At 67.9% G+C, this 115,343-nt stretch carries 109 protein-coding genes, 3 tRNA genes and 1 pseudogene (1 of these 113 running past the window's edge); 62 read left to right on the top strand and 51 right to left on the bottom strand.

Going from position 1 to position 115,343, the window contains the following annotated elements:
- From KM427_RS00575 to KM427_RS25805, 11 genes are all read right to left on the bottom strand, one after another.
- Positions 1-580, bottom strand: partial view of a LysM peptidoglycan-binding domain-containing protein gene (locus KM427_RS00575; RefSeq protein ID WP_215525868.1) — the 5' portion only. 2,693 nt of this gene lie to the left of the window's left edge; the window shows 580 of its 3,273 coding nt (coding positions 1-580); its start codon is at positions 578-580; the stop codon falls past the left edge of the window.
- Entirely contained in the window at positions 577-936 is a 360-nt protein-coding gene (locus tag KM427_RS00570) for a pilus assembly protein TadG-related protein (protein ID WP_252275460.1), read from the bottom strand. The genes KM427_RS00575 and KM427_RS00570 overlap by 4 nt, the downstream gene beginning before the upstream one ends.
- An 86-nt stretch (positions 937-1,022) precedes the next feature.
- A complete protein-coding gene (locus KM427_RS00565) occupies positions 1,023-1,472 on the bottom strand; it encodes a TadE/TadG family type IV pilus assembly protein (RefSeq protein WP_215525866.1) in 450 nt (149 codons plus the stop codon).
- Positions 1,469-1,864 (bottom strand): TadE family protein, encoded by a 396-nt coding sequence (locus KM427_RS00560; RefSeq protein WP_215525865.1) that lies wholly within the window; start codon positions 1,862-1,864, stop codon positions 1,469-1,471. The genes KM427_RS00565 and KM427_RS00560 overlap by 4 nt, the downstream gene beginning before the upstream one ends.
- 18 nt (positions 1,865-1,882) lie before the next feature.
- A complete protein-coding gene (locus tag KM427_RS00555) occupies positions 1,883-2,086 on the bottom strand; it encodes a hypothetical protein (protein ID WP_215525864.1) in 204 nt (67 codons plus the stop codon).
- A gap of 68 nt (positions 2,087-2,154) precedes the next feature.
- On the bottom strand, positions 2,155-3,069 hold the full coding sequence (locus KM427_RS00550) for a type II secretion system F family protein (RefSeq protein WP_215525863.1): 915 nt from the start codon (positions 3,067-3,069) through the stop codon (positions 2,155-2,157).
- Entirely contained in the window at positions 3,066-4,007 is a 942-nt protein-coding gene (locus KM427_RS00545) for a type II secretion system F family protein (RefSeq protein ID WP_215525862.1), read from the bottom strand. Before KM427_RS00545 ends, KM427_RS00550 begins: the two co-directional genes overlap by 4 nt.
- Positions 4,004-5,689, bottom strand: a complete 1,686-nt coding sequence (locus KM427_RS00540; RefSeq protein ID WP_215525861.1) for a TadA family conjugal transfer-associated ATPase — start codon at positions 5,687-5,689, stop codon at positions 4,004-4,006. The genes KM427_RS00545 and KM427_RS00540 overlap by 4 nt, the downstream gene beginning before the upstream one ends.
- Entirely contained in the window at positions 5,686-6,525 is an 840-nt protein-coding gene (locus KM427_RS00535; protein WP_215525860.1) for a MinD/ParA family ATP-binding protein, read from the bottom strand. Before KM427_RS00535 ends, KM427_RS00540 begins: the two co-directional genes overlap by 4 nt.
- 3 nt (positions 6,526-6,528) lie before the next feature.
- The gene (locus KM427_RS00530) at positions 6,529-7,101 is read right to left on the bottom strand and encodes an SAF domain-containing protein (RefSeq protein WP_252274911.1); all 573 of its coding nucleotides are present in this window, start codon (positions 7,099-7,101) and stop codon (positions 6,529-6,531) included.
- 425 nt (positions 7,102-7,526) lie between these two features.
- Positions 7,527-7,982 (bottom strand): helix-turn-helix domain-containing protein, encoded by a 456-nt coding sequence (locus tag KM427_RS25805; RefSeq protein WP_215525858.1) that lies wholly within the window; start codon positions 7,980-7,982, stop codon positions 7,527-7,529.
- Positions 7,983-8,181: 199 nt separating this feature from the next.
- On the opposite strand from KM427_RS25805, the gene KM427_RS00520 reads away from it, so the two are divergent.
- Together KM427_RS00520 and KM427_RS25800 are read left to right on the top strand one after the other, a co-directional pair.
- Positions 8,182-8,430, top strand: coding sequence for a hypothetical protein (locus tag KM427_RS00520; RefSeq protein WP_215525857.1), 249 nt, complete (start codon positions 8,182-8,184; stop codon positions 8,428-8,430).
- The gene (locus tag KM427_RS25800) at positions 8,427-8,684 is read left to right on the top strand and encodes a helix-turn-helix domain-containing protein (protein WP_215525856.1); all 258 of its coding nucleotides are present in this window, start codon (positions 8,427-8,429) and stop codon (positions 8,682-8,684) included. The genes KM427_RS00520 and KM427_RS25800 overlap by 4 nt, the downstream gene beginning before the upstream one ends.
- Positions 8,685-8,755: 71 nt before the next feature.
- Here KM427_RS25800 and KM427_RS00510 read toward each other — a convergent pair whose 3' ends face one another.
- Both KM427_RS00510 and KM427_RS00505 read right to left on the bottom strand, forming a co-directional pair.
- Positions 8,756-10,114, bottom strand: coding sequence for a tyrosine-type recombinase/integrase (locus KM427_RS00510; RefSeq protein WP_215525855.1), 1,359 nt, complete (start codon positions 10,112-10,114; stop codon positions 8,756-8,758).
- Positions 10,115-10,221: 107 nt separating this feature from the next.
- Positions 10,222-10,305: transfer RNA gene (locus tag KM427_RS00505), tRNA-Leu, on the bottom strand.
- A gap of 249 nt (positions 10,306-10,554) precedes the next feature.
- Between KM427_RS00505 and KM427_RS00500 the strand changes: the two genes are divergently transcribed.
- Genes KM427_RS00500 through pknB form a run of 7 tightly spaced genes read left to right on the top strand, consistent with a single transcriptional unit; the run spans position 10,555 to position 19,223 of the window.
- Entirely contained in the window at positions 10,555-11,262 is a 708-nt protein-coding gene (locus tag KM427_RS00500) for an FHA domain-containing protein (RefSeq protein ID WP_183595514.1), read from the top strand.
- A 4-nt stretch (positions 11,263-11,266) separates the two neighbouring features.
- Entirely contained in the window at positions 11,267-11,746 is a 480-nt protein-coding gene (locus tag KM427_RS00495) for an FHA domain-containing protein FhaB/FipA (RefSeq protein WP_215525854.1), read from the top strand.
- A gap of 6 nt (positions 11,747-11,752) precedes the next feature.
- On the top strand, positions 11,753-13,102 hold the full coding sequence (locus KM427_RS00490) for a PP2C family protein-serine/threonine phosphatase (protein ID WP_215525853.1): 1,350 nt from the start codon (positions 11,753-11,755) through the stop codon (positions 13,100-13,102).
- Between the two features lie 2 nt (positions 13,103-13,104).
- Complete coding sequence (locus tag KM427_RS00485; RefSeq protein ID WP_183595511.1) at positions 13,105-14,517, top strand: FtsW/RodA/SpoVE family cell cycle protein; 1,413 nt, start codon at positions 13,105-13,107, stop codon at positions 14,515-14,517.
- Positions 14,514-15,986 carry a peptidoglycan D,D-transpeptidase FtsI family protein gene (locus KM427_RS00480; protein ID WP_183595510.1) on the top strand — a complete coding sequence of 491 codons (1,473 nt, stop codon included), beginning with the start codon at positions 14,514-14,516 and terminating at the stop codon, positions 15,984-15,986. The genes KM427_RS00485 and KM427_RS00480 overlap by 4 nt, the downstream gene beginning before the upstream one ends.
- Positions 15,983-17,458 carry a serine/threonine-protein kinase gene (locus tag KM427_RS00475; RefSeq protein ID WP_215525852.1) on the top strand — a complete coding sequence of 492 codons (1,476 nt, stop codon included), beginning with the start codon at positions 15,983-15,985 and terminating at the stop codon, positions 17,456-17,458. The genes KM427_RS00480 and KM427_RS00475 overlap by 4 nt, the downstream gene beginning before the upstream one ends.
- Positions 17,459-17,471: 13 nt before the next feature.
- Positions 17,472-19,223 (top strand): Stk1 family PASTA domain-containing Ser/Thr kinase, encoded by a 1,752-nt coding sequence (gene pknB / locus KM427_RS00470; protein WP_183595508.1) that lies wholly within the window; start codon positions 17,472-17,474, stop codon positions 19,221-19,223.
- A 160-nt stretch (positions 19,224-19,383) separates the two neighbouring features.
- Here pknB and KM427_RS00465 read toward each other — a convergent pair whose 3' ends face one another.
- Positions 19,384-20,172, bottom strand: a complete 789-nt coding sequence (locus KM427_RS00465) for a DUF881 domain-containing protein (RefSeq protein WP_183595507.1) — start codon at positions 20,170-20,172, stop codon at positions 19,384-19,386.
- A 46-nt stretch (positions 20,173-20,218) separates the two neighbouring features.
- Between KM427_RS00465 and KM427_RS00460 the strand changes: the two genes are divergently transcribed.
- Positions 20,219-20,674 (top strand): cell division protein CrgA, encoded by a 456-nt coding sequence (locus KM427_RS00460; RefSeq protein ID WP_183595506.1) that lies wholly within the window; start codon positions 20,219-20,221, stop codon positions 20,672-20,674.
- A 269-nt stretch (positions 20,675-20,943) separates the two neighbouring features.
- Here KM427_RS00460 and KM427_RS00455 read toward each other — a convergent pair whose 3' ends face one another.
- Positions 20,944-21,867, bottom strand: coding sequence for a rhomboid family intramembrane serine protease (locus tag KM427_RS00455; RefSeq protein WP_215525851.1), 924 nt, complete (start codon positions 21,865-21,867; stop codon positions 20,944-20,946).
- A 20-nt stretch (positions 21,868-21,887) separates the two neighbouring features.
- The gene (locus KM427_RS00450) at positions 21,888-22,400 is read right to left on the bottom strand and encodes a peptidylprolyl isomerase (protein ID WP_183595504.1); all 513 of its coding nucleotides are present in this window, start codon (positions 22,398-22,400) and stop codon (positions 21,888-21,890) included.
- A 173-nt stretch (positions 22,401-22,573) separates the two neighbouring features.
- Here KM427_RS00450 and KM427_RS00445 point away from each other — a divergent pair, with 173 nt between their 5' ends.
- The gene (locus KM427_RS00445) at positions 22,574-23,158 is read left to right on the top strand and encodes a hypothetical protein (protein ID WP_215525850.1); all 585 of its coding nucleotides are present in this window, start codon (positions 22,574-22,576) and stop codon (positions 23,156-23,158) included.
- An 18-nt stretch (positions 23,159-23,176) separates the two neighbouring features.
- Here the strand turns inward: KM427_RS00445 and KM427_RS00440 are convergent, their stop codons facing one another.
- The 6 genes from KM427_RS00440 to KM427_RS00415 all read right to left on the bottom strand — a co-directional run bounded on the left by KM427_RS00440 (position 23,177) and on the right by KM427_RS00415 (position 31,263).
- The gene (locus KM427_RS00440) at positions 23,177-24,196 is read right to left on the bottom strand and encodes a 1-acyl-sn-glycerol-3-phosphate acyltransferase (protein WP_215525849.1); all 1,020 of its coding nucleotides are present in this window, start codon (positions 24,194-24,196) and stop codon (positions 23,177-23,179) included.
- A gap of 13 nt (positions 24,197-24,209) precedes the next feature.
- Positions 24,210-25,049 (bottom strand): patatin-like phospholipase family protein, encoded by an 840-nt coding sequence (locus tag KM427_RS00435; protein WP_215525848.1) that lies wholly within the window; start codon positions 25,047-25,049, stop codon positions 24,210-24,212.
- Positions 25,050-25,068: 19 nt separating this feature from the next.
- The gene (locus KM427_RS00430) at positions 25,069-25,413 is read right to left on the bottom strand and encodes a DUF3817 domain-containing protein (protein ID WP_183595500.1); all 345 of its coding nucleotides are present in this window, start codon (positions 25,411-25,413) and stop codon (positions 25,069-25,071) included.
- Between the two features lie 9 nt (positions 25,414-25,422).
- On the bottom strand, positions 25,423-26,172 hold the full coding sequence (locus KM427_RS00425) for an SURF1 family protein (RefSeq protein WP_183595499.1): 750 nt from the start codon (positions 26,170-26,172) through the stop codon (positions 25,423-25,425).
- Between the two features lie 81 nt (positions 26,173-26,253).
- Positions 26,254-27,351, bottom strand: a complete 1,098-nt coding sequence (locus KM427_RS00420; RefSeq protein WP_183595498.1) for a hypothetical protein — start codon at positions 27,349-27,351, stop codon at positions 26,254-26,256.
- Positions 27,352-27,480: 129 nt separating this feature from the next.
- On the bottom strand, positions 27,481-31,263 hold the full coding sequence (locus KM427_RS00415; protein WP_215525847.1) for a hypothetical protein: 3,783 nt from the start codon (positions 31,261-31,263) through the stop codon (positions 27,481-27,483).
- A 187-nt stretch (positions 31,264-31,450) separates the two neighbouring features.
- Here KM427_RS00415 and KM427_RS00410 point away from each other — a divergent pair, with 187 nt between their 5' ends.
- The 3 genes from KM427_RS00410 (at position 31,451) to KM427_RS00400 (ending at position 33,350) form a co-directional block, all read left to right on the top strand.
- Positions 31,451-31,789: a VOC family protein gene (locus KM427_RS00410; RefSeq protein ID WP_215525846.1), complete on the top strand. Its 339-nt coding sequence runs from the start codon at positions 31,451-31,453 to the stop codon at positions 31,787-31,789.
- Between the two features lie 169 nt (positions 31,790-31,958).
- On the top strand, positions 31,959-32,876 hold the full coding sequence (locus tag KM427_RS00405) for an HNH endonuclease (protein ID WP_215525845.1): 918 nt from the start codon (positions 31,959-31,961) through the stop codon (positions 32,874-32,876).
- Between the two features lie 93 nt (positions 32,877-32,969).
- Entirely contained in the window at positions 32,970-33,350 is a 381-nt protein-coding gene (locus KM427_RS00400) for a helix-turn-helix domain-containing protein (protein ID WP_215525844.1), read from the top strand.
- A 19-nt stretch (positions 33,351-33,369) separates the two neighbouring features.
- On the opposite strand, the gene KM427_RS00395 is transcribed toward KM427_RS00400, so the two are convergent.
- From KM427_RS00395 to KM427_RS00365, 7 genes are all read right to left on the bottom strand, one after another.
- Entirely contained in the window at positions 33,370-35,118 is a 1,749-nt protein-coding gene (locus KM427_RS00395; RefSeq protein WP_215525843.1) for an ABC-three component system protein, read from the bottom strand.
- The gene (locus KM427_RS00390) at positions 35,118-35,363 is read right to left on the bottom strand and encodes an ABC-three component system middle component 6 (protein ID WP_215525842.1); all 246 of its coding nucleotides are present in this window, start codon (positions 35,361-35,363) and stop codon (positions 35,118-35,120) included. The genes KM427_RS00395 and KM427_RS00390 overlap by 1 nt, the downstream gene beginning before the upstream one ends.
- Positions 35,360-36,292: an ABC-three component system protein gene (locus KM427_RS00385; RefSeq protein WP_215525841.1), complete on the bottom strand. Its 933-nt coding sequence runs from the start codon at positions 36,290-36,292 to the stop codon at positions 35,360-35,362. Before KM427_RS00385 ends, KM427_RS00390 begins: the two co-directional genes overlap by 4 nt.
- A gap of 63 nt (positions 36,293-36,355) precedes the next feature.
- Positions 36,356-39,190: a TrlF family AAA-like ATPase gene (locus tag KM427_RS00380; RefSeq protein WP_215525840.1), complete on the bottom strand. Its 2,835-nt coding sequence runs from the start codon at positions 39,188-39,190 to the stop codon at positions 36,356-36,358.
- Complete coding sequence (locus tag KM427_RS00375; RefSeq protein ID WP_215525839.1) at positions 39,190-42,153, bottom strand: restriction endonuclease; 2,964 nt, start codon at positions 42,151-42,153, stop codon at positions 39,190-39,192. The genes KM427_RS00380 and KM427_RS00375 overlap by 1 nt, the downstream gene beginning before the upstream one ends.
- On the bottom strand, positions 42,153-43,997 hold the full coding sequence (locus tag KM427_RS00370) for a site-specific DNA-methyltransferase (protein ID WP_215525838.1): 1,845 nt from the start codon (positions 43,995-43,997) through the stop codon (positions 42,153-42,155). Before KM427_RS00370 ends, KM427_RS00375 begins: the two co-directional genes overlap by 1 nt.
- A 68-nt stretch (positions 43,998-44,065) precedes the next feature.
- Positions 44,066-46,927, bottom strand: coding sequence for an SNF2-related protein (locus KM427_RS00365; protein WP_215525837.1), 2,862 nt, complete (start codon positions 46,925-46,927; stop codon positions 44,066-44,068).
- A 481-nt stretch (positions 46,928-47,408) separates the two neighbouring features.
- Between KM427_RS00365 and KM427_RS00360 the strand changes: the two genes are divergently transcribed.
- Complete coding sequence (locus tag KM427_RS00360) at positions 47,409-47,753, top strand: ribbon-helix-helix protein, CopG family (RefSeq protein WP_215525836.1); 345 nt, start codon at positions 47,409-47,411, stop codon at positions 47,751-47,753.
- 134 nt (positions 47,754-47,887) lie between these two features.
- Positions 47,888-48,370, top strand: a complete 483-nt coding sequence (locus tag KM427_RS00355) for a DUF3846 domain-containing protein (protein WP_215525835.1) — start codon at positions 47,888-47,890, stop codon at positions 48,368-48,370.
- A gap of 162 nt (positions 48,371-48,532) precedes the next feature.
- Here KM427_RS00355 and KM427_RS00350 read toward each other — a convergent pair whose 3' ends face one another.
- The 3 genes from KM427_RS00350 to KM427_RS00340 form a co-directional block, all read right to left on the bottom strand.
- Positions 48,533-49,171, bottom strand: a complete 639-nt coding sequence (locus tag KM427_RS00350) for a hypothetical protein (RefSeq protein ID WP_215525834.1) — start codon at positions 49,169-49,171, stop codon at positions 48,533-48,535.
- A gap of 82 nt (positions 49,172-49,253) precedes the next feature.
- The gene (locus KM427_RS00345; protein WP_215525833.1) at positions 49,254-49,547 is read right to left on the bottom strand and encodes a hypothetical protein; all 294 of its coding nucleotides are present in this window, start codon (positions 49,545-49,547) and stop codon (positions 49,254-49,256) included.
- Positions 49,548-49,675: 128 nt separating this feature from the next.
- The gene (locus KM427_RS00340; protein WP_215525832.1) at positions 49,676-50,572 is read right to left on the bottom strand and encodes a hypothetical protein; all 897 of its coding nucleotides are present in this window, start codon (positions 50,570-50,572) and stop codon (positions 49,676-49,678) included.
- Between the two features lie 82 nt (positions 50,573-50,654).
- On the opposite strand from KM427_RS00340, the gene KM427_RS00335 reads away from it, so the two are divergent.
- From KM427_RS00335 to KM427_RS00275, 13 genes are all read left to right on the top strand, one after another.
- Complete coding sequence (locus KM427_RS00335; protein WP_215525831.1) at positions 50,655-50,852, top strand: hypothetical protein; 198 nt, start codon at positions 50,655-50,657, stop codon at positions 50,850-50,852.
- Positions 50,853-50,939: 87 nt separating this feature from the next.
- Positions 50,940-51,731 (top strand): hypothetical protein, encoded by a 792-nt coding sequence (locus KM427_RS00330; protein WP_215525830.1) that lies wholly within the window; start codon positions 50,940-50,942, stop codon positions 51,729-51,731.
- 5 nt (positions 51,732-51,736) lie between these two features.
- The gene (locus tag KM427_RS00325) at positions 51,737-52,927 is read left to right on the top strand and encodes a hypothetical protein (RefSeq protein WP_215525829.1); all 1,191 of its coding nucleotides are present in this window, start codon (positions 51,737-51,739) and stop codon (positions 52,925-52,927) included.
- A gap of 34 nt (positions 52,928-52,961) precedes the next feature.
- Positions 52,962-53,555: an MT-A70 family methyltransferase gene (locus tag KM427_RS00320; protein ID WP_215525828.1), complete on the top strand. Its 594-nt coding sequence runs from the start codon at positions 52,962-52,964 to the stop codon at positions 53,553-53,555.
- A complete protein-coding gene (locus KM427_RS00315) occupies positions 53,555-53,773 on the top strand; it encodes a hypothetical protein (RefSeq protein WP_215525827.1) in 219 nt (72 codons plus the stop codon). The genes KM427_RS00320 and KM427_RS00315 overlap by 1 nt, the downstream gene beginning before the upstream one ends.
- A gap of 34 nt (positions 53,774-53,807) precedes the next feature.
- On the top strand, positions 53,808-53,999 hold the full coding sequence (locus KM427_RS00310; protein WP_215525826.1) for a hypothetical protein: 192 nt from the start codon (positions 53,808-53,810) through the stop codon (positions 53,997-53,999).
- Positions 53,986-56,145, top strand: a complete 2,160-nt coding sequence (locus tag KM427_RS00305; RefSeq protein ID WP_215525825.1) for a type IV secretory system conjugative DNA transfer family protein — start codon at positions 53,986-53,988, stop codon at positions 56,143-56,145. The genes KM427_RS00310 and KM427_RS00305 overlap by 14 nt, the downstream gene beginning before the upstream one ends.
- A gap of 178 nt (positions 56,146-56,323) precedes the next feature.
- Positions 56,324-57,157 (top strand): replication-relaxation family protein, encoded by an 834-nt coding sequence (locus KM427_RS00300; RefSeq protein ID WP_215525824.1) that lies wholly within the window; start codon positions 56,324-56,326, stop codon positions 57,155-57,157.
- Positions 57,154-57,477: a hypothetical protein gene (locus KM427_RS00295; protein WP_215525823.1), complete on the top strand. Its 324-nt coding sequence runs from the start codon at positions 57,154-57,156 to the stop codon at positions 57,475-57,477. The genes KM427_RS00300 and KM427_RS00295 overlap by 4 nt, the downstream gene beginning before the upstream one ends.
- Positions 57,464-58,666: a recombinase family protein gene (locus tag KM427_RS00290; RefSeq protein ID WP_215525822.1), complete on the top strand. Its 1,203-nt coding sequence runs from the start codon at positions 57,464-57,466 to the stop codon at positions 58,664-58,666. Before KM427_RS00295 ends, KM427_RS00290 begins: the two co-directional genes overlap by 14 nt.
- A 38-nt stretch (positions 58,667-58,704) precedes the next feature.
- Positions 58,705-59,100 carry a helix-turn-helix transcriptional regulator gene (locus KM427_RS00285; RefSeq protein WP_215525821.1) on the top strand — a complete coding sequence of 132 codons (396 nt, stop codon included), beginning with the start codon at positions 58,705-58,707 and terminating at the stop codon, positions 59,098-59,100.
- A gap of 30 nt (positions 59,101-59,130) precedes the next feature.
- Complete coding sequence (locus KM427_RS00280; protein ID WP_215525820.1) at positions 59,131-59,553, top strand: hypothetical protein; 423 nt, start codon at positions 59,131-59,133, stop codon at positions 59,551-59,553.
- A 47-nt stretch (positions 59,554-59,600) separates the two neighbouring features.
- Positions 59,601-61,733 (top strand): recombinase family protein, encoded by a 2,133-nt coding sequence (locus tag KM427_RS00275; RefSeq protein ID WP_215525819.1) that lies wholly within the window; start codon positions 59,601-59,603, stop codon positions 61,731-61,733.
- Between the two features lie 11 nt (positions 61,734-61,744).
- Here KM427_RS00275 and KM427_RS00270 read toward each other — a convergent pair whose 3' ends face one another.
- From KM427_RS00270 to KM427_RS00260, 3 genes are all read right to left on the bottom strand, one after another.
- Positions 61,745-62,134, bottom strand: coding sequence for a sulfate permease (locus KM427_RS00270; protein WP_215525818.1), 390 nt, complete (start codon positions 62,132-62,134; stop codon positions 61,745-61,747).
- A gap of 193 nt (positions 62,135-62,327) precedes the next feature.
- Entirely contained in the window at positions 62,328-62,900 is a 573-nt protein-coding gene (locus KM427_RS00265; RefSeq protein WP_215525817.1) for an ImmA/IrrE family metallo-endopeptidase, read from the bottom strand.
- Between the two features lie 3 nt (positions 62,901-62,903).
- Positions 62,904-63,272, bottom strand: a complete 369-nt coding sequence (locus KM427_RS00260; RefSeq protein WP_215525816.1) for a helix-turn-helix domain-containing protein — start codon at positions 63,270-63,272, stop codon at positions 62,904-62,906.
- A gap of 307 nt (positions 63,273-63,579) precedes the next feature.
- Between KM427_RS00260 and KM427_RS00255 the strand changes: the two genes are divergently transcribed.
- From KM427_RS00255 to KM427_RS00230, 6 genes are all read left to right on the top strand, one after another.
- Complete coding sequence (locus KM427_RS00255) at positions 63,580-64,545, top strand: SMODS domain-containing nucleotidyltransferase (protein ID WP_215525815.1); 966 nt, start codon at positions 63,580-63,582, stop codon at positions 64,543-64,545.
- Complete coding sequence (locus tag KM427_RS00250) at positions 64,542-65,156, top strand: ubiquitin-conjugating enzyme family protein (protein WP_215525814.1); 615 nt, start codon at positions 64,542-64,544, stop codon at positions 65,154-65,156. Before KM427_RS00255 ends, KM427_RS00250 begins: the two co-directional genes overlap by 4 nt.
- On the top strand, positions 65,143-66,441 hold the full coding sequence (locus tag KM427_RS00245) for a HesA/MoeB/ThiF family protein (RefSeq protein ID WP_215525813.1): 1,299 nt from the start codon (positions 65,143-65,145) through the stop codon (positions 66,439-66,441). The genes KM427_RS00250 and KM427_RS00245 overlap by 14 nt, the downstream gene beginning before the upstream one ends.
- A 23-nt stretch (positions 66,442-66,464) precedes the next feature.
- The gene (locus KM427_RS00240) at positions 66,465-66,995 is read left to right on the top strand and encodes a Mov34/MPN/PAD-1 family protein (protein ID WP_215525812.1); all 531 of its coding nucleotides are present in this window, start codon (positions 66,465-66,467) and stop codon (positions 66,993-66,995) included.
- Positions 66,992-68,296, top strand: a complete 1,305-nt coding sequence (locus KM427_RS00235; protein ID WP_215525811.1) for an SAVED domain-containing protein — start codon at positions 66,992-66,994, stop codon at positions 68,294-68,296. Before KM427_RS00240 ends, KM427_RS00235 begins: the two co-directional genes overlap by 4 nt.
- A gap of 109 nt (positions 68,297-68,405) precedes the next feature.
- Positions 68,406-69,908 carry a hypothetical protein gene (locus KM427_RS00230; RefSeq protein ID WP_215525810.1) on the top strand — a complete coding sequence of 501 codons (1,503 nt, stop codon included), beginning with the start codon at positions 68,406-68,408 and terminating at the stop codon, positions 69,906-69,908.
- A 57-nt stretch (positions 69,909-69,965) separates the two neighbouring features.
- Here the strand turns inward: KM427_RS00230 and mobF are convergent, their stop codons facing one another.
- Entirely contained in the window at positions 69,966-73,592 is a 3,627-nt protein-coding gene (gene mobF / locus KM427_RS25390) for a MobF family relaxase (protein ID WP_252274908.1), read from the bottom strand.
- Between the two features lie 18 nt (positions 73,593-73,610).
- Between mobF and KM427_RS00210 the strand changes: the two genes are divergently transcribed.
- Together KM427_RS00210 and KM427_RS00205 are read left to right on the top strand one after the other, a co-directional pair.
- Positions 73,611-74,735 carry a DEAD/DEAH box-containing ATP-dependent helicase gene (locus tag KM427_RS00210; protein ID WP_215525808.1) on the top strand — a complete coding sequence of 375 codons (1,125 nt, stop codon included), beginning with the start codon at positions 73,611-73,613 and terminating at the stop codon, positions 74,733-74,735.
- 310 nt (positions 74,736-75,045) lie between these two features.
- Positions 75,046-75,813 carry an SDR family oxidoreductase gene (locus tag KM427_RS00205; protein WP_215525807.1) on the top strand — a complete coding sequence of 256 codons (768 nt, stop codon included), beginning with the start codon at positions 75,046-75,048 and terminating at the stop codon, positions 75,811-75,813.
- 100 nt (positions 75,814-75,913) lie between these two features.
- Here KM427_RS00205 and KM427_RS00200 read toward each other — a convergent pair whose 3' ends face one another.
- From KM427_RS00200 to KM427_RS00190, 3 genes are read right to left on the bottom strand one after another with little or no spacing between them, the layout of a single operon-like run.
- The gene (locus KM427_RS00200; protein WP_215525806.1) at positions 75,914-76,543 is read right to left on the bottom strand and encodes a hypothetical protein; all 630 of its coding nucleotides are present in this window, start codon (positions 76,541-76,543) and stop codon (positions 75,914-75,916) included.
- 40 nt (positions 76,544-76,583) lie between these two features.
- The gene (locus tag KM427_RS00195; RefSeq protein WP_215525805.1) at positions 76,584-76,835 is read right to left on the bottom strand and encodes a hypothetical protein; all 252 of its coding nucleotides are present in this window, start codon (positions 76,833-76,835) and stop codon (positions 76,584-76,586) included.
- The gene (locus tag KM427_RS00190) at positions 76,828-77,448 is read right to left on the bottom strand and encodes a TetR/AcrR family transcriptional regulator (RefSeq protein WP_215525804.1); all 621 of its coding nucleotides are present in this window, start codon (positions 77,446-77,448) and stop codon (positions 76,828-76,830) included. The genes KM427_RS00195 and KM427_RS00190 overlap by 8 nt, the downstream gene beginning before the upstream one ends.
- Positions 77,449-77,839: 391 nt before the next feature.
- Here KM427_RS00190 and KM427_RS25795 point away from each other — a divergent pair, with 391 nt between their 5' ends.
- From KM427_RS25795 to KM427_RS25790, 25 genes and pseudogenes are all read left to right on the top strand, one after another.
- Positions 77,840-78,898 carry a DNA cytosine methyltransferase gene (locus KM427_RS25795; protein ID WP_215527469.1) on the top strand — a complete coding sequence of 353 codons (1,059 nt, stop codon included), beginning with the start codon at positions 77,840-77,842 and terminating at the stop codon, positions 78,896-78,898.
- A 311-nt stretch (positions 78,899-79,209) separates the two neighbouring features.
- Positions 79,210-80,391: a Cmx/CmrA family chloramphenicol efflux MFS transporter gene (locus KM427_RS00180; RefSeq protein ID WP_215525803.1), complete on the top strand. Its 1,182-nt coding sequence runs from the start codon at positions 79,210-79,212 to the stop codon at positions 80,389-80,391.
- Between the two features lie 432 nt (positions 80,392-80,823).
- Positions 80,824-82,008 (top strand): radical SAM protein, encoded by a 1,185-nt coding sequence (locus KM427_RS00175; protein ID WP_252274906.1) that lies wholly within the window; start codon positions 80,824-80,826, stop codon positions 82,006-82,008.
- Between the two features lie 28 nt (positions 82,009-82,036).
- Positions 82,037-82,285, top strand: a complete 249-nt coding sequence (rpmF, locus tag KM427_RS00170) for a 50S ribosomal protein L32 (RefSeq protein ID WP_392390626.1) — start codon at positions 82,037-82,039, stop codon at positions 82,283-82,285.
- A 221-nt stretch (positions 82,286-82,506) separates the two neighbouring features.
- Entirely contained in the window at positions 82,507-83,334 is an 828-nt protein-coding gene (locus KM427_RS00165; protein ID WP_252274904.1) for a helix-turn-helix transcriptional regulator, read from the top strand.
- A gap of 243 nt (positions 83,335-83,577) precedes the next feature.
- Complete coding sequence (locus tag KM427_RS00160) at positions 83,578-84,699, top strand: ArdC-like ssDNA-binding domain-containing protein (RefSeq protein WP_215525800.1); 1,122 nt, start codon at positions 83,578-83,580, stop codon at positions 84,697-84,699.
- Positions 84,699-85,652 carry a bifunctional DNA primase/polymerase gene (locus KM427_RS00155; protein WP_215525799.1) on the top strand — a complete coding sequence of 318 codons (954 nt, stop codon included), beginning with the start codon at positions 84,699-84,701 and terminating at the stop codon, positions 85,650-85,652. Before KM427_RS00160 ends, KM427_RS00155 begins: the two co-directional genes overlap by 1 nt.
- Positions 85,652-86,461, top strand: coding sequence for a DUF2637 domain-containing protein (locus KM427_RS00150; protein ID WP_252274902.1), 810 nt, complete (start codon positions 85,652-85,654; stop codon positions 86,459-86,461). Before KM427_RS00155 ends, KM427_RS00150 begins: the two co-directional genes overlap by 1 nt.
- Entirely contained in the window at positions 86,458-86,907 is a 450-nt protein-coding gene (locus KM427_RS00145) for a hypothetical protein (RefSeq protein ID WP_215525798.1), read from the top strand. Before KM427_RS00150 ends, KM427_RS00145 begins: the two co-directional genes overlap by 4 nt.
- 98 nt (positions 86,908-87,005) lie before the next feature.
- The gene (locus tag KM427_RS00140) at positions 87,006-87,935 is read left to right on the top strand and encodes a hypothetical protein (RefSeq protein WP_215525797.1); all 930 of its coding nucleotides are present in this window, start codon (positions 87,006-87,008) and stop codon (positions 87,933-87,935) included.
- Positions 87,932-88,945 (top strand): ParB N-terminal domain-containing protein, encoded by a 1,014-nt coding sequence (locus KM427_RS00135; RefSeq protein ID WP_215525796.1) that lies wholly within the window; start codon positions 87,932-87,934, stop codon positions 88,943-88,945. The genes KM427_RS00140 and KM427_RS00135 overlap by 4 nt, the downstream gene beginning before the upstream one ends.
- A gap of 56 nt (positions 88,946-89,001) precedes the next feature.
- A complete protein-coding gene (locus KM427_RS00130) occupies positions 89,002-89,691 on the top strand; it encodes a hypothetical protein (protein ID WP_215525795.1) in 690 nt (229 codons plus the stop codon).
- A gap of 14 nt (positions 89,692-89,705) precedes the next feature.
- Entirely contained in the window at positions 89,706-91,382 is a 1,677-nt protein-coding gene (locus KM427_RS00125; protein WP_215525794.1) for a M23 family metallopeptidase, read from the top strand.
- A gap of 5 nt (positions 91,383-91,387) precedes the next feature.
- Positions 91,388-91,654: a DUF6112 family protein gene (locus KM427_RS00120; RefSeq protein WP_215525793.1), complete on the top strand. Its 267-nt coding sequence runs from the start codon at positions 91,388-91,390 to the stop codon at positions 91,652-91,654.
- A gap of 108 nt (positions 91,655-91,762) precedes the next feature.
- The gene (locus KM427_RS00115; protein WP_502887146.1) at positions 91,763-92,104 is read left to right on the top strand and encodes a DUF6112 family protein; all 342 of its coding nucleotides are present in this window, start codon (positions 91,763-91,765) and stop codon (positions 92,102-92,104) included.
- 50 nt (positions 92,105-92,154) lie between these two features.
- The gene (locus KM427_RS00110; RefSeq protein ID WP_252274900.1) at positions 92,155-93,585 is read left to right on the top strand and encodes a conjugal transfer protein TrbL; all 1,431 of its coding nucleotides are present in this window, start codon (positions 92,155-92,157) and stop codon (positions 93,583-93,585) included.
- 57 nt (positions 93,586-93,642) lie between these two features.
- Positions 93,643-95,064 (top strand): SCO6880 family protein, encoded by a 1,422-nt coding sequence (locus tag KM427_RS00105; protein WP_252274898.1) that lies wholly within the window; start codon positions 93,643-93,645, stop codon positions 95,062-95,064.
- Between the two features lie 101 nt (positions 95,065-95,165).
- Positions 95,166-96,389, top strand: coding sequence for a hypothetical protein (locus tag KM427_RS00100; RefSeq protein ID WP_215525790.1), 1,224 nt, complete (start codon positions 95,166-95,168; stop codon positions 96,387-96,389).
- Positions 96,386-97,873, top strand: a complete 1,488-nt coding sequence (locus KM427_RS00095; protein WP_215525789.1) for a putative type IV secretion/conjugal transfer ATPase — start codon at positions 96,386-96,388, stop codon at positions 97,871-97,873. Before KM427_RS00100 ends, KM427_RS00095 begins: the two co-directional genes overlap by 4 nt.
- Positions 97,870-98,451, top strand: a complete 582-nt coding sequence (locus tag KM427_RS00090) for a hypothetical protein (protein ID WP_215525788.1) — start codon at positions 97,870-97,872, stop codon at positions 98,449-98,451. Before KM427_RS00095 ends, KM427_RS00090 begins: the two co-directional genes overlap by 4 nt.
- On the top strand, positions 98,448-100,235 hold the full coding sequence (locus KM427_RS00085) for a type IV secretory system conjugative DNA transfer family protein (RefSeq protein WP_252274896.1): 1,788 nt from the start codon (positions 98,448-98,450) through the stop codon (positions 100,233-100,235). The genes KM427_RS00090 and KM427_RS00085 overlap by 4 nt, the downstream gene beginning before the upstream one ends.
- Positions 100,236-100,314: 79 nt before the next feature.
- Complete coding sequence (locus tag KM427_RS00080; RefSeq protein ID WP_215525787.1) at positions 100,315-100,758, top strand: single-stranded DNA-binding protein; 444 nt, start codon at positions 100,315-100,317, stop codon at positions 100,756-100,758.
- A gap of 18 nt (positions 100,759-100,776) precedes the next feature.
- Positions 100,777-101,349 (top strand): DUF4913 domain-containing protein, encoded by a 573-nt coding sequence (locus KM427_RS00075; protein WP_215525786.1) that lies wholly within the window; start codon positions 100,777-100,779, stop codon positions 101,347-101,349.
- Positions 101,346-101,588, top strand: coding sequence for a hypothetical protein (locus KM427_RS25385; protein ID WP_252274894.1), 243 nt, complete (start codon positions 101,346-101,348; stop codon positions 101,586-101,588). The genes KM427_RS00075 and KM427_RS25385 overlap by 4 nt, the downstream gene beginning before the upstream one ends.
- A 167-nt stretch (positions 101,589-101,755) precedes the next feature.
- Positions 101,756-102,814: pseudogene (locus KM427_RS25790) on the top strand (recombinase family protein); the annotation flags it as partial.
- 84 nt (positions 102,815-102,898) lie between these two features.
- Here the strand turns inward: KM427_RS25790 and KM427_RS00060 are convergent.
- The 12 genes from KM427_RS00060 to dnaA form a co-directional block, all read right to left on the bottom strand.
- The gene (locus KM427_RS00060) at positions 102,899-103,189 is read right to left on the bottom strand and encodes a hypothetical protein (protein WP_215525785.1); all 291 of its coding nucleotides are present in this window, start codon (positions 103,187-103,189) and stop codon (positions 102,899-102,901) included.
- Positions 103,190-103,412: 223 nt separating this feature from the next.
- Positions 103,413-103,488 (bottom strand) — tRNA-Ala (locus KM427_RS00055).
- Between the two features lie 26 nt (positions 103,489-103,514).
- Positions 103,515-103,640, bottom strand: coding sequence for a DLW-39 family protein (locus tag KM427_RS00050; protein ID WP_215525784.1), 126 nt, complete (start codon positions 103,638-103,640; stop codon positions 103,515-103,517).
- A gap of 46 nt (positions 103,641-103,686) precedes the next feature.
- Positions 103,687-103,763: transfer RNA gene (locus KM427_RS00045), tRNA-Ile, on the bottom strand.
- Positions 103,764-103,843: 80 nt separating this feature from the next.
- Complete coding sequence (locus KM427_RS00040) at positions 103,844-104,422, bottom strand: DUF3566 domain-containing protein (RefSeq protein WP_183595496.1); 579 nt, start codon at positions 104,420-104,422, stop codon at positions 103,844-103,846.
- Entirely contained in the window at positions 104,422-107,079 is a 2,658-nt protein-coding gene (gene gyrA / locus KM427_RS00035) for a DNA gyrase subunit A (protein WP_252275458.1), read from the bottom strand. The genes KM427_RS00040 and gyrA overlap by 1 nt, the downstream gene beginning before the upstream one ends.
- A gap of 130 nt (positions 107,080-107,209) precedes the next feature.
- Positions 107,210-109,306, bottom strand: coding sequence for a DNA topoisomerase (ATP-hydrolyzing) subunit B (gene gyrB, locus KM427_RS00030; RefSeq protein ID WP_183595495.1), 2,097 nt, complete (start codon positions 109,304-109,306; stop codon positions 107,210-107,212).
- 244 nt (positions 109,307-109,550) lie between these two features.
- Positions 109,551-110,093 (bottom strand): DciA family protein, encoded by a 543-nt coding sequence (locus KM427_RS00025; protein WP_183595494.1) that lies wholly within the window; start codon positions 110,091-110,093, stop codon positions 109,551-109,553.
- Complete coding sequence (gene recF, locus KM427_RS00020) at positions 110,083-111,243, bottom strand: DNA replication/repair protein RecF (protein ID WP_215525783.1); 1,161 nt, start codon at positions 111,241-111,243, stop codon at positions 110,083-110,085. The genes KM427_RS00025 and recF overlap by 11 nt, the downstream gene beginning before the upstream one ends.
- Before the next feature lie 11 nt (positions 111,244-111,254).
- A complete protein-coding gene (gene gnd / locus KM427_RS00015; RefSeq protein ID WP_215525782.1) occupies positions 111,255-112,160 on the bottom strand; it encodes a phosphogluconate dehydrogenase (NAD(+)-dependent, decarboxylating) in 906 nt (301 codons plus the stop codon).
- Positions 112,161-112,313: 153 nt separating this feature from the next.
- Complete coding sequence (dnaN, locus tag KM427_RS00010; protein WP_215525781.1) at positions 112,314-113,450, bottom strand: DNA polymerase III subunit beta; 1,137 nt, start codon at positions 113,448-113,450, stop codon at positions 112,314-112,316.
- 435 nt (positions 113,451-113,885) lie between these two features.
- Positions 113,886-115,328, bottom strand: a complete 1,443-nt coding sequence (dnaA, locus tag KM427_RS00005) for a chromosomal replication initiator protein DnaA (protein WP_215525780.1) — start codon at positions 115,326-115,328, stop codon at positions 113,886-113,888.
- Positions 115,329-115,343: the final 15 nt, after the last annotated feature.

Raw genomic sequence — 115,343 nt, 5'->3', positions numbered from 1 at the left:
CGCCCAGGTGGTCCTCCGCGATCGACCACAGGCTCTCCCCCGGCTTCACCTCGTGGTCGATCGTCTTGGCCTGCTTCGGCCCCTGCTTCGCTTCGACGCTCACCGTCTGCTGACTGGCCGCCTGGTTGGCGGCGCCGGCGTGGACGTGGCCCACGGCCGCCGGGGCGGCGGCGCTGGCGGCGGTGGCGGTGGCTGCCTGCGCGGCGATGGGTGCGGCGATGAACAACAGGGCCGCGAGTCCGATCAAGTTGCGGGCGCCGGCCTGCGGGAGTCGGAGGCCCGGCAGTTGGGGTGCCTGGACCCTGCGGAGCCGGGCGATGGCCTCCACAACGAGGCTGAGCGCCATGAAGGCCCACGCGGCCCAGCCGATCAACTTGAACAGGCCGAGGACGAGCGTTCCGTCGTCGGGTGCCAGGAGCGCGTTCTTGATGGTGTCCAGGGTCGGCACCTGGTGGGGGATCGGGCTGGCGCCGATGGCGAGGAACAGAGCAGGGAGTCCGACGAGGATGCCGAGCACGGCGACCGAGGCTGCGAGGCCGGTGAGCCGCTGGCCCAGTGTGGGGTAGGTGCGCGTGGTCATCTTTCGATGCCTCCTTCGGCGCGGATGAGCCGCGCGGACGCCTCCCCGGTGACCTGCATGGTGTCCAGGCCGATGATCCCGAGGAACTTGCTGGTGTAGGTGTCGGTGGTGGTGACGATCAGAGTGTCGCCGTCGACGACGCGTGCGTTGCCTTCCACGCCGGCGGCGTGGAGGTAGTCCATGGCCGCGGCCTTAGCGGCGTTGATGTCGACGCGGAGGTCTTCGCCGCGCACTGCGGTCGAGCCCTGGACCTCTTGGGCGCCGGTGCGGGCGGCTTGTGCGGCGGCGCTGCGTGCCTGTTGCTGGGTGTGGACCTTGCCGCCGAGGTCGACGGCCATCCCGACGAGGATGATCATCACGAAGGACGCCGTGGCGAACCAGACGCTGATCGAGCCGCGCTCATCGCGCGGGCGGCGGATCAGCAGGCGGTGTAGGTGGCTGATCATCGGCGCTCCCGGTAGGCGTCGACGGGACTGCTGGCAGTTGCGGTGATGGTGCGGGTGCCGGGCAGGCCGGGGATGCTCAGGTCGGCGAGGTCGACCTTGCAGGTGACCGTGGCGGTCACCTGGGCGGTGGTGCCCAGAGCTGCGTTGAACGCGGCGGCGTTGACCGTGATGTCGGTGGTCGCGCACTGCAGGCCTTGGTCGTTCAGGCTGCTGGTGGCTGCGGACTTGCCCGAGCTGATCGCCTCGGGCTGGGTGCGCTCGATGGATGCCGCCCGAGCTGCGTCGTAGGCGGCGGCCTCGACGGCCTGCTTGGCGATCTCGACGCGGCCGCCGAGGACGATCATCGCCACGAACAGGCCGAAGGCCGGGACGCCGATCGCGGCCTCGATGGCCACCGATCCGCGCTCGTCCCGGCGCTTGCGCCGCCAGCTGGTCCACCCGTTCATTCGGTGAGCCTTTCGACCGGGACGCTGGCTCTCTGGGTGACCGTCACGTGCCAGCCGGGGATCACGCTCAGGGACTTGCCCGTGACGGTGATCGTGGCGGTGGTCGCGGTCCGTGACCCCGAGACACTGGTGGAGGTCATCACGTCCGAGCCGCCGGCGTCATGGAGGAACGTGTTCGCTGTGGCCACGCCGGCCTCACGACTGCCGGTCTCGCTGCCCGCCTCGCGTGCGCCCTCCTGCGCTGCCGCGAGCGCCACCTGCTTCGCGTGGTAGTACAGGGCGCCCTGGACGCCGAGGAACATTAGCAGGAACAGCGCGGGCATCAGGAAGACCATCTGGATGGTCACTGACCCGCGCTCGTCCCGGCTGCGGCGGCGCGAGCTGGCGAGCATGGCGAACTCAGTCCTTGACTACTTGATGTCGCCGGACTTCTCGGTCACGAAGGCCTTGATGGCCGCGACCACGATGCCGACGATGATGATCACCGCGCCGGCCCAGATGACCTGCTCGATCGTGACGGACCCGCGCTCGTCGCGCTGCCTGGTGACGCGATCCTCAAGGGAAGCGCGCACGGTGAGCGCCGCCAGCTGGAGGGCGATGAAGAGCTTCAACATCGGGTTCTTCCTTCCTGGGTTTTCGGTTTGCGATCTCGGGACCCCGTTGTGGGTCGGTGGTAGGTCGGTCAGGTGGTGAAGCGGAGCATCGAGGGGGTGACGAGAATCGCCATGAAGACGACGCCGAGCAGGCTGGCGGGGATGTACATGCGCTCGGAGGTCGCGTTGGCCTTGCCTAGTTCGGCGCTGAGCATCGCCGAGCGGATGGCTGCGGCGCGGGCGCGGAGGTTGTTGTAGATCTGGGCGCCGTCCTGGCCGGACTGCTGCATGATGTCGGCGAGGTCGTCGAGTTCGGGGACGCCGAGCTCGTCGGCGAGGCCGTGCAGAGAGTCCCACGGTGCGCGGGTCATGTAGCGGGCGCGGCGCAGCTCGCTCTCGATCCGCTTGAACACCCACTTGTCCCCGACCTCGGCTGCGGAGCGCAGGGCTTGCTGGCCACTGGATCCGTCGCGCACACCGGTGGCGACGCCGTCGATGAAGGCGCCCAGGGCGCGGCTGAACTCGATGCGGGCCTTCTTGGCGTCGTCCGCGGCGTTGTAGTTGGGCATGAACCAGAACAGTCCGGCCAGTGCCAGCGACCCGAGGGTGGGGATCGCGAACGGGAGAGGGAGTCCGATCAGGCTGAAGAAGCCGGCGAGCAGCGGCGGCATCGCAAGGCCGAGCAGCGCCCACACGACCTTCTCGCCGTAGAACCGGGTCTCGCTGATCTGCAGGATGGCCAGGTCCTTGCGGGGCGTGTGTGCCCAGGCGCCGCCGGGCAGCTTCTTCGCCGCCCACAGGCCGATCCGGTCGACGGCCGAGCCGGTGTCGGTGGCGGAGTCGTCGAGGCCGGGGGTGCTACGGAGGGGCACGACGCGCTCGGGCGAGAGACGGTCCAGTGCGTCGACAAGGTCGGGGTCGGAGGGCGCGAGGCGCCACACGAGCAGGGCGAGGGCGAGCCCGAGGAGGGTGCCGCTGGCGAGGGCGATCTGCAGGCCGGTCATGCGAGCGCTCCTTCCTTCGCGCCCGGTGCCGTGCGCTGGGCGGCACGGTGCGCGTTGCGGGCCTGGAGGTCGAGGAACCGCGGGAGCGGCTTGGCGACGGCCATGCGGCGCATCCACAGCAGCGTGGCGACGTAGGCCGAAAGCAGGACCGCGAGGATGACCTGGCCCAGCGGGGTGCCGTAGGGCTTGATGTAGTCGCCGGTGAAGGCGAGCATGCCGAGCACGCCGAGGGTGATCACGGTGACGGTGCGTGCTGTGGTACGGGGTTTGGCCTGGTCTGCCGCGATCTGGCGCCGGGCCCGCACGTCGGCCGCGACGGTCTCGGCCAGGGCGTCCAGTGCCTTGCTCAGCCCCGCCTGCCCGCGGCCGCTGGCGGCGAGGATCAGCTGGTAGGAGACGACGTCGCCGGTGGAGTCGTTCAGGTCCTCGGCGAAGGCCCGCAGCACGTCCTCGGTGGTCGCGGTGTTGTTCCACAGCCGGGAGACCATCAGCCCGACCTCGCGCTCGATCGGCGCGGGTGCGGACTGCAACGACTTGATCAGCGCCGAGCGCAGCGACTGGCCCGCGGTCAGCTTCCCCGACAGTGAACGCGTCCACTCCTCGAGCGCCTCGAGCTTCTCGATGCTCGCGGCCGCCGGCGGCGGCGTCAGCAGCAGCGGGATGCCGACGATGCCGGCCGGGACGAGCAGGATCGCGATCACCCAGCCGGTCACCAGCGCGACCACGAGCCCGGCGACGGCTCCGCCGAGCATCAGCATCCGGGTGCGCCGGTCGAGCCGGATGAACCAGTTGCCCAGCCGCCCGAACGGTGTGGCGGTGCGCGCGGGCCGGGGCGGCTTGGGTGGCGCCGGCATGAGTGCGTAGGCCATCCCGATCAGGCCGATAACGATGAGCGCGCCGAAGACGGCCGGCAGGAACGCCGACGATGTGGGGTTCATGAGGTGGCCACCCCCGGGTTGGCCTGGGACTCGGCCTTGTACGCCTCGAGGTCGAACCCGTGCCGCGCCAGGTCCTGGGCGAGGAAGTTGTCGAGTTTGCCGGTCGCGACGGCCTGGCCGAGCTGGTTGGGCGCGAAGATCGGGGTGGTCGCATGCCCGCGGGCCGCGTCGATGCTGGGCTGGACGACCAGGACCTCCTCGACCCAGCGCTGCTTGCGGAAGGTGCCGTCCCCGTTGGCGACGACTTCGGAGCGCAGGTACATGACGATGTCGATCGCTGCGGCGAGCTTGCTGATCGCCAGTTCGCGGGTGACCTGGGGGCCCTTCTCCATGGCGCAGGAGACGAGCTTCTCGATGGTGTGCTCGGCGCTGCGGGCGTGTGTGGTGCTGATCGACCCCGGCCCGGACTCCATGGCCTTGAGCATGTTCCAGACCTCCGGGCCGCGGACCTCGCCGACGATCTGGCGGGCCAGGTTGAACCGGAAGGAGTGGTGGATGGCCTCCTCGAGGCTGAACTCACCGGCCTGGCGGCCGTCGATGCCGACCTCTCCGGATCCGGGCCGGTGCTCCCACGCGTGGACGATCTTGTGCCGGTCGACCAGCTCGTGCAGGTGCAGCTCGAACTCGGTCTCGAAGGTGCCGATCATCTCCCAGGGCGGGATGCACGAGCACAGGGCTCGGACCCAGGTGGTCTTGCCGGAGCCCTGGACGCCGGAGACGACGATGCTCTTGCCGGCCCGCACGCACGCGGCGACGAAGTCGGCCAGAACCGGACTGCACGCCTTGCGGTGGTAGACCATCTCCTCCATCGACACCTCGCGCATGCCGTGGCGGCGGATCACGACCGAGGTGTAGGCCATCACCCACGAGCCGGCCGCGAGCCGGGCTCCCCCGGGCAAGCGCAAGTCCAGATGCGGACGCGCCTCGGTGAAGGGCCGGTTCTGACGGGAGCCGAGATCGGCGAGGAACTCGCGCAGCTCGTCCTCGGAGTCGGCGATCGGGTCGGCGTCGACCAGGGTGCCGTCGACCAGCTCCAGCCACACCGAGCAGACCGGGCCCCGGGCGATGACGATGATGTTCTCCACGTCCTCGCGCTCGACCAGCGGCTGCAGACGGCCGAGGCCGAACAGGGCGGCGTGGAGGGCGGACTTGAGCGCCTTCTCCTGACCCGTCGTCCACGGCGGCCGGCCGGTGGAGACCAGGGTCTCGGCCTCGGACTTGATGAGCTCCTCGATGACGTCGAGGCCCATCTGCTCCCGGTCCTCCTCTGTGACCCGGCCGCCCTCCTTGTCGAGGCGGGCGGTCAGGCGTGAGGAGATCTCCGCGCGGTACTGCGCGATCAGCTCCCAGTCCAGGTCGACCTCGCCGTCCACCCCCTGGGTGTGGTGGTTCTCCTCGGGAGCGGACGCGACGAGCGGGCGCAGGCTGAACTCTGAGCGGGCGCGGCCCGGCAGCTCCTGTTCGCTGCTCCAGGCGCCCGCGAAGATCGGCAGCGAGGTCGGGTCTTCGTCGTCGACGACCGGCGGCGCAGGTGGCGGTGTCACCGGGGTGCCGTTGGTGCCGCGGCCGCGGGCGAACGGCGAGCTCTGCTCGCGCGTCGCCGCGTGCCGGGCCTCCAGCCACTCGTCGGCGCGCAGCGGGTCGCGGCCATTGGTGTCCGGGTGATGTCCGTTCGTGCTCATGCGTGGCCTCCGTTCGTGGAAGCGAGGGCGGCCTGGTTGGCGCCGAGGATGGACTGGACGACCGAGGCGCTGGCCCGGTAGCCGCGGAGCAGGCCGGAGGACTCGAACTTGCGGGGCTTGCGGGCGCCGTGGGAGTAGACCTCCGCGACCTCGGGTTCCCAGTCGACCGAGGAGACCACGGGGATCTGGAGAGCCTTGGCGATGTGGCGTGCGCTGTAGGGCCGGACCCGGGCCCCGGTGGGCACCGCGGGCCAGCGGCGCTCCTCGTCGACGAGCTGCACCCCGAGCCTGGAGAGGCCGCCGACGGCGGCGAACTGCGCGCGCAGCGCCTTGGCCCAGCTCGTGGCGCCCGCGAGTGCTGGCAGCGAGTTGCGGGTGACGAGCAAGGTCAGGTCGGAGGCGGCGATCAGCGGCTGTGGCCAGCCGGCGAGGCCGAGCCGACCGGCGTCGACGATTACGTCTTGGCCGTTGCGGTCCATTGCGCGCAACTGCTCGGCCAGCGGATCCCACAGCGGCAGCAGGCTCGGGGCCTGCTCGTGGGCCCGGATGCCGGGCAGGAACCAGGCCGACCGCTCGGCGGGCGCCTCGGGGTCCAGCAGCAGCGTCTCGCGGGGCAGAACGTCGGCCAACGTTCCCTCGCGCAGGGAGAGCGCGAGGTTGATCAGCCCGCCGGTCGGCTCCTGGGTTCCGTGGAAGTAGCCGGCGCAGACCGAAGAGGACCCGGTCGGGTCGGCGTCGACCAGGAGCACGGGGCGGTGCCAGTTGAGGGTGAGCCCCAGCGCCGTGGTGGAGACGCCGGGCGAACCGCTCGCGGAGGCAAGGACGATCAGCGCCATGCCTCAGCGCTCCCGCGCGTCCAGGACGAGCGCGACCCGGCCTGTGGCGGCACGGGCAGCCAGGTCGGCGGCCTCGTCTTCGGGGACCGAGACGTCGACGACGGTCTCCCCGGTCTCCTCGACCCGGCTAACACCAACGACAGTCGCCTCGATCGTGACCGGTTCCTTGTCGGTGACCTCGCCCTGGTCGCCCGGGGTGGTGACGATGCGGACGGCGTCGCCGGAGTACAGCGACTCGGACGGCATCTGTGCCGGCGTGAGGCTGATACCGACCAGCGACTCCCCCTCCCCCGGCACCAGACTGTCAGTGACGGCGCTCTCGGTGAGCAGCGTGCCGGCCCACAGGTCGGCCGCGGCGCGGCTGCCCACGAGGTCGGACTTCTGGCTGCCGGCAACCGTGGTGAGCGCCGGGTCGACGCTGACCCGCACCACGGAGAGGTCACCGGCCTCGATGGTCTCGCCGCGCTTGATGTCGTTGGCGACGACGAGGACCTCTTGGGTGTCGTTGATCGAGGTGAACGCGAAGGCGGTACCGAGCGCTCCTGCGGCAACAAGGGCCGCACAGAGTGCGAACACCCAAGGTCTGCGGCGCCGCTTGGGTCGCGGTAGGGGACTGTTGTTGAGATTGGGCATGGGCCGGCTGGTGGCAGTTGCCTCGCCTGACAGGCCTTGAGCGGTGTTCTGCGACATGGATCCCGAGTCCTCTCGTGTCTCGATCACCTACGTGTCAAGACGGGCCCGGAGCGGTTCAGCGCGAGCCCAGCTCGATACTGACACACTAGTGCATTCCTATCGAGCAAGCCGCTATCCACAGGTGATCGATTCCGAGATTCCATCGCCCAGTCCTGACCCGAGTTACGCGGCTCGATCCCCCCGATGGGACCGAGCATCAACGCCTCCGAACGATCCGGAGTCCATGGGACCACAAATAGTCCGGGTCTCCCGGAACGCATTGCTCACCTGTGGATGGCGGTCAAACCCGCCCGCAACAACGAGGCCGCTTAGGCCGAGGCTGTTTCGCTACGCCGGCGGCGTTGCCGTTGCGATTCTTGGAATGCTGCGCCAACCGCTTCGACGGACTCCCCGATTGCGCGGGCGAGCGCTTCGAGCGAGTCTGATGCGGGGAGCCGGGTCCAGCGCCCTTGTTCCCAGGCGTAGTAGGTCGGCACAGCCACGTTCGCGGACGTGGCGACTTCGGGAACGGTGAGCCCTGCCTGCAGACGCAGCGCCCTTAGATCGGGAACCTCGCCGTCGAGGTGGATCAGTCGACGCGTCGGGATGTTGAGGGCTCGCGCGAGTTTGACCACGAAGTCTGGACGGGGCACAGATGTGCCCAGCTCCCACCGGGATATGCGTTCCCCCCCGGCCGCCCCGACGAGACGCGCCAGCTCGTGCTGAGTCAGACCCGCCTTCTCGCGAGCAGCCCGCAGTTCAGAGGGGTCAACGCCGGAGACCATCAGGCACGAACCCTACCGGTCAGTGAAGTCCGCTCAGGCCTGCTCGTCGGGCTGCAGCTCAGACGACACCAATCCACGGGGCTACCGCCCTCGACCGAACTCGTCGTGGCGAACGTCGTCATCAGGTTGGCCGGAATTGATCGCCGCAGGGAGCTCTCCGGACTTAGGAGACCGTACGGACACGGAGAGGAGCAATCCCTTGCAGACCATCGACATCCCCGCCGAATGGAACGGCAGCGCGCTCCTGACAATCGAGGAGTTCTGCTCTCTGGCTCGAACGCCACAAGGCACGGTGCGGGCCTGGCAATCCCTAGGGACCGGCCCTCGATTCTGGAGATTCAACGGCACCGGCCGGCTCTATACGACGGTCGACGAGGTACGGCGATGGATCGCCCCACCGGTCGTCGCGATGGACGTTCCGGACGGTGAATCCGGTGACCGACCGTGAGCGAGGCATCGAGTTGGCGTCCGCTACTCACCATCGATGAAGCGGCTAGCTACCTCAACGTTCCGACGAGGTGGGTCGCCGATGCTGTTCGGGAGCGGAGGGTGCGATGCACGCGAATCGGCAAGCACATCCGTTTCCGTCCGGAGCATCTCGACGAACTGATCGACGCAGGCGAGCAGCCAGTCTCCGCATCACCCCACACGCTGAGCGTTGTCCAGGCGGCGAGAGCCAGCCATCGCCGCTCAAAGCTCTGAGCGTGGCGGGGCCTCGTGGCCACGTTGGTGGCGGGACACGCTCGGGCCTGGCTGAACGGCAACGGTCGCTCTCATGTCGCAGCACCCTGCTCCACCGAATGCGACATGTGCGGGTCCGGAGCCGGCTTGGTGCGCTTCTTGGACTTCTTTCCCTTCTCTCCCTTTCCCATCGATGACCCAGAGCCGGGGCGGATCGTCCCTCCGGTCAGCGCAGTGTCGATGATGCCGGAGATGAGTTCGTCACCGGCTGGTAGCAGATGGCCGTAGGTATCGATCGTCGTCGTGATCGACTCGTGCCCCAACCGTGCCTGGATGTGGGGCAATGGCGCGCCGCCAGCAATCAACCATGCGACGTGGGTATGCCTCAGGTCGTGAAACCTGAATCGACCAATGCCCTCGGTCTCGAGCGCCGTCATTAGCTTTCGCCACACGTGCGTGCTGAAGTCCCCGTTGTGCAGCGGATACCCAGCGTTTGACACGAAGACGAAGTCGTCAGCTGCCTTGCCCTCGATGCGCTTGCGCAAGACGGCGACGAGGGCAGGCGAGATGGTGATCGTTCGGCGCGATTTGGTGGTCTTTGGCACGCCGAGGTGGTGATCGCGCATCGTGTGCTTGGGCTTCAACAACTTGGCGAGCCACCCGGGAACGTCGGTTGCATCATCTTCGCCATTGCGTTTCCACGCCTTGTTGATTCGGATCGTGCGACGCTCCAGGTCCACGTCGGAGACCCAGAGAGCTCCGAGTTCCCCAAACCGCATGCCGGTGCCTACGGCGACGGTCAGTAGGTCGGCGTACGGTCCGGCCAGCTCGACCGCACGCTGCAGTTCTCGTTCGGTAAGGAAGCGCAGTTCCGGTCTCGACTGCTTCACCCGTGACATCCGTGGTGCCGTCCCGACGGCAGGGTTGGCAGACAGCCAACCGCGCTTGACGGCGTATCCGAAGACTCCGTAGATCAGGCCGTGATAGTTGGCCTTCGTCTTGAGTGACCGGTCCCAATCGATCAACCAGTCCTTGAGGTCTGCTTCGGTGATCGCGGTCACCGGCTTCGTGAAGATCAGCGATCCTCGGATCCTGGTCTCTTCCAGCACGCGGAGGTGGCCCAGGTAGCGCTTGCGCTGACCGGGCGAGAGATCGACGATCTGGCGGACGTACTCCTCGCCGATGTCAACGAACCGCGGCGGCTCCGTTAGGGGGTCCGCCTCGCCGACCGGTCGGACGAAGCCCTCGCCCTTTACCCAGCCGGCCGGCCACCTCTGGCCAGCAGCGTCCACCATCTTCTTGAAGCCGTCGGCCCGCGCGAGGTTCTGCGCGTCGGTGCCAGCACTGAAGACCTCGAGCTGTATCGCGCCGTCACGGGAGCCTCCCAGACGCCACTTCACGCGCGCCGAGATCCCGCCGTCGGTGCGGCGTCGCTTCTCTATGTATGCCATGCCAAACCTCTCCGAGTAGAGGCTGGTGCACCCTTCGTGCGCCCTTGGGCGTTCAGGCTAACTCCGGAAATGAGTAAAGCCCCAGGTCATCCCCGGGGCTACCCACGTGCGCGAGGGGGGAGTTGAACCCCCACGCCCTTTCGGGCACACGGACCTGAACCGTGCGCGTCTGCCTATTCCGCCACTCGCGCGTGAAGCGGAGCAAGGCTATCCCAGGGCCGCGCTGCGGCCCAAACCGGGACCGCCCGGGCACTCGCCCGACCACCGGCCGGCGACGTACGGCGGAAGCGCCGGTCCCCCGCCCGGCTGTCTCACCCCGATACGATCGTGGCAACCCGGCCCCCCGGTCGGGTGGGCTCCGGTTTCGTCGCGCGCAGAGCGGGCACGACGTCCGGGACCGACCCCGGCAGCCCCGGACGACTGGGACGGAAGGAGGGCACGTGGGCGGACTCCAGCGACTGGAGAACCGGCTCGAGCAGATGATCTCGGGCGCGTTCGCGCGCGCCTTCCGCTCGGCGGTGCAGCCCGTCGAGATCGCGGCCGCGCTGCAGCGCGAGTGCGACAACAACGCCCAGATCCTCTCCCGCGACCGCCGCCTGGTGCCCAACGACTTCCACGTGGAGCTCTCGGCCACCGACCTCGACCGGCTCGCGCCGTACGACAGCGCGCTGGCCGACGACCTGGTGCGCCAGCTGCGCGACCACGCCGACGAGCAGAGCTACGTCTTCCCGGGTCCGGTGACGATCGGGTTCGACCCGGCCGACGACCTCACCACCGGCCGGTTCCGGATCCGCAGCCGCGCCCAGGCGAAGGTCACCAGCGACGCGACCGCGACCCAGGTGGGCCGGGCGCGGGCGTTCCTCGAGGTCAACGGCACCCGCCACCCGCTGCAACCGCCGAGCCTGGTGGTGGGCCGCGGCACCGACGCCGACCTGCGCATCAACGACCCCGGGGTGAGCAGGCGGCACGTGGAGTTCTTCGTGACCGGCGGCGGTTCCCGGGGCATCGCGATCGAGGTCCACGACCTCGGCTCGACCAACGGCATGCTCGTCGACGGCCACCGCATCTCCGCGACCGGCCTGCGCGACGGCTCGGAGGTCCGGATCGGCAACACCACGCTCGTCGTCCGCATCCTCGAGGACCGGTGAGGCATTGTCCGAGCTGACGCTCTTCCTGATCCGAGTCGCGTATCTGGCGATCCTCTGGATCTTCGTGCTCTCCGCGATCTCGGTGATCCGCTCCGACATGTTCGGCGCGCGCGTGCCCGAGGCGGCCCGTGGCGGTGGCGGCGGCAAGGCGCCGAAGCCGCCCAAGCAGCCCAAGCCCGGCAAGCGCCGCAGCGCGCCGACCCACGCGATCGTCACCGAGGGCTCGAACGTCGGGGAGCGCGCCGACCTCGCCCAGGCGCCGATCCTGATCGGCCGCGGCACCGACGCCGCCATCCGGCTCGACGACGACTACGTCTCGACCCGGCACGCGCGGATCGCGGCGTCCGGCGACCAGTGGTTCGTCGAGGACCTCGGCTCCACCAACGGCACGTACGTCGGCTCCGTGCGGATCAGCCAGCCCACCACGATCACCCTCGGCACCCAGGTCCGCGTCGGCAAGACGATCATCGAGCTCCGGAAGTAACCGCCGATGACCGACCAGCCGACCGAGCAGCCGGCTCCCCGATTCCGGCTCGACTACGGCGCCGTCTCCGACGTGGGGCGGGTCCGGCGCGACAACCAGGACTCCGGGTACGCCGGCCCGTGGCTGCTCGCGGTGTGCGACGGCGTCGGGGGCGCGGCCCGTGGCGACCTCGCCTCGGCCACCGCGATCGGCCAGCTGCGCCGGCTCGACCAGCCACCCACCAGCGACTCCCCCGACGAGCTGCTCGCCCGCATCGCCGGCGCCGTCCACCGGGCACACGACCGCCTGGTCGAGCTGGTCGACGAGGACCCCGCGCTGAGCGGCACCAGCACCACGGCGTCGCTGCTCGTCTTCGACGGACTCCGGATCGGCGTCGGCCACGTCGGCGACAGCCGCGCGTACCTCTTCCGCGACGGATCGATCCGCCAGCTCACCGTCGACCACACGTTCGTGCAGACCCTCATCGACGAGGGCCGGATCACCGAGGCCGAGGCGAAGGTCCACCCCCACCGCAACCTGATCCTGCGCGCCATCGACGCCGTCAGCGACAGCGAGCCCGACCTCTTCGTGCTCGAGATCGCCGCAGGCGACCGCCTGCTGGTCTGCAGCGACGGCGCGAGCGGCGTGCTCGACGACGGCCGGCTCGCCGACATCCTCTCGACCGGCAGCCCGGAGTACGCCGCGGTCGAGCTGGTCCGCGCCAGCCTCGAGGCCGGCAGCACCGACAACGTCACCTGCGTGGTCGCCGACGTCCTCGAGGCCACCGACGCGGCACCCACCCAGGAGGGGCTCGTCGTCGGCGCGGCCGCCGACCGCCGGGTCCAGCGCGGCCGCACCGGCGGCCTCTTCCGCGGGCACCGCGCCGGCGACACCGGCGAGCTCGACCCGGTGCCGGCCGACCTGCCCGACGACGTGCCGTACGCCATCACCGCCGACCCGATCGACCCCGAGGCGGCGCGCTACGCCCCGCGCGCCCCGCGCCGCTACCTGTGGGCGCGGCGGGTCTTCGCCTCCACCGTGGTCGTCGGCCTCGCCTGGATCGGCCTCGCCTGGCTCTGGTCGTGGTCACAGCAGCAGTACTACGTCGGCGAGCAGGACGGCGCCGTCGTCATCTTCCGCGGCGTCAACGCCTCGATCGGCGGCATCGACCTGTCCGAGCCCTACGAGACCACCGACGTCGACCTCGACCGGCTGTCCGACTTCGACGCCGGCAAGGTCCAGGAGGGCATCGAGGCCGAGGACCTCGACGACGCGCGGCAGACCGTGCAGAACCTCGCCGCCAACCAGTCGTCGGAGCCCGCCTCCGAGAGTCCGGCCCCCTCCGAAAATCCGGCCCAGGGTTCGGGAGAGGGCTGAGCATGCCTCAGTCGTCCGCGCTCATGGGGTTCGTGCACCGCCGCAGGCGGGGCGCGGAGCTCTTCCTGCTCGTGCTCGCGCTGATCGTCGGCGTGGGTGCCTACGCCGCGGTCGGCATCGGCGTCGAGGAGGAGGTGCCCGCGGACCTGTTCGGGTACGGCGCGTGGCTGGCCGGCCTGATCATCGGCGCGCACATCGTGATCCGCTTCGTCGCGCCGTACGCCGACCCCGTGCTGCTGCCGGTGGTCGCCGCGCTCAACGGCCTCGGGCTGGCCGTGATCCACCGCATCGACCTCGCCCGCGAGGCCCAGGGCCGGTTCCACGAGTTCGCGCAGCAGCAGCTGACCTGGATGACGCTCGGCGTCGTCCTCTTCGTCATCACGCTGCTGGTGATCCGCGACCATCGCGTCCTGCAGCGGTTCACCTACACCAGCGGCCTCGCGGCGATCGTGCTGCTGCTGCTCCCGCTGCTGCCCGGCATCGGCCGCACCGTCTACGGCGCCCGGATCTGGATCCGGCTCGGCCCGTTCAGCTTCCAGCCCGGCGAGGTCGCCAAGGTGATGCTGGTGATCGCGATCGCCGGCTACCTGGTGCTCCACCGCGACGCGCTCGCCCTCGCCGGCCGCCGGGTGCTCTTCGTCGACCTGCCCCGCGGCCGCGACCTCGGCCCGATCCTGGTGATGTGGCTGGTCAGCCTCGGCATCCTGGTGTTCCAGCGCGACCTCGGCTCGAGCCTGCTGTTCTTCGGCCTCTTCCTGATCATGCTGTACGTCGCGACCGAGCGACCCGGCTGGCTGGTCGTCGGCGCGCTGCTCTTCGCCGGCGGCGCCGCGCTGGCCTACTTCCTCTTCGGCCACGTGCGCGAACGCTTCGACATCTGGCTCAACCCCTTCGACTTCTACGACTCCGGCGAGAGCTTCCAGCCGGTCGAGGCGAAGTTCGGCCTGGGCTGGGGCGGGCTGATCGGCCGCGGCTTCGGCAACGGCGACCCCAACCGGGTGCCGTTCGCCGAGTCCGACTTCATCCTCGCCTCCGTCGGCGAGGAGCTCGGCCTGACCGCGCTGATCGCCGTGCTGATGATGTACGGCCTGATCGTCGAGCGCGCATTGCGCACCGCGCTGATCTGCCGCGACGCGTTCGGCAAGCTGGTCGCCACCGGTCTGGGCAGCGCGATCGCGCTCCAGGTCTTCGTGGTCGCCGGCGGTGTGACCGGGCTGATCCCGATCACCGGCCTGACCACGCCGTTCCTCGCCTACGGCGGGTCGTCGCTGATCGCCAACTGGGTGATCATCGCGCTGCTGCTGCGCATCTCCGACCAGGCCAGGCGGCCGCTGCCCACCGTCTCCGACGACACCGCCGCGTTCAGCGACGACGCCACCCAGGTCGTGCGACTCGGCGGAGGAGGACTGACGTGAACAAGCCGATCCGCACGGTCTCGATCTTCTGCCTGATCCTCTTCCTCGCGCTGATGATCAACGCGACGTACCTGCAGTACTGGAAGGCGGGCGCGCTGAACGACGACGCACGCAACCGGCGCGTGCAGGTGGCGTCGTACTCCCAGGAGCGCGGCGCGATCCTGGTCGGCCGCAACCCGGTGGCCGAGAGCGTGGAGTCCGACGACGAGTACAAGTTCCAGCGCACCTACCCCAAGCCGTTCGTGTACGCGCCGATCACCGGCTACTTCTCCTACTTCGGCGCGACCGGCATCGAGCAGAGCAAGAACGGCGTGCTGTCGGGCGACGACCCGCGGCTGTTCGTGACCAACCTGCTCGACCTGCTCAGCGGCAAGCCCGCCCAGGGCGGCAACGTCACGCTGACGATCAACGCCCGCGCGCAGCAGGCGGCGTACGACGGGCTGAAGAACCTCGGCGGCGGCGTCGAGGGCTCCGTGGTCGCGCTCGAGCCCAACACGGGCAAGGTGCTGGCGATGGTCTCGCTGCCCACCTACGACCCGAACCAGCTCGCCTCCCACGACCTCGCCGCGGTCAGCAAGAAGTCCAAGCAGCTCAACGCCGACCCGTCGGAGCCGCTGCTCAACCGCGGGATCCAGACCCGGCTGCCCCCCGGCTCGACGTTCAAGGTCGTGACCGCGGCCGCCGCGATCGACAAGGGCCTCTACGACGCCGACTCGCAGGTGCCCGGCGGCGTCACCTACCAGCTCCCCCTCACCCACGGCCCGACCGGCGAGATCGACAACGAAGGTCGCGCCTGCGGCGCCAACAACAGCACCATCCCCTTCTCCCAGGCGATGGAGAACTCCTGCAACACCACCTTCGCCCAGCTCGCCGGCGAGGTCGGCGCGGAGGACATGGAGAAGACCGCCGAGGGCTTCGGCTTCAACCAGCACTACTTCGACGACCTGTCCCCGCAGGCGATCTCGGAGTTCCCGCAGGGCGTCGACGAGGCGCAGCTCGGGATGACCGGCTTCGGACAGTTCGACGTGTCGGCGACGCCGCTCCAGATGGCCATGGTGGCCGCCGGCCTCGCCAACGACGGCACGGTGATGAAGCCCTACCTCGTCGACGAGGAGCAGTCGGCCGACCTCAACGTGCTCGACAAGACCGAGCCCGAGGAGTTCTCCCAGGCCGTCTCGGCCACCGCGGCCAACGAGGTGACGAAGCTGATGGTCGACACGGTCGACAACGGCACCGCCGCGCCGGCCGCGATCCCGGGCATCGACGTGGCGGGCAAGACCGGCACCGCGCAGACCGGCCAGAGCGCCCGCTCGCCGTACGCCTGGTTCATCTCGTTCGCACCCGCCGACAACCCCGAGGTCGCCGTGGCCGTGATGATCCAGAAGTCCGACATCCCCCGCAGCGAGATCGCCGGCGGCCTGCTCGGCGGCCCGATCGCGAAGGCAGTGATGGAGGCGGTGATCCGGTGACGCAGACCCCTGGACCCCCGGGCTCCCGTGGCCACGGCTTCGCCGACGACTCGCGGCGCTACCGGCTCGACGGCCGGCTCGCCACCGGCGGGATGGGCGAGGTGTGGCGCGCGACCGACACCGTGCTCGACCGCCCGGTCGCGGTGAAGCTGCTCAAGGCCGAGTACGCCGACCACAGCTCCTTCCGCGTGCGCTTCGAGACCGAGGCGCAGCACGCCGCGTCGCTGCATCACCCCAACATCGCGACGGTCTACGACTTCGGCGAGTCCACGATGACCGACGGCTCCGGCAGCCATCGGCCCTTCCTCGTGATGGAGCTGGTCGAGGGTCAGCCGCTCTCGGCGCTGCTGCGGCCCGACGTGCCGATGGAGCCGCTCGCCGTCCGCGAGCTGCTCGCCCAGGCCGCCGACGGGCTCGGGGCCGCCCACGATGCCGGCATCGTGCACCGCGACGTGAAGCCGGCGAACCTGCTGGTCACGCCCGACCGGCTGGTCAAGATCACGGACTTCGGCATCGCCCGCGCCGCGGAGGGGGTCGGCCTGACCGGCACCGGCGAGGTGATGGGCACGCCGCAGTACCTCTCGCCCGAGCAGGCCCAGGGCCTGACCGCGACCCCGGCCTCCGACGTCTACTCGCTCGGGGTCGTCGCGTTCGAGTGCCTCGCCGGCCGGCGCCCGTTCACCGGCGAGACCGCGGTGGCGACCGCGCTCGCCCACCTGCGCGAGCCGGTGCCCGACCTGCCGGCGTCGGTGCCGGCCGACCTGGCCGCCGTGGTACGCCGCGCGCTGGCCAAGGTCCCGGCCGAGCGGTTCCCCGACGGCCGGGCGCTGGCCCACGCCCTGCGCAACCCGGCCACCGCGGCGACCCGCATGGTGGCCGCGCCGCCGCCCGAGCCGGCGACGCAGGTCATCGCCCCGGTGCCGCCCCCGACGTCGAGCACGCCGGTGTCCCCGCCGTCCGAGGAGAGGCGGCGCTCCTGGGTCTGGCCGGTCGTGGGCGTGATCGCCGTGGTGGCGATCGCGGTGCTCGTCGTCCTGCTGCTGACGCGGGGCGACGGCGACGACACCCCGGTCGACGAGCAGCCCACGACCACGCCGACCGAGACGACGACCACGCCGACGACGCCCAGCGAGCCCGCCTCGACCCCGGTCGAGGACACCACCGTGCGCATCGACGAGCAGGACTTCGTCGGCCGCCCGTTCGCCGACGTCCAGCGCGAGCTCGCCGACCTCGACCTGCGAGTCAGCCGGCGGACGGTCGACAACCCGGGCGACGAGATCGAGGGCGACGTGATGAGCGTCGATCCGACCGGGGCGCTGCAGAAGGGCGACACCGTCACCGTGGGCGTCTGGGGTCCGGTCCCCGAGACCGAGACGCCCACGCCGACCCCCACCCCCTCGGACACCCCCACCCCGACGCCGTCGGACACCCCCACCCCTACCCCCACCGACGACACCTCCCCGAGCAGTTGAAGGCCAGGTCATCGTGAACAACCAACAGCCGGTCCTGATCGGCGGGCGCTACGAGCTCGGTGAGCTCCTGGGCCGCGGCGGGATGGCCGAGGTCCGCAAGGGCACCGACACCCGGCTCGGCCGGGTCGTGGCCGTGAAGCGGCTGCGCACCGACCTCGCCAGCGACGCGACGTTCCAGGCTCGGTTCCGGCGTGAGGCGCAGTCGGCAGCCTCCCTCAACCACCCGGCGATCGTCGCGGTCTACGACACCGGCGAGGAGCCCGCGACCGACGGATCGGGCATCTCGCAGCCCTACATCGTCATGGAGTACGTCGCGGGCCGCACGCTGCGCGACATCCTCCGCGAGGGACGCAAGATCCTGCCGGAGCGCGCCCTGGAGATCACCAGCGGCGTGCTGTCCGCGCTCGACTACAGCCACCGCGCCGGGATCATCCACCGCGACATCAAACCGGGCAACGTGATGCTGACCCCCAGCGGCGACGTCAAGGTCATGGACTTCGGCATCGCCCGGGCGATCAGCGACGCCTCGTCGACGATGACCCAGACCGCGGCCGTGGTCGGCACCGCCCAGTACCTCTCCCCCGAGCAGGCCCGTGGCGAGACCGTCGACTCTCGCTCCGACGTCTACTCCGCCGGCTGCCTGCTCTACGAGCTGCTCACCGGGCGCCCGCCGTTCGTGGGCGACAGCCCGGTCGCGGTCGCCTACCAGCACGTCCGCGAACCCGCGACGCCGCCGTCCGACCACGACACCGAGCTCCCCCCGGAGATCGATGCGATCGTGCTCAAGGCGCTCGCGAAGCGGCTCGAGGACCGCTACCAGTCCGCGGCCGCGATGCGCAGCGACATCGAGCGCTACCTCGCCGGTCGCCCGGTCCAGGCGCCGCTGCCCCCACCGATGGCGCCGGACCCGCAGCCGACCGCCGCGACCGCGGTCGTCCCGCCGGCCACGGCGTACCAGGAGGAGGAGCCGCGCAGCCGCACCGGCCTGCTGGTCCTCCTCGGCCTGCTGCTGATCGTGCTGATCGCCGGTGCCGCCTACCTGCTGCCGCGGCTGTTCGAGAGCGCACCCGACCAGGTGCCGGTGCCCAACGTGATCGGCAAGACCGAGAAGCAGGCGCGCGCCCTGATCGGCGACGCCGGCCTCGCCGTCGGCGCGATCGAGCGCGAGGCCAGCAGCGACGTGCCGACCGGCCGGGTGATCACCCAGTCGCCGGACCCCGACGCCTACCGAGACCCCGACTCGGCCGTGAACCTCACGATCTCGCTCGGCAAGCCGCAGGTCGAGGTGCCCTTCGTGGTCGGCCAGGACAAGGACGAGGCCGAGGCGATGCTCGTCGACCAGGGCTTCGTCGTGAAGCTCCAGAAGGAGGAGTCCGACGAGGACAAGAACCGGGTGACCCGGACCGAACCCTCCCAGGGCACCACGGTCGCCGAGGGCACCACGATCGTCGTCTATTACTCCGACGGTCGCGAGAAGGTCCCGGACGTGGTCGGCAAGCAGCAGGCGCAGGCCGAGACCGCGATCACCAACGCCGGCTTCGAGCCGCGGGTGATCAACTCCGACGACACCACCGAGCCGGCGGGCACCGTGATCGACCAGAGCCCGCGCGCCGGGGAGACGCCGTCGGCGGGCTCGACGGTCACGATCGTGGTCTCGACGTACGTCGAGCCGACCGAGACCCCGGCCCCCACCGAGACGGCGACGCCGCCGGTGCCGACCGACACCCCGACGGTCCCGCCCCCGGCGGAGCGCCGGCGACCCTAGTGTCGTGCGTTGGAAGTTGTTGCACGGTTGGCGTGCTCAGGGTGCGTGCGCTGCCAGGCGCCGGAGCGCCGCCATACCCGCTCGTCTCGCAAACGACGGCAACGCCGCAGAGTGCGTGCCATGGGTGCGCGAAGCGCACAAGAACTTCTGACGCACGGCACTAGCCGGCGCCGCCGCGCAGCAGCGGCGTGGCGTAGTTGAGGTTGAGCAGTGGGTCGTACGCCGGGGCCGTGATGCTGTTCTCGAGCGCCAGGTCCCAGCCGACGGAGATGCCCGGGTCGGCCGCGTCCTCGCGGTAGGCCCGGACGTAGGAGTCGTCCTCGATCGCGGTGAGCAGCGACAGCTGCTCGCCGACCGCCTGGATGACATAGGGCTGCGGGTAGGGCACGCCCTGGAGCTGCACGGAGTTGCCCTCGCACTTGATCCCCGTGGTCGAGACGACGCGCTGGCCCTGGATGGTGACGGCGCTCGCGCCACCCTTCCACAGCGCGTTGACCACGGCCTGGATGTCCTGCTGGTGCACGAGCAGCGGGTTGACGTCGCCGGTCGTGGAGTTGATGACGTCCTCGGGCGCGTCCGAGAGCACGATGGTCACGCCGGGCCCGCGCCGCGGTTCGATGCCGGCGGGGTCGCGGAGCCGCTCGATCCGGCGCCGGTAGCGGTTCACGTCGTCGTCGCTGAGCGCCGAGCTGAGCGAGGTCACCTCGGCATCGAGGTCGGCGACCTTGGCCCGCAGCGCGGCGTAGTTGTCCGCCTCGTCCTCGACCAGGGCAGCGAGATCGGTGTAGCGACCCGGCCGCAGGTCGGTGCCCTCGCTGCTGGTGGCGCTGACGACGAAGAGCGCTCCGCAGGCCAGCACGACCAGCGGCGTACCCAGCCGCCAGCGGCGGCGTCGCCTGACCTCCGGGTCACGCGACCCGGAGGGCCTTGCGTGGGATCCGGCGCTCACGACGACTAAGGTAGCCGGAGCCCGTACGAATCACCCAGGAGCACCCGTGTCGAAGCCGAAGGTCAAGGACCCTCTCGCCCCTCCCCGGGGCCCGGTGTTGTCGAAGCGCTTCATCGTCGCCCTGCTCCTGATGGTGCTCGGCATCGCGTGGATCGCGTACTACTACATCGTCTTCGACCCGATGGCCATCCCGCCCACCGACGACGGCTCGCCCGCCTTCATGGGCGACCTCGGCGACTGGAACTACCTGATCGGCTTCGGCCTGTTCTTCGTCGGGCTGATCGTCTCGGCCCACCCGTCCACGCCCCTGGGTCGCGGCCGCGGTGTCGTGGTCGGGATGCTCGCCTGCTTCCTGCTCGGCCTGCTGTGGATCTGCACCTACTACATCTTCAGCGACGACCTCAGCAGCATCTGGGTCTTCAACGACCTCGGCCAGAAGAACCTCGTGGTCGGCATCGCCTTCATGGCCGTCGGCTTCACCTTCGCCACCCGCTGGGAGTAGGCGGCCACTCCGCTGTCCTCACCCGACGCCGGTCGGTCCGCCCAGGACCGGCCGGCGTCCGGCATTTTCCACATTGGGGATAACTCCTGTGGAGAACTACACGCGTGTAGTTCTCCACAGGACATTCCACAGCTGTGGACACCCGCGCCCTCCATCGGGTCCGGGCAGGGTGAGCGATACCCAGTGATGATGTGGTCGTTCCCGGGGTCCCGGAACAACCACATCGTCACTGGGTATCGGGGCGTGGATGGGTCGCAGACCCGGGTGGCTCAGGTCAGTTGAGCGATCCGGGCGGCGACGACGGCCAGCAGGATCAGGGTGATGCCGCCCAGGCCGGCGATCTGGTACGCCGTGCGGCCCTTGCGCGGGGCGTGGACCAGCACGGCCGCGGCGGCGACGCCACCGACGAAGCCGCCCAGGTGGCCCTGCCACGAGATGTTGGGGACCACGAACGTGATCAGCACGTTGACGGCGATCAGGCCCCACAGCGCACGCATGTCGCCACCGACGCGGCGGGCCACGATCAGCAGCGCGCCGAACAGGCCGTAGATCGCGCCGGAGGCGCCGAGGGTGAGCTGGTACTCGCCGGCGGCCCACATCACGATGGCCGAGCCGGCCAGCAGCGAGACCAGGTAGAGGCCCAGGAACCGGACCCGGCCGAAGACCATCTCGAGCTGGGGGCCGATCATCCACAGCGCGAGCATGTTGAACCCGATGTGGGTGATCGTGACGTGGGTGAAGCCCGACGTGACCAGCTGCCACCAGGCGCCGTCGGCGACGCCGGGCAGCCAGCTGCCGCCGCCGGCCTCGCACGCCGCGCGGGCCACCTGGATGTTGATGAAGCCGTTCTGCAGGTCGCACACACCGTCGGGGCGCAGCCCGAGGAGGTCGACCAGCCGGCTGCCGGAGCCGCCGGTCACCATGATCGCGAGCCAGACCACGGCGTTGATGCCGATCAGCACGCCCGAGGTGATCGAGGCGTTGGTCGGGCGCAGCCCGCCGAAGGCGGTGCGACCGCTGCGGGTCTCCTTCCGGCCCGAGGCGACGCACTCGGGGCACTGGAACCCCACGGCGGCGTCGCGCATGCAATCGGGGCAGATCGGCCGGTTGCAGCGCTGGCAGCGGATGTGCGACTCCCGGCCGGGGTGCCGGTAGCAGGTGGGCACCCCGGCGGGCGCCGGGTGATCGGTCATGGGTGGTGAGGCGGGGGGCGTCAGCCGCCGACGATCTCGACGGACTCGATGACGACCGGCTCGACCGGGCGGTCGCCCGGGCCGGTCTGGGTGGTGGCGATCGCGTCGACGACGTCGCGCGAGGCCTGGTCGGCGGCCTCACCGAAGATGGTGTGCTTGAAGTTCAGCCAGGTGGTCGCGCCCACGGTGATGAAGAACTGCGAGCCGTTGGTGCCGGGACCGGCGTTCGCCATCGCCAGCAGGTAGGGCTTGTCGAAGGTGAGCTCGGGGTGCGGCTCGTCCTTGAACGTGTAGCCCGGGCCGCCGGTGCCGGTGCCGAGCGGGCAGCCGCCCTGGATCATGAAGCCCTCGATCACCCGGTGGAAGGTCAGGCCGTCGTAGAAGGGGCCGGAGTGGCCGTTCCCGGCGTCGTAGTCCTTGGTGCCCTGGGCGAGGCCGACGAAGTTGGCGACCGTCTCGGGCGCGTGGTCGGGGAACAGGTTGAGCGTGATGTCGCCCCGGTTGGTCTTGAGAATGGCCTGCTGGTCAGCCATGACTGCCTCTCGGTGTCGGTCCGTGCGTGGGTGGGTACACCACGGACGTACCGCGGTGCTTGGTGCCGTCCGATCCTCGCATGGCCGGCAAGCAGGCCGCCCGTTGGCCGGGCCTCCGGTTGGGCAGGCGGTGACATGATGAACGAGCCAGGGACACGACGAGAGGAAGCCCCATGGGTCTGCGGAAGAAGAAGTCGATCCTCGACCAGGCCGGCGACACCGTGAACGAGTACGTCGACCAGGTCAAGCCACAGCTCGAGTCGGCGGTCGCGACCGCGCGCGAGAAGGCCGGGCCCGTCCTCGCCGACGCCAAGGCGAAGGCCGCCCCCGTCATCGCCGATGCCCGCGAGAAGGCCGGACCGGCCGTCGCGGCCGGCGCCGCGATCGCCGCCGAGAAGATCGCCGCCGGCGCCACCATCGCCGCCGAGAAGGCTGCCGAGGCCGCGGAGGCCGCCGCCGAGAAGGTCGCCGACGTGGCCGAGCCGAAGAAGAAGGGCGGCAAGCTGAAGAAGCTGCTGCTGATCACCGGCATCGCGGCGGCCGCCGCCTTCGTCCTCTCCAAGCTGCGGGCCGGCCGGGAGAGCGAGAACTGGCAGTCGTCGTACACCCCCACGCCCGCGCCCGCGCCGCGCGCCGAGGACGACGCCGCGGGCGCATCCCCCGGCGAGGCGATCGCCGACCAGACCGAGAGCCCGAAGCCGGTGACGACCCCCGAGTCGCCGGCCGAGGTCGTCGACGTCGACGAGGAGAAGCCGTAGTCGTCGCAGCGAACTCGATCAGGACCGGCCGGTGGGGAGATCCACCGGCCGGTTCTCGTCGATCCAGGTGTCGATCCGCTCCCACCACGTGAAGAGCCAGTCGATCCGCTCCTCACGGCCCACCGGGATCTCGTCGTGCGGCACCTGCCACCAGCGCATCACGATCCGCTTGTCCATGGGCAGCTCGCGCCAGATGTCACCGACGCTCACCAGATGGTCGAGCCCGGTGTGCGCGACCAGCACGACGTCCGCACCGGGCGCGGCGTCGAGGGCCGCCAGCAGTCCGCCCGGGCGCGGCGCCAGCACGTGCGTCATCTGCTCGGCGCGCTGTGCCATCCGCTCCATGCCGAGCCGGCGCAGCCGGTCGATCGCGCGCTGCCGCCGCCGCGGCGTGAAGTTGCCGCCCTCCGGGAAGATCACGAACGCGTCGTTCTCGTCCAAGCCGCTGGCCAGCTCGGCGATCTGCGCCTCGAGGTCGGCGCCGGCGGCCGGGTTCGGGGTGATGAACCGGGCAGGGATCCGGTTGAGCACCACGTCGATCATCGGGTCCCACGCCAGCGTGTCCTTGAGCACCACCCGCGGCTCACGGTCGTACCACGCCATCAGCGTGTGGATCAGCACGAACGAGTCGCCCGGTCCGGCGTGCCGACAGCAGACCACGATCGGCCGCCCCGGATACGCCGCCGGCGTCGGCCCCTCGGACTCGATCCGCAGCCGCAGCACCCGCCGGGCCTCGCGGAAGAAGACCCACATCGTGCCCTGCACCAGGTCGTAATGGATGCCCTCGAAGTACGGCGTGCGCAGCCGCCACCCGAAGCCGGACGCGATCCAGAGACCGAGCATCACCACCAGCAGCAGCGCCTCACAGGTGAGGTAGACGATCGCGACCCACATGACCCGCAGGGGCCGGAGCCGACCGGGCACGATCGGCGAGACCGCGGCGGCGCCGATCAGCCAGATCGGCAGGGTGAACCAGACCAACCCCGCCAGGGCGACCACGACCGGCGCGATCACCCACCGGCGCAACACCCAGATCACGGCTCGCTCGCCTTCACCGGGTCGCGTCGCCGAGCCGCTCGTCGAGGTACGTCGCGCACGCCTCGTAGGTGCGGTCGATGCGCTCCTGAACGCCGGCGAAGTCGCGGCTGCCCAGCAGGGTGTCGTCCTTGGCCGAGGTGCCGCGGGCCGGGAGCACGTGCGCCTGCACGCTGCCGGGCAGCTCCTCGAGCTCCCGGTTGAAGCGGTGCCGGCGGGCGATCTCGAAGGAGACCCGGGCCACCTCCCAGGGTCGCCGGGGCACCGACAGCGGCCGATCGATGCGTCCCACCTGGAGCACGAACACCCGGGAGGCGCCGAGCGCGACGGCCCGGCCGAGCGGGATGGAGTTCACGATGCCGCCGTCGAGGTAGTGTTCGTCGCCGACCTTCGCCGGAGGCAGCAGGCCGGGTACGGCGGCGCTCGCGACGACCGCGTCGACGACCCGGCCGGAGTCGAACCAGTGCTCGGCCGCCCGCTCGATGCTCGCCGCGCAGACCTGGAACCGCACCGGCAGCTGCTCGAAGGTCAGCTCCCCGAGCTCGTCGGCGAGCGCCTGCCGCAGCGGCTTGGCCGACCAGAGGTGGGTTCCGGTAGCCATCGCCCGACGCACCGTGCGCAGCGGCCGGTCGCCGTACATCTCGCCGCCGGCGGCGCCGGCGCTGCGCCAGAGCTCGGTGAGCTTGTCGATGACCCCGACATCGGGCTGGCGCGCCACCATCGCGCCGTTGAGGGCGCCGACGCTCGTGCCCAGCACCAGGTCGGGCTCGATGCCGCGCTCGAGGAGCGCACGGAGCATGCCGACCTCGACCGCGCCCAGGACGCCACCGCCGCCCAGCACGAACGCCGTGGTCATCGGCGCCCCGGAAGTGAGGTCACACCGGTGAGGATCCCACGAGCTCGGGGTTCTCGGCCCGCACCAGCTGGTTGACCTTGTGCTCCACCCAGAAGATCAGCAGCGGGATCAGGCCGGCCACCAGCATCAGCAGGGTGAAGCCCAGCGACCAGCGCGCGCGTCGGGCCAGCAGGAACGCGACCACGACGTACACCATGAAGATCCAGCCGTGGAGGAGCCACATGATGCTCGCGGACTCGCCGAACTGCTGGAGGTCGCTGCCGTCCTCGGCGAGGTACTTCAGCGGCGCGGCGACCAGAGCGCAGAAGGCGAGCAGCACGCCGACGACGAACGCCAGCACGCGGTAGAGGTTGAAGAGCTTCACGGGTCCAGACTACGGATCGGTCGCGGCGGGCTCGGCCTCGTCCTCGGTCACGGGCGCCTCCGCTGTCGTCTCGGTCACCCACCGCCACCAGATGAAGGCCGCGAAGAGGCCGAAGAACCACCACTCGATGGCGTACAGCAGGTTCCGGATCCCCGTGAACGTCCCGACCTCCGGGAGCTGGTCGACGCTGGCCGGCTCCAGCCCGTCCTCGGGCACCTCGGCCACGCCGTACGCCCCGTAGAGGTCCTGGTCGACGTGCTGGATCAGGTCGGCGATGCGCAGCTGGGGGAGCACGTCGTCGCTGGGGTCGTCGTCCCGTACGCCGGTCCCCTCGGTGGGCTGCAGCCAGGCGTCGAGCGCGGCGGTGCCGGTGGCAGCGGGTGCGTCGGCGGGGTCCGCGACCCAGCCGCGGACGATCGGGAGCGCGGCGCCGTCCGCGCCGTCAATCTCCAGGGGCGTGACCACCCAGAAGCCGTCGGCGCCCTCGTGCACCCGCCCGGAGACGTAGACGGTGCCGTCGGGCACCCAGGTGCCGGAGACGGTGACCGGCTGCCCGACCCGGTTGCCGGGGAACGGGTCGTCCGGCCCGATCGCGTCGGCGAGCGGGATCGGCTCGGCGTGCGTCAGGTCGACGGCCTCGGCCGCGCGGTGGGCCTGCCACGCGTCGTACTGCCAGAGCCCGAGACCGACGGCGATCCCGACCAGCACCAGTGCCAGGAGGTGCGCGCCCCAGTAGCGCGGGGCGAGCGGGTTGGGCACGCCCTCAGGGTACGCAGCCGGAAATGCGAGGAGCGGGCCGGGCACGTCCTGCGACGTGTCCGACCCGCTCCACCGCGCGGATCAGCGCTTCTTGCTGCTCTTCTTGTTCTTGTTCTTCTTCTTGCCGTCCTTGGCCTTCTTCATCTTGAAGGTCGCGGTGTCACTGGACGCGTTGAGGGTGGACGTGCCGTCGAAGGTCGCGGTCACCGTCTTCTTGCCGGCCCGCAGCTTGTTCAGCTCGACCTTGGCGAAGCCGTCGCGCAGGCGCAGCTTGAGCGGCTTGTCGCCGGTGCCGGTCACGGTGATCCAGCCGTTCACCCGGTCGGCACCCTTGACCGTGATCCAGGCGGTGGGGGTGTGGCCGACCCGGCGCTTGCCCACGATCCGGACGTCGGTGGTGCTGTCGTTCTTGGCCACGACCACCGGGCCGAGCGTCGCGGGACCCGGAAGCAGGCCGAACTGCTCGTAGGGACCGCCACCCATGGACGCGAACATCAGGCTGAGGAGGTTCGGGAGCCGCACCTCGGCGGTGATGCTCCGGCCGACGTCCTCGCCGGTCGTCACGTACGTCGCGCCCGTCTCGCCACGGATGGCGATCCCGTCGCGCTTCCAGGTGACGGTCGGCTCGAAGCTGGTACCGAAGAGGCCAAGGAACTCGGCCATGCCGCCCATTCCGCCCAGCAGGTTGTTGAGCCCCTCCAGGATCGGTGTGTCGACCGCGAGCGCCGAGCCGACCTTGCTGTTGCCGCTCAGCTTCGGGGTCGCCGTGGTGACCGTGTAGTTGACCACGCCCCCGTCGGTGACGGTGACGGCGCCGTCGCCGCGGAGCGACATCTCGTCGGGCGGGGTGGCGCAGGAGACGACACCGGCGCAGCTCATGATCGACCAGCCGCCCATCGTCACGATGCCGTACTTCCCGACCTCGATCTCCTGGCTGTAGGAGCTCTTGCCCGGCTCCGGCTCCTCCAAGGGGAACGGCTCGGGCGACCCCTCGCCCATCTCTTCGGGCACCAGCCATACGATCGCGTTGACCGGCTTGCCCTGGTCATCGACGATCGTGACGTTGAGGGTGCCGGTCTCGCCGCCGGCCGCGTTGGCCGGGCCGGCCGCGACCAGCGACGCGAGCACCAGGGCGGCACCGGCGGCGACGCCGGTCAAGCGTGTGACACGTGAGCGCACGTGAAAGCTCCTGTTCTGTCCCGAGACGGTTGTGGACATGGGTCCTTCATTGATAGACCCGCGCCCGGTGTCGCCACAGGCGATTCCCTCCGGATCAGACCACTGGACTAGACGTGATCCAGGACTCCGTCATCGGCGGACGCGAACCTTGTTCGTGACCACCCGCGTCGTGGTCACACCCGGTGAGGTGACGACCACGCGCACCCACAGCCGCTTGCCGCGGTCGGCCCGCACCACACGGTGGACGGCGCGCTTGCCCTGCTTGCCCTGGACCTTCTTCCCGTTGCGGAGCCACTGGTAGCTCACGGTCGCCGGCACCGGAGCCCACCGGCCGGAGGTCACCCGCAGCTTCGTGCCGACCCGCTTCTTGCCCTTCACCCGGGGCTTCACGTGCATGGTGAAGGAGGCGGCCTTCCCGGGATCGGTCGTCGGCACCCGACCGGTCGATGGCCCGGGGCCGGTCGCGCCCCCGGGGTCGCCCGGCGCCGCGACGGTGTCCACGACGAACCGCCGCGTCGTCGCCGCACCCGTGACCAGCGCGTCGTCGACGCCCCTCACCTCGAAGACGTAGGCGCCGTCGCCCAGCGGCGTCGTCGGGGAGTGGCTCGTCGCGCCGGAGCACGGCCCGTACGCCGGCGGGGTCGCGTCCTCGGCGAAGAGCCGGCAGGCCACGGCGGACCCGATCTCCTCCTCGCCCGTGGTGAAGGTGAAGGTCGGCTGGGCGACACCGGTGTGCCCGGTCGGACCGGACCGGATCGTGGTCACCGGTCCGGCTCCGGTCAGCACGCTGCGGGCCAGCTCCAGCCGGTCCAGGGTGGTCTCGATGAACGGCTGTCCCAGTCGGCGCCGGGCCTGGCCGTCGGCCGGGACCACATGGTCGCGCAGCACCTGCTCCAACCGGAGGATCCGCTCCCGACCGGCGGACCGCAGCGCCTGGGGCACGTCGACCTCGCGGTACTGGGCGGCGACCGCGTCCCAGATCAGGCTCAGGTGGCCGCCCCCGGCGTCGTCCAGGAGCCGGGTGGTGCCGCCGAGCACCCGATCGAGCGGATCGGCGCTGGACGACGCAGGCCGGACCCCGCCCTCGAGCAGGCCCCGCAGCTCGGCGTCCACCGCCAACCCGGCCGGCAGGCCGAGCTCGACGTAGCTGACCAGGGCCTTGCGCGCCGCGCTCACCCGCACCGACGCCGCGGACAGCGCTCGTCCCGGCTCCAGCAGCCCCACGATGTGTCCGGCCGCTACCTGCTGGCGACCGCGCAGCCAGTCCCGGACCATCTCCGTGATCACCGACTCTCCCGGAGCACGGACGGCGGCGGACCAGGCGTAGCCGAGTTCGGCGCTGATCGCGCTCCACTGGTGGTCGGCCTTGGACACCGCATGGCTCGCGGTGAGGTCGCAGTTGTCGGTGCCGTCCTCGTCGAAGTTGCAGATCAGCGTCTTGCCCGGGTCGAGGTAGGTGCCGGTACCGGTGGCCAGCACCGTTCCACCGGAGTTCCTGACCTGGATCTCGGTCCGCACCCGGAGCTGCGCGAAGCGGTTGATGATCACGGGTGTGCGCGGGTTCGTCTCCGGCCGGTCCTCGATGTTGACCCACTCCGCACCGGTGCCACAGACCCGGAGGCTCACCAGCCCGGCGGCGATCGCCAGTCCGAGCTGGTTGGGCATCGTGATGCGGTACGGCGACCCGGCCGGGAACGTCTTCCCGCTCAGGATCGGGCCGCAGCTGATCGCCGGCAGGTTCGGCAGGTGGGCGGCGTTGTAGGCCTGCCGCGGCCCCTTCCACAGGTCGAAGGTGGTGACCTGGTCCGCTCCCCAGGTCGCGAGTCGCTGCTCGATCGCCGTCGCGAGCGCCGCCCAGGCGTCCTCGTAGTACGCGGTGGCCGCGTTGAGCACCCTGCTGCCGGTGCCGGGCCGACCGGTGTCGATCGGCCCGGGCGCATCGTCTGCGGCGATCGCCGCGAAGGTGTCCCGGATGTGCTCACCCGCCGCGATGATGCCGTCGAGTCGGGCCCGGTTGCGCGGCTCGCTGTGGAAGTGGCGCGGGTGCTCGGTGATCACTCGGCCGAAGGCCCGCGCCGCGCTGCCCCAGTCGCTGGGATTGCTCACGGTGCCGCTGCTGAGGGGCGCGGGAAGCCCGTAGACCTGCCTGGTGAAGAGCCGCAGGTAGTCCACGTTCGTATCCAGGCCCCGGTTCAGCTCGTCCAGGAGATCCGCCGGGGCGAAGCTCCGGTTCGCGCCCAGGGCGATGTCGTCCTTGGCGTGCTCGGTGGCCCAGGTGAAGAACTGGTTGGTGCTGGTGTCGTACAGGTCCTGGCTCATCGTCTGCTTGCCGACCGCGAGGTTGATGGCCTCCTTCTGCGCCCGGCGCTGCTCGGCACCGAAGAGCGCGAAGACCCGGTCCTCGAGGCGCACCAGGCTCGCGCGCTGGGTTTCCAGCCGGTCGAAGATCTCCGCGACGTTCCGCTCGTTGGCCACCAGCTTGGCCAGGATCTCGCCGAGCCCGTCGGTCAGCGCGCCGTAGATCTGCTCCAGGGCGGCGTCGACGCGGTCGAAGCGCTCGTGCATCTCCGTGCCCAGCTTTTCCAGCTGCTTGCCGAGGTTCTCCACCGCGACCAGCACCGGGTCCGGCTTGGGCTTGCTGGCGCTGGACCCGCCAAAGAGCTTCTCCAGGCCCTGGAGGGCGGAGAAGGCGTCGCCGATCACCCCGATCCAGTTGCCGGAGTAGAAGTTGATGACGCCGTTGACGATGCTGCTGCCGATGCCGATCAGGCCCTCGGCGACTGGGAGCACGGTGTCGGCTGCCTCCTGGATCGCCTCGGCGGCGCTCGGCTCGAACTTGCTCAGCACGAACGTGGCGAAGTTGACGACCGTCTTGGCGTCCTCGACGAGCTTCTTGGCGTCCTTCAGCGGCGCCTTCAGGCCGTCCTGGGCCTTCTCCAGATCCTCCTTGGCCTTCTTCTTCTCGGCCTCGGTCGTGGCTTCGTCGTACTTCTGCTGCGCCTGCGCGAGCGTGGTCAGGGCGTTGACGGCGGTGCCGGTGGCCTGGTCGGTCCTGCTCAGCGCGACCGCCGCCAGGCCTTCGGACTCGGCCGGCGGCATGGGCAGCCGGCCCTGTGCGTCGATCTTCGCCAGCTGCTCGGCCAGCGGCGCCAGGTCGGGGTCGCCCTTGCGCTGCTGCAGCGATGCGAGGATCTCCTCGGCGCTGGTACCGGCCCACAGATCGTCGCGGGCGGCCGCGAACTCGTCGTTCTCCTGCGCGAGTGCGTAGCTGTGCTGCAGTCGCACGGAGGCGTCCTGCATGCTGCCGCTGCCGGTCGCCTGGTCCAGGGTCGGGGTCAGCACACTGGCGCCGATGCCGTTGTCGGAGGCCGCGAGCGTCGCCTTCACCTGCTTGCGCACCGCACGCTTGGTCGCCGGCAGCACCTCGGCCTCGGCGATCGCGGCGGTGAGGAAGTGCAGTCGTGCCGCGTTGGTGTGGTGCCAGTCGGCGCAGATGTGATCGCGCTTGGTCCACTCGACGCCCTGAGCCGGTTCGCTCCAGCCCTGGCAGTACTCGTACGTCGCGGCGCCGGCCGACTGCGCGGCGATCGACGCCCGGCCCCGGGCCGGTGGCGTCGAACCGGCCAGCGCCGACTCCAGCACCCGGATCTGACCGACCGCGGCGTCTGCGGAGAGGTCGGGGCGCACGGCGTACAGCTCCTGCAGCACGCCTTCGAGTACGCCCGCCGCAGGATCGGCACTGACCCGCGCGATGTCGCCGGCCACGAAGAGCGCCTCATCGACCTCCTCGGCGCTCAGCGTCACCTCCTGTGCCCGTGCCGGTGCCGCGGGCGGCGCGACGACGAACGTGGCGGCGACGACCGCGACGGCGGCGACCCCGGTGACCAGGCGGCGTAGCGAGACGGTGAACACGATCCAGGCTCCTCCGGCGCCAGGACACCCCCGGCCCTGAGACACCGTCGAGCGACGCTAACGACGGACCCGCCGCGACACATCAGTCCCGAGAACGAACTCGTCGTACCTGACCTGAGGGTCGTCGATCGGCGGCGGATCGGGAACACCGTCGTCAGGTGCGTGGATCACGCACATCGGCACCGCGATGCTCTATGTCTCGGACCAAGAGGCGTCGCGGAAGTTCTACTGCGAAGTGATGGGGTTCTCCGTCGTCACGGATCAGGACATGGGTGGCGGCGCTCGTTGGCTCGAGATCGCACCTCCGGATGGGTCGACCACCCTGGCGTTGCACGACGCCGCCAGGGAAGGCAAACGACCCGGTGAAGGCGCCTACCTCACCTACGCATGCGACGACGTAGCGGCAACCGTCGCCGAACTCCGCCGGCGCGGAGCCGACGTCACCGATCCAGACGAACAGCCGTGGGGCACCTTCGCCTTCATCGAAGGTCCCGATGGTCACCGCGTCCAGATCCATCAGAAGTAGGCCACGAGTTCGTGCGGTCACTCCGAGGTCTGGTGCGCGCAGTCGATCACTGCGTGCCACCAGTGCGGTTCCCGCCCGACACTGGGGTCGCGACCTAGCGTCCGAACCAGTCACGGCGGATCCTCACTGAAAGACCATGGCCGCCGGCGGATGCTGAGATGATCCGGCTGTGACCCCCGACGAGCGACTGCGCGAGCTCGCGATCAGACACGCTGCGTTCGGGTGGCTCGACGGGCAACGTGCCGCGGGCAAGGAGACCTTCAGCCAGGAGGACACCAGCAACCTCACCCTGACTGGTGAGCAGGTGCGGCTGATGCCGACCCAGCAAGGAATCTGGAAGCCGGGAGGACTCGCGGCCGCTCTCTCGATCCGGACGGTCTATCGCCCCGAGGGCACCGCCCGCCCCTACGACGACGCCGTCGGGAGCGACGGGTTCTACCGCTACAAGATGCGCGGCGACGATCCGGACCACTTTCAGAATCGGGCCCTGCGTGAGGCGATGGTCGAGCGCCTGCCCCTGATCTGGTGGTTGGGGGTACAGGGCGGCGGATACAGCGCGCTCTATCCGATCTACCTCGTCGGCGAGGAGCGATCCGACCTCCAGTTCGTCGTCGACATCGACGCCGTGCCGCAGCCCGACATCACCTGGCCGTCGGCGCAGCTCGAGCTGGACCCGTCGTACCGGCAGCAGCTCACCAAGATCCGCCTACATCAGCGTCCGTTTCGGGCAGCGGTGCTCCGGGCGTACCGGACCTCATGCGCCGTCTGCTCCTTCCGGCACAGCGACCTGCTCGACGCGGCGCACATCCAGGAGGATGGCGCCGGTGGACGCCCGATCGTGACCAACGGACTCACGCTGTGCAAGATGCACCACGCCGCCTACGACCGACGGATCCTTGGCATCACGCCCGAGTACGAGGTGCGGATCAACGCCGAGGTGCTCCACGAGATCGATGGACCGATGCTTCGCCACGGCATCCAGGAGTTCCACGGTAAACAGCTGATGGTGCTGCCGGAGCGCCGTGCGGAGCGCCCCGATCGCTTGCTCCTTGAGGAGCGGTTCCAGGCGTTCCTCGACGCGAGCTGACCACGTCCAGACCGGCCACGTCGAACGATCCGCCGTCAGTGCTCGGTGGTCCTAAGTGGACAACTTTCGAACCCCCCTCGACCCCTGTTGCGGATGCTCCGGGGCGAGGCCGCCAATGTCACCACCCACCCCAAGCAGTCCACATCCGCTCCCGAACGCCAGCGCCAGGTCCACCTGCCCATCCATTACCAGCACGAGCTGATCGAGCGGTACAAGGCCGGCGCCACGCAACGGGAACTCGCGGGCCAGTACGGAGTCCACCGAACGACCGTCACCAAGATCCTCCAACGCCACGGCGTCGAGGCACGGCGCGGCCTGCATCCTGCCCTGATCGACGAGGCCGTCCGGCGCTACAAGGAGGGCCAGTCCCTCGCGACCGTCGGACGGGCGCTCGGTGCCGACCCCGGCACAGTCAAGGCGCGGCTCATCGAGCGAGGGGTCACGATGCGTGACACTCACGGCCGACCACGGTGAAAGACCCGAGCGGAACGGATCAGTCGAAGCGGAAGCCGAAGATGCCGCCCGTGTCGTATTCATCGGTCAGACGCGGTTCGATGATGCAGTCAGTGACGCCCGCCCCGTGACGCTCCGCCTTGTCGAGGTCGTCCGAGTTCATTGTCACGATGTACTGCAGACCCTCCTCCGAGCAGACCTGGCGAGCGAGCGACAGCGCTTTCGCAACCTGCCGCTCGTCCACACCGTCAAACAGGTGGCTGTCGTGCACCAAGAAGTCGGGGCCCCGCCCACCTCTGCGAGCGATCACTGCAGCCATCAAATCGAAGCAGAACGTGACCATCTTGCCGACGCCTTGGCTGTCCTCACCGCCGATGTGAGGGTTGATGCGCAGGCTGGTTTCGAGCGCGGTGATCTCTACCCATGCGTCCCGCTCGGCCCCGTACAAGGTCGACGCAAACCTCTGGAAGAGGCTGTTGATCTCGGTGACGGTGTTGTCTCGCTCGCCGAGGTCCCTGCTGATGGCCTGTTGGAGTTTTCCGCGCTCAAGCTTGATTTCTGCCTGCGTCGCCTCCAACTGCACCGCCGTGTCCAGCCGTGATTGCAGTGTGCCGAGCTCTGCCTGGGCTGCTGACAGCTGCTGTTGAAGAGCGGTAAACGCGGCGAGCGCACCCCCCTGCTCGAGTGTTCGGAGCAACGCTGCGTGTCGCTCGCCCAGCCCGTCACGCTCGCGCTGACGCTCATCGAGGCGACTGCGAGTCGCCTCGAGCTCATCCTGCAGATAGGCACGGCGGTTCGCGATGACTGAGTCGTGGAAGACACGGACGTCGTCGTAAGTGCGAAGAACAGCACCAGGAAGCTCAATGCCGAGCTCCTGATAGATCCGCTCCACGTAACTGACGTCCGGCTCATCCTCATCGCGGATCGCGGCCTCCAAGTCGAGGATGTTGCGACGGTCCGCGGCGTCTGCGCTTCGCAGAGTCCGAATCCGTTCGTCGACCGCGTCCGCCTCTGCCTGTAGGCGCTCATACTCCGGCACGACTCGGAACGCAGCGACCTGCTCTTGGAGCGACCGGACCCGGGCGTTCGCAGCAGTCACTTGCCCCCTCAACTCGGAGACGGCCCCGACAACAAGCTTGAACCCGGGGTCCTTGATGGCCTCACGGAGCTTCTTACGCACAGCCTCTCTTGCGGCCAGCGATTGGTAGCCAGCCGCCAAGCGCCAGTCGAGTCCGAGAAGATATGCGACGTTCGAAGACGCCTCGGTGACGGACTGCCGAGGGAAGGTCTGAACCGGGTCATCGAAGCCATGCTGGGATACGCGGCGCGCATAGAACGACAGCAGCCCGCGAACGCTCACGCCCTCGTGCTCTTCGGGGAGCCCGAACAACGAACTTCCCAAGGCGGACAGCCACTCCGCAACTGGCACGTCGCGACCGAACGTCGGCAACGTGTCTACTCCGCCGGTCACATCCGGGCTCAATCCCACCTTCGATCGCGACCGGGGCTTGAGAGACCTCGACGCCGTAACGGGGTCCGCGAGCCCGGGCCAGTCGAGAATCAGGGTGAACACGTCATCGCGCAAGGCACGATTCGCCATCACCGAGTCCGTCAACCGGCCCATACCGAGCACGTAGTGCAAGATCTCAATGAGAGACGATTTCCCGGCACTGTTTCGACTGTCCGTAGTCGTCGAGGTAGCGGTTTTGTCCGCGACCAGGATGTTCAATCCGGGGCCAAGGGTGACGGTCTTGAAGCGGTCATCGCTCGATCGCACCTCCCTCAGCATTACGCGACGCTCCGAACGATCAGCCCGGCCTCAAGCCGCACGGCCCCAAGGGCGTACAGCGTGTCCAGCGCAAGAACGAACCAGGAGAACGAAACCGCGGCGTGATGCCCGTTCGAAGCACGCCATTGCCCAAGCCGCGACCACGCCTGGCTCACCGTCATCGGCTCATCTAGAAGCTGCGCGACCTGTGCACCCACAGTAAGCAGTGCTCGCTGAGGCGCGATCCCCTTGGTCGGCGTGATCACGACGCGACCTCGGTGGGCGGCGCCCAGTCTGCTGGTGGATTCTCGAAGATGTCGCAGCGTTGGAAGAAATAGGCGAGCACGGCGGTCTGAGCCCTATAAAGCGGACCGGACTGGAGCCGCGACCCAGCGAGGAACTCCCGCAAGCGAAAGAGCGTGTCTTCTGGCTCCAGGTTGTCCGCAACAGCATCGCGGTACTCCTGATTGAATCGAGCGGCAACTTCATCGCGCTCCGTGACGTCGATCCGACGTGCGTAGTAGTCGTCGATCATCGGCGAGTGCCTCATAGCGTTACGCAACTCCGCTTGACTGTCGGGGGTGAGCGCGCTGAATCGGAGCTTGTCGATCGAGACAGCCTCAACCGGAGCACCTGCGTCGAGCGGGATACCTGTCACCGATAACTCGGCGAGCAGTTCCTCCATCTCGGCAAGCCCGACCGTGACCGTGTGCTGAAGCGGAAGCTGGCTGCCGAGCAGCTCCTCCACTTGATCGCGAGTCAAGCGCCCGATGATGTCCCGAATGTGCCGAGCACCGATCAGCTCGAACTGAATTCCGCCGTTTGCCTTCTGGGCGCCAGCCAGAGCCGCCGACACTTCTGGGTGGGTGCCTCGGGTGTCGTTTTGCACGAAGACGAAGGTGTCGAACTGGCCGGCGCGCTTCGCGAGAGCTGCGGCAAGGTCGCCATTGAACTTGCTCACCGTCTTCGAGGCATCCGGTGTCTCGGGCGCATAGCAGGCGTACAGGCGGCGACCGTGGAGGCTAAGACCGTCGCTCCCAAGGTCACCGAGACTTCCATGGGTACGCACGTCAACGAACGACGGATCGGAGCATGTCATCAGGTCGTGGAAGAACGTCTCGAACGCCTCCCCCGTCAACGTGTGCAACTTCGTCCAGAGCATGGGGCGCATAGACAACCGCTCGTAGAAGTCCACGACGCTCCCTCCTCGACTTGACCGCGCTTGGGACAGGCTAGTGGCCCCGCGCAGGACGCCCGGTCAGAACCCGTACTTCTCCTTACGGAGCCGGAATGCCTTCTCGCCACCCTCCATGACGGCCGTGATCTGATCACGCACCGCCGCCACGTCGATGGCGCCCTGTTCCTTGATGTGTCCTGCGGACTGATCGCCAGCGTTGACGTAGGCGCAGACCAACACAAGGTCGGCGTCTCCGTTGACGACCAGGTTGGCGTTGTGGCTTGAGAAGATCAGCTGCCTGCCGCTCTTCGATTCCCAGATCTTTGCCACGATCTCTTGAACCGTGTCACTGTCGAGGTCGTCCTCAGGCTGGTCGATGATCAGTGGGGTACCGCCCTGCGACAACAGCGTGGCGAGAAGGGCTGACGCCTGCTGACCGGCCGATGCCGAATCGAACGGGATGTACTCGTTCTCCTTAGCCCGGTACTCAAACTCCGGGAAGTCAGCGAGTTCAGTCAAGGAAAGGTCGAGCCATCCATCGGGCGTCAACTTCGGGATGATCTTCTTCTGATCCGCCACCACGAACTCCAACCGCGACAGCGTAGGAGTGTGCTCGGACTTAACGTCGGCGTCGGGTTCAAGAAGCATCAGTGACTCAAGCTCCTCGAGGACCAACTCCCACGTTGCGGCCGGATCGGACTCCTTCGCCAGCTCCTCGAAGAATCGCTCGATCTTGTTCGTGCGGACGTTCGATCCGGTGACGAGTGCCTTGAACTTGGCGAGCGCGGCGTCGAAGCCTCGGCTCACAGACAAAGTCGCGCGGATCATTCCGTCCGAGCAAGCCGACAGGCCGTCGCACTGGGCGGCGAGCGCCTCAGAGCGCTCCCTGCGGGCGGCGGTCAACTCCTTGCGCAACTCGCGGTGCTTCTCATCCGGCTTGCCGAGGGTGTCGCGCTCTTTGCGTTGCCGCTGCGCCAGCTCAGACGCAGTCTTCTGTTGCTGCTCCAGCGAGGCGAGTTCGCCCAACTTTGCCTCGTGCGCGGAGGACCTGGCCTTCACGGCCGCGTAGGTCTGCTCGTAGGCGTCCAGTTTCGCCGCGAGGTCCGCCCGCGGGACCGCTACAGCGCCTCCGTCAGCCATGAGGACTGCGAACTCTTCGGCGAGAACCGCGACCTTGTCCTTCAAGGCGGACAGTGCCGCCACCGAGGCTTCAAACGAGGCATCGACTTCGGTGGAGATGTCGGCGGGAATCGTGTCCGGCTTCGTCATGTCGCCAAGCGAGGTCTCGAGACGGGTGACCAATTCGGTCAGGTCCGAGTGCGCCGTGCCGAGCTGCTGGGTCCACGCCGACTCAGCCGTTCGCGCACGATCGTGCGCAGCCTTACCGTCCAGGACGAGGCGATCGGCTTCGGAGATGCCGGAAAGACCATCGCGCAGCGCTTGAGCCTGCTCACCGAGCGATCGCACTCTCAGTTCCGATCGCTCAATCTCGGTCGAAAGGTCCCGGTGACGCTGCAGCGATCCGTAGTTCTCACGCAGGCGTCCAGCGACCTCATGCTGCCGTCGCTCGATCTCCTCCAGATCCCGCTGGATCGGCGAGGTCACAAAGCGGAGCAGTTCGTCGATCCGGATCGCAACACTGCTCAACTGCTTCTGGCTGTACGCCTGAATGGGCAGCAGGCTCTGGATGGCGCCTTCACGAACCTTCTCGAAGTCGCCATCGCCCACCTTGAGCTGCACCGTGCCGTCATCAGCGTGTCGACGAACCACGTGGGTGATTCCGTTGATGACGCAGTGCACTTCAACATGGGCCTTGAGCGCCTTAAGCGTGACCTCGATCAGCCGGCGCTGGCGGACCCTAGGATCCGCCACTTCGTCCTCCGCAGTCGAGCTTGCAGGCTGATCACAGAGGGCCCAGCGCAGGTAGTCCAAGATCGTGGACTTGCCTGTTCCCCGCCCACCAATCAGGGCGGTGTATTGGGGGTTCAGGGCAACATCGACCCTGCCCATGAACTTGCTCTGAGATACGACGACGCGCGAGATCCAAGCATTTGGCAGGGATGGCTCAGACTGCGAAACCCGCGAATCCTGGGCAAGACAGGCTTGGCGAAGAGCCTCAGCTGTCGGCGCCGCCCATTTCACCCAAGTCGAGTGCTTCCCCAAATTTGAGAAGTCGGCCGTTCGTGAGTCTGAAGTCTGAAACAGCGCGAGTCTCTTTGAACCCCACTCCGGCACCTTGCCGTCGAGGATCTTCTTGTCGCCCACCTTGCTGTCGAAAACCGAGATGGTTCCGTCGAGGTATCCACCGACGGACCGCATGTCCCTGTACTTCGACTGGAACGACGTGCGTAGGAGGGTTTTATAGCCCGACGGCGTGACGTTCGGCAGAACGATGTATCGGCCGCGCAGCCAGTCCCGACTGTCGAGCTTCTCGTGAAGCGCGTTGAGGTCACCGGAATCTACAAGCTCCGTAACCTGCGGAACAGAGTCCAGTGCGGCGTCGATCGGATCGAAGTGCAGGGCCTTGAGGACATCGTCGAGGCGGTCCTCGGGGAAGTCCGCGTCGAGGATCATGATGGCCTGGCAGGGAACACTCAGCGTAAGCTCAAGGGCCGGAAACACGACCAAGCGTTCTGCCTCAGGAACAGTTGTGCCGTCCTCGCGCACCTCCTCCGCTGCCGCCTTTCGGATGTATGGGAAGTACGCGAAGTCGTGGTGATCCGAGATCGCCACAGCATCAAGGCCACGCTCCCTCGCCGCTGCAACAAAGGCCGCCGCCCACTGCTCGCGCTCAGCCAACGCCGGCCGCGCGCCATCCCACTGCGTATCGCGCGGGGTGTGGACCTGAAAGTCCGCCCGATAGAAGTGACCGCCCTTGTCCGTCAGTGAAATTGCCCGCATGGACTCCTCGCCCATCACACCCTCCAGTTGGCGGGCGTGGATACTGCGTAGTCGCAGACACCGATCGCGGCAAAGTGCTTGGTCGCGGCCTTGATCTTGGCGTTCTCGGTCGGACGGCGCTTGACCTCGTCGTCGGTGCTCTTGGTCTCCCGGATCATGTAGATCCGGTCAGCGCCGTCCTCATGCTTGATGATCGCCCAGTCCGGGTTGTACGGGCCGACAGGAGTGTCGATCTTGAACGTGCCCGGGAGCTTCATGAAGAGCTTGATGTCGCTGCGGCCGTCGAGCAGTTCGGCGAACTGGCGCTCGGGCTCGGAGTCGTAAACGACGTAGTCGAAGTCGGACTTCTCCGGGTTCTGCAGCTTGTACATCTGGTCGAGGAAGCGGTCTTTCTCCTCCTGGCCGTCCCTCTGCAGCTCACGCAGCTCGTAGACGTAGCCGCCGATCTTCTCGTACTGGATGCCCTCGGTGACGATCTCGGCGAGCACGGCCTGCAGGCGACCCTTGACCATCTGGATGAAGTCGTTGGGGTTCCCGATGAACTCGGGCAGGCGCCCGCTGTCCAGGAGGATGTCGATGATCGTCTTACGGGTCAGCGACGTGGCTTCCTGCAGTTCGGTGATGATGTCGGGCAGGTCGTAGGCGCCCTGGAGGGACGCGGACCGCTGACCGGTCTCGGTTGCCTTGGTGCCGCCGCGAAGGATCTTGACTCCGGCGCGCGTGACTTGGATGCGGAGCGGCTGGATGGCCGGCGCTTCCTTGATCGCCTTCACCGTCGCCTCGATCAGGCGGTCACGATCGACCGACACGCGGTAGGTAGTGCGAGCCGAGATGGCGCGCCAGAACTCCTCGAACTCGGGGTTCGCGAAGAGCTCCTTGTTGAGCTTGCGTGCCTTCCGCTTGGACTGCGGCTTCACGTAGCGCTCGATGCTGGAGCGGCCGATGTACTCGATGATCGTGTCTTCGTACGGCCAGAAGAAGTCCGGGATGTGCTGCTTGAGGTCGAACCCGAGCTGGGTCGGCTGGTAGGCCGCGGTGACCTTGCCATCCATGATCATCCCGGAGGACTCCAGCGCCTCGTAGAGGGTCTTGGAGCGCTCGTAGCCGAAGTACTCCGGGCCGTCGGGCTCGATGTGCTCTTCGTAGAGGGCGATCTTGGAGAACTCCTGCAGGCGCACGCGACCGATCTCAACGCCGGACTTCTCGTACTCGGTCTGGAGCGACTTCGCGAACGCGACGTAGGACTCGTTGGCGATCACGGTCAGCTGGGCAATGCTGCGGTCCGCCACGCGCTCGCCAGTCTGGTCGACCGGCAGACGCAGGCCACGGCCAATGGTCTGGCGGCGCTCCACCTCGGCGCCCATCTCGCGCAGCGTGCAGATCTGGAAGACGTTCGGGTTGTCCCAGCCTTCGCGCAGCGCGGAGTGGCTGAAGATGAAGCGGACGGGCTCCGCCTGGTCGAGCAGGCGAGCCTTGTCGCGCATGATCAGGTCGTAGGCATCGTCGTCAGCCTTGGTGCTGCCTGACGTGTCTTGGAAGGTGTCCGTCCCGCCACGCTTGGCCTTAAGCACGGAGAAGTAGCCCCGTCGGAGCTCCGCCGGATCCTGCGGGAAGAGTTCCTGCCACTGAGGGGACTTGGCACGCTCCTCGCGGAACAGCTCGTCGAACCACTGGACGAACTGGCCGTTGGCGTCGATGTTGTTGAAGCCGTCGCCGAGGAAGTTCTCGACCTTGTCGATGAAGAACAGGCTGAGCACCTTGATGCCCTTCGATGCCAGCATCGTCTGCTTGCGGAAGTGCTCCTTGATGGTCTCGCGGATCATCTCGCGGTAGATCGAATCGGAGTTGCCGCCGATCTCCTCGCCCTGCTGCAGCATGCCGTGCTTGTTGAGCTCCACGAACTGCGGCTCAATCGAGAGTTCCGTGATCCACCACCCCTCGTAGGCGGGGTTGTTGGTCAAGTTGGACAGCTCCTGGTCTTGCTTGGCCTTCACGACCCGGCGAGTTAGGGAGCCGTCGGCACCGCGAACGGCCAGTTCGAGCTTGGCCTCCCACGGGTCGCGCTTGACCTCGACGACCTTGATGTAAGGCGTCGCGTCCGAGCCCTGCTGGGCCACTTCGGCAACCACGATCTGCTTGACCAGGCCGTGGTCATGGGCGTCGACCGGGTCGAGCCGGTAGACGACGTTGCGCTGCTTGCGGTGCGTGGCCGAGAAGCGGAGCGTGGCAATCGGGTCGAGTTCCCCGATGGACGACTGCGAGAGCTGGGACTCCATGTTCTGCGGCTCGTCCATGATGACGACCGGCCGGGTGGCCTTGAGGTAGTCGATCGGGCGAAGGCCGTTCAGCTTGTCGCGGGTCTGGTGGATGATGCGCGAGTTCGCGTTGCCACGGATCGAGTCGATCGTCATGACCATGATCTGCACGTTGGTGCTGGTGGCGAAGCCCTGCACCTCTTCGGCGGACTGGCCCGAGTAGACCGAGTAGTCGAACGGCTGTGCCGGGTACAGGTCGCGGAAATGCTGGTGCATCAGCTTGATGCTGGTCGTCACGCCTTCCTTGATTGCGACGCTCGGAACGAGGATCACAAACTTGGTGAAGTTGTACGCCTTGGCCAGCTCGAAGATCGTGCGCAGGTATACGTAGGTCTTGCCGGTTCCGGTCTCCATCTCGATGTCGAAGTCGAGCGCGTCGCCGGCAAGAGCGCCGAGAACCTCGAGCCCGTTCTTGTCCTGGACTGCCTGCAGGTTCTGGAGGATGGTCGCCTCGTCGAGGACGAGGTTGTTGCCCACGGCTCCGACTTCCTGCGTGAGGTCGAGGTCGAGGCTGGTCTGGTCTTGGGCTCCGTGCAGCTTGCCCTCGCCGCGCAGCGTCGTCAGGACCGCTTCCGCGTCCTTGGGCTGGCCATCGAAGAGCTGAACCAGCGACTCGATCGCGTCGAGCTGGTACTGCTGCTTGGCGTCGAACTTGAACTCCATCAGGCAGTCCAGAGCTCCACGCCCTTGCTCTTGCAGAGCTGAGCGAGGTTGGTCTTCAGTTCGTCGTCGCCGTGGAAGGCATCCTCAAGAATCACGAACCGCGCGGGCTCCTCATCCACGACCGCACGGAGCTGGTCGAGCGACGGCTTCGTGTGCTCGTCGAGGTACGCAAGGAGCAGGCCGCCGCCAACCGCATGCACGGTCAGGCCGGCGATGTCCTGTTCCGCCGACTCCTCCGTGAGGGAGTAGCCCTGCTTCAGCAGCAGTTCGGCAAGCAGCGCATCGGCAGTCGCGTTGTCTTCCGCGCTGTCGCGGAGCTCAAGAAGGTGCTGCTGAAGCTTGTCGGCATCGACGTCGCTCGACACCCTCCACTTCGAGAAATTGGTGTCGACCAGGGTGAACGCTCGGAATCCGACGTCGACCGTCTGGCCCGCCAGTTCCGCCTTGACCTGCTCGCCCGCTGCGTCGATGCGCTTGCGCGAGATGTCAGCGATTGTGTCGAACCCAGCGCGCTTCGCATCAGCGTCATCCGTCGGCTCAGGCAACTGCACGGCGATGAACCGACGGTTGCCACCGTCCTTGGCGTTCACTGCCAAGACCGAGTGCGCCGTGGAACCTGACCCGGCGAAGAAGTCCAACACGATCGAGTCGGGGGTGCTGCCGATTGCGACCAAGGTCTTAAGAAGCTTGGTCGGCTTCGGGTTGTCGAAGTAACTACCCCCGAGCAGCTCTCGGACTTCGGTACTTCCAGTCCGAGTACGGCCAAAGCGATCGTCGACGAACAACGAGCGGGGCTTGCCGCCAGGCTTCTGGTAGTTCTTCGTGTAGACGTTCCCGTCCTTGAAGACGAGCTGGTCCATGTTGTTCTGGACCTTGTCCTTGGACCACCGCCAGATGGCATTCGGCCGAGCGGGATCGCGGTGCGAAAGCTTGTAAACCTGCCCGTCCGGACCAACGAGGTCGTAGTCCATCGAGCAGGAGTACTGCAGGTTCTGCTTGTCGAGGCGTTCGAGGGCGTACTTCCCGCGCTCATCCTCATTGTTGTATGAGGTCGTTGCCACCGCATCGGGATCTAGGCCGAGCGCGTTGTCCGTCTTGGAACGAGAGAAGCACACGATGTATTCGTGATCGACGGCGACCTCGCCGCTGTCATTGGCACCGCCGCTCTTGCTCTTCCAGATGAACGACGCGATGTGGTTGCCCTCACCGAAGACCTCGTTGCAGACCTTCACGAGGTTGTCGATCTCGTTGTCGTCGATCGAGATGAAGATGACTCCGTCCTGCGTGAGCAGGTTGCGAGCCAACTTGAGGCGCGGATACATCATGTTGAGCCAGTTCGAGTGGTACCGGCCCTCGGACTCGCTGTTCGTTGAGACCTTCTTGCCCTCTTCGTTTACCTGCTTGGTCCACTCGAGGTAGGTCTCCAGCCCCTCTTTGTAGTTGTCGGGGTACACGAAGTCCTTGCCCGTGTTGTACGGAGGATCGATGTAGATCATCTTGATCTTGCCGTGGTAGTGCTTCTGCAGGATCTTGAGCACTTCGAGGTTGTCGCCCTCGATGAACACGTTCTTCGTCGTGTCCCAGTCCTTGCTCTGATCCTTGACCGGGCGCAGCGTTGCAGTAGTCGGCTCCTGGGCAGCACGGAGTGCGCGCTTCTTGCCGGGCCAGAACAGACCGAAGCGCTCACTGCTGTCGGCGACGTCCGCCGCGAGGAGCTCCGTCAGCTTGGCGACGTCGACCTTGCCGTCCGTGATCGCCTCGGGCACCAGCTCCTGGAGCTGGCGCGCCAGCTCCGTCTGCAGGTCAGGGGTGGTGCTCGGGATCTCGTGGATTTCGTCGGCCATTCAGTCTTCCTCATTGAATTTATCTGAATTCATTTTATCAATATTGTGCATTATTGATAAGCCTTGAATTAGGCAGTTACTCGCCAGCGGATAGCGAAAAGGTCCTCGGTCTCGCGCTTGCCCTTGAGCGACTGCTCGATCAGGTCGAGGTACTTGTCGATCTCTTCCCGGAGCTTGATCCGCTCGCCTCGGGCGCGGTCGTCCTCGTCTTCGGCTTTCTGCGCCCAGCGCCTGGCTTCCTTCTTGTGTCGCAGTTGCTCCATCGGGTCGTCGGTCTGTCGCGCCGCCTTCCGGCTCTCCTTCTCCTTCTGGCGGTAGTCGCGGATCAGCCCTTCGGACTCGGCCTTGCGGTCGAGCGTGTTCCGGTAGAGCAGCTCCTCCTGCTGGTCGTAGTAGCGAGCGTTGCGCGCCTGCACTTCCTTCTCGAACGCCTCTCGCTGGGCGTCCAGATGCTTTTCGAAGGCCGACTCGTCGATCATGTCAATCGGGTCCGACACTTCTCTGCAGGCGAGGTCCATCAAGTCAGCGACGTACTCGTGGTCGAGCCACTCGCCGTCGTCCGTCAGGAGCCCCGCAAGCGCGTACGACTCGGAGATGTCCTCGTTGCCGGCCTTCATCCGGAACGTGACAACCTTGCTCACGAGCCGCCCGCACTTGCCCTGCAACGCCTTGATCGCGGTGCTGGCTCGCTGGGCCTTGCCGAGACTGAAGGTCAGCTCACGGGCAGGCGTATCCGCGTCTTTCGAGCTGGCGACGACGTACTCGGCCAATGGACTGGCAAAGCGGTACTGGTGGGCGTGTTCCTGCGGCTGCGACTTGAAGAAGTACCGACCGGTCTTGGCGTCTGGGATCGGCGCCGTGTGGAGCTCGAACTGGCGACCGTCTCCCTCGAAGGTGGCGACGCTGTCGAGCTGGAACTTCGTGACCGCCAGAAGGAGCTGCTCGAAGCGGTTGAGCACCTCACCAGACTGGGCGTCGTACGACTTGAGGCGGTCCTGGACGTTGGGGTCAAGGTTGTCGAAGACCTTGGCCTTGGCGCTGGCCATCTCTTTGGAGATCTCGCCCTCGAACTGCTTTTCCAGCTGGTTGAACGCGACCTCGATGTCGCCCGCGGTCTTGCAGCGATTCAGGATGTCGCTGATCGTCTTCTCAAAGTCGAGGCCGTCCTCGATGGAGCCGAGCACCTCGTCGCTGGCACCGAAGACTCCCTTGAAGAGGTGGAACTTGTCCTCCAGCAGCTCGAGGATGCGCTGCTCGGCGAGGTTGCCCTTGTTGGAGAAGTTCACGACCACGACGTTGTGCTGCTGGCCGAAGCGGTGGGCGCGGCCGATGCGCTGCTCGACGCGCTGCGGGTTCCAGGGCAGGTCGTAGTTCACGACCATGGAGCAGAACTGCAGATTGATGCCCTCCGAAGCTGCCTCGGTGGCGATCATGATCGTGCCCTCTTCGCGGAAGTAGTCCACGAGAGCCTTGCGGCGATCGGCGGCCAGGACGCCGGTGATGACGTCGCTTCCCTTGTTGCGTTCGAGCCACTTCTGATAGATCGCTGTGGCTTGTGGAGAGTCGTTCTGGCCGTTGAACAGGAGCAGTCCCTCGCCCCGTCCGGCTTCGGTGAGCGAGCGCGCAATGTAGTCCTGGGTCACCGTGGAGTCGGTGAAGATGATGGCCTTCTGAGGCGCTCCCAGCTCGCGCAGGCGCTCGAAGCCGAGGTCAAGCGCGTGATTGAGCTGGACGGCCTTTTCGTTGACCGTGATCGACCGGGCCAGCGCGGCGTACTCGCGCAGCTCACGGACCTCGTCCTTCATGGGCTCGATGTCACGCGGGTCGATGGCCGTGAATCCGGACTTCGGCTCCTCGTCGAGCTCTTCCTCTTCCTCGTCGGTGAGGTCGGCGTCGACGATGAAGCTGCCGGTGTTCGTCCAGCGCCTGCCCTCCTCGACTTCTCGCTCCAGTCGACCCGCGACGCGTTCGAGCGTGCTGGCGATGGCATACGTCGAGGAGCCGAGGCGCTTGCGGATGATCAGAGCACTGAGGTGCCGCGTGGACTTCGAGAAGGCGTAGACCTCGTCGCGCTGGAGGTACTCGTTGACCAACTCGTAAAGACGCTGCTCCTCGGGCGACGGCTCGAACCCAACGGTCAGCGGGAGACGCTCCGTGAAGCGGATGTACTTGTCGGCATCGCGACGGAGCGTTCGCTTGCTGACCTGCGCGACGCGGTCGCCGAGGTCGTCGAAGGCTGCCGACTCCCGGTTCTTGATGTAGCGCTCACGGAAGGCGTCGAGCGAGTAGAAGTAGTTGGGATCGAAGACCGAGACCAGGCCGTAAAGCTCCTCGAGCTTGTTCTGCAGAGGCGTAGCGGTCAGCAGGACCGTCTTGTGCGCGCCATCAACGATGTGAGCAACGGCGTTAGCGACCTTGGCCTTGCCGTTCCAGAAGTTGCGGAGACGGTGCGCTTCGTCCGCGACAACGACGTCCCACGCACGCAGGAGCGACAGCTCGTGGCGCTGGGCGAACTCGTACGAGCAGATCAGCACCTCGGGCGAGCGGCCCGCGCCGAGGAGGCGGTCCTTGGTCTTCGCGTCGAGGAGCGAGCTGGGGATCAGGAACTTCTCGTAGAGCTCCTGCTGCCACTGCTGGCGAAGACTGGACGGCGCGATGATCAGGATGCTGCGCTTGCGCTCCGCCCAGTACTGGCTGATGACGATGCCCGCCTCGATCGTCTTTCCGAGGCCGACCTCGTCGGCAAGGATCACGCCCTTGAGGAACGGGGTCTGGAGCGCAAACAGGGCCGCATCGATCTGGTGCGGCTTCGGCTCAACCTGAGCATCGAAGAGAAGGCCGGCAAGCTTGCCGACATGGTCGCTGGCGTAGCTGCGCTGCAGTTCGTGGGCGTAGTACTTGGCCTGGTACTCGGTGAAGCCGTCCTTCATCGGTCGACTCCGCACGGCGCGCTCGTAGAGTCCGTTGCCCGCCGGTTCTCCGAGCCCATCGTGTACCTCCCTCGACTCGGGAAGCACCCTACCGACGGGACACCGATCTGCGGGTCGGTTCGCGGCGATCGTCGCAGGCGAGCACCACCGACGCGGGACAGAACCGGGTGGGCGGCAGCAGGATTCGATGCATATTCAGTTGTCACTGAATATCATTATATCAATGTCGCGACATTCATTTCCGTTGTCGATTTCGCTACATCAATAGGTCCGTGTGCCGCCTCTGTTAATCAAGTCTGCCTAGCGTCGCATTTCGTTCCGAGGGCGCTATATGTGTTGACTTTTCCCAACAATCATTCATAATGATGGGCGAAACCAACGGGCAATGCGCCTCCTGTCCGTCGGTTTCAAACCTCGTCGCTGTAATGCGGTTTCCAGAGCACCAATAGGTGATCGGCCGCACGCACCGAGGAGGTACGCCATGACTGGCGACATCCCGCCCACGACGGTGGGCAACCCAGGCGGCCAGCTTCGAACGCTGGCTGTCCGGATCACGGAGGATCTGCGCGCCCAGCTGGACGTTCTCGCCCAACTCACGGGTCGCAGCACCACCGAAGAGATCCGCCTGGCGCTGGAGCACTGGATCGCGAAAAGCAAAAGCGATCCGTCCGTGCTCAAGCAAGCCGAGGCGGTCAAGGCTGAGATCGAGCGTGAAGCTCAGACTCGCCGCAACGCTATCGCCGCGATTTTCGAGGGCGATGGCACCGGCGGAGGAACCAAGAGTTCCCCACCCCGGTCGACTGGTACGAGCAAGCGCTCCCAGTGACCAACCCCGTGGCGGGCTCCGGGCGTGCACAACATCTTGTGCCGCTCGGGGCCCGCTCCCCTCCCGGACTTCGTAGCCGGACTCTCCAGCCAACCGCTGGCTGGAGAGCAACGCCTACGAAAGGGGTGATCGCGATGCCGACTGGCATCCACTTCCCGCTCGACGAGCGGCAACCCTTGGCCCCCCGTGAGTACAACACTCTCGAGGACTACCAAGCCGCAGTCGGCGGCTACGTCGAATCCATCGGCGCCGGCGAGGCAGGCATGTCCTTCTTCGCCAACGACGAGGCCAAGCTGATTGGCCTTGGGATCAACCGCAGGGCAACCATCTTCTGGTGGCTGCATCTGTCGTCGTCCTTCCAGCGAGACTTCCTCGCCGGGGACGTCGTCCTGGTCGGTCCGACCCACCCGAGTGGGTCAACGCTGAGCGTGCCGCGCTCGGTCCAGCAGCTCCTGTTTACGCCCTCCACCTTCGCGGTCGAGGTCAGAGTCATGGGATCGAACAAGTGGCACCGGAACCCGGCCGACTTCGAGGACTACTTCGAGGCAGGCGGCTGGGCTCTGGATCTCAGCATCCGCCGCCGGGAAGTCGAGAAGGTCCGCGTGATCGCCGCGTAGGCAGTGGACAACCACACCACCTCCATGCAGGCGGACGTCACCGGCTCACCGGGGGCTCAGAGATTACGAGCACCGGGAGCGGTGGCGTCCGCCAACGAAACGAACATCACGAGAACGGGAGTCGCGCAAGCGGCTCTCGTTCTGCGTTGAGGCGAGCCGCGGCTACTCGGGACGAACGATCTTGCCGAGCCCCTTGGATTTGGCGAACTCGAAGAGAAACACGTGCGCCGTGTACGCGAACTCGATGAGCCACGCATACGCCACCAGCTTCTCCTCGTCCCGCTTGAAGCGCGCCGCGGTTTGGAAAGTCAGCTCGCGACCTTCACCGACCCGCATCCCTGCGAAGTGGCTGATCGAGCTCGGGTGTGCGTACTTGCTCAGCTGGTCGTAGACGCGACGGAACTGTCCCAACCGACCGCTGCGGTCTGCATGACTCGTGATCCGGCCGATCGGCACGCCGTGGCCGTCAAGGTCGTTCCAGAGACGCTCGGCCCTGTCGGGGTGGTCGGTCAGGTAGAGCGCGGCCGCGCACTGCTCGATGTAGGCGCGCAGCAGCGTGAGGGCGGCATGCGGGTTGTTCGAGTTGATGGCGCTGAGCGCGGCCTCGTGCAGCGACTGCGCACGCGCGACCATGCCGGCGACGATCAGGTGGTCGATCGTGAAGGCACCCTCCTGGATCACGGAGCGAGCAACAATCAGCAGGTACTCGCGAGCCTGCTCTGCGCGTTGGCGGCCAGATGCTTCATCGGTGACGCCGTACTTAGCGAGCAGATCCGACTCGCCGTCGGCCTCGGATTCCATGCTCGGCAGAGTACGGCCCAATGGAAAGGCCCGGAGCCGCAGACGTGGTGTCTGCAGCCCCGGGCCAATGAGCGAGTGTCGATCAGCACTCCAGTGCCTGTAGCCAGGCCTGCTTGATCTCCACCTCATGCGACAGAACGAGATCGACCAGCCGCTTGGTAGCGACGGGCATCCCCAACTCGCAGTCGGCATGATTTGCCCGCAGCTCGTTCGCCAGCTTGTAGACGGCGCCGAGCAGGAGACACGTGCCGCGCTTGACGTCATCCCAGTAGTCCTGCGGATTATCGACGCTCTCCGGGATGCCAAGTGCAGTCGCGATGAGATTCCAGACCTCGGCGCTGGCAGCGTTCTCGTCATAGTGCGTTGCTTCGCCCATGGGTCCTCCTTGATTGTTGAGATGGGGCGCTGCAACCGCGAGCATCCGGCTCCCAGCGGGAGCGCTCCATCCAAACGAGAGGATTACCAATAGTTGTAAACGAATTTGCGCATTTTGTCAATGCCGCATTAATGGATATTGATTCCATCTTCGCCGCGCCAAGATAATGCAATCCAGCAACTGCGTTGCCCATTCAGTACCGCGTGACTGGTGACCCAATCCAATTGGTGCTGAATCGTTACCAGTGGGCGGACGGCTGCTACCCATCTCATTTCGACGTCGATCTTCCCTATCGAGGACAGAGAATCACTAACGTCGCCCCGCAATACGAATGCCTTCCACCATGGCCCGTCGTCGGGGATCTCCCACCTGTCTACCCAGTCAGGCAATGATGATGGCCTGTCATCCGCGGATGCCACAACGTCCAACTCCGGAAGGTGTCTGGATAAGACCGTCAGGAACCAGCTCGCATCATTCTTGCCATTCCTCATGATGAAGCGAGCCTCGACTGCGTCTGGCGTTCCAGTCAGATGGACGTCAAGGGAGCCCCGGTCACCCGTTCCCAGGTCCATGTTCGCAAGAAATTCGGCCAAGAACTGCGCCCCCTTCTCGGCCCGCCGCCGACCAGCAAAGGAGCCCTCTCGTCCAATGAGGGCGGCATAGTCGCTGAACCGCTGATCGACGCTATGGGTGGGATCAATCCTGGGATGCAGCCCCAAGGCAGCGGCAAGGGCTCCTACGCGCTCGTCATCCAAGAACTCGCAAAGGATCCCCTCAAGCACGTCTAGCGCCTGATCCGCATATCCATCGCCGAGGACCCACGTGAGCTGAGGTGCTAGCTCGTGCATGCGATCCGCGTCGAACGGCATCCGACGCCAATGGTGTTGGAGCTCGTCCTGAAGGCAACGCCGCAGCCGACTGCGGTCGTGCTGACGGAGCCTACGCAGGAACGCTGGGTCACGCTCGAGCGCCGGATCCCAGTCTTCTGGAGCTGGGCCGTGGTCAGGCACGTCGTCGTCGGGCATAGCCAAAGTTTGCAGAAGAGTGCAATGACTGACGACAGGCGCCTCCTTCAGGCTCGGTCATGACGCCGAGAGGAGACGGAACATGGACGACTACGTGGGCTATCGAACCATCGCGGGGATCGTCGCTGCTGAGGCCGCGCTGTCCCGTGCGGCCTGGGAGCTTGGGCACCGCCAAGCATGCAACAACGAGATCCGCGACCTTCTCGAGCACCTCGAAGAGATCCAAGTCCTCGTCGATCATGTGCGGCGCTTGAGCCACGACCGCCACGCAGTCGAGTAGAGCCAAAGACGGGTGGCCTGCAGGTGCAACTGCAGGCCACCCCGATCACCGAAACCCCACTCCCAGCAGAGAGATCAGGAGAACCAGATGACCACCCAGCACGTTAGCCGTCTTAGGCGTGCCCTCACCATCGCAAGCGGCATCCCGCTCACCGTCGGACTACTGGCAGCCTGCCAGTTGTCCGCCCAGTCCGAAGGCACGGCGTACGCCGAGAACTGCCCCAAAGACTCCAAGCTCGCCACGGCGATCCACCTCGACGTGTCCGGCAGCTTCGTCACCGACAAGCTCGACAGCCAGCGCCTGGACATCGTTCGCGACGCCATCGGTAGGACCGCCGCCTGCGGTGGCCACCTGCAGATCCGGGCGTTCGCTGGTTCTGGCTCAGGAACTGCCGTGCTGTACGACGACGAGCTGCACCTCAAGGGCTCGACCGAAACCGCCCGACTTCGCCGCATCCCTGCGCTCGTCGACAAGGTCACTCAGCAGGTATCGGAGGGCTACAGCAACCTACCCACGATGACCGGCGGAACCGATGTCGTTGGCCAGCTGCGCGGGGATCAGGAGTACCTGGCGCAGCTGGGCAGTGGCTACTCGTTGTGGTCGATCACCGCAACCGATGGCCTCCAGACAGCCGGCGTCCAGTGGCGCAAGCTCACAGACTCCAGCACAGCTGAGGCACAGGCGAGCGGCCTTCCCCTCGCCGACCTGTCGGGCGCGAACGCGGAGGTGCTCTTCGTCGGCATCGGCAACACGACCGACGGCGAGGCCCCACCTACGGCTGCGGTTGAGGCTGTCAAGTCGTTCTACCGGGCCGTCTGCGACCGCGTTGCAGCACAGCGGTGCGACGTCGCGACCGACTACACGCCGATCGGCGGCTGACGACCATGGGCCTCGCACAGTGGGTGACCAAGGTGTTCGGACCCCGGCCTGATCGACCGCGTCGACGCATCAAGGATCTCGGCGACCACGCCGAGAACATCCGGATCGAACGCCACGAGAAGCCGTCCGGAATGTCGATCCGCCCGAGCAACGCGACGTCGTACGTCGAGCGCGAGTTCGACCTGTACGGCAAGGAGCAGCTCGACAAGCACCAGGCCAACGGCACCGCGGCAGCACGCAGTTCGCGAGTCCTAGCAGCCAGCCTTACGCTGCCAGCAGAGATGGCGCAGAGCCGGGCGCGCGACAACTACAAGCGGCTCCTGCGGACCGAGGCAGATCGCGACCACGCCCAGCACTGGCTCGGGCCGTTCGCTCGACGCGCTCCCGGCGCGCACCGGACGTACCGCATCTGGTTCGGCCTGTTCATGCTCGGCGATGCCGTCGGAGTGCTCGGCGCGGCCCTGATGTGGGGCGAGATCTGGCTCCTCGCCATCGGTCAAGGCCTCGCCTCAGGCGCGGCTGCTGTTGCGGCAGGTTGGGTCGGGGCGGACGTCAGAGACCGTCGAGACGCCAACGCGCGAGCTCAGCTCGCCGAGCACGTCGATCTTCCGGATGACCTGACGATGCGCTACCCAGCGCTGTTTGCCCCGGTTCCCAGCGAGCGGCACACGTACGGGCTCGCGGTCGCAGTAGCGGCTGTGATCGCTGCCTCGCTGGGATCGGCGATCTTCGCGCTCCGTGCGGCCGTCGAGGGCAGCCTGTTGGCAGGGCTCGTCTTCGGAGGCCTGGCGCTGGCGACCTGCCTCGCATCGTTCGTGAACTCGTGGGCTCATGCGGACCGCGTGGCAGACCTACTGGAGCGCAACGAAGTTGCGTACTGCGAAGCCGAGGCCCAGCACGAGCGTCTCATCCAGCACCCCGCCCCGACGACGCGTGACGGCGCAATCCAGGCCGCCGACTCAATGGAGCTGGAGCACGTGCTCAAGGGCGCTGCAGCCAAGGCAGGAGTGCTCGCCCTCGCGGAGGCAGTCATGCGCCGCCATCCCGAGATCTTCGGTCACGCCGTCGATCCACGGACCCCAAGCGGCCCAGTGGGCCGTCGCTGGCTCCGGGCGGAGACCTCCAACGGACACCGCCACCTCCACAGCGTCCCGCCCACCGATGACTGGCAGTCCAGCGGCGAAGCGCCGTTCTGACCCCTCACCAACACCACCAACGAAAGGACCCACCATGACGACCACCCCCTCCCCGAAGAAGAAGTTCAAGACCCTGCTGGCGGACCCGCCGTGGGACATCCAGCAGAAGGGCGCCCGCGGCGCCGAGCAGCACTACGACCTGATGACGCTCGACCGCATCAAGGCGATGCCCGTCGGCGATCTGATGGAGGACGACGCCCACCTGTGGCTCTGGGTCACCAACGCCACCCTGCGCGATGGCTACGACGTCGCCGAGGCGTGGGGATTCACGGTCCGATCGCCCCTCACCTGGGTGAAGTTTCGGCTCGGCCTGGGGAACTACCTGCGCAACAGCACCGAGCACCTGTTGTTCGCGACGCGCGGCAAGGCGCCTGTTCAGTACCGGGCACAGCCGACGTGGATCAACGCTCCGGTGACAGACCACAGCCACAAGCCCGAGGAGCAGTACGCCCTCATCGAGCGAGTGAGCCCCGGACCGTACCTCGAGCTGTTCGCCCGTCGCCGGCCGCTCAGCAATTCCGACTGGAGCGTCTGGGGAAACCAGATCGCGTCCGATGTCGAGCTGCCCGGCTATCCGGTGCCGACCTACAGCTCCGCCGTCGCTGATGAGAGCGAAGAGGCCGCGTGATGAGCGGCCGACGTAGCGACAAGGAGGACGTCGTGAAGCGCGGACCTTTCGAGTGGCTGTTCAACGCTGCCCTGCTCTTCCTCGGCACAGCCATCGCGCTGACCCTCGCACTCGAGCTGCTGGCGGCCATCTGGCCGTGGCTCGTCGCGGGCGCGCTCGTCGTCGGAGGCGCTGCCCTGGCGATCCGCATCGCGATCCTTCGCCGACGTCAGTGGTGACCACCGAATCAACCTCACAGAAAGGACTTTGATCATGGCCAAGAACCCCCAGCGCAGGAACCTGCGCCAAAGCGACTTCCGCGTCGTGGCGCGTGGCGTCCACCGCCCGCAGCCCGACATCTCGCGCCTGATGCGCGCATCGCTCGAGTACTACCTCGCCCTTCAGGAGGCGGAACAGGCGAAGACCAAGATCGTCAACGAGGAGCGAACCGATGAGGCGGCCTGAGTTCGTCTGGACGCGGCTGCATCTGCCTCGGCCGCTCGATGGCGGACGCGTCCTGGCATTGCTGACCAACCTCGCCAGCGACCGGCGCTCCCCTCCGCTCGCGTTCGAGGTCCGCGCAGACCGAGATGGCGTACAGCATCTGCTCGGCTGCGAGGCCACCGCCGTGCAGCGCATCAAGCGCGTGCTGGGTGACCACCTCCCCGGCATCGCCATGCAGGGCGTCGAGACTCGCCAACCCGTGCGGGAGGCCGGTCGCCTGATGTTGCAGCCACCCGGTATGCCGCTTCGAGTCGACGCCCCCGAGCAGAGCGTGACGTCGCTCCTGTCGGCCGTCGGCGCGCGACTGCAGGCCGACGAGGTGCAGGTCGTGCAGATTCTGCTCGGTCCGCGCCGCCCGCCTCGCACGGTCCCACACAACGCCGTCGCCCCGAACATCGGCTGGTGGGAGCTGCTCACGCGCGGAACCCGCCCGCCGACCTCTGACGAGCGCCGCCAACTACGACAGCAGGCTGAGGACGCCGGGTTCGCTGCCTGCGTGCGCGTGGGCACGACGGGTTCCGATCGTGACCGGACACGGCACCTCACCGTCGCCCTGCAGAGCGCGCTGGCCACGACGAAGAGCACCGGCACACGCATGGAGTTCGTGCACGAGGATCCCCGGCTGATCAACTCCGCCGTACTGCCGCGCCGCTGGTCGCCGGAACTGAGTGTGACCGAACTCCTCGGCGTGCTGGCCTGGCCACTCGGCGACGGCGAGTACCCAGGCATGCCCCCGTTGCACCCCAAGCCGTTGCGGCCCACGCCCAGCGTGCACACCAAGGATCGCGTGTTCGCCGCATCGCTGGCTCCGGGCGATGACCGGCAGGTCGGCGTCGCGCCCAGTGACGCGCTGCTGCACGGGGTCGCCTACGGCCCGACGAGTTCCGGCAAGAGCACCGCGATGTTGCACCTGATCGAAGCCGATATGAGAGCCGGGCGTGCCATCGCCGTCCTCGACCCCAAGCGACAGCTGATCGACGACGTGCTGGCGCGCGTCCCAGCCGAGCGCCTGGACGACGTTGTCGTGCTGGACGTGAGCAGCGAGAACCCGATCGGTTTCAACCCGCTCGACGTCTCCGGGCGCGACCCCGACGTCGTGGTCGACGGCATCATGGCCGTCCTGGGTGGGCTGTTCACCGAAGGATGGGGTCCACGAACCCTCGACATCTTCTCCGGCACGCTCCGAACGCTTGCCCGCGCGAGCGTCGTCACCGGACAGCCCGCCACGCTGGCCGACATCCCGCGGGTGCTCACCAAGGCGCCGTTCCGTCGCGAACTGCTCGCACACTTGAACCACGACGAGGCGCTTGTCGAGTTCTGGGCCTGGTACGAGAGCCAGTCGCCCGCCGCGCAGGCAGCCGCGATCGCAGCGCCGCTGAACAAGCTGCGCCAGCTGCTCCTCCGGCCTGGGCTCGTCCGGATGCTCGATCAGCGCGAGACGCCCTTCCGACTCCGGGACGTCTGGCGGGACAACCGCATCGTTCTGGTGCCCCTCAACGAGGCACTGATCGGCTCCGGCACCGCCGAGATGATCGGGAGCCTGATCGTCGCCGACCTGTGGCAGGCCGTGCAGGAGCGTGCCAGCGAGCGCAAGCCCGAGTCGCGGCCCGGCTTCGTCTACGTCGATGAAGCGCCGCGGTTCCTCCACCTGCCGGCCTCCATGGCCGACGCCTTGGCCGTGAGTCGCTCGATGGGCGTCGGGTGGTGGCTCGCGGCACAGTTCGCTGGCCAGTTCCCGCGGGAGCTTCGCTCGGCCATCGACATGAACGCGCGCACCAAGCTGGTGTTCGGCACCGAGTACGACGACGCCGCCCACTTCGCTCGAGGCAGCAAGGACCTGATCGCTCAGGACTTCCTGTCGCTGGGCAAGTACCAGGCGTACGCCAACCTAGTTGCCGCCGGTCGTCCCCAAGGATGGGCTCTGGTCCGAACGTTGCCTCCGTCGGCCCGCACGTCGCGCCCAGAGCGCGTTTCGGCGCACTCGACGGCTCGCTGGGCCACCCCGAAGCCGAGCGGCCCGAATAACCGCCCTGAGCGGCACGGACAGGTCGAAGGCGCTAGCCGACCGGACCGACAGGTCGTCGGCCGGAAGCGGAGGTCTCGATGAGCGCCTGGCGCCGTCGCGGACGCCGCGAAGACCCGCAGATTGCGGGTCAGTCCCATCTGGCCGGCGAACGTATGCGCCGGTCAGGGGCTGGTTTCGAGCGATTCGAGTCGATGTGGAACGAACGCCGAAACGATCGACGGAACGATCGCGAGCCATCACCAACCCGAGGTGTGCTGCCATGAGCGATCTCGATCCGCTGACCCTCGCGAAGGAGCTGAACGAGCGCGATCTCCGAGTTCTTCGGACGCTCCGCGCCCATCGGCTGGCGAGCACCCGGCAGCTTCAGCGGTGGCACTACACCGACGGCTTCGGGGACTCCGCAACGGCGCTTCGAAGCGCCCAGCGAGCACTGCGTCGGCTGGCGGGCCACCGACTCATCGCTCGGCTCTACTATCGGATCGGCGGGCAGCAGCACGGAGCGGACAGTGTCGTTTGGCAGCTCGATGTGGCTGGCGATCGCCTCTTGGCGGTGCTCAACGCCGAGAAGCGGCGGCGCTACATCGAGCCGCGACGGGCGTTCATCGAGCACACAGTCGGCGTGACCGAACTCGCCGTGCAGTTGATCGAGGCACAGCGTCGCGGTGACCTCGCCGAGCTCGCGCTGACGAGTGAGCCCGCCAACTGGCAGCGCTTCCTCGGACAGCACGGACGGTCCGAGATCCTCAAGCCCGACCTGCTGGCCGTGACCGCCTCGGACGAGTTCGAAGACCACTGGATGTTCGAGTGGGACACCGGCAGCGAGCACCAAAGCGTGATCACCCGCAAGGCCCTCGTGTACGAGCGCTTCGCAGCCGCCGGGACGTACCAACAGGCGCATGGCGGAGTCCTGCCCGTCGTGCTCTGGATCGTGCCCAGCGAGGTGCGCCGCGAACAGATCGAACAGGCGCTGCGCAACGCCCGCAACCTCACGGCCGACGTCCACCGGGTCGTCACTGCCGAGCAGTTCCTGCCCACCGTCTTGGCGGGCAGCGAACCAATGACAACTACAGAAGAAAGGAACTCACGTTCATGACAACCATCAACACGAAGGGAGCAATCACCGCCCCGGTCAACGAGCCGGAGAACGAGCGCGTTGCCCACGAACTCATCAACCGTGCGATCAAGCAGGCCGGTCCCGGCGGCACGATCGGACCAGCCACCGCGCGACTGATCGCCGCCACCATCCACCGGGGCGAGACGACAGCCCTCGGGCGCTTCGCCGCTACAGGCGTCCTGAACCCGCTGGAGGCCAGCGTCGAACTCTGGGACGGCTCGATCAACGAGCTCCCGCCCGCCTGGTGGCGTGCCCTCGACATGTACCTCGAACAGGAGTCCGACGATGGAGCGCGCTAAGCCGGTCGCAGCGGTCTACGCCCGGGTCGCCCGGAACGAGTCAGATGACGAGCAACTGAGCATCAATCGGCAGCAGCAGGAGTGCGCCGCCGCCGCGACCCGCCGCGGCATCGACGTCGTCGCCGGGTTCGTCGACACCGACGACAGCGGCACCTCCCTCCTCCGCCCTGGGCTCGGGAAGCTCTTCGGCTGGCTGGACTGGGAAGCCAACGAGGGTCGTTTCACCGACTACGTCGCCGTGGCATCGACCGAGCGCCTCGCCCAGCGCAGCGAAGACCTCACCGAGGTCCTCCGCCAACTTGGCATGCGTGGCATCCGTCTTCTCATCGCCGAGAACGACAGCACCGTCGTGACCAGTGCGGCCAACACCACGAACAAGGAACTGACCATCCGCTACGTACAGGACCGGACTCCCGCCACCGCGGAGCAACCCGAGCACGACCAACTCGACGAGAGCGAAATCGACCTGACCGGCGTCATCGAGCAAACCGAGTCGCTGTTGGACGTCATCGGCGACGCGCTCGTGGAGGCCGGCGAGGACGGCGAAGTTCCGGAATGGGGTGCCCGCGCGATTGCTCGTCACCTCGCCAACCGACTCGGTGAATCCGGATCAGCACTGCATCGCTTCGCCGTTACCGGCCAAGGCACATTCGAGCAGATCGGCAGGGACCTCGACATCCTCTGGGAAGACCGAGACCGGGACGACGTCACGAGCGAGCTGATCAACCGACTGGCCACCTACCTGGTTACCGTCGAGCGCGAGGCCCACCAAGCCAAGGCGGCGGCCTTCAGCGATGACACGCGAGCACTCATCGCTGAACACGGACCAGCATTCGAGGCGTTCCTCCGACTTCCCGACGTCACCGAGGAGAGCGCCCCGCTCGGGTTCCACGAGGCCTACTACGGCGCGTTCGACAGCTTGGACGCCATCGCCCAGGACGTCGCCGAGAGCCACGAGGTCTACCAGCTGCTCGAAGACGCCTCGCTGAGCCACGTCGCCAGCCCCGACCTGCGCCTGCTGCTCAAGCTGGCCCGGCGAGCGCTGGGACATCGTCCCGCACAACAAACGCTTCTATCTCTTCGAGAAATAGGAGCATCAATATTCAAGAGTCGATATTCATTCATATTCATAAAGTGTTGTAATAAACGCCTTTTCGCTGGCAATTCCCCTCATATTCCCGTAAAATAGGAGCGTAAACAGGAGTATTTATGACTAAAGATGAGAGCGTGAAGAATATCGAGCTCGCCCAGCTCGTCGTCCGTCACCGCGTTGCGGCGGATCTATCCCAGCGCCAGGCCGCCAAGGCGGCGGGCGTCGACAGTCACACGATGAACCAGCTTGAGCGAGGCGGCTACGCCTCGCCGAGCCCCAAGACCCTCATCGGCGTGGCTCGCGCACTCAACATCCCGCTGCTGGAGATCTTCCGCGCCGCTGGCTACCTGAGCCCGTACGACGTTATCGACATGGTGCGCGGATACGAGCACGGAGCGGAGCCAGCACCAGTACACGTCGACGCATCCAGCTTCGACGAGGAACGAAACCGCTACATCGAGCGGCTCATCGAGGAACACGGACTCGACTACATCGAGCCCGACTACGAGGCGCCGAACCCAGACCATTAATGCCCCCGCGGCGGAAAGGAAGCAGATCCGATGCCAACACCCACAGCCTCCCCACCAACAGATCTGCTCTCTCTCCTTCGCGGGGTCGAGTCGGCCCCGGCCGACGACCTGGGATGGGCCGAGCACTGCACACGCCAGCAAGCCGTCATCCTGCTGCTGCAGACCGAGCGACGCGTCGACTTGGATGCGCTCGCACAGGCACTCGACCTCACGATCTACATCGACACCGACATGCCCGTCGACGGCACCGCGTTCTGGACCCGCCAAGGGTGGCGGATTCATGTCTCGGATGCACTGGAGCCCAAGGCCCAGCTGCGCACAGCCCTTCACGAGATCAAGCACGTGATCGACCACGGCATGCGCTCTCCACGGCGCTCCGCAAAGGAGCACATGCACTTCGAGTACCTCGCGGATCTCTTCGCGGAACTCGTGCTCGCCGGAGCCGCCGCATGAATGACCTCGCACCTCCGCAGAACGCACTACTAGCCCAGGAGTCGCCCATGTCCGCCCCGCCGCCAACGCCCATACGCACCGCCGTTGCCTACCTCCGCGTGTCAACCTCCGACCAGGCGACCCGAGGCGGGTTGAGCGAGGGACTCTCGATCCCGGCGCAGCGGCAGGCCATCTACACCAAGGCGCAATCGATGCGCGCCACTGTCGTCGAGGAGTTCATCGACGCCGGAGAGTCTGCGAAGACTGCGGACCGGCCGGAGCTGCAGCGCATGCTGCGCTACATCCGGGAGAACCGCGTCGACACGGTCTTCGTCCACAAGATCGACCGTCTCGCGCGCAACCGAGCCGACGACGTCGCGATCACCGCCGAAATCCGATCGGCGGGCGCAACGCTCGTGTCTGTCAGCGAGAACGTCGACGAGACCCCGCAAGGCCAGCTCATGCACGGCATCTTCAGCGCATTCGCCGAGTTCTACTCGAAGAACCTCGCTGCCGAGGTCATGAAGGGCATGGAGGAGAAGGTTCGACGAGGCGGCGCGGTGAACCGCGCGCCGGTCGGCTACATCAACCACCGAGACCTCGTGAACGGAGTGGAGAGCCGCACCATCGAGATCGACGAGGAGCGCGCGCACCACGTGCAGTGGGCCTTCACCGAGTACGCCACTAACCCGGACATGACCGTGACGCGCATGACGGAACTCCTGCAGGATCGCGGGCTCACCGTTCGCGCGACAGCAAAGCAGTCCGAGCGGATCGTCCAGCGATCCCAAGTTCACCGGATGCTGACCAACCCCTTCTACACCGGCGTCGTTCGCTTCAAGAACGTCGAGTACCCGGGCGCGCACACGCCGCTTGTGAGCAAGGAGACGTTCGACGCCGTCCAGGAGCGACTCGACACCAACCGCCACACCGGCAACCGCGAGTTCAAGCATCTGCACTACCTCGCGGGCTCCCTCTACTGCGGACGCTGCCAGTCGCGGATGATCTACACCGCCAACACCGGGCGGAACGGCACGACGTACGAGTACTTCGTGTGCGGCGGTCGGCTGTCCAAGTCCAACAACTGCGAGGCCCCCTACGTCGCCATCGAGACCGTGGAGGCCGCAGTCGCGCGGGTGTGGAAAACCGAACACGCGAGGTGGCACAACGGAGCCTTCCAGCCCATCCGCGCCGAGCTCATCGACCGCCTCCGCGAGATCCGCAGCTCGTCGGATCGCGAGGCCAGCTCGCTGCAGAAGCGAGCGGACAAGCTTCGCCGTGACCGCTACAAGTGGGCCGAGCATGCAATGAACGGAACCGTTCCTGCTGATATCGCCCGGGAGAAGCAGGCACAGCTCGCCCGCCAGCTCGCAACGCTTGAGGCTGAGATGACATCAATCCTCCGCGCCGGAATCGACACCGAGGCCACGCTCAACGCCGTCCTCAATCTGATCTACGATCCGGCCTACGCCTACCTCGGGCTGACTCCAGGACAGCGAAGGACGTACAACCAAGCTTGGTGGAGCCGCATCTACATCGACACCACCGAGATTCTCCCGACCGAGGTCGTGTGCGAGACCACTCGAACGACGATCGCGGAGGCGCTTGAAGCCAGTCGCCAGATTGCCGTCCAGACGCTCGAGGCGCGAGGCGAGATCCCGGCTACGGCCCCAGGAAACGTTCGAACCCCCGCCACGGAAAGTGACGGGGGTTCGAACAATCAACCACTGGTGGACCTCCGTAGCAGCTTCTCAAACCCCCGGAAGCCGCTCGGATCGCTGATTTCCCGTGTGCTACGGGGTTCTCGGGCTCGTCGGCCGCGCGCTCGGGATGCTCGGATGACCGATGAGCGCGGTCCCGTGCGTGGGAAATCGCGTCAGTCTCAAACCCGTTTAAGCGTCTCGAATCGAGCCGAGCTGATCGCCGGGTACGCCGATGGTGTGCCCGTGCGGGAGCTGGCGGCGCGGTTCAACGTGCACCGCGGCACTGTGCGGGAGATAGCTCGGCAGGCGGGCTTGGCAGCGCGTCGACCGGAGTTGCCGGACGCGATCCGACAGGACGCCGCTCATCTCTATGCGGGTGGGATGACGCTCGCTCAGGTCGCCGCGCGACACGCAGTCAGCAACGAGGCCGTGCGGTCGGCGGTGATCGCGTGCGGTGGGACGATCCGTGCTGGCGGTCGTCGCCGGCCAGGTGCCTGAGTTCTCACACCTCACCGGATACCTATCGCGTTCACCACGGCACGCTCTTCGGCGTCGTCTGCTTCGGCGGGCGAGTTGGCGCGCTCGCGACGGGCGGTGACGGACTCGCGGACACGGGCGCGGATTAGGAGCACAGCGCTGACCGGCCCGATCCAGAGCATCTTGAGCATGTTCCAGATTGCCCACAGCACTATGAGGTGGAACCATCCGGGGGCGCCGTCCTCGATGAGTTGGACACAGACGTTCGCAATCAGGACGTACGGGATCGCCAGAAGCATCGCGGGGATACCCCACTTCAAACCACGGCGGGTGCGGATCGCATCCAGCAGGATGTTGGTGGGCATGTAGCGTCGCAGGAAGTAGCGGGTGTGGACGCTGACGGCCCAGATCAGACGGATCATGGTCTTTCCTCTCCATCGCACAGTGCATCTGGTGAGGCAGTGCGTTGAAGAGTGACCCAGGGGTCTGCCGCGAGCGGCGCGCTACAGAGGAGAAATCCGCCTCAACGCCGAGTCTACGCCCGGGCCGGACAGGACGGAAGGGACGGGCGAACTCGCTCCGAGCACGGGTCGATCGCCGGTAGCTGGATCGCGGTTATCGGTAGGAGCTGGGTGTGTTGGCCCATTTGGCGCGAGCGCGTTCCATGACCTTGCGAGCGCCGCTGTGATTCATCCTCCAGCGGGCGACGGCGAAGCTGACGTCGTAGGCATCTGCTGCCTCCTCGTCGGTGGCGTTCGCTCGGGCGAGCCGGAATGCTCCGTCGTTGGGAATCAACATCTCCCCTGAGAGCCAGTCGGCTTCGGCTTCTTGGTCGCCGCCGAGCCCGCACTTCCGCTCGTCGGAAAGAGAGACGCCGAACTTGTGCTCCAGGACGACGTGGGCGAGTTCGTGGCACATGGTGGTGCGACGACGGGTCAGGGGCTGAGCGTCGTTCTCCAGGATGACCACGCCACTCCCGTTCGGGATCAGCGCCCCGGACAGTGCGCTTCCGTCCGCTCGCAGGAAGTGGTCGCGCGCCACACCATCGAGGTCGCTGAGTTGGACGACGGGGATGCCGTACTCAGACGCGAAGGCGTAGGGGTCGAACGGCGCATGGGCGTCGAGGCCGATCTCGGCCCGTAGCTCCAGCGCGAGACTCTTCGCCTCGGTCTTGAATCCTCGACGCACGAGTCATCCCTGGGCCCGTGCACGTTCGATGGTCGCGCCGATGACTTGTTGCAGGTACTTGACGTCGGTCTCGCTGAGGTCCTTCCGGGCGCGCAGGAGCGGTGCGAGCTGGGCCATGAGGTCGGGTTCGCGGTCGTCGTTGGCGTCACGTTCTCCCTCGTGCTCGAAGAAGTCCTCGGCCGGAAGGCGGAGCCAGGCGATGATCGTGGCGAAGCCGTCGGTGTCCGGCTTGAGGCCGTTGCCGAGCCGGGAGAGCAAAGAAGGGCTCACGCCGATCTCGCCAGCTAGCGCTCGCCAGGAGAGTTGGCGCTCTTGACGCGCGGCGTCTAGGGCGGAGTAGAGCGCGGCCGTGTTGATCGTGGTCTTGGCCATGCAACCAGTGTGTCACATCTGCGACAGCACGTCGCGTCCGACACGGAGTGTGTTAGAATTGAAACGCAGCATCGAGTCTAGAACGCTGAGGAGGTGAGGAGCATGGCAGGCAAGCGAGGGCGCAGCGCGGTCACGGGTCGGTTCGTGAAGCAGTCCACGGTGAGGCGTCACCCGAAGACCACGACCAACGAGACCACCGGCAAGCGCGGCAAGAAGAAGTAGCAACGAGCCGCACCCTGCTCGACGCAGCAATGTCGGTGGCAGTAACTACGGTGATCGAACAGACGAACCAACCAGGAGAACGACTATGAGCGTGACGGACGCCTTCAGGACCTTTCAGAACGTCGTGAACGCTGACATCACACACGTCCGCGAAGCGCGCGCTCGCCGCGATCTCTTCAAGGGCGCCTTCGGCACCGAGGACGATGTGGAGGAAGTCCTAGCGTCCGGATCGCTCGCGCGAGGGACACACAAGGACCCGATCCATGACGTCGATGTGATCGTCGTCTTCGATCAGGACGAACATCCTGAGTGGGGATCACTGGGAGGCTCCGCTGCGGACGCTCTCGATCACACCCGCGAGCGTGTCAACACTTTGCTCGGAGCGACTAACGGCACACACGACCAGGCGGTCCGACTGGCCCGGTGGCGCAACCATGCCGTCAAGTGCTTCCTGGATGACCCCGATGATCCTGACGCTTTCACGGTTGATGCCATGCCAGCACTTCGCCGCGATGGGCGGCTCCTCATTCCTGAAGCGCTCTCAGAAGACTGGGTCGCTTGCGACCCCGAGTTCCTAATCGCCGAGGTCGCGGATAGGCACGCACAGTGGAACAAGTTCGCTGGCACTGTTCGGATGCTCAAGTGGTGGGCTGCCGAGCAAGACACCAAGATCAAGTCTCTCGTCATGGAGGTCCTCGCGCTCGACTTCCTGCCGACGGACGTCAACCAGCCCGCTGCGATCAAGCAGTTCTTCGTGAGCGCCTGCTACCACATTGAGGGCGGGAACGAAGTCGCCGATCCTGCTGGGCTCTGTGGACCGATTCAGCCTGATATCGACTACGGCGAGTTCGCCGACGCTCTGCGGTCCGCACGAGACAACGCCATCAAGGCGTTCCAGGCACAGGCGAACAATGACACTGCGGCTGCGATCAAGCACTGGGGTGAGGTGTTTGGGGACGACTTCCCGAAGCCTCCTGCCCCCACTGGCAACCCGGCGCCTGCGGTCGTGCCCGCTGCGCCCCGGCCGGTGAAGGACACTCCGCAGGGATGACTCACGCAACAGTGCCGGATCGCGGCACGGGCATCACGGCGCTCAACCCCGTGCTCTGGACTGAGCGTGAACCTGTGCGATTGGCGCGCGATCAGAATGAGGTCCAGGCGTTCGCGCCGTTGCTCGAATACCAGAGTCCAGCAGACGACGGCTTGCCGCACGGCGGATGGCTCGGCGTCCTCCCCCGCTGGCCTTTCGAGCGGCCACAGCCCGAAGCTCTCGATGAGCTGCTTGGGGACCAGGAACTGCGAGTGCTCGTCATCTACTCCGCGGCCCACCCGATGGTTCCGCCGACCATCTACTCCCTTGATCCGGAGCCGTCGATCTGGGAACAGACACAGTCGGCATGGCACGTAGCTCCAGGAGGATCGCTCTGTCTGCTCCAGAGCGATGGCGGCTGGCAGCCCGAGGCCAGCCTCACCGAGCTTCTGGCGAAGGCGGCGGGCTGGCGGATCGAGTACGCCCTCATGAAGGCTGGAGTCATCAATGAGATGTCGGTCAATGGCATCGTCTCTGACCCCTCGCACGACCACCTGATTGACCGAGCGATTCAGCGAGCAGCTCCAACACCGGACCCGACCGGGGCGGGAGACACAAATGTCTCCTCGTAACCCCTACATCGTGATGCCCAGAGACGCGGTCACCAAGATCGCAGGCTCCGACCTGTCGGGCGGATCGCTGGTGCTCCGCCGCGTTCCCGCGGACGATATGTACGTCGTCCAGACCGTGGAAACCGGCAAAGACATCCGTCTTCCAGCCGAAGTCCCACGCGAGTACGCCGCGCTTCGTTCAGGTGACCCCCACCATGCGGCTCAGTGGATCAGGGTGGCACCGAACGACGCCCATCTTCACCATCTCTTCTTGTCCAGACGCCCCGATATCTCCATAGGGTTCAAAGAATTCAGGGAGCTGGTGCCGGGCGTTGCCGATCCCGGCAACAACCTTGGCGTGGTCGTCACTCACGACTCCGATCTTCCACCGGAGCTGGTGGAGGCCGGTGCCTCGGAGTTTGCGGGCTGGGCTGTCCGGCGCAGCGGTGTGGAACCGCTCGCTATCGAGATCGAGCCAGAAGTTCTTGGCCTGGCACAGTTGGCTGGCAAGTGGCCGATCGAGCAGCTCGCCGCCAACAGCATCATGGTCGTGGGCTGCGGCAGCATCGGGAGCGCCGCAGCAGAGGCGCTCGCAGGATACGGACTCGGACATGTGGAACTTGTCGACCCGGACCGATTCCTCTGGCACAACATGCTCCGCCACACTCTCGGCGCCGAAAGCGTCGGTCGGTTCAAGGTGGCGGCCATGAAAGATCACCTCGCCCAGCACTGGCCGCAACAGACAGTGGTTGCCCACCGACGCGACGTGGTTGCCGAGGCCCACTACATCCGGCCCATCGTCGACCGCGTCGATCTGGTGCTCTGTGCCGCAGACGGTATTGCTCCCAGGCGTGTCGTCAGCCACCTCTCCAGGCGCGCACGGAAGCCGGCGATCTTGGCGTGCGTGCTCGACAATGGCTCGATCGGAGAAGTCATCAGGCTGCGACCAACACCCCGGTTCGGATGTCTCCTCTGTCTACGGCAGCAGCTTGCAGATCAGGGAGCGATGGACGCTGAGGCGGATCAGGAGTTGGATTACGGCACCGGGCGCATCCACCAGCCGATGACGGCTGTGCCACCTGATCTCCGATACGTCGGCACGTTCGCCGCAAAAGTAGCGATCGCGACACTGCTGGAGTCGCTTCACGGTGACCACACCCAGCAGGTTCCCGGGGAACACGCCATCATCGGTCTCCGACCAGCAGGTGACCTCGCAGCCCCTTTCGACCTCAGCCAAGCCGGCGATGTTCAGTGGTCGTCCATCCCCAGACCCCGTGCATCGTGCCCGACCTGCTCGCCAGGATGACAGGTCGAAGGGAGCTGCCTCCGGTGACGATCACTGACGTCGCACTCAGCGCGATCGCGCGCGAGGCGTTGCGGTCCGCCGATGGACTCGAAACTGGCGGCATCCTGCTCGGGAAGGACGCGACTGAAGGGATCGACATCCGACATGCCGGCGGACCTGGACCCAACGCCACCCGCGGCGAACGCACCTTCATGCGAGACCTCGACCATGCCCGGCGTCTCGCGGACTACGCCTGGTCGGAGGACCGTAGCCAGTGGATTGGCGAATGGCACACCCACCCGAGCGGAGGACTCTCCCCGAGCGAGGTTGATCTCCACTCCTACATGCGCCATCTGCACGACCCCGAACTGGGGTTCGACAAGTTCGTCGCGATCATCGCTGGATTCGATTCATCGGCACGAGTGGTTGTTGCAATTTGGCTCGTAGAACGGGACCGCATCTTGCCAGTGGTACCCGAGAGGCTTCCTACGGCGCCTGCTGTAAACAGCCCGCACGCCAGTGACGCGGTGAGGCACGCCACCTTCGTAACTGAAGAACACAAGGAGACGCCATGACATCCGATTCCGCCGCCCCTGACCCGGCAGACCCCGTCTTCATCTCGTACCGCCAGAAAGACGGTACTGGTGTTGCTGGGGAGCTCGCCTGGCTCCTCCGGGCCGCCGGCATCCCTGTCTGGCGGGACCGAGACGATCTGCCGCCAGGCGACACCGAGGCCCGACTCAAGCAAGCGATAGCGGCCGGCATCTCCGGCGGCGTTCTCGTGACGACACCGGACGTGGTGAACAGCAGAGTCGTGAAGACGCTGGAAGCACCCCGACTCCTTGAGCTACACCGCGACCACGAAGTGTTTGCACTCGGCATCATCAACTCGGTGAAAAAAGACGACGGCGGAACAGATTACGACGCTCCTGACCGGCTCCTAGAGATTCGTCCCGGCACCTTGAGCGGTGTAGATCAGCAATCCGCCGAGCGCGATGGCCTGCTGGCATTGATCCGCGGTTTGGTCTGGCACCGGATCGCGTCTCTTCGCAAGCGAATCGAGGCAACCGACCAGACGTTCCACCTGAGCCTCCAGACCAGGAATACCCCACAGGTCTATGACCGAACCGGTGACGAACTGGACATCCGGCTCAGGCCCTCCGCTCACGAACGGCTTCCGAGCGCCGATGGGCTCCGAGATCTCAAGCACACCATCGGTCTCCTCCCCGATGCCGTGACCCGTTCCGGGGCACATCGCCTACGTGTTGCTGGAGGGGCTCATCTCTCAGTGGCCTTCGCGGTCGGGGCGGGCTTACCTTCGTCTCGAATCGGACACATGGACGTGATCGACCAACAGGGCACCACCTGGGCGAGCGATGGCGAAGCGCGGTTCATCACGCAACCGCAAGTGCAAATCGCAGATCAAGGCGGCGATCCATCTGCAATCACGACCGGCCGCCCCTCCGTAGCCGTGTATGTCGATCTCCTGCCCCAACGCAGCGACACCGCCTTCACCCGCTATATCGAAGATCATAGGCCGATTCTCGCGGCCTGGCGTCATATCACAAGTGCGAGCGGCACACTCCTCGACCCCGCTGATGCAGGCCTGATCGCCGCTGATGTCGCCGCGCACATCCGTGCCCTGTCGAACGACAACTCCAACGCCGAGGTGCATCTCCTGCTGCGGTGCCCGTTCCCACTTGCGCTTCTCATTGGGCGATTGACGAACACCTTGCGCGTAGTAGTCCATGAATGGGACGACTCCGACCCCATCGACGGTGACGACTACCGCGCAAGGTACGTGCCCACCCTGCGCGTACGTACATCTGCAAGCTCAGGTGTCATCGAAGACGTGCTCCTCCCGGACGCGTCTTGACTGCGCCAGCCGACCTTGCGGTCGCCCGTAACACCATGTTGAGCGTCACTCTCGCGTGGAGGATTCGCTCGAGGTTTAGACAACGGCGTTCCGAAGGGCACGGGCGTCTGTGAGCTTCTCGCGCGACCCGGGCTTGCCCTACTCGGCATTCACTCAAGCGTGCCGCACCTTCAAACCCAGCGAGCTGATCCCGGCGATCGCGCGGGCCTCGGCAGCGCTTGGCGAACCGCCGTACTCAGATGCTGTGAAACATCGGATGCCGCCGTGGGGATTGGCTGCGGCCGCGCGAGATTCGCTTCTATACGGCAATGAGTATCGCTCGAAGCCCGTCGATGAGACGGCGCTGCAGAAGCTGATGCACAAGTTCCAGATCGCGATGGACATCGACGATGCCGATGTCGGGTCCGCGGACTTTCTCGTCAGACTGATGACTCGGGTCACGTACGAGCAGTTCCCCTACCAGGAGTCGATGTTCGAGGAACTTGCTCGCTCACACGCCTGGATGGTCGAGGGCCTGCCCGACGTCGAGACCCGAGTGATCACGGAGGACTCGCTGGCGGACATGCTCGACGGAGTTCCGTTCCGCGAGGCGATGGGCGCGACGTTCTTCCTCCAAGTGGGTGCCTTCCAGAACGGTGGAGCATACAAGCCTGGCTGGCTGGATCAGCCAAACTTCACTGAAGTGCTCAAGCTCTATCCGCGGACGAACATAGAGAAGATCGCCTCTCGACTTACCACGACACCCGCAGGGTTTCGGACTGCTTTCAACGACCACTCGGTCGGAACAGCCACAGCGGCCCGGTTCGATTACAACCCGTTGATGGCGACGCCGTTCGTGGACATGGGCGACGGAGAGCCGGTTGCCCCAGCGACCCGTCTGATCATGCGGACGGTCACGCCGGGAGGCTTGTACTACGCCGGGATGACCAAGCACGGCAAGGCTTTCGCGGATGATCTCGGAGGTCTGTTCGAGCACTACATTGGTCGACAACTCAGACTGATCGAGGACGCGGAGGTCGAACCCGAGATTGTCTTCGGCAAGGGTGGCGGTCATAAGAGCGTTGACTGGTTTGTGATCCTGCCCAATCTGGTCATCTTGGTTGAGGTCAAGTCTCGCCGCCTCGGCCCGGCAGCACGGGCCGGCGATGCGACGCTGATGAACTCGCTCAGCGAGACCCTAGGCGGCGCACGGCGGCAGTTGACCCGTACGGTCAGCCATCTCGCTGACAATCACTCAGCGTTCACGAACATCCCAACCGACCGCCCCATGTTGGGGTTGATCGTCACGGCGGAGCCGTTCTATACCGGAGCCGCCTACCTTCTCGACCATGACGTTGCGGCCATCCCTGGCGGGAGGCTCCCAGATGTTCCTGTAGCCGCAGCGAGCGCGCGTGAAGTCGAGTGGCTCGTGACGCACGGCAAAGACGTTGAGCCGCTGCTCCTCGCAGAGATCGCGAAGAGTGCAGGAGGTGTCGTCAGCCTGCGTGACATCGGTAAGAAGGCTGATACCGAGAATCCGATCCTGTCGAGCGCTTGGAATGCGTATCCTTGGCCGACCGGCAAAGGACGCGGCGACGGAGAATCATCAGCGACGCCGTCCGGCAACGGCTGACCCTCACAGTCGGATCAAGTCGACTGCGAGCTTCGGAAGTGCCGAATCGCGCCACACTTACAACGAGCGCTCGACATCCTCGCGTCCCGGTGAATGCTGCGGTACATCGGTCGCTTGGTTGATGAAACCACGTACTCGATCGAGAGCAGCTCGTGCACGGGCGGCGTCGATGCTCTGCGCCGTGGACTGCGGCGGCGGCCCCAACGGTCGGTCATCCGTGACGCCGTACCTGTCGCGGTAGGCCGCGACGGCGCGCCCGTAACGTCGCCACGCAGCGGCCTGGCGCTGATCGCGGAGCGGCTCGCCAAGATGCTGCACCCACGACTCGCCCGTCTCGCGTGCGGTGTCGAGCACGGCATCAGCGCGAGCTTCGATCATCAGGCGCCGCTCATCAAGGGCGTGACGCATGTCGCCGGTCATTGGCCCGTCCGCGGACGGGAGCAGTCCGACGATCAGCCGTGGCATCTTGCGGGTGCGGCCCGAGCCGGCCGGGCGTGCGGTGGCGCGCGCGACCCGGTAGTGCAGGACTGAGGCGATGTCGTCAGCATCGGCGAACCCGCGCGCGGCGACCAGCCGCGGGAACAGCCGGTCGAGGTCGTGATGGTTGGCTTCGGCGCGGCGCAGTTCGGCGGTGAGTGCCCCGAACGCCTCCGACTCGATCGCGGCGTCGGCCTGTTCGGCGGTGAGCCCGGAGTCGCGGATGAGGGTGGCCCAGCGGTCTCGTTGGGCTGCGGCGGCGATGGTCTCGTACTCGGCGGCGAGCTGGGCGATCGAGCCCCAATGCTCGTGTTCGGCGGTGATGGTCTCGTGCGCGGACAGCTCGGCGCCGACGTGTTGCAGGACTCCGTAGAGGACGGACCGGCCAGTGGCGTCGGGGTTGTCGCCCGGATGCGGGTGGGCGTGCTCGTCGGGCCGGTCGAGGATCACGTAGGCGTGGTTGGCGTGCTTGCCGCGGGTCATCGCGACGTAGAAGTTCTCCCGCGTGGTTGTGGGCTCGACCAGGGCGTGTGAGGTGTCGACGGTGACCCCTTGCGCCCTGTGGGCGGTGACCGCGTAACCCAGATCGACGTGATCGGCCACGTAGGCGGTGGGGAGGACGATGGAGCCGCCGAACCGGCGGCCGGTCTTGCGGATCGTGATCGAGCCGTCGTCGCGAACGCCGGTGATGGTCCAGGTGTCTCCGTTGCGCACCCAGGTCTTCCCGTTGCGGAGGCGTCGGTCGTTGCGGCGGGTGATGATCGTGTCCCCGACCCCAGCAGCGGTCCCGTCTGTGAGTTCTACCTCCCGGCCGGGCTTCAACGTGCCGTCGAGAATCAGATCGGCACGTGCGCGCTGGTTGAGGGCGCTCACGTCGTCGCGGGTCTCGGCCACCAGCACCGACACCAAGCCTTGGTTTCGGTCGGCGCGCCATGCGGTGTAGGAGGCGTCGGTCATCGCCTCGGCGTCGCCGTCGTGGATGCGGTCGTGGTCGAGGTAGGTGTCGATCACCTCGGTGCGGCCGTGGCGCAGGGCGAGGGAGGCGGTCTTCTCCCACTCGTTGGTGAACCGGTGCACGTCGACCAGCTCGGGTGCATGGTCTCGGTCACCCACGAGGAGCCCGAAGGCGCCGCCGGCGTCCACGGACTGGAGCTGGGCGAAGTCGCCCACCAGCAGCACCTTCGCCCCGGCTCGTTCGGCCAGGTGCGCGATGCGATCCAACGAGAGGGTGCCGGCAAGGGAGGCTTCGTCGATGATGACGAGCTGACCCGCCTGGAAGTCCTCGCCGTGGACGAGGTGGTTCTGCCACCACTTCGCGGTGTTCTCCGTCGCGATCCCGAGGTCCTCGGCGAGGACCTGCGCGGCCACCGCGGACGGTGCGAGCCCGACCACGGACCCGGCGCCGTGCGCCTTCTCCCATGCCCGGCGCAGCGCGGACATTGCCGTCGTCTTGCCGGCCCCGGCCGGTCCGACCAGCACATCGAGGACACGGCCGGAGACCGCGATCTTCATGAGAGCGTCGGCCTGGTCCTCGCCAAGCATCCGACCCTCCGCATCGGGACGAGCGGTGATCTTCTCGACCGTCGCCAGCGGCACCGTCGGGCCGGTCGTGGTGCGGGAGCGGTCGAGTAGCCGGTCCTCGGCGGCCAGCAGTAGCTCGGAGGAGAACACGGTGGAGTGCTTGGGCCGGAACACGCTCGTGCCGTCCACCCGCCAGAAGGCGGCGGGGCTCGTGGCGAGGTCGGGCGGCGTCAGCCGCAACGATGCCTGTTCGGCGGCCTCGGCGATCATGCCGACGATTGCTTCGCGGTCTTGCATGGTGGCGAAGCGCCAACCCATCGTCTGCCGGGACGCCTCGGCCATCAGGTTCCACCTGCGCCACGTGGAGCGCTTCTCACCCACCACCTCGACCACCGACTGACCGAGGTCGACGATCGCATCCAGTGGCACGTCATCGGCTCGCAGCAGCAGCGTCTTGTCGTTGTCGGTGATCGTGCGTGCCCATCCGGCGGCGTCGTGGCCGAGCACGCCGGTGGCGCGGGTGCGCCACTCGGCAGTCAGGTCGGCCAGCGACCGCACCTTCTTCTCCGGGCGCGTGGCGAGGGTAGCTTGGGCGCGGAGCTTGATGATCGTGGCTGTGGAGGGTTGGCGGCCGTACTTGGCGACGTACTCGGCGATGAGTCTGTTCTTCTCGGCGTCGATGTGCCGGGAACGGGTGGAAAACTCCTGGACCAGCTCCTCCGGGACGGTGCTGACTGCCCACGCCGGGTTGCGGTCTCGCCCCATGTCGCGGGCTTCCCATTCGACGCCGAAGGTGCGGGTCATGTGGTCGGCGAACACCGCCTCGTGCAGCTCCGACAGGGCGACCACGGCAGCATGCATCGGCCGACCATCCAAGCTCCGCGACTTGCCGTCGAACGCGGTCTGCACCTTGTTGGAGATGACGACGTGAGTGTGCAAGTGCGGGTCGCCGGCGCGCGAGTCGAAGTGATCGAACGCCGTCGCCACCAACCCCGTGACGTCGACCTGCGCAACAGCACCGTTACCGGCGGTTGCACCCGAGCGGGTGGCTGCGACCTCGCGCTCCATGAACGCAACCACCTCCGCAACCGCCCGATGATGCGCCTCACCGATCAGCGCCTGCGTCCCCGCGTCGGCAACCGCCCACAACGCTGAGGCGGACTTCGGGATCGAGAAGGTGAAGTCGAACCCCGCCACCGCCCGGCGCCTGCCGCGCTCGGTTTCCTCGGCCTCGATCTGCGCGACCGCCTCGCCCTTCGCGCCAGGGCTCAGGTCGGGGTCGAGGTCGGCGATCCGGGCCTCGATCCGCTCCGGCACCGACTTGTAGGCGGGGAACGCGCGACCGATCGGGTCGCCGGTGATCGGGTCGCGGCCCATGCCCATCAAAAGCTGGAGCTGAGCCTCCGACACCCGATCCCCGACGGCGAGCTGACCCCTGCCGAGCGAGGCGACGCCGGACCCAAGCCACTGGCCCGGTGGTGTACCTTCCTCCGCGTAGTAGCGCGTGAGTGGAGTCGATAGGGATCGATCTCCGTCAGCGGCGGCGACTGAGCGCAGGAGGTACTTGTAGCCATCGCCGGCGCTCATGACCCGCATCGAAACCGTCATGCTCGAAAGGTGCTGACTTTCGGTCAGAACTGCGCCGTCGAGCAGGTCGAACGCGACAACCAATGGCGCTGGCGGCATTGTTCGTAGAGTGGAGGTGTGCTTCCTGTCGTCTGGCTGCTCGGGACCTCGGGGGTGGGAAAGTCCACCACGGGGTACCGGATGCTGTCCGAATTACACACGGCCGGGGTGAAGGCAGCGTTCGTGGACGCCGACCAGCTCCGCCTCGCCTCCGGGATTGCCGCCGTGGAAACCGAACTCATCGCTTCCGCGCTGCCCGCCCTCAGCCGCGGCTATCAGACGCACGGCGCGCAGGTGCTGATCGTGGCCGGTCTCGCGGCCGACCTCGATCACCTGAGTCGACTACTACCGGGTGTTCCCAGTGACCGGCTACTGACCGTCCACCTGGATGCAGACGGTGACACGATTCGTGAACGGGTGCACCGCCGCGGTTGGCTGGTCGACCTCGCCGACGACGCCGTGGTATATGCCACGCAGATCGACTCCGACCTGGCCGATCTTCATGTGGACACGACCGGGCGGACTCCGAGCGATCTTGCGGCACAGGTCGCCGAAGCTGCGCTGGCACACGTTGAGCGGACGGTCTCGGAGGGTTCCGATGTCCTGGCTGCAGACGATGAGGCGTCCCTGCCGCGACGTGTTGTCGTGCTCACTGGTCCGGGAGGCGTCGGCGTGTCCACAACGGGCTATCAGACCTTCGCTCACCTCGCGCACGCCGGTGAGCCGGTGGGCTACCTCGATGCCCACCAGCTCGGGCTCCTTGGAACCGATACCCGCGGCGATGAGTTCGCGTCGCTGCGAGCCGACAATGCCCGAGCGGTCGCGAGCAGCCTGGCTGGTGGCGGCGCGGAAACCGTCGTGATGAGCGGGGACGCCCAAACCACGCACTTGCTCGCCGGCGCCTGGGGTAAGAGAACGGTCATCACGAGATTCTGGCTGCACGCGACCAAGCACGCCCTCGCCGAACGGATCACTGCCCGATCCCGCGGTGGCGGGCCTCCGATCCAGGGCGACCATCGACTCGGGCTGAATGGCCCGGCACTGGAAGCCGCGATCGCTACAGCCGTCGATGAGAGCGAACAGTACGAGATCCGGCCCGCTCATACCGAGGCCATCGACACCACCCACCTCACGCCGGCGCAAGCCGCTGAGAGGATAGCTACGTCGCTTCCGGGAGCGTCGCGGCGGTCAGAGGTAGGCTGAAACCGCACAACATGCGGAAGCAGACGCAGCAATCTTTGCTTCCCCACGGGGTCCCCGCCTCCACGTAGTACCTCGTCAACGGCGTCGACAGCTCTCGATCACCGTCCGCGGCCGCGACCTTGCGCAGCAGGTACTTGTAGCCATCACCCGCCGACATCACGCGCATGGAGACCGTCACGTTGGGAAGGTGCGCGTGAGTGGTACGGGCCGAGGTCGGGTGGCGAATTCTGATCTACTGGAACGCATGAGTGTTGATGGTGGGGACCCGTTGGCGCGTGACCCGCTGCCACTCAGTGGGAAGTCTGTCGTGGTGACCGGGGTCAGTCGCCGGGCGGGGATCGGTTATGCCACCGCGTGTCGGCTGGCCGCGTATGGAGCCAGCGTGTTCTGCCACCACTTCTCGCCCCACGATGAGGAACAGGACTGGGGCAGCGATAATCTCGACGCGGTGCTCGATGGCGTCAGGTCCCATCTAGTGGGTGCGGCGCGCGTGGCCGACCTGCACGCCGATCTGACCGAGGACGACGCTGCTGAGCGTGTGATCGCGGCAGCGGTCACCGAGTTCGGGCACGTGGATGCTCTGGTCTGCAACCAGGCGCTGACCGGCTCCGACGGGGCGATCGGCGAGCTTAGCGCCGCGGACCTGGATCGCCACTGGGCGGTCGATGCCCGCGCCTCGATCCTGCTGGCCCAAGCCTTCGCCGCTCACCACGATGAGGAACGCACCGGGTCGATCGTGTTCCTCACCTCCGGGCAAGCCCTCGGGCCGATGCCCGGCGAGGTCGCCTACGCGGCGGCCAAGGCCGCCCTCGCCGGCGTGACCACGACCATCGCCGATCAGCTCGCCGATCGCGGCATCCGCGTGAACACGGTGAACCCCGGTCCGGTCGACACCGGCTACCTGACCGAGGAGATGTGGCAGGTGGTCGAGCCGATGTTCCCTGTCGGCCGGTACGGGCACCCGGACGATCCGGCCCGGCTCATCGCCTGGCTGATCACCGAGGAGGCGTCCTGGATCACCGGCCAGATCATCAACACCGAGGGCGGGTTCGGCCGCTGGCGTCCCCGCGGCTCTTGACGTCGCCGCGTCCCGCCGCATCCGCACGCGACGCGAACAACAAGCTCATCAAAGACGCCGTTCCCGGCGATGCGAGGCTGCATGAATCGCGCCAGATCGCTCACGACCGTTCATCGCCGCCGTGCCGTCGAGCGTGAAGGGTCATAGCCGTTGGGTCCGCGAGGGTCGCGGATTGTCGGTCACGGGTGGGGTCGCCGCGGCCAGCGAATGCGGGGCCGGCGAGAAACCAGACCGCGGTGATGATCGGCAAGAGCAGCAGGGTGGCCCAGTACGGGTGGGTGGCAGCGGCGTCGGTGCTGGCGGGGATGTGCCATCCTTCGAGGGCGATCATGACGAGCAGGCAGGTCGCGCCGATGGCTGCGGCGAGCACGATGCGGAACCACTCGCCCCAGATGGCGCGGACCTCCTCCCTCGAGCCTTTGGGTGCCTTGAGAGGTTTCGATCCGCCCGCGTAGCGGTAGCGGAACCAGGCGTCGGTGCGCTGAATGATGTGGTGTCCGAAGGCGACGGTGATGCCCAGGTACAGGGCTGCGAACGCGTGCGACCGGGTCGGTGGGGTACCTCGCATGACGTCGACGGCGACGAGGACCAGCAGGGCGAGGTCGACCAGCGGCACGCAGGCGAGCACCAGGGTGCTCAGGCGCCATGCGCGGACGAGGTAGCGCAACGCGAGTCCGGCAAGCAGCAGCACCCAGAACGCGACCTCGGCGGCGATGATCGCCGCGATCACGGGACCGTCTCCGGCCCGAATCGGTGGTCTCTCATGCGGGTCATGAGGGCTGGCCTCGGTTCTTGTCGCGGCGGGTGACGCGCCAGATCGCGGTGATGATCACGAACAGCACGGCCGCTTGACCGACGGCGATCGCCACGATCGCCGGCAGCGGCAGCGAGTCGCCCGGCAGGACGGCACTGCGCGCGTAGTTCGCGCCGAGCAGCACGATCAGATAGATCCACCACGGCGCCCACTTCGCCGATGTCGTCGGCTGGTTCGAGGCGGGCTCGTGGCCTTGGGGCTCAGTCATGGTGGTGCTCCTCGTCGTTCTCGGGCTGCCTCTGGTCGGGCAGCAGTGCGCTTCGCAGGGCGGCGGCGGCCTCTTCTCGGCTGATCAGGCCCGGAGCGGTCAGCAGTTCGAAGGTGAGCCCATCGATGACGGCGTTGAGGTGGATCACCTCGGACTCGATGTCGGTCGCCGGTGGCCTGAGCCCCAGGGCCACCAAGTCGCCGATGACCGTGATCAGGAACTCCCGGATCGCCGTGGCCTGCTCGGCCACGATCCGGGCCAGGCTCGGGTCATGGCGGGCCTTGGCGACGAACGCCAACCAGATGCCCAGCTCCTGCTCGGTGTCGTCACGCAGCGGCATCAGCTCGCTCACCATTGCCACCGTCCGCCGTGCCACGTCGGGCTCGGCCGTCGCTCGGCGCACGCGCTCCTGGACGCGCTCGGCGAGGCTGGACATCGCGAACTCGTGCAAGCCGGCCTGGGTGGAGAAGAAGAATCGGATCGACCCCGACGACAGCCCGGTCTCGGCGATGACACCCCGCACCGACGCCGCCTCCACGCCGCCCTTCTCCAGCAGCCGCCACACCGCCTTGACGATCTCGCGCCGCCGCTCCTGATGGTCCACCTGTGCCATGAACAAGATGCTAGCACACTTGTGCTAGCGTCTTGTTTCCATGCGACACCCGCATTCGCGGCACCGCCATCGGGTGGTCATGTGAGCAGCGCGGACACGCGGCCAACTTTGAGTCGATCCGGGACCTTCAGCCTCGATCTGCAAGACGCGTGGCAGCTCCGACGACGGGCGGAACGCGAGGCGGATCGGTCTCGGCCCGACGGCCGGGAGTGGGCGTGCCTTGTCGTGTCGTCAGCGAGGCGTCGGCGGCGGTTGAGCGGAGTCGTGCACCTGCCAGGTGATCAGCCCGGCGAAGGGCTCCGTGAGGGGTTCGGGTCCGGGGTCACCGAGCTGCCGGAGCCCACATGCACGACCACAACCCTTCTGATGGGCATCGTCTGCGGGTCGGTCGCTGTTCTCCGGGCACGGCGGGCTCGACCTCGCCGTCGAGCACGTCTTCAACGCCGAGACCGTCTGGTTCTCGGAACTCAATGAACCCGTCGCCCGCGTCTTCGCCGACCACTGGCCCGAGCCTCCGAACCTCGGGGACATCACCACCATCGACTGGCATGCGGTCAAGCCGGTGGACATCCTCTGCGGCGGGTTCCCCTGCCAGTCCGTATCGACGGTCGGCAAGCGCGCCGGTCTCACTCCTGGCGCGGCCGCTGGGCTCCGGTCCCACATGGCCGCCGCGATCGAAGCATTGCAACCCCGGCTCGTGGTGATCGAGAACGTCCGCGGGTTGCTGTCCACCCCAGCCCAGCGCATCACCTCGGAAGGCACCGACCATGAACAACGCAACTCTGGTAACGCAACCCCCGAGCAGGATGCGGCCGCAACCCTTCGCTATCTGGAACCCGACCCGCGGCATCTGGGAGACGATGCAACCCGACCTCTGAGGGCTCTTGGCGCCGTTCTCGGCGATCTGGTCGACCTGCGGCGAGACGCACGATGGGTCGGCCTACCGGCTTCGCTTGTCGGCGCTTCTCACCACCGGTTTCGCATCTTCATCCTCGCCCATCCCCAAGACCCTGTTCCGCACTCCGTTGGCCCCGGACTCCTCCCGCGGTGGGGAGGCCCTGGACCGGGTGCGTGCCAGACGGGGCACGATCGCGCTGTCACACCAGGTCATCGACCTGGCTCTGCACGGACCCGATGGCTTACCGAACAAGAACGACGAGTCAGAGACGCTGTGGTCGCTGATCGAGCACAGCTTCGACAATGGGGACGCTACGCCGACGCCATCGCCCGATGGGAACACATCACCGGCCGAACAGCCCCGGCACCAGTCCTCCTGAACGACGACATTGGACCACGGCCAGCATCGGAGTTCGCGGAGTGGCTCATGGGCCTCCCCGCAGGCTGGGTCACCGACTCTGGACACAGGCTCGCCCCGAATCAGCAGATCGCGGCGCTCGGCAATGGAGTGCTGCCGTTGCAGGCAGCGGCGGCGCTCACCTCTAGCAGGTGACACTCCTGGCGAACGGTGCTGCCAGTCGGCCGTCACCACCGGTAGGTAGCCGCCCGCACAGAGGTTGGCGATTGGTTGCGATGCAAAATCCGCCGTCTGTGGCCTGGTACGCTTGCTTCGTGAGTTCTCCCGAAGCAAGCAGAGTGGGGCTATCGGTCCGCCGGTAGCCCGAGATGCTGTAGTTCCTTCCTGATTCCCAGCGCACGCCCTGTCGGGCGGCGCTGTCTTTGTGAATCCTCACGCATACGAAGCGCCTGCGGTGCCGACCGCGTCGTTCACTTTCGTCATCTCTTGCTTCGGAAGGCATTTTCATGCCCATTGTGTTGTACATCCTTGCCCTCGCCGTGTTCGCGCAGGGCACCTCTGAGTTCGTCCTGGCCGGTCTGCTGCACGGCATCGCCGGCGACCTCGATATCTCGCTCGCGCAGGCCGGTCTGCTGACCTCAGCCTTCGCGGTCGGCATGGCGCTGGGAGCACCTGTCATGGCCGCGGTCGGTCGTGGGCTCTCGCCTCGCTGGACCATGAGCGGGTTCCTTGCCCTGTTCATCCTCGCGCACGTCGTCGGCGCCGCGGCGGAGAGCTTCGGGCTCCTGTTCGCCACCCGGGTCGTGGCGGCGCTGGCGAACGCGGGCTTCCTCGCGGTCGCCCTGTCCACGGTTACGCACCTCGTCCCGGCTCACTCCCGCGCCCGCGCACTGGCGGTCATCCTCGGCGGCACAACGCTGGCCCTGATCGCCGGTGTCCCGGCGGGAGCGTTCGTCGGGAACGCCCTCGGCTGGCGGGCCACCTTGTGGGCGATCGCCCTCGTCTCGGTGCCCGCGCTGATCGCGGTGCTCATCGCCACCCCGACACGTGCCGTGCAGACGGACCACGCTGTCGCACGACGGTCTCTGACCGGTGAGTTGCGGACGTTGCGGCTGCGGCCGGTCCAGCTGAACATCGTCATGGGGGTCCTGGTCAACGCGGCCACGTTCTGCTCCTTCACCTACCTCGCCGTCATCGCCGGCACACGAGCCGGGGTCAGCGAAACCCTGGTGCCTCTGTTGCTGGGGGTGTTCGGTCTCGGCGCGTTCTGCGGTGTGACCGCGGCGGGTCGGCTCGCGGACCGGAGCTGGCGCGAGGTGATCCTGGTGACCGGACCGCTGCTGGTGCTCGGCTGGGCGCTGCTGACGGTGATGGTCGATAGCCAGCCGGTGGTGTGGGTGCTGGCGCTGCTCCTCGGGGCGCTCTCCTTCGCGCTGAGCAGCACGCTGATCGGTCGGATCATGGCAACCGCGGGCGAGGCGCCGTCCATGAGCGGCTCCTTCGCCACGGTCGCGATGAACCTCGGCGCGGTCATCGGGCCGATCGCCGGCGGGGTGGCGATCGAGCTGGTCGGCGTGCGCGGTCCGCTCGCGGTCAGCGCGCTCCTGGTGCTTGGCACCGTCGGCCTCGGGTGGGCCACGAGACGCGCCCGTGCAGATCGGCCGCGGACGACAGTACCCGTGGCCTGAGCGGACACGCTGGTTGCGGCCCGACCTGAAATGTGCATCCGGCGGTGGGTCTGACAAGGCTCGGACCCACCGCCGGGGCCAGCTCGTCGCTGTCGTGGACGACGCGTGTCCGCGGGCGGCAAGCACCTATGCGGTAGCACCGGCCGGGCGTCGCGTGCTAACGTGGACGTCATGTCGACCCCGATCGCAGACAGAGCCTAGCCACCGGAAGGATTCGGTGGCTAGACCTCGCTGACCGCCACGTCTTCGGCGCGAACGGGTCTTCCGCAGGCACATCGTGCCAGTTCGACGGAACATTCTGGACGCTCTTCCCGTGGTCCAATTCCGCTCTTGAACTGAATTTCATCGGCTGCTGCCACGCTGCTTTGTCCTTCCGCTGAGTCGATCGCGTCCACCGCGCGATCTACCTCACTACCCGGAAGGTTCTCCCTCGTGGTCACTCCCAGCTATCCCACCAATCTCGCTGCCGGCATCCCTGCACGGCGACCGGGAAGCCCGGCACTGCCGATTCCTCCGCCCAACAGCCATCTAGAGCGCATTCGCCGCGTGCTCGATGAGCATGGTCAGCCCGATTATCAGTTCACCGCGCTGCTCCAAGGCCTCCGCGCAGGCCGGACCGCACGCTTCGGCGACGCCCGCCACCTTCCACGGCTCGTACGCGACGACCTCGAAGCACGGCTAGGACCGATGATCCTGCCCGCGACGGTAGTGAGCAGCGGCGAAGACACATCCGTAGAGAAGGTCCTCTTCTCCGGCGACAAGCCCGGCTATTTCGAGGCAGTGCGCTCACGCTTCCGCGACGGCTGGTCATCGATCTGCCTGTCCTCGCAGTCCGGTTGCGGCCTGGCCTGCACGTTCTGCGCCACCGGCGCGGTCGGGCTCGTCAGGAACCTGGACGCCGAGGAGATCCTGGCGCAGGCGCTCTACGCCCCTTGGCAGCGCGACCGTGCGTTTCCCGTGAAGAGCATCGCCTTCATGGGCATGGGCGAACCCCTCGCCAATCCCCGCATCTTCACGGCACTGGACATGCTGACCGACCCGCAGGTCGGCGGCTGGTCCCCGCGACGGATCACAGTGTCCACGGTCGGGTTCGCGCCACGATTGGCCCAACTAGTCGCCCAGCACCCGCACGTCACCATCACTCTCTCGGTCCATTCACCGTTCCCGGACCAGCGCTCCGTCCTGATCCCGTTACAGAAGCGATTCCCGCTCGAAGCCAGCGTGGACATCCTGGACCGCCACGTGGCTGCGACCCGCCGACGTGTGTTCTTGGCCTATCTGCTGATCGATGGCGTCAACGACAGCGCCGAACACGCAGAACACCTCGCGCGCCTGGTGAAGCACCGATCACGACCGGACCTTTTCAAGATCAGCGTCATCGCCTACAACGAAGCCGCAGGCGTGACCGCACCGTACCGGCGTCCAGCTACCCGGACCGTCCAAGAGTTCGTCGCGCGTCTGAGGTCGGCCGGCGTGGCGGTCAGCCGGCGTCAGCAGTTCGGCACGGGCATCGACGCCGCGTGCGGGCAACTCCACGCCGACTATCTCAACGCCCGCGACGCTCCACACACCCCACCGACCCCACGCACAGCAGCGACGGGAGGTGACACACCGTGATGCCACTGGTCGGCAGAGACCCGCCGGTATGCGGGCTCGTTCCCACGCCCACATCAACGTATTTGAAAGGAGAACCGCCATGGCATCATCGGGATTCCGGCGGAAGTCACGCTCGCGCACCAGATCACGCCGCTCGCAGTGGAAGGCAACCCCGCCGCAGACCACGACCTGCCCCAACCCTGCGTGCGGAAAGCCCACGCTGCCACACCGGGCGTGCTCTAACTGCGGCCAATATCGGGGCCGTCAGGTCCTGACGCCGCAGACGATGCAGCGCTGACCACCCCACAGATCGCGGCGACGGCCCCACCAAGACGACGGGGTCGTCGCCGCGTCACGTCCAGGCCGAGTCTCCCACGGCCTCGGACCGGGTCCGGCATTATGCCCTCCAAAACGCGAGCACCAACTCGACAACAACCGGCATCGCGGCACGACTTCCATCCAATCCTCGCGCGCAGCCGCACAATCCACACCCCAACTGCGCCGGTCGCCTATGACTGCGTGAGACTCATCTTCGTCCGCAACGGTTCGGCGATTCTGCTGAGCGAGTTCGGCGAGAAGCCGGTCACGGTCGGTGACGTCGTGGCGCTCGGGGCGAACACGCTGTGTGGGAGCGAGCCCGAGGGGTCGATCACGGTCACGACCCTCTACTTGGACCGTGACTATGTGATCGATCAGGTGTTCTGGCAGCACGCTGCGTTCCTCGCCGACCGGCTGCACGCCCAAGACTTTGCCGAGGAGCTGTACTCCGAGCCCGCGCAAGTGCTCCACCTCGGTGAGGATCGTGCCGGGATGCTCATGCCCTGGCTCGACGAGCTGGTGGCTCTGAGCCTGGACGGGCCCACACCGGAGCGGTTCTACCGGATGCAAGCGCTGTTGTTCGCAGTCGTCGATGTGATCACGCCCTACGTGAAGACGACCGCGGTACGTCGATCAGTGACGCAGCGCCGGGCAGTGCATCCGAGTCCTCCGCGCCATCGTGAGTTCGCGCCGTTGCGAGTTGAAGCGCGACAGGCCATCGAACTCTTGCGTCGTGAGCCCGCTGAGCGATGGACGCTCCAGAGCATCGCCGATGCTGTGCATCTATCGCCCTCACAGCTCGGCCGGGTCTTCGTCCATGCCTACGGCAAGACACCGATGACCTACCTGGTGACCGTCCGCGCGGAGCAGCTCGCTCGGTTGTTGCGTGAGACCGACCTGCCGATCGAGGAGGCGATGCGACGTGTCGGCTGGTACAGCCGAGGTCACGCTGCTCGGATGTTCCGCCAAGCCGTGGGTGTCACCCCGACGCGCTACCGGGAACTGAGCCGACAGAAGACTGCCGCCTGAGCAGGGCCAGGGCGGCGGCGATACAGATCGCCGCAACGCCGATACAGGTATCCGCATCATCGCCGGCCTCGGCGCCCGGGACTGCTGAGGGGCTGATAGTCCGGTACGGACTCGTCGGGTTCACCACACACCTGACGGTCACATCGTCCGTTGTCCGTCTCGTCTTGCTGGTGATCTCGGCGCACCTGATGGTCACCGAGGCCCAGTTCGGCCCGGTGCTCAGGGTATCGGGAGGACACGACGATGGCCACGACACGGGAGCAAGCCAAAGCCGCGCGGGAGGCGAAGCTCGACGAGCTGCACGAGCGCCTGACCGGCGCAGTCGAACAGCTCGTCTCCGGTGAGGACTGGGCGCGGGCGCTCGCGTTCGCGGCTCGGTTCAGGACCAGATCATTCTCCAACACCCTGCTGATCTGGGAGCAGCACCAGGCGGCGTTCGAGTCCGGTCACGTACCGGAGCCGTTCCCGTCGTATGTGGCCGGTTACCGACAGTGGCAGGGTCTCGGTCGGCAGGTGCAGAAGGGTCAGCCGGGGTATCAGATTCTCGCCCCGGTCACCGGCCGCTTCGCCACCGCCACCCCGGCCGATGCGGAGTCGTGGCGGCGCCTGAGCAAGGGCGAGAAGCCCCGTGCCGGTGAGGTCGTACGTTCCAAGATGGTCGGCGTCCGTCCGGCTTACGTGTGGGACGCCTCGCAGACCGCCGGCGACCCGATCCCCGAACCGCCCGCGCCGAAGCTGCTGGAGGGCCAGGCCCCGGCTGGGCTGTGGGACGGCCTGGCCGCGCAGGTCGAGACGGCGGGTTTCTCGGTGGTGCGGGTGCCGCACGAGGGGATGATCCACGGTGCGAACGGGATGACCGACTACACCGCGAACACCGTGGCGGTGCGCGAGAACATGGACCCCGCCGCGCAGGTCAAGACCCTCGCCCACGAACTCGGACACGTCCTCCTGCACGGACCCGACGCCGACGAGGCCCGTCAGCATCGCGGCATCGGCGAGGTCGAAGCCGAGTCCGTGGCCCTGATGGTCGGCGCCGCTCACGGGTTGGACACCTCCGGGTACACGATCCCGTACGTCTCCACCTGGGCGGCCCGCGTCGACGGGAAAGAGCCGGTGGAAGTGGTCAAGGCCACCGGGGAGCGGGTCCGCAAGACCGCTCTGGCGATCCTGGACCAGCTCGACACGCCCCAGCTCGATGACGGCACCCCGCCAGGCTTGGACCGGGACGCCGCCCAGCGCAAGGCACCCGCACAAGCGCAAGCGTCGCCGACAGCGGAGCCGGCATCGCCGCGGCAGGCGACTCCGTCGCTTGAACCGGCCGCCAGACCCGTACCGGTGCCGGCGGTCGTGGGGCGGGGGCTGTGATGGCCGAGCACGGAGTCGTCTCCTCGGTATTGCTTCGGATGCACGCGGCGTGGCCGCTGTCGGCCGCCGCACGAGAGTTCGCAGTAGCGGGGGTGCCGGTCTTCCCCTGCACACCGTGGGGGAAGCGTCCGGCCACCGAGCACGGGTTCCACGACGCCACCACGGACCTGGATCAGGTCGAGGCGTGGTGGCGGCAGTCGCCGGGGGCGAACATCGGTGTCCCGACCGGGGCCGCCTCGGGCGCGGTCGTCGTGGACGTGGACGTGCACGGCCCCGTCGATGGGCGCGCCAGTTTCGACCGCGCCGTCCGCGCCGGTCTGGTGGAGGGGTGGGAGCTGTTGGTGCGCACACCCACCGGCGGGATGCACGCCTACTACCCGGCCACACCGGGCACGGAGCAGCGGTCCTGGCAGGCGGCACGTGCGGGGATCGACTTCCGAGGCGACGGCGGCTACATCATCGTCCCGCCCTCGGCCCGCTCCATCGAGGGCACCACGGTCGGCTATCAGGTCGAGGAGGTCAACGCCGGCCCCGCGAGCCTGTTGGATGCGGGACGGTTGCGGGACTTCCTCGACCCCCGTCCCACACCCCGGCCCGCGTCTGTCGGTATGGGTCGGGATGTCGATGTGTCACGGCTGGCGGCGTGGGTCGCTGCCCGTGGCGAGGGTGAGCGGAACCGGGTTCTGTTCTGGGCGGCGTGCCGGCTCGCGGAGAACGGGCTGCCTGCGTCGGATGCGCTCGACGTGCTCACCGCGGCCGCTGGTCACGCCGGGCTCGCTGAGCGCGAGATCACCGCCACGGTCCGCTCCGCCTACCGGACCGTCCGCGCCGAGCCTGCCCGGCGCGGAACCTCGTCGCCGGGGCGGCGTGAGCCGCCGGTGGCCGCGGACGGCTGGTTCGACCGCGACACCAGCACCCGCCCGCCGATGTCGTCGAGGGTGCGAGGGCTGTGATGACCACCCCAATCATCAGCAGCAGGGTCGCGAGCAGGACTGCGGGGCGTCGGTGGGCGGTGGTGACGGCGGTGTCGGGGACGGTGTTCATCGCCGCCGGCGCCTTCTGGCTGTCCTTCACCGCGCTGGCTGACCTCGCCGCCAGGTCCGGGATTGGGGCCGGGCAGTCGTGGGCGTGGCCTCTGATCGTCGACGGCATCATCGTTGTCGCCACGGTCGCCGTCGTCGCCCTCGCCGGCCACAAATCGGCCTGGTATCCGTGGGTGCTGCTTATCGGCGGCGCTGCGGTGTCGGTGACCGCCAACGCGATCCACGCCGTGGTCGCCGCCGATGCCGATGTGCCCGGCGTGCTCGCCGCGAGTGTGGCGGCGGTGCCACCGGTGGTCCTGCTGGCGATCACCCACCTGACCGTCATCCTTACCCGCCCCCTCCCAACCGCGACCGACCCCGACATGGGCGTAGTCGACCGTGACCGGGTCGCGCCGGTGGAGCATCCGAGGCGGCCGTCCGTGCCCGTCGAAGTGCCGGAACCGAGTCTGTTCCCGGCGCCGCCAGCGCCGGCGGAGAGCACCGCAGGTGGGGACAGCGCCTCAGATGAGCCACCGTCACCGCGGAGGGTCGCCCCACGCCCGCGGGCCGGCGCCACAAGCTCGGATCGGCGTGAGCGCGCCGCGAGGTTGCGTGAGCAGGGGTGGTCGAACAAGCGCATCGCCCGCGAACTCGGCGTGCACCCGTCCACCGTGGGCCGCTGGTTCACGCCCGCGCACCTTCCCGACAAGCAGACCGTCGAGGAGGCGAAGACCCCATGAACACCACAGACCCTGCCCGCCACCAGCACGAGCGCCGGCAGAACGCACCCGAGCCGACCAAGGACAACTCGGTCCCGAAAGCCCCGGAGAGGACGGGGACGCCGGAGGCGGTGCAGGCCGCCAAGGTCGCCCACCGCAACCGTCCCGGCAAGGCCACGATCGCGGATAGCGCGCGGCGGGCGCGGGGTGTGGAGTGGGTGCGGCCCGCCGATCTGCTCGCCCGGCAGTCCGCGACGGTCGCGGGGCGGGGTATCGACTTCGAGGTCGAACTCGCCCGCCGCACCCGCCAGCTCACCGGCCACGTCACCCGTGCCAGCGGCCGCGGTCTCGGCAAGGCCGCGCAGGCCGTCAGTGAGCGGGCGCGGCGGCTGCCCGATGTCTCGGAGTTCGGCCGTGGCAGCCGGCACCAGTCGTGGGTGAGCCGTTCGGGGATCGGGCTGGGGTGACCACAGATGCGCACCCCCACCATCACGTCGCCCTCGCCATCGGCGGACCAGCCGGTGTGGGGACGCGCGTGCACCTACCTGTCAGGAGGTGCCAGACCATGACCACGACAACACCCACCCAGTCACACGCCGCTGACGGCGAGGGTGGTGAGGACTTCACCACCAGCGACGGGCTGCGCGCCCTGCTGCACCGGCTCCACGCCGCGGGACCAGGCTCGTGGAGCCATGATCCGACGGCGGCGGAGCTGATGGCCCACACCGCCGAGAAGTACGAACCCCTCGCCAGGAAGCACGGCCTGGACCCGTGGGAGGCAGCGTCGGCGGCGTTCAAGGTGATGATCACCCGCGCCGCCCGCGAGGCACGCGACCCCTGGGCGGTCATCACGCACGCGGTGCGGATCACCTGCATCTTCGAAGAACGCGCCCAAGGACTGTTGTGCTCGGTCCACCAGGCAAGGCGCCCGCACGTCTCGGCGTTCCACGATCCGGAGCGGTTCTCTGACCGGGAGAACCCGCTGAGCGACTATCACCCGGCCTTCCACATCACCGACTCCCGCAACCACGACGACACAGGCGTGGAGACGGACGCTGCCGGGGCGGGACATGATGATGGTGGTGGGCGCGGTTCGGATCGGGCGTGCATGTCGGCTGGGTCGGCGGCTGAGGATGCCATCGCCTTGTTCACGCTGTTGGGCTGGGACCCGGCCACCGCCCGCGCCGGAGTGGAGCATATCTGCGGGGCGCTGACCAAGACCGGTACCCGGCAGGCCGCCTACGAGGCGTTGCGGCGGGACAAGCACGCCCGCGCGCTGCTGGACATCCCGCCTTCCTCCTGGACGGCGCTGCTGCGCGCCTTGTTGGGCAACCCGCACCCCGCCTACGCAGCTACCAGCACCGGGCGGGGTGTGCTGTTGCGGCTGCTGATCGGCGAGACCCTGCCGGTGCTGCTGCGCGATGACGACCTCATCCTGACCATCTCGCTGGCCGTTCCCGGCCACCACGACGAGCCTGGTGGTGATCGGTCGTGACCGCACCGGCGGGCTACATCGAGCTGGAGCGCACCGTCGACTCCATCCGGGTCGGACGCCGGCACCGGACCACGTTCGGCAACATCGACGAACTCGCTGCCTCGATCGGACGGGACGGGCTGTTGCAGCCCATCACCATCACCCCCGACGGAGTGCTGGTGTGCGGGGCCAGGAGGTTGGCGGCGATCAAACAGCTCGGCTGGCGCAAGGTCAACGTCTGGGTCCGCTCCGGCATCTCCGACCGCCTCGGCCACCTGCTGGCCGAGCAGGACGACAACGTGCTCCACAAGCCGCTTACCCAGACCGAGGCCGCCGCCCTGTACCGGGAGCTGAAGATGCTGATGGCCGAGGACGCTGAGCGCAGGAGGGCCGCGACCCAGTTCAGCTCGGAGAACCAGCCGGGTGCTGACGGGCGTGCAAAATTTGCACCCCCGTCGCTCGGACCTGCTGGCAGGACACGCGAGCAGGCGGCCGCGATGATCCCCGGTGGCGCCTCACACACGACGTTGGAGAAGATCGGCTGGCTCCAGAGGATCGCCGAGGACCCCGCCCAACCCGCCGAACTAAGAACACGAGTCATCGCTGAGCTGGAGCGCATCGACGCCGGGGCTCCGGTGCATCCGATCTTTGAGGCGATCCGCGCCGCCGCCCAGAGCGCGCAGGCCGAACGTGAGACCGACCTGCATCACCTCGCCGCCGACGCCCTCGCCCGCGCCAAGGACGCCAAGAAGACCCGCACACCACGCCCCCGACCGGTGACCGACGACGACGGCGAACCGGCGCGGTATCCGGTGAGGGCGTTCGTGCTCACCTGGGGCGAGCTGGACCAGTGGTGGACCCACTACGACGCCGAACACCTCGCCGCCGAGCTGAGCGATGAGCAGATTGAGTCCTTCCTTGCCACCGCCGAGGGCACCAGTCGATTCGCCGAGGAACTGCGCACCCTGCGCGACCGCGACACTTCCGGCGATGAGCCGGCGGCCGCGCGCGGCCACTTGCACGCCCCCTGACGGCCACCTCCGCCCTGCCCTTGTCTGGGTTGGTGCCGGTCGCGTACCTGGTGGGCATGAAGACTCCCGACCTCTCCGAACCCCGGACCCGCCGCCGACTCATCGCCGCCCTCGCCGCGGCGATCGTCGTCCTCGTGCTCGCCGGTGTGGGCGTCTACGGCCTCCTGACCGGACCACCCGGCCCGGACCGGGACGATGACGGTGGCCGCCCTGGGCCAAGTGTCACCGCACAAGCCGATCCGGTGCCCACGACCACGCCGCGGTTGCCGGTCGTGCAGGCGTCGGATGATCCGGAGACCTTCGCCCGCAACGTCGCCACCGTGTTGTTCGAGTGGGACACCGCCAGCGGGTTCACGCCGCTGGACTACACCAGCGTGGTCCTTGACGTCGGCGATCCCATCGGTACGGAGCAGGCGGGGCTCGCCTCCGACATCGCCGCCTACCTCCCGTCTCGGGATGCCTGGCTGGAGCTGCGGCAGTACGCCACCGCCCAGCACCTCACCATCGACAACACGTTCGTCCCCGACGCGTGGGCGACCGCAGTCGAGCAGGCCCACCCCGGTCAGCTCGCCGAGGGCACGGTCGCGGTCACGATCGAGGGCACCCGCCACCGTGAGGGCCTGTGGAACGACGAACCGGTGACCTCCGAACACTCGGTGGCGTTCACCGTGTTCGTGGTCTGCGGCCCGACCTACGAGACCTGTCATCTGCTGCGGCTGTCCCAGCTCGACAACCCCCTCCGATAGGTCGGTGACGCGTCGTGTTGAAGAAGCTCGCCATCGCCGCCATCGCCCTGGTCTTCCTCGCACCCTCGCTGGTGTTGATCGGGATCGGGGTGGTGATGAACCCGGCTCTGAGCGCCACCGGCTCCTGCACCATCGGCGGCGGCTCGAACGTCACCGTCGGCGAGGTCCCTGACGAGCTGGAGGTCACCACCGCGAACGGGGAGACGTTCACGCTCAACCGAACCCAGCTCACCCATGCCGCGACGATCATCGAGACCGGCAACAGCATCGACGGGATCACCCGCGACGGCCTTCAGATCGCGCTCATGGCGGCACTGACCGAGTCCACGCTGCGGATGCTGTCCAACACCAGCGCCTACCCGGAGTCCGCGGACTACCCCAACGACGGCGACGGCTCCGACCACGACTCCCTGGGCCTGTTTCAGATGCGCCCCCAATCGGGCTGGGGCACGGTCGCTGAGCTGATGGACCCCGTCTACCAAGCTGAGGCGTTCTTCGGCGGACCCACCGGACCCAACCACCCCTCACCACGGGGACTCTTGGACATTCCCGGGTGGGAGGAGATGAACAAGGGCGAGGCCGCCCAAGCCGTCGAAGTGTCCGCGTATCCGGACCGGTACCGCAACTACGAGCCCGTCGCCGAAACCATCCTCACCGCACTCACGTCGACCACAACAACGAACGCCGGGGCGGGCGCCTCGGCCGGCGATGCCGTGGTCCCGGCCGCGCAGCAAGTGGCGGCGGTGGGGTCGTCGCGGGTGGTGTTCCCGATGCCCGAGGGCACCTGGGTGCTCACCAGCGAGTACGGACCACGGGTGCACCCCATCACTGGCGAGGACTCCTTCCACACCGGCACCGACTTCGCCGCCCCCGACGGCACACCCCTCGTGGCCGCTGCGGACGGCACGGTGACGGTCGCGGAGTTCTCCGGCGGCTACGGCGGCCTCATCGTCATCGATCATCAGATCGATGGCGCCACGGTGGCGACGGCGTATGCGCACATGTGGGAGCACGGCATCCACGTCCAGGCCGGCGACACCGTGGCGGCCGGTCAGCACATCGGCGACACCGGCAGCTCCGGCAACAGCACCGGTCCGCATCTGCATTTCGAGGTCCGCCTCGGCGGCACGAACGGGGAGCACACCGACCCCGCCGACTGGCTGAATGCCCACAACGCCGCCGACCTGCCCGAGCCCGAGACCGGCCCACCAGGCGGCGACTGCGACACCAGCAACGGCACACCAGGTGGTGAGCCGGACCCCTTCGACGGCGACCCCGACCGTCCCGTGGACGATCCGACCTCGGATGGGCAGATCACCGCGCGGATGCTGCACCTCTACACCCAGAGCATCGCTGTCTTCCCCGACACCTCCTGGGTCTGTTACTCACCGCGGCCCGGCACCGTCTCCGAACACCCCCTCGGACGCGCCTGTGACGGAACGTTCGGCAACGCCATCGGCGAGCACCCGACCCCGGAGCAGCGCGAACTCGGCTGGGAGGTCACGAACTGGATGCAGGACCACGCCGAAACCCTCGGGGTGGAGTATCTGATCTGGGACGGCCTGATCTGGTCGCTGGCCCGCGACGCCGAGGGGTGGCGGCCCTACGACGGTGGCGGCATGCACGACCCCGACAGCATCACGGGATCGCACGTAGACCATCTCCACATCACCGTCCGGGCCGGGAGCTGATCGGCATGGACGTGTTCCCCGACTTCGAGGGCCTGGAAGGGATCGGTGACCTGCGCGAGGTCATCGGCGCGCTGCTGACCTTCGTGCTCATCATCGCCGTGCTGATGCTGATCGTCTGCGCCATCGCCTGGGCGCTGTCGACCGCGAACGGCCACCACGGTGCCGCCACCAAAGCCCGCATCGGTGCTTGGACCGCACTGGGCACGGCGGTCTTGGCCGGCGGAGGCGTGGCCTGGCTGAACTGGCTGCTCGACCTCGGCCAGCAACTCTGAACACGCCCCACCAGCGGCCCCGTCATCGGCTCCGACCGTGTGGGGCGGGCGGTGCACCTGATCGACGAGAACCCTCATCTCGCCGACGCCCCGAAGGAGTACCCCGCTATGACCGTCCTGAGCCTGCTCACCGAAACCACCACCGCTGCCGCCACCACGTGGCCGGCCGTGCTGCCGATGGACATCAACATCGACCCCAACGACACCGGACTGCCCGGCATCAGCCAGCTCCGCACCATCGTCGGCGCCGTGATGACGATCGGCCTCATCCTGAGCGTCTTGGCGCTGATCATCTCGGCGATCGTGTGGGGCTTCGGCGCCAACTCCTCCAACCCGCACCTGGCGGGCAGGGGCAAGATCGGCGTCCTCGTGAGCTGCGGCGCCGCCGTCATCTGCGGCGCGTCGGTGACGCTTATCAACTTTTTCTGGGACGTCGGCCAGCAGGTCTGAGTCCACCCGCCAACCCTCGACTCTGCGTTAGGGAGTGATCTGCGGTGGGTGTGTGCGATATCCCCCTCGTCTCGACCGTCTGCGACACCGCCGGCGAAGCCGCCGCCTCGCTGGTCTCCGCCCCGTTCGACTGGCTCGCCGGCGCGATGGGCGCCGCCGCCGGCTGGTTGTTCGAAGCCGTCTGGTCCGTCTTCGACACCACCACCCTCGTCGACGTCACCAGCGACGAGTACGTGGCGGTCTACAACATCCTGTTCGGCATCGCGGTGTTCGTGATGCTGCTGTTCTTCTGCCTCCAACTCATCACCGGACTCATCCGCCGCGACCCCACCGCACTATCCCGCGCAGCACTCGGGTTGGCGAAGTCGGTGCTGGGATCGTTCGTGGTCATCACGCTGACCGCGCTGCTGTTGGAGATAGTCGACCAGCTCTGCATCGGGATCATCCAGGCCGCCGGAGAGACCACCGAGTCGATGGGCGACAAGATCACCCTGCTCGCCGCAGGGCTGGTCGGCATCAACATCGCCGCACCCGGGGTCGGCGCGATCATCACGATCTTCCTCGCCGGCCTGGCCATCAGCGCAGCCGCCATCGTCTGGCTCTCCCTGCTGGTCCGCAAGGCGCTGCTGCTGGTCGCGATCGTGCTCGCCCCGCTGGCGTTCTCCGGGGCGTCGTGGGATGCGACGAAGGGGTGGATCAGCAAATGGGCGATGTTCGTCATCGCCCTGATCGTCTCCAAGCTCGTCCTGGTCGTGATGTTCCTGGTCGCTATCACCCAGGTGTCGGCACCGATCGACGGCGACCTGTCCTCTGTGGCGGACCCGATCGCCGGGATCGTGCTGATGGCGATGGCCGCCTTCGCCCCGTACCTGACCTACAAGTTCCTCAGCTTCGTCGGGTTCGACATGTACCACGCCATCGGCTCCGAACAGGACGCCAAGAGCGCCCTCAACCGCCCCATGCCGACTCCGACCAAGCCGCAAGGCAACGACCCGAAAAAGGTTCTCGATGAAGGCGGCGGCAAGTCCGGCGGAGGAAGCGGAGACGGTGGCGGTGGTGGGAAGAAGCCACCGGAGCCGAAGAACCCCAAGCCGCAGGCATCCAGCGGCACTGCCGGCTCGGCCGGGGCCGGTGGTGGGAAGGCCGCCGCGACCAGCGGCGCCGGCGCCGGGGCAAGCGGTGGAGCAGGCGCCGGCGCCGGTGTTGCGGCGGCGGGTCCCGCCGCTGCGGCCGTGGTCGCGGCGAAGGTCGCCAAGGACGCCGCGACCACCGGCCCCAAGGCCGGCACGGCCCTCGGTGGGCAGGGCGAGGCCGCGGCCGACTCCGCCGGCCAGACCGGCAGCACCCCACCACCGGCCGCGCAGGCGCCCCCGCCGTCAACGCCGGCACCGAAGACACCCTCGCCTGGTCCATCTGCGCCGGAGGTGCGTCCCCCGAAACAGCCTCCGCCGCCTGCCCCCAAGCCCACCGGGAAGGAGTGAACCGCCGTGCCTACCAAACAGAACGAGAGTGCTGTCGCCTCGGCGGAGCTGGTGCCGGTGAAGTTCTCCCGCCTCACCCGCCGCGGGGTGTTGCTGGGGCTGTCCCTGTCGCAGCTCATCACCCTCGCCACCGGCGTCCTGTCCATCGTCGGAGCTCTCTTCGCCGGGGGCGGCGTCCTGCTCGCCTACACCGCTCCCATCTGGGTGATCGCCGCCGCGCTGACGTGGATACCCATCGCCGGCCGGCCCGCGGTCGAATGGCTGCCGGTCGCGTTCTGGTGGCTCTGGCGTTCGACCGGCGGGCAACTCCTGTATCGCCGGCGGGTCGTCACACCCCGCCCTGTGGGCACCCTCGCGCTGCCCGGCGACATGGCGCGACTGCGGGAGTACACCGACCCCGAAACGAACGCGGGGATGATCCACGACCCCCACGCCCAGACCCTCACCGTGGTCTGCGACGTGTCCCATCCGGCGTTCGTGCTCCTCGACCCCGGCGAGCAGGAACGACGGGTCACCTCCTGGGGACGCGTCCTGGCCACGGTTTGCCGCTCCGGCCGGATCGCCACCCTCCAAGTCCTCGAACGCACCCTGCCCGACTCCGGGACCGGACTGGCCGAGTGGTGGGCCTCCCACGGCACCGCCGACGACACCTGGGCCGCGACCATCTACGCCGAGCTGATCGAGCGCGCCGGCCCCGCCGGGGAACGCCACGCCACCACCCTGAGCCTGTCGCTGGACATGAAGAACGCCGCGCGGCAGATCAGAACGGCTGGCGGCGGTATCCGCGGTGCCGCCGCCGTGCTCCGCCAAGAGATGTCCACTCTCGTCGCCGCGCTCCGCTCAGCCGACCTCACCCCCTCGGGCTGGCTGTCACCGGGGGAGATCGCCGTCATCCTCCGCAGCGCGTATGACCCGGCGATCGCCGCCACCCTGGAACGGCACGGCGAACTCGGCCAGTCCCTCGCCACCGCCGGCCCGGTCGCGGTCAACGAGTCTTGGACCCGGCTGCGCACCGACTCCGCCCACCATGCCGTGCTGTGGGTCTCCGAATGGCCGCGGTCGCTGGTGTATCCGGGGTTCCTGTCCCCGGTGCTCCTCTCGACGGGGATTCAGCGGTCGTTCTCATTGCTGTGCACGCCACTGCGCTCCGACGCCGCCGCCAGAGACATCCGCAAGAAGAAGGTCGAGCACATCAGCGATCAGGCGCAGCGGGCCAAGATCGGGCAGATCGAAGACGCCTCCCAGACCGCTGAGTATCAAGACGTGCTCCAACAGGAAGCCGACCTGACCGCCGGCCACGGCGTGCTGCGCTACACCGGCCTCATCTCCGTCTCCGCCGCCACCATCGAGGAGCTGGACGCCGGGGTGGCGGCGATCGAACAGGCCGCCATCCAAGCCTCCTGCGAGACCCGCCTCCTGGTCGGCCAGCAAGCTGCGGCGTTCACCGCCGCCGCGCTCCCGCTCTGCCGCCGCATCTGACCCGTTCGCCGCGGGCTGTTCCCGGCGCGTGGGAGTTGTGGTGCACCTGACCGGTGGCCCCCGAATCGCGGGGGTGCTCGCCCGCGTCCTGGGAGGCCGTCATGCCCACGTTCCACGACCCGCTCGCCGATGCCGCCGAAGCATCCGAGGCGATGCGGGGTCTCGCCCACGCATCCCGCGTGTTCGATGACCCGGCCGACACCTACACCGTGTTCGGCGACCTGACCGCGACTATGCGATCGCTGCGGCAGGTACTCGACCAGCTCGCCGCCACCCACCTCGCCCACCGAGACCGCGCACACCACGACGACGGCGACCACCTCGCCGGGAACCGCTCGGCCCTCGCCTCCGCCGACGAGCTGCACCAGGCCGGCACCCTGCTCGACCAGGCCCACGACCACCTCAACGCGGCGTTCTCCCACTCCGGGCGGATCGCCTGGCAACCCGAGCCCGCGCAAGCCGGGCTCGACCATGACGGCCCCGTGCCCACGACGGTTACCGCTGGGACGCTGCGGCTGACGGTCTGGCCGGACACCCCGGTGGGTGAGCACCAGCGCTACGCCTACCGGATCACCGACACCACCACCGGGCAGGAGCTGGAGGGCCGGGACCTGTTCACCGGCGCCGGCCAGCCCGTCGATGTCGACCACGCGATCCGAGACCTCGCGACCTTCCTTGGCGCCGCCGGGGAGGCCCGCCAGTACGCCCTCGACCACCCCGACCACGAGCCCGAGCACGCGGGACTGTTCCCCGGATGGGTGGCCGAGGCCGCCCGCACCAACACCGACCCCCTCACCGAACTCACCGAGCTGGCCGAACCCACCGAGCAGACGGCACCAGCCGAGGCGTCCCGGCCCGAGCGGCAGTGGATCAGCGTGGTCTTCCTCCAGGGCGAGGAAGCCGACGAAGTGCTGGACCTGATCGCGCGGGACGGCACCGCCGCGGGCATCGAGCACCTGAAGGGCTGGGACTACGGGGAGGAGACCACCCAGGCCGCGCTGGAGAACGGCTACGTCTACGACGAGGTCCCGACCCGCGCGTTGGATCGGGTGGTCACCGGCGAGGACGGCTACACCCTCACCTACAACCCGTTCGCCGGACACGTCAGCCTCCTGCGCGAGCACCACGCCCCGCCAGCCGACGCCCTCAACGAAGACGCCTTGGTGCCGGCGCGCGAAGCGGTCGCCGGGATCGGCGCCCCCGCGTCCGAACCGGCGCCGAAGCATCAGGCAGCGTCCGAGCGGTCGCGCAGGGCGCCCGATCCATCCTGGTTCGAGCACCCCGGCGTCGCCACGGTCAAGCAGTCCCGAGGACTCTCGCTATGACTGGCAGCGAGCCGGAGCAGTTGCACACCTCCGTCCTGGTCGCCCCCGCGGCCGAGCGCCGCCGGCTGCGCAAGCAACGCCGACAGGCCGCCGCCCGCCTCCAAGCCGAACAGCGCCAGGTCGAGAAGCAAGCGGCGCGGGCGAAGGCCGACGCCGAGAAGGTCGAACGCCGCGCAACCACGTTCCTGCCGGCCGCCGGCGAACCCGGACCGGCCGCGCTCAGATCGCCCGGCCGGTTCCGGCTGCCACGCCACCAGGACACCTCCGCAACGCTGGCCGGGGCGTACCCGTTCGTCGCCGAAGGCGGACTCGGCTCCGATGGGGTGTTCGTCGGGCAAGACCTGTATTCCGGCGGCAGCTTCGTCTACGACCCCTGGGTCCTCTACGCCCGCGGGATCATCACCGCACCCAACATCGTCCTGGCCGGGATCGTCGGCTCCGGCAAGTCCAGCCTGGCGAAGTCGCTCTACACCCGCTCGTTGCCGTTCGGGCGCCGCGTCTACGTGCCCGGCGACCCGAAGGGCGAGCACACCGCGGTCGCCGAAGCAGTCGGCGGGCGGGCGATCATCTTGGGCCACGGACTGCACACAAGGCTGAACCCGCTCGATGAAGGCCACCGCCCCTCCGGCCTCTCGGATGAGCAATGGGCCGCCACGGTCGCCTCACGGCGTCGCGACCTGATCGGCGCCCTCGCCGAGACCGTGCTCGCGCGCGGCTTGACGCCGTTGGAGCACACCGCGATCGACCTCGCACTGACCGCCACCGTTGCCGAGAACACGGTGCCGATCCTGCCGATGGTCGTCGACCACATCCTCAGCCCGACCGATGTTCCGGACGGTCGCCTGGCGGAGGATGGCCGCCTCGTCGGCCACGCCCTGCGCCGCCTGGTGGCCGGGGACCTCGGCGGGCTCTTCGACGGCCCCTCGACCGTCGCGTTCGATCCGTCGCTGCCGATGATCAGCCTCGACCTGTCGCGGGTGACGGAGAACTCGACCCTCATCAGTGTCCTGATGACGTGCTCCAGCGCGTGGATGGAGTCCGCGCTGCTCGACCCGGCAGGCGGGCAACGGTGGGTGATCTACGACGAAGCCTGGCGCCTGATGTCCCACCCCGCCCTGCTCAGGCGCATGGACGCGCACTGGCGCCTGGCGCGGCATTACGGGATCGCGAACATGCTGATCTTCCACAAGCTCACCGACCTCGACAACGTCGGCGACCAGGGCTCCGCGATGCGCTCGCTCGCCAACTCCCTCCTGGCGAACGCGGAGACCCGCATCGTCTACCGGCAGGAGTCCGACCAGCTCGGCACCACCGCCGCCGCGCTCGGGCTGACCGGGACCGAGCAGAAGCTCCTCCCGACCCTGGGGGTCGGGCAGGGGCTGTGGAAGATCAAATCCAGGAGCTTCATCTCGCAGCACCAACTCCATCCGGTCGAGCTGGAACTGTTCCGGACTGACGCCCGCTACCTGGGCGGTCAGTCATGAGGGGCCGCAACCCGCTGCACCGCACCACGTCCCAGCAGCCCGACGAGACACCGGTGGTGCTGCCCCACGTCCTCATCACCGTCACCGAGAACGGCGCCCTGGACGTCACCGTGGATGGCGCCGCGTTCCCGCCACCTCCCGCGGGCTCGGAGTGGACACGCGGCACCTTCGGGCCGCTACTGGACGCGGTGACCAAGGACCGCACCATCGCCGTGCGGATCGAGGTCCGCGAGGTCGGCGGGACCGTGTTCACCGACCTCATCCGCGCCCGCAAACCCACCCCACCCCCACCGCCCGACGACGAAGACGCGGCCGCGCCGGGCACGCGGCGCGCACGCCGCGCCAAGCACACCAAGCAGCACGAGCCGCCGGTGCTGGTCGAGGTCACCGGGGACGGGTTCGTGCCCGGTGAGGACATCGCCGTCGCCGTCATCGTCTCCCACACCGACGCCACCGCCACCGGAGCGGCCCGAGCTCTCCTCGACCAACGCCAGCTCGACGCCTTGGCCGAGAGCCCGCACGAGGTGGTGCTGCACGGGCGCATCTCCGGCACCACCGTGATCAGGCGGGTGCCGTGAACAGCCCACAGGAGCGGCAGACCGGCTCCTTCGGGGACGAGCTGACCAACGCCGCCCTCATCGCCCTGGTCGGCATGTTCGGTGCCGCGCTCACCCTGCGCGCATCCGGCAGCGTGGCCGCGTTCCTCACCGGAACCACCCAACCCAACGCCGGGCCGGCGTCCGGGCTCGGGGTGCTGTTCAACCCCGGCGACCCGGCCGCCGCTCTCGACGCCGCCGGACTGAACCCCGTCGTCTACTGGATCGTCACCGCCGTCCTACTCACCGGTCTCTGCGTCGGTGGCGGGTGGATGTGGGTGCGGCTTCGCCGCCACACCCGCAAGACCGAGACCGACCCCCGCCGCCTCGCCGGCACCGCCACCGGCCACGAAGTCAGCCAGACCGCCTCCAGCAAGGCACTACTGCGCCGTGCCGGCACACTGCGCCCCTCCCTGGAGACGCCCGCACCGGCGGATGTGGGCTACCTGCTCGGCGCCAGCCACGGCAAACAGGTCTGGGCGAGCGTGGAGGACTCGATCCTGCTTCTCGGCCCGCCCCGCTCCGGCAAAGGGCTCCACGTGGTCATCAACGCCATCTTGGACGCACCCGGCGCGGTCGTCACCACCTCGACACGGCCGGACAACCTCACCGCCACCCTCCGCGCCCGACAGCGCGACGGACGGCCCGTGGGGGTGTTCGATCCCCAGCACCTCGCCGAAGGCGTCCCCGCCGGACTGCGCTGGTCCCCAGTGCGCGGCTGCGAAGACCCCCTGACGGCCATGATCCGCGCCACCGGCCTCGCCTCCGCCACCGACCTCTCCTCCGGCGGGGTCGAGTCCGGCGGGTTCTGGGAAGGCAAGACCCGCACCGCGCTCCAAGCCCTGCTGCACGCCGCCGCCCTCGACGGCCGGCCACCAGCCGAGCTGTTCCGGTGGACCCTCGACCCCTCCATCGCCGCCGAAGCCGTCGCCGTCCTCACCAACCACCCCCACGCCGCGGTGGGATGGGCCGACTCACTCGGGGCGATGATCGACTCCGACCCCAAGACCCGCGACTCCATCTGGCAAGGCGTCTCCCTCGCACTCTCCGCCCTCGCCGACCCCCGCGTCCTCGACGCCGTCACTCCACGCGACGGCGAACACTTCGACCCCGAAGCCTTCCTCACCCAGCGCGGCACCCTCTATTTGCTCGCCACGGGTGCTGGGGCCGGTGCGTCGTCCTCGTTGGTGGCGGCGTTCGTGGAAGACCTCGTCGAAGCCGCCCGCCGCCTCGCCGCCCGCTCGGCCGGCGCCCGCCTCGACCCACCCCTGCTGCTCGCGCTCGATGAGATCGGCAACCTCAGCCCGTTGCCGTCGCTGCCGACACTGATGGCCGAAGGCGGCGGCACCGGCATCACCTGCCTGCCCGTGCTCCAGTCCCTCGCCCAAGCACGGGAGAAGTGGGGCGACAACGCCGCCGGCGCCATCTGGGACGCCAGCATCGTCAAGATCATCCTCGGCGGCGCCTCCAACTCCCGGGACCTCCAAGACCTCTCCTCCCTGATCGGCGAACGCGACGAGTACACCGACTCGGTGACCCTCGGCGATCACGGCACCAGATCGAACCAACGCTCCATGCGGCGGGTGCCGATCCTGCCGCCCGACCGGATCAGGACCTTGCCCTTCGGCACCGGGGTCACCCTGCTGCGCTCCGCGCCACCGATCGTGACCGACCTGCGCGCCTGGCCCACCCGCCCCGACGCCGCCCAGCTCGGCACGGACCGCTCGGCCATCGAGGCCCTGCTGCGGCGCCCGACGGCCACCTGACGCAGGGAACGGTCGTGCACCTGCCTGACATGAGCGGCCCTGATCGGCGGGGTCGCGTACATGTCAGGAGGAGAGTCCGATGGCCATCCAGACTCAGCAGTCGTTCTCGGGGTTCGTCGCGTCCGACCCGCAGCTCACCCGAACCGAGAACGGTGATGCCCGGCTGTTCATGAAGGTCGGCAAGGAGCACTACCGGCAGGAGCAGGACGGGTCGTTCACGCAGTTGGAGACCACCTTCCACAACCTGGTCGCGTTCAAGGCCGCCGCTGAGCAGGGCCACGAACGCCTGCCGAAGGGCGACAAGATCATCGCCGAAGGCTATGTCCGCGAGTACAGCTACCAGCGCGACGGGCAGAACGTCGAGGGTGAGGAGTTCGTCGCCCGCCGGCTCGGCCACGACATGGCCCGCACCCGCTACGACGTCGACCGCACCCCCCGACGCACCGCGCCTGAGCGTGACGCGGCCGCATTCGCCGCGCCCGCGCGCGCCACCGCCCAGTCGGCTCCGGCCGTGAGCATGTGACCGGAAGCGCTGACGACGATGGATGAGTACACGCCCGAGCCTGACGAGCCCGACCACTTCGACCCGGATGATGAGCCCGATACCGCGGCGGACGATGTGGCCGAGCCGCCGCACCCGGTGAACTGGAATCTGCTGTCCGCCGACGATCTGGAAGTCGAGTGGTTGGCACTGAACGACTGGGTGGCGTGGCTGCGCCGCACTTACGGGCTGCCCGCCAGTGTGGTGCCGCCGTTCTGGCACCGCCACCCAGAACTCGTCTGGGAGCTGTCGGCCCTGCATCTGCACTGGCTGGGCGCCTACGACCCCGAGCAGGCCGGTTCTGCTCCGTTCGGCTGGCATCGGGACTTCGCCGACGCCCGGAGCCGGCTCCGCGAATGGGTCGCCGCCTCCGGCACCCGCCTGGACCGCGACCGACCCACCAGGCAGACCACGTGGCCCGGCGAAGACCCCGCATCCGCGGTCGAGGACGTCGTGATCGCCGACCGTGCGGAGGACTTCGTGCAGTTCGTGTTCGAGCAGGTCGAGGCCCGCCGCGAGGCCGAGGAGGCATTCTTCCGCTCCCTCGATGAGCAGACAGGAGAAGTTACGTGACCAGCCCGAACCGATCCGACAGGGACGAGCGGCTGCCAGAGAGGATGCGCGACTACCGCATCGCTGCCGAGCCGCGCCAGAGCCCCGACCTGCACAAGCTCGCCCACCTGTTCATCGCCATGGCCCGCGCCCGCGCCGAACAGGACCGCACCCACCCCACGCCAAACCGCACGCCGCCAGATTCCGGCACCTGTCGGAGTGCCGGGGTAGAATCGGAGCAGCAAGAAGCCAACGGCTGAACCCGCGCGGTTCGGTCGTGGTGCGCAGTCCTGTTTGGCCTTCGTGGCTTACCCGGCTCGCTCCCTCGGAGCCGCCGGGTCGTGTTTCCCCGTTACGAGTCGCACCGCACCAGCGGTCCCGCGGCCGCTCGTGCTGGCCCAACTCACTGGGGAAGGAAACACGACCCATGACCACCACGACCAATGCCCAGCAGCCACCCGCCGCCACCGCGCTCGACCGCATCGGCGAGACCACCACCCTCGCAGTCTCCTATCTTCGCGTCTCCACCAAGGAGCAGGCCTCTAAGGGCGGCCGGGACGAGGGCTTCTCGATCCCCGCGCAGCGCGAGGCGAACCTGCGCAAGGCCCGCGAGCTGAACGCGATCATCACCGAGGAGTTCGTCGACGCCGGCGAGTCTGCCCGCAAGGCCGACCGTCCCGAGCTGATGCGGATGATCGAGTACGTCAAGACCCACCAGGTCGCCTACTGCATCGTCCACAAGGTGGACCGGCTCGCCCGCAACCGCGCCGACGACGTGACCATCCACCTCGCCCTCAAAGAGGCCGGGGTCATGCTCGTTTCCGCGACCGAGAACATCGACGAGACCCCGTCGGGGATGCTGCTGCACGGCATCATGTCCACCATCGCGGAGTTCTACTCCCGCAACCTCGCCAGCGAGGTCTCCAAGGGCATGAACCAGAAGGCCCAAGGCGGCGGCACGAACGGCAAGGCCCCGATGGGCTACCTCAACGTCACCCGCCGTGACGAACTCGGCCGCGAGGTCCGCACCGTCGAACTCGACCCCGACCGGGCACCGCTGGTCAAGTGGGCGTTCGAGGCGTACGCCACCGGCAACCACTCCACCATCAGCCTGCGCGAGGAACTGATCGACCGTGGCCTGACCACCGTCCCGACCCCGAAGCGGCCGTCGAAGCCGCCGGTGCTGTCCACGATCCACAAGATGCTCACCAACCCCTACTACAAGGGCAGCGTCCGCTTCCGCGGCGCCAGCTACGACGGCCTGCACGAACCCCTCGTCGCCCCCGAGGTCTGGTACCGGGTCCAGGCAGTGCTCACCGCCCACCAGACCTCCGGAGAGAAGACCCAATCCCACGACCACTACCTCAAAGGCAGCCTCTACTGCGGGCAGTGCGGATCACGCTTGACGTTGACCAACGCCAAGAGCCGCCGCGGCGTGATCTATCCGTACTTCATGTGCACCGGGCGGCATGCCAAGCGCACCAACTGCGAACGCAAGTCCATGTTCGTGCCCGACATCGAAGCCGCCGTCGAGGACTACTACCGGCGCGTGCAGATACCCGAACACGTCCTACCTGCGCTCCGCGAGCTGGTCACCAGCGAGTTCGACCGGCTCCACCGGGTCGCCAAGCAGGAGAGCCAGGGGTACAAGGCCGAACGCGACGCGCTCTGCGGTGAACGCACCAAGCTCATGCAGGCCCACTACGCTGGCGCCGTCCCCCTCGACCTCCTCGCCGCGGAGCAAGAGCGCATCGCCCGTAGGCTCGCGTTCCTCGACGCACAGATCAACGCCGGCGACATCGAATACGAACAGGCCAAAGCCCACCTGGACGACTGCCTCGCCCTCGCAGGCGACATGCACGCCATCTACATGAACATCGACGACTCACTACGCCGGATCGCCAACCAAGCCTTCTTCGACAAGCTCATCGTCACCGACGACGACACCATCCACAGCGAACCCGGCGTGCCGTTCAACGTGTTCCTCAACCCGGACGTCCAGACCCTCGCCCTCCGCCACCAAGGACGGAAGGCGGAGTCTGGAACTCAAACCGGTGATGTCGTTGGTTTGAACAACGACCTTCTGGTGGAGCCTAGGGGACTCGAACCCCTAACCCCCTGCTTGCAAAGCAGGTGCGCTACCAATTGCGCCAAGGCCCCTGGTGGGCGGCCGGGGCCGCCCGGGCTCAGGACCGGGTGACGCTGTCGGTCGCCTCGGCCCACAGGGCCTGCTCGTGCTTGCCCTCGTCGAGCTTCTTCTTGACGACGACGGCCGCGCCGGCGATGAGCAGGAGCAGCAGGATCTTCTTCATGGTGACTCCTCAGGGCCTCGGGTGGCGTACCGCTGGTCGGGCCGGGTGGTGGGCCTAACAGGACTTGAACCTGTGACCTCTTCCTTATCAGGGAAGCGCTCTAACCGTCTGAGCTATAGGCCCGTGAACCGGGGGAAGATTACCCCACCCCCGGAGCGCCCGACAAAACGGGCGGACCGCGATGCGGTCGTGCGGGGGAGCGGTCAGCGCTGGTCCTCGGCGAGGGTCAGCTCGACGCCGCCGAGCAGGGCCGCCGCCATGTTGTAGAGGAACGCGCCGAGCGTGGCGATCGCGGTCAGCAGGATGACGTCGACCACGGCGACCAGCATCGTGAAGCCCATGACGCGGGACATGCCGACGTACTTCTCGACGTCCCAGCTGGAGGCGTCCTGGCCGCCCACGACGTCCTGCACCGTGCGGTTGATCGAGTCCCAGACACCGGCCGCCGAGAGCACCGACCAGATGATGAAGACCGAGACGATCGTCACCACGCCGAAGGCGATCGCGAGCAGGAACGCCGTCTTCATCACCGACCACGGGTCGATCCGGGTCAGCCGCAGCCGGGCGCGCCGGGGCGGGCGCGCGGCCGGGGAGGCCTTCGTGGCCGCGGCTTTGGAGGCCGGATTCGCGTTGGCGCGGTGCTCGTCGGAGGCCTTCCCGACCACCGCCGAGATCCGGGCACCGAGGCCGGGACGGTCCGCGCTCTTGCCCGACGGTGCGCCGGAACTCGGGCGGTCGGCGGGTGGGCGGGTGGCGGTGCGCTCGGCGGAACGGTCGGTCATCAGGCCTCACTCTCCCCGTCGGTGTCGGCCTCGGGTGCGTCGACGGCGTCGGACGCCGTCTCCTCAACAGTTCCCTCGATTGTTGCACCCACGCCCGCATCGGACGATTCCGTGAGATCGGCACCGGCCTCGGGCGCGGACTCGTCGTCGGTCTCCTCGTCCTCCCGCGACTCCACCGAGCGGGCGACGACAGCCACCGAGTCGCCGTTCTTGGGCCCGACGAACTTCACGCCCATCGTGGAGCGGCCGGTCGGCCGGAAGTCGGCGTTGATGGGGCTGCGCACCACCTGGCCGTTCTGGGTGATCGAGAGGATCTCGTCGCCCTCCTCGACGATGAACGCGCCGACCAGGTGGCCGCGGTCCTCGTTCTGGAGCGCCATCGCCTTGATGCCGATGCCGCCGCGGTTGGTGGTGCGGTACTCCGAGATCCGGGTCCGCTTGGCGAAGCCGCCGTCGGTGATCGTGAAGACGTACTGCTCCTTCACGTCCGGAAGGTCGCCGGCCTCGGTGGACTCGCCGTCCGCCGCGGCCTTGGCCTCCGCGGCCTCCTCGGCGGCGACCTGCTCGGCGCGGATCACCGACATGGACAGCACGGAGTCGCCGTCGCGGAACTTCATCCCCGTGACGCCGGAGGTCGCGCGGCCCATCGGGCGCAGCTGGCCGTCGTCCGCACCGAACCGGATCGCCTGCCCCTTGCGGGAGACCAGGAGGATGTCGTCGTCGGCGTTGACGAGCTCGGCGCCGATCAGCTCGTCGTCGTCCTCACGGAAGTTGATCGCGATGACACCGGCCTGGCGCGGGCTGTTGTAGTCGCCCAGGCGGGTCTTCTTCACCAGTCCGTTGCGCGTCGCGAGCACGAGGTACGGCGCCTGCTCGTAGTCGCGGATCGCCAGCACCTGCGCGATGTTCTCGTCCGGCTGGAAGCTGAGCAGCCCGGCGACGTGGCCACCCTTCGCGTCTCGCGACGCCTCGGGCAGGTTGTAGGCCTTGGTGCGGTAGACCCGGCCCGCGGTCGTGAAGAACAGCAGCCAGTGGTGGTTGGTCGTGGCGATGAAGTGCTCGACGACATCGTCGCCGCGCAGGGTCGCCCCGCGAACCCCCTTGCCGCCGCGCTTCTGGAGCCGGTACTGCTGGCGCTGGGTGCGCTTGGCGTAGCCGCCACGGGTGATGGAGACGACCAGCTCCTCGTCGGGGATCAGATCCTCCATCGAGAGGTCGCCGTCGGCCGCGATGATCTGGGTACGGCGGTCGTCGCCGTACTTCTCCACGATCTCGTCGAGCTCCGCGGTGACGATGGCACGCTGCCGCGTCACGTTGGCGAGGATGTCGCGGTAGTCGGCGATGGTCAACTCGATCTCGGCGAGCTCGTCGATCGTCTTCTGGCGCTGCAGGGCGGCCAGCGCGCGCAGCTGCATGTCGAGGATCGCGGTCGCCTGGACCTCGTCGATGTCGAGCAGCTCCATCAGGCCCGCCCGCGCCTCGGCGACGTCGGGGGAGCGGCGGATCAGCGCGATCACCTCGTCGAGGGCGTCGAGCGCCTTGACCAACGCACGCAGGATGTGGGCCCGCTCCTCGGCGCGACGCAGGCGGTACTCCGTACGCCGGCGGATGACCTCGATCTGGTGCTCGACCCAGTTGGAGATGAACTGGTCGACGGTGAGCGTGCGCGGCACACCGTCGACGAGCGCCAGCATGTTGGCGCTGAAGTTGGTCTGCAGCTCGGTGTGCTTGAGCAGGTTGTTGAGCACCACGCGGGCGACCGCGTCGCGCTTGAGCACCACGACGAGGCGCTGCCCGGTGCGGGAGGAAGTGTCGTCGCGGACGTCGGCGATGCCCTGCACCTTGCCGGAGTCGGCGAGCTCGGCGATCTTCAGCGCCAGGTTGTCGGGGTTGACCATGTAGGGCAGCTCGGTGATCACCAGGCAAGTGCGGCCCCTGGCGTCCTCGTCGACCTCGATCACCGCGCGCTGGGTGATCGAGCCGCGCCCGGTGCGGTAGGTCTGCTCGATGCCCTCGCGTCCGACGATCAGCGCGGCGTTGGGGAAGTCCGGCCCCTTGATCCGCTCGATCAGCGCGTCCTGCAGCTCCTCGCGGGTGGCGTCGGGGTGCTCGAGGCACCACTTCGCGCCCTCGGCGACCTCGCGCAGGTTGTGCGGCGGGATGTTCGTGGCCATGCCGACCGCGATGCCGGCCGAGCCGTTGACCAGCAGGTTCGGGAACCGGGCCGGCAGGATCACCGGCTCCTGCGACCGACCGTCGTAGTTGGGCTGGAAGTCGACGGTGTCCTGCTCGATGTCGCGGACCATCTCCATGGCCAGCGGCGCCATCCGGCACTCGGTGTACCGCATCGCCGCGGCCGGGTCGTTGCCCGGCGAGCCGAAGTTGCCCTGTCCGTGGATCAGCGGCGCCCGCATCACCCACGGCTGCGCGAGCCGGACCAGGGTGTCGTAGATCGCGGTGTCACCGTGCGGGTGGTACTGACCCATCACGTCGCCGACGACGCGGGAGCACTTGGAGAAGCCGCGGTCGGGCCGGTACCCGCCGTCGTACATCGCGTAGAGCACCCGGCGGTGCACCGGCTTGAGACCGTCGCGTACGTCGGGCAGCGCACGACCGACGATGACCGCCATCGCGTAGTCGATGTAGGCCCGCTGCATGGAGGTCTGCAGCTCGATGGGCTCGATCCGCCCGCCGCCGCCCCCGCCGCCCAGGTTGTCGGTCTGCTCAGTCACGTTCTCTGGCTCTCTCTCGTCGCTTCTACCGGAATCTAGGACTGTCTCTAGACAGCTAGATATCCAGGAATCGGACGTCCTTGGCGTTGCGCTGGATGAACGAGCGCCGCTGCTCGACGTCCTCGCCCATCAGGATCGAGAAGATCTCGTCCGCGTGGGCCGCGTCGTCGAGGGTGACCTGCAGCATCAGCCGCTGGTCGGGGTCCATCGTGGTCTCCCACAGCTCGTCGGCGTTCATCTCGCCGAGACCCTTGTAGCGCTGGACCGGGTTGTCCTTCGGCAGCTTCTTGCCGGCCTCCTGCCCGGCGCGCAGCATCGCGTCGCGCTCGGCGTCGGAGTAGACGAACTCGTGCTCGGCCGGCTTGTTCCAGCGCAGCCGGTAGAGCGGGGGCTGGGCCATGTAGACGTAGCCGCCCTCGATCAGCGGCTTCATGAATCGGAACAGCAGCGTCAGCAGCAGCGTGTTGATGTGGTGGCCGTCGACGTCGGCATCGGCCATCAGCACCACCTTGTGGTAGCGCAGCTTGTCGATGTCGAACTCTTCGTGGATGCCGGTGCCGAGCGCGGAGATGATCGCCTGCACCTCCTGGTTGCCCAGGACCTTGTCGATGCGGGCCTTCTCGACGTTCAGGATCTTGCCGCGGATCGGCAGGATCGCCTGGACCCGCGGGTCGCGGCCGGACTTGGCCGAGCCGCCCGCGGAGTCGCCCTCGACGATGAAGACCTCGCACTCGGCGGGGTTGGTCGACTGGCAGTCGGCGAGCTTGCCGGGCAGGCTCCCGCTGCCGAGCAGGCCCTTGCGGTTGCGGGCCAGGTCGCGCGCCTTGCGCGCGGCGATGCGTGCGGTCGCCGCCGCCTGGGCCCGCCGGATGATGTCCTTGCCCTCGCCGGGGTTCTGCTCCAGCCAGGCACCGAGCTGGTCGTTGACGACGCGCTGCACGAAGCCCTTGGCCTCGGTGTTGCCGAGCTTGGTCTTGGTCTGCCCCTCGAACTGCGGCTCGCCGAGCTTGATCGAGATGATCGCGGTCAGGCCCTCCCGGATGTCGTCACCCGAGACCCGGTCCTCCTGCTTCTTCATCAGGCCCCACTCGAAGCCCCAGTTGTTGACCAGCGAGGTGAGCGCCGCGCGGAAGCCCTCCTCATGGGTGCCGCCCTCGTGGGTGTTGATGGTGTTCGCGAAGGTGTGCACCGACTCGGTGTACGACGTGTTCCACTGCATCGCGATCTCGAGGCTCATGTGGTTCTCGACGGTGTCGGGGGTCTCCGCCTCGAACGAGATGATCGACGGGTTCGCCGCCTGCTTCTTGCGGTTGATGTACTCGACGTAGTCGACCAGGCCGCGGTCGTAGCGGAAGATCTGCTCGATCCCGCCGGTCTCGGCGCGCTTGATGCTGTCGGCGCGCTGCTGGTCGACGTCGGCGGCGACGGTGTCGTCCTCGACGGCGTCCGCGATCTCGTCGGCCTGCGGCCGCTCGTCGCGCACGACGATCTCGAGGCCCTTGTTGAGGAAGGCGTACTCGCGGATCCGCGCGGTGATCGTCTCCAGGGAGTACGTCGTGGTCTCGAAGATGTCGGGCGAGGCCCAGAAAGTGATCGTGGTGCCGGTGCGCTCGCCGTCCGCCATCGGCCGGACCTGTTCGAGGTCACCGTCGGGCACACCGACCGTGAAGGTCTGCCGCCACAGGTGGTCGCGGTTCTTGACCTCGGCGACCAGCCTGGTGGAGAGCGCGTTGACGACCGAGACGCCGACGCCGTGCAGGCCGCCGGACACCTTGTAGCCACCGCCGCCGAACTTGCCGCCGGCGTGCAGCACGGTCAGCGCCAGGGTCAGCGCCGGCAGGTCCTGCCCCGGCGCGGTCCCGGTCGGGATGCCGCGGCCGTTGTCCTCGACCCGGATGCCACCGTCGGCGAGCAGGGTGACGACGATCCGGTCGCAGTAGCCCGCGAGCGCCTCGTCGACCGCGTTGTCGACGATCTCCCAGATCAGGTGGTGGAGGCCGCGCTCCCCGGTCGAGCCGATGTACATGCCGGGACGCTTGCGGACCGCCTCGAGGCCTTCGAGGACCTGGATCGCGGAAGCGTCGTAGTCGGTGTCGACCCGGTGCGCCGGGCCTGCGGTCTCGTCGGGCTCGGCGGGGTGGACGTCGCTCACGCGTACCTCTTCTGACGGCGGTCTTCACACAACGACGGCCGCGTCAGCGATAGCTCGGCGGCCACCGTCCATAATAGCCCTCCGAACGCCTCCAACCACGTGTCGCCCTGCCGACGGGGGTGGCCTGTGGAGGAAAACCGGCGCTGAGCGGCTCGTGAGCGCCGTTCGGACGGCCGCACAGGGGGTCAGACAGGGCCCCATACATCGGAGGCCCGTCCAGATCGTCTGCGCGAGCCCCGTGACATCACCCGTACGTGTCGCGCGGCCCCCGCCCGTCGCGGACCGACCGGGGGCCCTTCTTCCAGGTCGGCAGGTGCGGGCCGAGCACCTCGATCAGGGTGACCGTCCCGTGACCGAGCTCCTCGTTGAGCCGGCGCACGATCGTCGGCGCGAGCAGCCGCAGCTGGGTCGCCCAGGCGGTGGAGTCCGTGCGCACGACCAGTCGCCCGTCGGCGAACGTCTCCGGGGTGCAGTGCTGGGCGACCTCGTCGCCGACCAGCTCGGACCAGCGACCGAAGACGCCCTGGATCCGCAGGTCGAGGTCCCAGCCATGGTCGGCGACCAGACGTCCCAGGGTCGCGTCGAGCAACTGGGGGTCGCGGTCGTCCGGGTGCGATCCGGTGACCCGGCCAGCGGTCGGGCGGCCACCCGCGCGCCGCGGCCGCCGGGCGGCCGGCGTGGACTTCGACGTCGCTCGGGTCAGCGCCCGGGCCAGGTCGAGTCCGTCGGGGTCGTGCTCGGGGGGCTCGACCGGCGGCTGCGGGTCAGTGGGCGGCTCACTGCTCACGGACCACCTCGCCCCCGGCGACGACGTACCGGGTGCCGGCGAGCACCTCGGGCACGTCGGCGCCCACAGCCGCCGTGACCAGGACCTGCTCGGCGGTCGACACCAGCTCGGCGAGCTGGGCGCGGCGCTCGGTGTCGAGCTCGGCGAAGACGTCGTCGAGCACGAGGATGGGGTCGTCGCCGTCGGCGCGGAGCAGGTCGTACGACGCCAGGCGCAGCGCGAGCGCGAACGACCAGGACTCGCCGTGGGAGGCGTAGCCCTTCACCGGCAGCCGGACCCCGTCGGGGCCAGGCCCGTGCCCGAGGCTGAGCAGCAGCTCGTCGCGGTGCGGCCCGACCAGCGAGATCCCGCGATCGAGCTCGTCGTTGCGGCGGCGCTCGACCTCGGCGAGCAGCGCCTCGGTGAGATCGTCGCGGCTGGTCCGGCCCTCGAGGTCGAACGACGGGCGGTACTCGATGTCCGCGTCGTCGCGGCTCGCGCCCCGGGCCACCGTCTCGTAGGACTTGCCGACGTAGGGCCGCAGCGCGTCGACGAGCGCGAGTCGCTCGGCGAGCAGCTCGGCGCCGGTGCGGGCGAGGTGCGCGTCCCAGACACCCAGCGTCGAGAGCGCGCCCTCCTGGGCCGACGATCCGCGGCGGGCGGCGCCCGCGGTCTTGAGCAGCGAGTTTCGCTGTCGGAGCACCCGGTCGTAGTCGGAGCGGACCCCGGCGAGCCGGGGCGCGCGCAGCACCAAGAGGTCGTCGAGGAACCGCCGTCGGTCGGACGGGTCGCCCTTGACGAGGGTGAGGTCCTCGGGTGAGAAGACGACGGTGCGGACCAATCCGACCAGCTCGCGGGCCCGGGGGAGCGGCGACCGGTTGACGCGGGCCCGGTTGGACCGGCCCGGGTTGATCTCCACCTCGAGCACCGCGGTCCGGCCGTCGCGCACGACCGAGGCGCGCACCACGGCCTGGTCGGCGCCGGCGCGCACGAGCGGCGCGTCGCCCGAGACCCGGTGCGACGCGAGCCGGGAGAGGTAGTCGATGGCCTCGACGAGGTTGGTCTTGCCCTGCCCGTTGCGGCCGATGAACGCCGTGGCCCCGGGCCCGAGCTCGACCTCGGCGGTCGCATAGGACCGGAAGTCGTGGAGAGACAGGTGCGCGACGTACACGACGGCCCGGCTCAGCCGGGGTTGGCGTCGCCGCCGACCGGAGGCTCGGTGCGTACGGCGTGGCCGCCGAACTGGTTGCGCATTGCGGCGATCGCCTTCATCGCCGGGCTGTCCTCCTGGCGGGAGGTGAAGCGCGCGAAGAGCGAGGCGGCGATGACGTTCATCGGCACGGCGTGCTCGATCGCGGCCTCGACGGTCCAGCGGCCCTCGCCGGAGTCCTCGGCGTAGCCGGCGATCTTGTCGAGATGGGCGTCCTCATCGATCGCTGCGACCAGGAGGTCGAGCAGCCACGAGCGGATGACGGTGCCCGAGCGCCAGGAGTCGAAGACCTCGCCGACGTTGTCGACCAGGTCGACCTTCTCGAGCAGCTCCCAGCCCTCGGCGTAGCTCTGCATCATGGCGTACTCGATGCCGTTGTGGACCATCTTCGCGAAGTGGCCTGCGCCGGGCTTCTTGCCGGCGTGGACGAAGCCGCCCTCGGCGGGCTTGAGCGCGTCGAAGGCCGGCTGCACCTTGGCGACGTCCGCGTCGGAACCGCCACACATCAGGGCGTAGCCGTTCTGCAGACCCCAGACGCCACCGGAGACGCCGCAGTCGACGAAGCCGATGCCCTTGGTCGCGAGCAGCTCGGCGTTGGCCTGGTCGTCGGTCCACTTGGAGTTGCCGCCGTCGACGACGAGGTCGCCCTCACCGAGCAGCTCACCCAGCTCGCGGACCGTGTCGCGGGTCGGGTCGCCGGCCGGCACCATCACCCACACGACCTTGGGGGAGGGCAGGCGCTCGACCATGGCGGCGAGGCTGTCGACGTCGGCCACGTCCGGGTTCCGGTCGTAGCCGATCACCGTGTGCCCTGCGTTGCGCAGACGGGTGCGCATGTTGCCGCCCATCTTGCCGAGACCGACGAGTCCAAGGTGCATGTCACGACACTAGCCGGGCGCGACGGAGGAGCGCACGGCGTGTGGCGGGAGGTTGAGCAAGCCCGCGGCCGAGCTGGCGAGGCCGCAACGGCGCGCCGAAACCCGCGAACCGCTCCGGGCGCGACGGAGGTGCGCACGGCTGAGGTGGGTGGGCTACGAGAGCAGGCGGCGCGGCATCAGCAGGTAGCGGAAGGCGGTGTCGGGCTCGCCCTCGGTGGACCCGCTGATCACCACCGGCTTGGAGGACTGGGTGAAGGCGAGCTGCACGACCTGCTGGTCGATGACGTTGAGCCCGTCGAGCAGGAACTGGGGGTTGAAGCCCGTGGTGATGTCGTCGCCCTGGATGCTCGCCTCGATCGACTCCGAGGCCTGGGCCTCGTCGCCGGATCCGGCGTCGAGGGTGAGCACGCCGTCGCTGAACGCGAGCTGGACGGCGGTGTTGCGCTCGGCGACGAGCGAGACGCGGCGTACGGACTCCACGAGCGCGGTCTTGTCGACGAGCGCGGTGGTGAGGTGCTCGCTCGGGAAGAGGCTGCGCACCTTCGGGAACTCGCCGTCGAGCAGGCGGGTCGTCGTACGTCGGCGGCCGCCGGACGCCTCGCCCTCGAAGCCGATGATGCCCTCACCGGTGCCGGTGGCGGCCAGCGCGATCGTGACCTCGCCGCCCGCGGTGAGCGACTTCGCGGTGTCGCCCAGCACCCGAGCGGGAACGAGCGCCGCCGCGGAGGCGTCGGGCGTGCCGGGGTTCCAGTCGAGCTCGCGGAGGGCGAGCCGGAACCGGTCGGTCGCGAGCAGCGAGATCGTCGAGCCGTCGATCTCGAGGCGAACGCCGGTGAGCACCGGAAGCATGTCGTCACGGCCGGCCGCGGTCACCGCCTGGGCGACCGCGTGGGCGAAGGCCTCGCTGTCGACGGTGCCCGTCGCCGCGGGCATGTCGGGCAGCGCCGGGTAGTCCTCGACCGGCATGGTCTGCAGGCTGAAGCGCGCCGAACCACACGTGAGCGAGACGCGGGCCCCGTCGAGCACCACGTCGACCGGCTTGGCCGGCAGACTGCGGCAGATGTCCGCGAGGAGCCGGCCGCTGACCAGCGCGCGACCCTCGTCGCTGACCTGGGCGCCGAGCGTGGCGCGGGCGGAGGTCTCGTAGTCGAACGTCGAGAGCACCAGCCCGGCGTCGTTCGCCTCGATGAGCAGGCCGGCGAGGACCGGGACGCTGGGACGGACCGGGAGGCTGCGGGCAGCCCAGGCGACGGCATCGGCGAGCACGTCGCGCTCGACGCGGAACTTCACGATGTGTCCTTCGGGTCGGTCGGCACGGACGGGTGGGATGCGAATCCTGCCATGCGGTGTCCAGGCGCGGGAGGTTCGGTGTGGTTTGGACGGGGCTCGTGAGGCCGTCGTGGGGAGTCGGTGAGACACCCGATCCGGTGGGTTGTCCCCAGGGAGGGGCGCGGATCGAAGTTCACGAGCGATCGATCTGTCTAGAGGTAGGTCGGAGTCATAGGTTCGGTGGAATCTGTGGACAACCCACGTTCCTGCAGGTCAGGCCCGGGACTCGGGACTCACAGGGGTTGTGGAACGACATCTGGACGAGTCGGCGCCGCTGTGAGGTTCCGGTGGCCGGTGAGCGGGCCACCGCGACTCGTCCACAGGCTGTCCCGGCGCGCGAGCGCTTGGCGCACAGGTCCTCCACAGGCCGGGGATCGGCGACGGCCCGGCCCGGGATCAGGCGTGCCGGGCCTGCATCTTCACGCGGTTCGTGAGCTCGGAGACCTGGTTGAAGACCGCGCGGCGCTCGGCGAGCAACTGGTTGATCTTCCGGTCGGCGTACATGACCGTGGTGTGGTCGCGGTTGCCGAACTGGGCGCCGATCTTGGGCAGCGAGAGGTCGGTCAGCTCGCGGCAGAGGTACATGGCGATCTGCCGCGCCATCACGAGGTGGCGGCCGCGGCTCGGGCCGGTGAGTTCCTCGATCGAGAGGCCGAAGTACGCCGCGGTCTGGGCGATGATCAGCGCCGCGGTGATCTCCGGCTCGCCACCCTCGGGGATCAGGTCCTTCAGGACGATCTCGGCCAGGGTCATGTCGACCTCCTGGCGGTTCAGGTTGGCGAACGCGGTGACCCGGATCAGCGCGCCCTCGAGCTCGCGGATGTTGGTCTGGATCTTCGAGGCGATGAACTCGAGGACGTCCGGCGGCGCCGTGAGCCGGTCCATGGCGGCCTTCTTGCGCAGGATCGCGATGCGGGTCTCGAGGTCCGGAGGCTGGACGTCGGTGATCAGGCCCCACTCGAAGCGGTTGCGGAGCCGGTCCTCGAGCGCCTCGAGCCGCTTCGGCGGCCGGTCGGAGGTGAGCACGATCTGCTTGTTGGCGTTGTGGAGAGTGTTGAAGGTGTGGAAGAACTCCTCCTGGGTCTGGGTCTTGCCCTCCAGGAACTGGATGTCGTCGATCAGCAGCACGTCGACGTCGCGGTAGCGCCGCTTGAAACGGTCCTGCCGGTCGTCGCGGATCGCGTTGATGAACTCGTTGGTGAACTCCTCGCTCGACACGTAGCGCACCCGGGCGGCGGTGTAGAGCGAGCGGACGTAGTGGCCGATGGCGTGCAGCAGGTGGGTCTTGCCTAGGCCGGAGTCGCCGTAGACGAGCAGCGGGTTGTACGCCTTGCCGGGCGCCTCGGCGACCGCGACCGCAGCGGCGTGGGGGAACCGGTTGGACGACCCGATCACGAAGGTCTCGAAGGTGTACTTCGGGTTGAGCCGGGTCTCGAGCGCGGTGGGCCGGGGCGCGGGGTCGACCGGCTCGATCGGCGCCGGCGGGATCGGGGCCGCCGAGGCGACGTCGCTAGGTCGACTTGTCGACAAGTGGCTTTGTTGCTGGATCGGGGCGGCCTCCGCGGTCGCCGGGTCGCCACCGTCGCTCTCGAGGGCGGGGTTCACCGTGACGGCGAGCCGGATCTCGCGGCCGAAGCGCTCGCTGAGGGCGTCCTCGAGCTGGGCGCGCAGGCGCCCCTCGAGTTGGTTGCGCGTGAAGTCGTTGGGCACGGCGACGATGGCCGTGCTCTCGTGCAGGGTCACCGGCTCACTGGCCTTGAGCCAGGCGCGCTGGTTGGGCTGGAGGTCGTCGACGACGCCGCGCCAGGCGACGTCGAGGTCCGAGGTCTGCTGCTCCACCGTTCCCGCTTTCTG

The organism is Nocardioides sp. LMS-CY (assembly GCF_018732145.1).
Lineage (GTDB): Bacteria > Actinomycetota > Actinomycetes > Propionibacteriales > Nocardioidaceae > Nocardioides > Nocardioides soli.
The sequence above is the reverse complement of the archived record's forward strand: the minus strand, read 5'-3'. Positions and strand labels throughout refer to the sequence as shown.

Bases quoted from the DNA above. Each gene is read 5' to 3' on its own strand.
- KM427_RS00510 (WP_215525855.1), bottom strand. From the start codon at position 10,114: ATGGCATACATAGAGAAGCGACGCCGCACCGACGGCGGGATCTCGGCG.
- KM427_RS00300 (WP_215525824.1), top strand. From the start codon at position 56,324: ATGAGCGATCTCGATCCGCTGACCCTCGCGAAGGAGCTGAACGAGCGC.
- gnd (WP_215525782.1), bottom strand. From the start codon at position 112,160: ATGCACCTTGGACTCGTCGGTCTCGGCAAGATGGGCGGCAACATGCGC.
- KM427_RS00250 (WP_215525814.1), top strand. From the start codon at position 64,542: ATGACTCACGCAACAGTGCCGGATCGCGGCACGGGCATCACGGCGCTC.
- KM427_RS00130 (WP_215525795.1), top strand. From the start codon at position 89,002: ATGAAGACTCCCGACCTCTCCGAACCCCGGACCCGCCGCCGACTCATC.
- KM427_RS00310 (WP_215525826.1), top strand. From the start codon at position 53,808: ATGGCCAAGAACCCCCAGCGCAGGAACCTGCGCCAAAGCGACTTCCGC.
- KM427_RS00050 (WP_215525784.1), bottom strand. From the start codon at position 103,640: ATGAAGAAGATCCTGCTGCTCCTGCTCATCGCCGGCGCGGCCGTCGTC.
- KM427_RS00450 (WP_183595504.1), bottom strand. From the start codon at position 22,400: ATGGCTGACCAGCAGGCCATTCTCAAGACCAACCGGGGCGACATCACG.
- KM427_RS00155 (WP_215525799.1), top strand. From the start codon at position 84,699: ATGGCCGAGCACGGAGTCGTCTCCTCGGTATTGCTTCGGATGCACGCG.
- KM427_RS00545 (WP_215525862.1), bottom strand. From the start codon at position 4,007: ATGAACCCCACATCGTCGGCGTTCCTGCCGGCCGTCTTCGGCGCGCTC.
- KM427_RS00080 (WP_215525787.1), top strand. From the start codon at position 100,315: ATGGCCATCCAGACTCAGCAGTCGTTCTCGGGGTTCGTCGCGTCCGAC.
- KM427_RS00290 (WP_215525822.1), top strand. From the start codon at position 57,464: ATGGAGCGCGCTAAGCCGGTCGCAGCGGTCTACGCCCGGGTCGCCCGG.
- KM427_RS00455 (WP_215525851.1), bottom strand. From the start codon at position 21,867: ATGACCGATCACCCGGCGCCCGCCGGGGTGCCCACCTGCTACCGGCAC.
- KM427_RS00345 (WP_215525833.1), bottom strand. From the start codon at position 49,547: ATGGGCGAAGCAACGCACTATGACGAGAACGCTGCCAGCGCCGAGGTC.
- KM427_RS00490 (WP_215525853.1), top strand. From the start codon at position 11,753: ATGACCGACCAGCCGACCGAGCAGCCGGCTCCCCGATTCCGGCTCGAC.
- KM427_RS00305 (WP_215525825.1), top strand. From the start codon at position 53,986: ATGAGGCGGCCTGAGTTCGTCTGGACGCGGCTGCATCTGCCTCGGCCG.
- KM427_RS00235 (WP_215525811.1), top strand. From the start codon at position 66,992: ATGACATCCGATTCCGCCGCCCCTGACCCGGCAGACCCCGTCTTCATC.
- KM427_RS00560 (WP_215525865.1), bottom strand. From the start codon at position 1,864: ATGCTCGCCAGCTCGCGCCGCCGCAGCCGGGACGAGCGCGGGTCAGTG.
- rpmF (WP_392390626.1), top strand. From the start codon at position 82,037: ATGCGGGCTCGTTCCCACGCCCACATCAACGTATTTGAAAGGAGAACC.
- KM427_RS00255 (WP_215525815.1), top strand. From the start codon at position 63,580: ATGAGCGTGACGGACGCCTTCAGGACCTTTCAGAACGTCGTGAACGCT.
- KM427_RS00040 (WP_183595496.1), bottom strand. From the start codon at position 104,422: ATGACCGACCGTTCCGCCGAGCGCACCGCCACCCGCCCACCCGCCGAC.
- KM427_RS00400 (WP_215525844.1), top strand. From the start codon at position 32,970: ATGCTCCGGGGCGAGGCCGCCAATGTCACCACCCACCCCAAGCAGTCC.
- KM427_RS00410 (WP_215525846.1), top strand. From the start codon at position 31,451: ATGCTCTATGTCTCGGACCAAGAGGCGTCGCGGAAGTTCTACTGCGAA.
- KM427_RS00140 (WP_215525797.1), top strand. From the start codon at position 87,006: ATGACCACGACAACACCCACCCAGTCACACGCCGCTGACGGCGAGGGT.
- KM427_RS00275 (WP_215525819.1), top strand. From the start codon at position 59,601: ATGTCCGCCCCGCCGCCAACGCCCATACGCACCGCCGTTGCCTACCTC.
- KM427_RS00150 (WP_252274902.1), top strand. From the start codon at position 85,652: ATGACCACCCCAATCATCAGCAGCAGGGTCGCGAGCAGGACTGCGGGG.
- KM427_RS00260 (WP_215525816.1), bottom strand. From the start codon at position 63,272: ATGGCCAAGACCACGATCAACACGGCCGCGCTCTACTCCGCCCTAGAC.
- KM427_RS00445 (WP_215525850.1), top strand. From the start codon at position 22,574: ATGGGTCTGCGGAAGAAGAAGTCGATCCTCGACCAGGCCGGCGACACC.
- KM427_RS00325 (WP_215525829.1), top strand. From the start codon at position 51,737: ATGGGCCTCGCACAGTGGGTGACCAAGGTGTTCGGACCCCGGCCTGAT.
- KM427_RS00090 (WP_215525788.1), top strand. From the start codon at position 97,870: ATGAGGGGCCGCAACCCGCTGCACCGCACCACGTCCCAGCAGCCCGAC.
- KM427_RS25805 (WP_215525858.1), bottom strand. From the start codon at position 7,982: ATGGTCTCCGGCGTTGACCCCTCTGAACTGCGGGCTGCTCGCGAGAAG.
- gyrA (WP_252275458.1), bottom strand. From the start codon at position 107,079: ATGCAGCGGGCCTACATCGACTACGCGATGGCGGTCATCGTCGGTCGT.
- KM427_RS00570 (WP_252275460.1), bottom strand. From the start codon at position 936: ATGATCATCCTCGTCGGGATGGCCGTCGACCTCGGCGGCAAGGTCCAC.
- KM427_RS00075 (WP_215525786.1), top strand. From the start codon at position 100,777: ATGGATGAGTACACGCCCGAGCCTGACGAGCCCGACCACTTCGACCCG.
- KM427_RS00320 (WP_215525828.1), top strand. From the start codon at position 52,962: ATGACGACCACCCCCTCCCCGAAGAAGAAGTTCAAGACCCTGCTGGCG.
- KM427_RS00395 (WP_215525843.1), bottom strand. From the start codon at position 35,118: ATGCTGAGGGAGGTGCGATCGAGCGATGACCGCTTCAAGACCGTCACC.
- KM427_RS00245 (WP_215525813.1), top strand. From the start codon at position 65,143: ATGTCTCCTCGTAACCCCTACATCGTGATGCCCAGAGACGCGGTCACC.
- KM427_RS00375 (WP_215525839.1), bottom strand. From the start codon at position 42,153: ATGGAGTTCAAGTTCGACGCCAAGCAGCAGTACCAGCTCGACGCGATC.
- KM427_RS00095 (WP_215525789.1), top strand. From the start codon at position 96,386: ATGACTGGCAGCGAGCCGGAGCAGTTGCACACCTCCGTCCTGGTCGCC.
- KM427_RS00335 (WP_215525831.1), top strand. From the start codon at position 50,655: ATGGACGACTACGTGGGCTATCGAACCATCGCGGGGATCGTCGCTGCT.
- KM427_RS00355 (WP_215525835.1), top strand. From the start codon at position 47,888: ATGCCGACTGGCATCCACTTCCCGCTCGACGAGCGGCAACCCTTGGCC.
- KM427_RS00350 (WP_215525834.1), bottom strand. From the start codon at position 49,171: ATGGAATCCGAGGCCGACGGCGAGTCGGATCTGCTCGCTAAGTACGGC.
- KM427_RS00315 (WP_215525827.1), top strand. From the start codon at position 53,555: ATGAGCGGCCGACGTAGCGACAAGGAGGACGTCGTGAAGCGCGGACCT.
- KM427_RS00120 (WP_215525793.1), top strand. From the start codon at position 91,388: ATGGACGTGTTCCCCGACTTCGAGGGCCTGGAAGGGATCGGTGACCTG.
- KM427_RS00380 (WP_215525840.1), bottom strand. From the start codon at position 39,190: ATGGGCGAGGAGTCCATGCGGGCAATTTCACTGACGGACAAGGGCGGT.
- KM427_RS00340 (WP_215525832.1), bottom strand. From the start codon at position 50,572: ATGCCCGACGACGACGTGCCTGACCACGGCCCAGCTCCAGAAGACTGG.
- KM427_RS00115 (WP_502887146.1), top strand. From the start codon at position 91,763: ATGACCGTCCTGAGCCTGCTCACCGAAACCACCACCGCTGCCGCCACC.
- KM427_RS00360 (WP_215525836.1), top strand. From the start codon at position 47,409: ATGACTGGCGACATCCCGCCCACGACGGTGGGCAACCCAGGCGGCCAG.
- KM427_RS00190 (WP_215525804.1), bottom strand. From the start codon at position 77,448: ATGGCACAGGTGGACCATCAGGAGCGGCGGCGCGAGATCGTCAAGGCG.
- KM427_RS00365 (WP_215525837.1), bottom strand. From the start codon at position 46,927: ATGAAGGACGGCTTCACCGAGTACCAGGCCAAGTACTACGCCCACGAA.
- KM427_RS00280 (WP_215525820.1), top strand. From the start codon at position 59,131: ATGCCAACACCCACAGCCTCCCCACCAACAGATCTGCTCTCTCTCCTT.
- KM427_RS00180 (WP_215525803.1), top strand. From the start codon at position 79,210: ATGCCCATTGTGTTGTACATCCTTGCCCTCGCCGTGTTCGCGCAGGGC.
- KM427_RS00435 (WP_215525848.1), bottom strand. From the start codon at position 25,049: ATGACCACGGCGTTCGTGCTGGGCGGCGGTGGCGTCCTGGGCGCGGTC.
- KM427_RS00330 (WP_215525830.1), top strand. From the start codon at position 50,940: ATGACCACCCAGCACGTTAGCCGTCTTAGGCGTGCCCTCACCATCGCA.
- KM427_RS00195 (WP_215525805.1), bottom strand. From the start codon at position 76,835: ATGACTGAGCCCCAAGGCCACGAGCCCGCCTCGAACCAGCCGACGACA.
- KM427_RS00295 (WP_215525823.1), top strand. From the start codon at position 57,154: ATGACAACCATCAACACGAAGGGAGCAATCACCGCCCCGGTCAACGAG.
- KM427_RS00370 (WP_215525838.1), bottom strand. From the start codon at position 43,997: ATGGCCGACGAAATCCACGAGATCCCGAGCACCACCCCTGACCTGCAG.
- KM427_RS00100 (WP_215525790.1), top strand. From the start codon at position 95,166: ATGCCCACGTTCCACGACCCGCTCGCCGATGCCGCCGAAGCATCCGAG.
- KM427_RS00565 (WP_215525866.1), bottom strand. From the start codon at position 1,472: ATGAACGGGTGGACCAGCTGGCGGCGCAAGCGCCGGGACGAGCGCGGA.
- KM427_RS00550 (WP_215525863.1), bottom strand. From the start codon at position 3,069: ATGACCGGCCTGCAGATCGCCCTCGCCAGCGGCACCCTCCTCGGGCTC.
- KM427_RS00160 (WP_215525800.1), top strand. From the start codon at position 83,578: ATGGCCACGACACGGGAGCAAGCCAAAGCCGCGCGGGAGGCGAAGCTC.
- KM427_RS00270 (WP_215525818.1), bottom strand. From the start codon at position 62,134: ATGATCCGTCTGATCTGGGCCGTCAGCGTCCACACCCGCTACTTCCTG.
- KM427_RS00555 (WP_215525864.1), bottom strand. From the start codon at position 2,086: ATGTTGAAGCTCTTCATCGCCCTCCAGCTGGCGGCGCTCACCGTGCGC.
- mobF (WP_252274908.1), bottom strand. From the start codon at position 73,592: ATGCCGCCAGCGCCATTGGTTGTCGCGTTCGACCTGCTCGACGGCGCA.
- KM427_RS00540 (WP_215525861.1), bottom strand. From the start codon at position 5,689: ATGAGCACGAACGGACATCACCCGGACACCAATGGCCGCGACCCGCTG.
- KM427_RS00145 (WP_215525798.1), top strand. From the start codon at position 86,458: ATGAACACCACAGACCCTGCCCGCCACCAGCACGAGCGCCGGCAGAAC.
- KM427_RS00535 (WP_215525860.1), bottom strand. From the start codon at position 6,525: ATGGCGCTGATCGTCCTTGCCTCCGCGAGCGGTTCGCCCGGCGTCTCC.
- KM427_RS00485 (WP_183595511.1), top strand. From the start codon at position 13,105: ATGCCTCAGTCGTCCGCGCTCATGGGGTTCGTGCACCGCCGCAGGCGG.